Source organism: Crocosphaera sp. XPORK-15E (genome assembly GCF_034931425.1).
Lineage (GTDB): Bacteria > Cyanobacteriota > Cyanobacteriia > Cyanobacteriales > Microcystaceae > UHCC-0190.
Map to the genome: position 1 here is coordinate 102937 of NZ_JAYGHQ010000004.1, position 114570 is coordinate 217506.

The 114570-nt window shown below is 38.0% G+C and carries 115 protein-coding genes, 1 tRNA gene and 3 pseudogenes (1 of these 119 only partly in view); 53 read left to right on the forward strand and 66 right to left on the reverse strand.

The features are described 5' to 3' along the window. The first annotated feature begins 122 nt into the window (after window positions 1–122). The 3 genes from VB691_RS04555 to murJ all read left to right on the forward strand — a co-directional run bounded on the left by VB691_RS04555 (window position 123) and on the right by murJ (window position 3611). Entirely contained in the window at window positions 123–692 is a 570-nt protein-coding gene (locus VB691_RS04555) for an REP-associated tyrosine transposase (RefSeq protein ID WP_323290283.1), read from the forward strand. A 394-nt stretch (window positions 693–1086) separates the two neighbouring features. After that, complete coding sequence (locus tag VB691_RS04560) at window positions 1087–1821, forward strand: PEP-CTERM sorting domain-containing protein (RefSeq protein ID WP_323290284.1); 735 nt, start codon at window positions 1087–1089, stop codon at window positions 1819–1821. 176 nt (window positions 1822–1997) lie between these two features. After that, entirely contained in the window at window positions 1998–3611 is a 1614-nt protein-coding gene (gene murJ / locus VB691_RS04565) for a murein biosynthesis integral membrane protein MurJ (protein WP_323290285.1), read from the forward strand. Window positions 3612–3733: 122 nt separating this feature from the next. On the opposite strand, the gene VB691_RS04570 is transcribed toward murJ, so the two are convergent. After that, complete coding sequence (locus tag VB691_RS04570) at window positions 3734–3901, reverse strand: hypothetical protein (protein WP_323290286.1); 168 nt, start codon at window positions 3899–3901, stop codon at window positions 3734–3736. 99 nt (window positions 3902–4000) lie between these two features. After that, on the reverse strand, window positions 4001–4294 hold the full coding sequence (locus VB691_RS04575) for an RNA-binding protein (RefSeq protein ID WP_323290287.1): 294 nt from the start codon (window positions 4292–4294) through the stop codon (window positions 4001–4003). A gap of 240 nt (window positions 4295–4534) precedes the next feature. Between VB691_RS04575 and VB691_RS04580 the strand changes: the two genes are divergently transcribed. From VB691_RS04580 to VB691_RS04590, 3 genes are all read left to right on the forward strand, one after another. After that, complete coding sequence (locus VB691_RS04580) at window positions 4535–5443, forward strand: hypothetical protein (protein WP_323290288.1); 909 nt, start codon at window positions 4535–4537, stop codon at window positions 5441–5443. A gap of 45 nt (window positions 5444–5488) precedes the next feature. Beyond that, complete coding sequence (locus VB691_RS04585; RefSeq protein ID WP_323290289.1) at window positions 5489–5746, forward strand: chlororespiratory reduction protein 7; 258 nt, start codon at window positions 5489–5491, stop codon at window positions 5744–5746. 69 nt (window positions 5747–5815) lie between these two features. Beyond that, entirely contained in the window at window positions 5816–6289 is a 474-nt protein-coding gene (locus VB691_RS04590) for a DUF4079 domain-containing protein (RefSeq protein WP_323290290.1), read from the forward strand. 55 nt (window positions 6290–6344) lie between these two features. On the opposite strand, the gene VB691_RS04595 is transcribed toward VB691_RS04590, so the two are convergent. Next, the gene (locus VB691_RS04595; RefSeq protein ID WP_323290291.1) at window positions 6345–6905 is read right to left on the reverse strand and encodes a DUF2854 domain-containing protein; all 561 of its coding nucleotides are present in this window, start codon (window positions 6903–6905) and stop codon (window positions 6345–6347) included. A gap of 176 nt (window positions 6906–7081) precedes the next feature. Between VB691_RS04595 and VB691_RS04600 the strand changes: the two genes are divergently transcribed. Both VB691_RS04600 and VB691_RS04605 read left to right on the forward strand, forming a co-directional pair. Next, on the forward strand, window positions 7082–7258 hold the full coding sequence (locus VB691_RS04600) for a hypothetical protein (protein WP_323290292.1): 177 nt from the start codon (window positions 7082–7084) through the stop codon (window positions 7256–7258). 120 nt (window positions 7259–7378) lie between these two features. Next, window positions 7379–8947, forward strand: coding sequence for a rhomboid family intramembrane serine protease (locus VB691_RS04605; RefSeq protein WP_323290293.1), 1569 nt, complete (start codon window positions 7379–7381; stop codon window positions 8945–8947). 147 nt (window positions 8948–9094) lie between these two features. Here the strand turns inward: VB691_RS04605 and mtnA are convergent, their stop codons facing one another. Next, the gene (mtnA, locus tag VB691_RS04610; protein WP_323290294.1) at window positions 9095–10129 is read right to left on the reverse strand and encodes an S-methyl-5-thioribose-1-phosphate isomerase; all 1035 of its coding nucleotides are present in this window, start codon (window positions 10127–10129) and stop codon (window positions 9095–9097) included. A gap of 471 nt (window positions 10130–10600) precedes the next feature. Here mtnA and VB691_RS04615 point away from each other — a divergent pair, with 471 nt between their 5' ends. The 3 genes from VB691_RS04615 (at window position 10601) to prmC (ending at window position 12984) form a co-directional block, all read left to right on the forward strand. Further along, window positions 10601–11098, forward strand: a complete 498-nt coding sequence (locus VB691_RS04615) for a hypothetical protein (RefSeq protein ID WP_323290295.1) — start codon at window positions 10601–10603, stop codon at window positions 11096–11098. 231 nt (window positions 11099–11329) lie between these two features. After that, on the forward strand, window positions 11330–12073 hold the full coding sequence (locus VB691_RS04620) for a Tic22 family protein (protein WP_323290296.1): 744 nt from the start codon (window positions 11330–11332) through the stop codon (window positions 12071–12073). Window positions 12074–12078: 5 nt separating this feature from the next. Continuing rightward, window positions 12079–12984 (forward strand): peptide chain release factor N(5)-glutamine methyltransferase, encoded by a 906-nt coding sequence (gene prmC / locus VB691_RS04625; protein ID WP_323290297.1) that lies wholly within the window; start codon window positions 12079–12081, stop codon window positions 12982–12984. 113 nt (window positions 12985–13097) lie between these two features. Here prmC and VB691_RS04630 read toward each other — a convergent pair whose 3' ends face one another. After that, window positions 13098–13349 (reverse strand): hypothetical protein, encoded by a 252-nt coding sequence (locus tag VB691_RS04630; protein WP_323290298.1) that lies wholly within the window; start codon window positions 13347–13349, stop codon window positions 13098–13100. 345 nt (window positions 13350–13694) lie between these two features. Between VB691_RS04630 and VB691_RS04635 the strand changes: the two genes are divergently transcribed. Further along, window positions 13695–13955 carry a hypothetical protein gene (locus tag VB691_RS04635; protein ID WP_323290299.1) on the forward strand — a complete coding sequence of 87 codons (261 nt, stop codon included), beginning with the start codon at window positions 13695–13697 and terminating at the stop codon, window positions 13953–13955. Between the two features lie 87 nt (window positions 13956–14042). On the opposite strand, the gene VB691_RS04640 is transcribed toward VB691_RS04635, so the two are convergent. Further along, window positions 14043–14759, reverse strand: coding sequence for a C40 family peptidase (locus VB691_RS04640; protein WP_323290300.1), 717 nt, complete (start codon window positions 14757–14759; stop codon window positions 14043–14045). A 280-nt stretch (window positions 14760–15039) separates the two neighbouring features. On the opposite strand from VB691_RS04640, the gene VB691_RS04645 reads away from it, so the two are divergent. Continuing rightward, a complete protein-coding gene (locus VB691_RS04645; RefSeq protein WP_323290301.1) occupies window positions 15040–15528 on the forward strand; it encodes a GNAT family N-acetyltransferase in 489 nt (162 codons plus the stop codon). On the opposite strand, the gene VB691_RS04650 is transcribed toward VB691_RS04645, so the two are convergent. From VB691_RS04650 to VB691_RS04660, 3 genes are all read right to left on the reverse strand, one after another. After that, window positions 15485–16279 carry a HAMP domain-containing sensor histidine kinase gene (locus tag VB691_RS04650; protein WP_323290302.1) on the reverse strand — a complete coding sequence of 265 codons (795 nt, stop codon included), beginning with the start codon at window positions 16277–16279 and terminating at the stop codon, window positions 15485–15487. The genes VB691_RS04645 and VB691_RS04650 overlap by 44 nt on opposite strands. Next, window positions 16279–16878 carry an L-threonylcarbamoyladenylate synthase gene (locus VB691_RS04655; RefSeq protein ID WP_323290303.1) on the reverse strand — a complete coding sequence of 200 codons (600 nt, stop codon included), beginning with the start codon at window positions 16876–16878 and terminating at the stop codon, window positions 16279–16281. Before VB691_RS04655 ends, VB691_RS04650 begins: the two co-directional genes overlap by 1 nt. Before the next feature lie 116 nt (window positions 16879–16994). Continuing rightward, complete coding sequence (locus tag VB691_RS04660; RefSeq protein ID WP_323290304.1) at window positions 16995–18647, reverse strand: alpha/beta hydrolase; 1653 nt, start codon at window positions 18645–18647, stop codon at window positions 16995–16997. A 171-nt stretch (window positions 18648–18818) separates the two neighbouring features. On the opposite strand from VB691_RS04660, the gene VB691_RS04665 reads away from it, so the two are divergent. The 4 genes from VB691_RS04665 to VB691_RS04680 all read left to right on the forward strand — a co-directional run bounded on the left by VB691_RS04665 (window position 18819) and on the right by VB691_RS04680 (window position 21664). After that, window positions 18819–19373: a GNAT family N-acetyltransferase gene (locus VB691_RS04665; protein WP_323290305.1), complete on the forward strand. Its 555-nt coding sequence runs from the start codon at window positions 18819–18821 to the stop codon at window positions 19371–19373. Between the two features lie 9 nt (window positions 19374–19382). After that, window positions 19383–19844, forward strand: coding sequence for an ASCH domain-containing protein (locus VB691_RS04670; protein ID WP_323290306.1), 462 nt, complete (start codon window positions 19383–19385; stop codon window positions 19842–19844). 220 nt (window positions 19845–20064) lie between these two features. Beyond that, the gene (locus VB691_RS04675; protein ID WP_323290307.1) at window positions 20065–20877 is read left to right on the forward strand and encodes a DUF2092 domain-containing protein; all 813 of its coding nucleotides are present in this window, start codon (window positions 20065–20067) and stop codon (window positions 20875–20877) included. 16 nt (window positions 20878–20893) lie between these two features. Then, window positions 20894–21664 (forward strand): RNA-binding protein, encoded by a 771-nt coding sequence (locus tag VB691_RS04680; protein WP_323290308.1) that lies wholly within the window; start codon window positions 20894–20896, stop codon window positions 21662–21664. Between the two features lie 6 nt (window positions 21665–21670). Here VB691_RS04680 and VB691_RS04685 read toward each other — a convergent pair whose 3' ends face one another. From VB691_RS04685 to VB691_RS04695, 3 genes are all read right to left on the reverse strand, one after another. After that, window positions 21671–22021: a hypothetical protein gene (locus tag VB691_RS04685; RefSeq protein WP_323290309.1), complete on the reverse strand. Its 351-nt coding sequence runs from the start codon at window positions 22019–22021 to the stop codon at window positions 21671–21673. Window positions 22022–22221: 200 nt separating this feature from the next. Then, entirely contained in the window at window positions 22222–23544 is a 1323-nt protein-coding gene (locus tag VB691_RS04690) for a mechanosensitive ion channel family protein (RefSeq protein WP_323290430.1), read from the reverse strand. 23 nt (window positions 23545–23567) lie between these two features. Next, window positions 23568–24794, reverse strand: a complete 1227-nt coding sequence (locus VB691_RS04695; protein WP_323290310.1) for an ABC transporter substrate-binding protein — start codon at window positions 24792–24794, stop codon at window positions 23568–23570. A gap of 61 nt (window positions 24795–24855) precedes the next feature. On the opposite strand from VB691_RS04695, the gene VB691_RS04700 reads away from it, so the two are divergent. Next, on the forward strand, window positions 24856–25641 hold the full coding sequence (locus VB691_RS04700) for a Uma2 family endonuclease (protein ID WP_416244724.1): 786 nt from the start codon (window positions 24856–24858) through the stop codon (window positions 25639–25641). Between the two features lie 221 nt (window positions 25642–25862). Here VB691_RS04700 and VB691_RS04705 read toward each other — a convergent pair whose 3' ends face one another. The 13 genes from VB691_RS04705 to VB691_RS04765 all read right to left on the reverse strand — a co-directional run bounded on the left by VB691_RS04705 (window position 25863) and on the right by VB691_RS04765 (window position 37185). Beyond that, a complete protein-coding gene (locus VB691_RS04705; RefSeq protein WP_323290312.1) occupies window positions 25863–26087 on the reverse strand; it encodes a type II toxin-antitoxin system RelE/ParE family toxin in 225 nt (74 codons plus the stop codon). Continuing rightward, window positions 26080–26328, reverse strand: coding sequence for a type II toxin-antitoxin system Phd/YefM family antitoxin (locus VB691_RS04710; protein ID WP_323290313.1), 249 nt, complete (start codon window positions 26326–26328; stop codon window positions 26080–26082). The genes VB691_RS04705 and VB691_RS04710 overlap by 8 nt, the downstream gene beginning before the upstream one ends. A 170-nt stretch (window positions 26329–26498) precedes the next feature. Then, window positions 26499–26711 carry a type II toxin-antitoxin system HicA family toxin gene (locus VB691_RS04715; RefSeq protein ID WP_323290314.1) on the reverse strand — a complete coding sequence of 71 codons (213 nt, stop codon included), beginning with the start codon at window positions 26709–26711 and terminating at the stop codon, window positions 26499–26501. A gap of 2 nt (window positions 26712–26713) precedes the next feature. Further along, window positions 26714–26908, reverse strand: coding sequence for a type II toxin-antitoxin system HicB family antitoxin (locus tag VB691_RS04720; RefSeq protein ID WP_002776391.1), 195 nt, complete (start codon window positions 26906–26908; stop codon window positions 26714–26716). A 19-nt stretch (window positions 26909–26927) separates the two neighbouring features. Continuing rightward, window positions 26928–27149 carry a DUF2283 domain-containing protein gene (locus VB691_RS04725; RefSeq protein WP_323290315.1) on the reverse strand — a complete coding sequence of 74 codons (222 nt, stop codon included), beginning with the start codon at window positions 27147–27149 and terminating at the stop codon, window positions 26928–26930. Continuing rightward, a complete protein-coding gene (locus tag VB691_RS04730; RefSeq protein ID WP_323290316.1) occupies window positions 27137–27457 on the reverse strand; it encodes a DUF4258 domain-containing protein in 321 nt (106 codons plus the stop codon). Before VB691_RS04730 ends, VB691_RS04725 begins: the two co-directional genes overlap by 13 nt. Before the next feature lie 122 nt (window positions 27458–27579). Further along, entirely contained in the window at window positions 27580–31548 is a 3969-nt protein-coding gene (locus VB691_RS04735; protein ID WP_323290317.1) for an NB-ARC domain-containing protein, read from the reverse strand. Between the two features lie 111 nt (window positions 31549–31659). After that, complete coding sequence (locus VB691_RS04740) at window positions 31660–31962, reverse strand: trypco2 family protein (protein WP_323290318.1); 303 nt, start codon at window positions 31960–31962, stop codon at window positions 31660–31662. A 55-nt stretch (window positions 31963–32017) separates the two neighbouring features. Then, the gene (locus tag VB691_RS04745; protein ID WP_323290319.1) at window positions 32018–32464 is read right to left on the reverse strand and encodes a DUF29 domain-containing protein; all 447 of its coding nucleotides are present in this window, start codon (window positions 32462–32464) and stop codon (window positions 32018–32020) included. A gap of 107 nt (window positions 32465–32571) precedes the next feature. Then, complete coding sequence (gene topA, locus VB691_RS04750; RefSeq protein WP_323290320.1) at window positions 32572–35223, reverse strand: type I DNA topoisomerase; 2652 nt, start codon at window positions 35221–35223, stop codon at window positions 32572–32574. A 513-nt stretch (window positions 35224–35736) separates the two neighbouring features. Then, complete coding sequence (locus VB691_RS04755) at window positions 35737–36204, reverse strand: SRPBCC family protein (protein WP_323290321.1); 468 nt, start codon at window positions 36202–36204, stop codon at window positions 35737–35739. Further along, the gene (locus VB691_RS04760) at window positions 36204–36743 is read right to left on the reverse strand and encodes a ComEA family DNA-binding protein (RefSeq protein WP_323290322.1); all 540 of its coding nucleotides are present in this window, start codon (window positions 36741–36743) and stop codon (window positions 36204–36206) included. Before VB691_RS04760 ends, VB691_RS04755 begins: the two co-directional genes overlap by 1 nt. 22 nt (window positions 36744–36765) lie before the next feature. Beyond that, complete coding sequence (locus VB691_RS04765; protein ID WP_323290323.1) at window positions 36766–37185, reverse strand: NINE protein; 420 nt, start codon at window positions 37183–37185, stop codon at window positions 36766–36768. A 197-nt stretch (window positions 37186–37382) separates the two neighbouring features. Here VB691_RS04765 and VB691_RS04770 point away from each other — a divergent pair, with 197 nt between their 5' ends. Then, window positions 37383–37697, forward strand: a complete 315-nt coding sequence (locus tag VB691_RS04770; protein WP_323290324.1) for a DUF1825 family protein — start codon at window positions 37383–37385, stop codon at window positions 37695–37697. A gap of 116 nt (window positions 37698–37813) precedes the next feature. After that, window positions 37814–38998: an L-2-hydroxyglutarate oxidase gene (lhgO, locus tag VB691_RS04775; RefSeq protein ID WP_323290431.1), complete on the forward strand. Its 1185-nt coding sequence runs from the start codon at window positions 37814–37816 to the stop codon at window positions 38996–38998. Between the two features lie 175 nt (window positions 38999–39173). Here the strand turns inward: lhgO and VB691_RS04780 are convergent, their stop codons facing one another. From VB691_RS04780 to VB691_RS04790, 3 genes are all read right to left on the reverse strand, one after another. Continuing rightward, a complete protein-coding gene (locus VB691_RS04780) occupies window positions 39174–39704 on the reverse strand; it encodes an SH3 domain-containing protein (RefSeq protein ID WP_323290325.1) in 531 nt (176 codons plus the stop codon). 64 nt (window positions 39705–39768) lie between these two features. After that, complete coding sequence (locus VB691_RS04785; protein ID WP_323290326.1) at window positions 39769–40542, reverse strand: SDR family oxidoreductase; 774 nt, start codon at window positions 40540–40542, stop codon at window positions 39769–39771. Between the two features lie 43 nt (window positions 40543–40585). Beyond that, window positions 40586–42019: a deoxyribodipyrimidine photo-lyase gene (locus tag VB691_RS04790; protein ID WP_323290327.1), complete on the reverse strand. Its 1434-nt coding sequence runs from the start codon at window positions 42017–42019 to the stop codon at window positions 40586–40588. A 118-nt stretch (window positions 42020–42137) separates the two neighbouring features. Between VB691_RS04790 and VB691_RS04795 the strand changes: the two genes are divergently transcribed. The 3 genes from VB691_RS04795 (at window position 42138) to VB691_RS04805 (ending at window position 45416) form a co-directional block, all read left to right on the forward strand. Beyond that, the gene (locus tag VB691_RS04795; RefSeq protein ID WP_323290328.1) at window positions 42138–43595 is read left to right on the forward strand and encodes a folate/biopterin family MFS transporter; all 1458 of its coding nucleotides are present in this window, start codon (window positions 42138–42140) and stop codon (window positions 43593–43595) included. A gap of 71 nt (window positions 43596–43666) precedes the next feature. Then, window positions 43667–45151, forward strand: a complete 1485-nt coding sequence (locus tag VB691_RS04800) for a carotenoid oxygenase family protein (RefSeq protein ID WP_323290329.1) — start codon at window positions 43667–43669, stop codon at window positions 45149–45151. A gap of 49 nt (window positions 45152–45200) precedes the next feature. Continuing rightward, window positions 45201–45416, forward strand: a complete 216-nt coding sequence (locus tag VB691_RS04805) for a hypothetical protein (RefSeq protein ID WP_323290330.1) — start codon at window positions 45201–45203, stop codon at window positions 45414–45416. Between the two features lie 15 nt (window positions 45417–45431). Here VB691_RS04805 and VB691_RS04810 read toward each other — a convergent pair whose 3' ends face one another. The 5 genes from VB691_RS04810 to VB691_RS04830 all read right to left on the reverse strand — a co-directional run bounded on the left by VB691_RS04810 (window position 45432) and on the right by VB691_RS04830 (window position 50722). Further along, on the reverse strand, window positions 45432–45608 hold the full coding sequence (locus tag VB691_RS04810; RefSeq protein ID WP_323290331.1) for a hypothetical protein: 177 nt from the start codon (window positions 45606–45608) through the stop codon (window positions 45432–45434). Between the two features lie 147 nt (window positions 45609–45755). Further along, on the reverse strand, window positions 45756–46301 hold the full coding sequence (locus VB691_RS04815) for a hypothetical protein (protein WP_323290332.1): 546 nt from the start codon (window positions 46299–46301) through the stop codon (window positions 45756–45758). Then, complete coding sequence (locus tag VB691_RS04820) at window positions 46291–47676, reverse strand: AAA family ATPase (protein ID WP_323290333.1); 1386 nt, start codon at window positions 47674–47676, stop codon at window positions 46291–46293. The genes VB691_RS04815 and VB691_RS04820 overlap by 11 nt, the downstream gene beginning before the upstream one ends. Before the next feature lie 233 nt (window positions 47677–47909). Then, on the reverse strand, window positions 47910–49331 hold the full coding sequence (gene gnd, locus VB691_RS04825; RefSeq protein WP_323290334.1) for a decarboxylating NADP(+)-dependent phosphogluconate dehydrogenase: 1422 nt from the start codon (window positions 49329–49331) through the stop codon (window positions 47910–47912). Window positions 49332–49657: 326 nt separating this feature from the next. Further along, complete coding sequence (locus VB691_RS04830; RefSeq protein ID WP_323290335.1) at window positions 49658–50722, reverse strand: LOG family protein; 1065 nt, start codon at window positions 50720–50722, stop codon at window positions 49658–49660. A 311-nt stretch (window positions 50723–51033) separates the two neighbouring features. Here VB691_RS04830 and VB691_RS04835 point away from each other — a divergent pair, with 311 nt between their 5' ends. After that, the gene (locus tag VB691_RS04835) at window positions 51034–51603 is read left to right on the forward strand and encodes a metal-dependent hydrolase (protein WP_323290336.1); all 570 of its coding nucleotides are present in this window, start codon (window positions 51034–51036) and stop codon (window positions 51601–51603) included. Continuing rightward, window positions 51584–52033: a GNAT family N-acetyltransferase gene (locus tag VB691_RS04840; protein WP_323290337.1), complete on the forward strand. Its 450-nt coding sequence runs from the start codon at window positions 51584–51586 to the stop codon at window positions 52031–52033. The genes VB691_RS04835 and VB691_RS04840 overlap by 20 nt, the downstream gene beginning before the upstream one ends. 41 nt (window positions 52034–52074) lie before the next feature. Here VB691_RS04840 and VB691_RS04845 read toward each other — a convergent pair whose 3' ends face one another. The 6 genes and pseudogenes from VB691_RS04845 to VB691_RS25800 all read right to left on the reverse strand — a co-directional run. Next, a complete protein-coding gene (locus VB691_RS04845) occupies window positions 52075–52518 on the reverse strand; it encodes a DUF1036 domain-containing protein (protein WP_323290338.1) in 444 nt (147 codons plus the stop codon). Window positions 52519–52602: 84 nt separating this feature from the next. Then, window positions 52603–54426: a penicillin-binding protein 2 gene (mrdA, locus tag VB691_RS04850; protein WP_323290339.1), complete on the reverse strand. Its 1824-nt coding sequence runs from the start codon at window positions 54424–54426 to the stop codon at window positions 52603–52605. Between the two features lie 815 nt (window positions 54427–55241). Next, window positions 55242–56237 (reverse strand): ketol-acid reductoisomerase, encoded by a 996-nt coding sequence (ilvC, locus tag VB691_RS04855; protein ID WP_323290340.1) that lies wholly within the window; start codon window positions 56235–56237, stop codon window positions 55242–55244. Between the two features lie 52 nt (window positions 56238–56289). Beyond that, window positions 56290–56646, reverse strand: a complete 357-nt coding sequence (locus tag VB691_RS04860) for a hypothetical protein (protein WP_323290341.1) — start codon at window positions 56644–56646, stop codon at window positions 56290–56292. A 93-nt stretch (window positions 56647–56739) separates the two neighbouring features. Next, entirely contained in the window at window positions 56740–57057 is a 318-nt protein-coding gene (gene trxA / locus VB691_RS04865) for a thioredoxin (RefSeq protein ID WP_323290342.1), read from the reverse strand. A gap of 92 nt (window positions 57058–57149) precedes the next feature. Then, window positions 57150–57269, reverse strand: a pseudogene (locus VB691_RS25800) (hypothetical protein); the annotation flags it as partial. Window positions 57270–57729: 460 nt separating this feature from the next. On the opposite strand from VB691_RS25800, the gene glp reads away from it, so the two are divergent. Next, a complete protein-coding gene (gene glp / locus VB691_RS04870; protein ID WP_323290343.1) occupies window positions 57730–58950 on the forward strand; it encodes a gephyrin-like molybdotransferase Glp in 1221 nt (406 codons plus the stop codon). Between the two features lie 60 nt (window positions 58951–59010). Here glp and der read toward each other — a convergent pair whose 3' ends face one another. Beyond that, a complete protein-coding gene (der, locus tag VB691_RS04875; protein WP_323290344.1) occupies window positions 59011–60369 on the reverse strand; it encodes a ribosome biogenesis GTPase Der in 1359 nt (452 codons plus the stop codon). 239 nt (window positions 60370–60608) lie between these two features. Here der and VB691_RS04880 point away from each other — a divergent pair, with 239 nt between their 5' ends. The 3 genes from VB691_RS04880 to VB691_RS04890 all read left to right on the forward strand — a co-directional run bounded on the left by VB691_RS04880 (window position 60609) and on the right by VB691_RS04890 (window position 61527). Then, a complete protein-coding gene (locus VB691_RS04880) occupies window positions 60609–60806 on the forward strand; it encodes a hypothetical protein (protein WP_323290345.1) in 198 nt (65 codons plus the stop codon). 186 nt (window positions 60807–60992) lie between these two features. Then, entirely contained in the window at window positions 60993–61256 is a 264-nt protein-coding gene (locus VB691_RS04885; protein ID WP_323290346.1) for a hypothetical protein, read from the forward strand. Then, window positions 61249–61527: a type II toxin-antitoxin system RelE/ParE family toxin gene (locus VB691_RS04890; protein WP_323290347.1), complete on the forward strand. Its 279-nt coding sequence runs from the start codon at window positions 61249–61251 to the stop codon at window positions 61525–61527. The genes VB691_RS04885 and VB691_RS04890 overlap by 8 nt, the downstream gene beginning before the upstream one ends. A gap of 333 nt (window positions 61528–61860) precedes the next feature. On the opposite strand, the gene VB691_RS04895 is transcribed toward VB691_RS04890, so the two are convergent. The 5 genes and pseudogenes from VB691_RS04895 to VB691_RS04915 all read right to left on the reverse strand — a co-directional run bounded on the left by VB691_RS04895 (window position 61861) and on the right by VB691_RS04915 (window position 66664). Continuing rightward, on the reverse strand, window positions 61861–63123 hold the full coding sequence (locus tag VB691_RS04895) for a glutamate-5-semialdehyde dehydrogenase (RefSeq protein WP_323290348.1): 1263 nt from the start codon (window positions 63121–63123) through the stop codon (window positions 61861–61863). A gap of 10 nt (window positions 63124–63133) precedes the next feature. After that, window positions 63134–63541, reverse strand: coding sequence for a hypothetical protein (locus VB691_RS04900; protein WP_323290349.1), 408 nt, complete (start codon window positions 63539–63541; stop codon window positions 63134–63136). A gap of 124 nt (window positions 63542–63665) precedes the next feature. Continuing rightward, window positions 63666–63737 (reverse strand) — tRNA-Gly (locus VB691_RS04905). Between the two features lie 57 nt (window positions 63738–63794). Then, a complete protein-coding gene (ruvX, locus tag VB691_RS04910) occupies window positions 63795–64226 on the reverse strand; it encodes a Holliday junction resolvase RuvX (RefSeq protein ID WP_323290350.1) in 432 nt (143 codons plus the stop codon). Between the two features lie 89 nt (window positions 64227–64315). Then, window positions 64316–66664 (reverse strand): annotated as a pseudogene (locus tag VB691_RS04915) (CHAT domain-containing protein). Between the two features lie 272 nt (window positions 66665–66936). Here VB691_RS04915 and VB691_RS04920 point away from each other — a divergent pair. Beyond that, complete coding sequence (locus tag VB691_RS04920; RefSeq protein ID WP_323290351.1) at window positions 66937–67482, forward strand: hypothetical protein; 546 nt, start codon at window positions 66937–66939, stop codon at window positions 67480–67482. Window positions 67483–67612: 130 nt separating this feature from the next. Here VB691_RS04920 and VB691_RS04925 read toward each other — a convergent pair whose 3' ends face one another. From VB691_RS04925 to VB691_RS04940, 4 genes and pseudogenes are all read right to left on the reverse strand, one after another. Next, complete coding sequence (locus VB691_RS04925) at window positions 67613–68410, reverse strand: Rpn family recombination-promoting nuclease/putative transposase (RefSeq protein WP_323290352.1); 798 nt, start codon at window positions 68408–68410, stop codon at window positions 67613–67615. A 252-nt stretch (window positions 68411–68662) separates the two neighbouring features. Beyond that, window positions 68663–68731: pseudogene (locus VB691_RS04930) on the reverse strand (Holliday junction resolvase RuvX); the annotation flags it as partial. A gap of 51 nt (window positions 68732–68782) precedes the next feature. Continuing rightward, window positions 68783–70471: a DUF262 domain-containing HNH endonuclease family protein gene (locus VB691_RS04935; RefSeq protein ID WP_323290353.1), complete on the reverse strand. Its 1689-nt coding sequence runs from the start codon at window positions 70469–70471 to the stop codon at window positions 68783–68785. A gap of 171 nt (window positions 70472–70642) precedes the next feature. Next, on the reverse strand, window positions 70643–71878 hold the full coding sequence (locus VB691_RS04940) for a GNAT family N-acetyltransferase (RefSeq protein ID WP_323290354.1): 1236 nt from the start codon (window positions 71876–71878) through the stop codon (window positions 70643–70645). Window positions 71879–72046: 168 nt separating this feature from the next. On the opposite strand from VB691_RS04940, the gene cruF reads away from it, so the two are divergent. The 3 genes from cruF (at window position 72047) to VB691_RS04955 (ending at window position 74670) form a co-directional block, all read left to right on the forward strand. Then, a complete protein-coding gene (gene cruF / locus VB691_RS04945; protein WP_323290355.1) occupies window positions 72047–72952 on the forward strand; it encodes a gamma-carotene 1'-hydroxylase CruF in 906 nt (301 codons plus the stop codon). Further along, a complete protein-coding gene (gene cruG, locus VB691_RS04950; RefSeq protein WP_416244706.1) occupies window positions 72949–74154 on the forward strand; it encodes a 2'-O-glycosyltransferase CruG in 1206 nt (401 codons plus the stop codon). The genes cruF and cruG overlap by 4 nt, the downstream gene beginning before the upstream one ends. Window positions 74155–74262: 108 nt before the next feature. Continuing rightward, window positions 74263–74670: a thiol-disulfide oxidoreductase DCC family protein gene (locus tag VB691_RS04955; RefSeq protein WP_323290356.1), complete on the forward strand. Its 408-nt coding sequence runs from the start codon at window positions 74263–74265 to the stop codon at window positions 74668–74670. A gap of 22 nt (window positions 74671–74692) precedes the next feature. Here VB691_RS04955 and VB691_RS04960 read toward each other — a convergent pair whose 3' ends face one another. The 4 genes from VB691_RS04960 to VB691_RS04975 all read right to left on the reverse strand — a co-directional run bounded on the left by VB691_RS04960 (window position 74693) and on the right by VB691_RS04975 (window position 78437). Further along, window positions 74693–75682, reverse strand: coding sequence for a DUF4344 domain-containing metallopeptidase (locus tag VB691_RS04960; protein ID WP_323290357.1), 990 nt, complete (start codon window positions 75680–75682; stop codon window positions 74693–74695). Window positions 75683–75704: 22 nt separating this feature from the next. Beyond that, window positions 75705–76574 carry a serine protease gene (locus VB691_RS04965; protein ID WP_323290358.1) on the reverse strand — a complete coding sequence of 290 codons (870 nt, stop codon included), beginning with the start codon at window positions 76572–76574 and terminating at the stop codon, window positions 75705–75707. A 112-nt stretch (window positions 76575–76686) separates the two neighbouring features. Continuing rightward, window positions 76687–77373, reverse strand: coding sequence for a COP23 domain-containing protein (locus VB691_RS04970; RefSeq protein ID WP_323290359.1), 687 nt, complete (start codon window positions 77371–77373; stop codon window positions 76687–76689). A gap of 20 nt (window positions 77374–77393) precedes the next feature. Then, entirely contained in the window at window positions 77394–78437 is a 1044-nt protein-coding gene (locus tag VB691_RS04975; RefSeq protein WP_323290360.1) for a M48 family metalloprotease, read from the reverse strand. A 185-nt stretch (window positions 78438–78622) separates the two neighbouring features. Between VB691_RS04975 and VB691_RS04980 the strand changes: the two genes are divergently transcribed. Both VB691_RS04980 and VB691_RS04985 read left to right on the forward strand, forming a co-directional pair. Beyond that, window positions 78623–79042 carry a hypothetical protein gene (locus tag VB691_RS04980; protein ID WP_323290361.1) on the forward strand — a complete coding sequence of 140 codons (420 nt, stop codon included), beginning with the start codon at window positions 78623–78625 and terminating at the stop codon, window positions 79040–79042. Window positions 79043–79153: 111 nt separating this feature from the next. Continuing rightward, window positions 79154–82009, forward strand: a complete 2856-nt coding sequence (locus tag VB691_RS04985; protein WP_323290362.1) for an NACHT domain-containing protein — start codon at window positions 79154–79156, stop codon at window positions 82007–82009. Between the two features lie 366 nt (window positions 82010–82375). Here the strand turns inward: VB691_RS04985 and VB691_RS04990 are convergent, their stop codons facing one another. Beyond that, the gene (locus VB691_RS04990; RefSeq protein WP_323290363.1) at window positions 82376–82711 is read right to left on the reverse strand and encodes a XisI protein; all 336 of its coding nucleotides are present in this window, start codon (window positions 82709–82711) and stop codon (window positions 82376–82378) included. Between the two features lie 240 nt (window positions 82712–82951). Then, on the reverse strand, window positions 82952–83377 hold the full coding sequence (locus tag VB691_RS04995; RefSeq protein ID WP_323290364.1) for a hypothetical protein: 426 nt from the start codon (window positions 83375–83377) through the stop codon (window positions 82952–82954). Window positions 83378–83747: 370 nt separating this feature from the next. Between VB691_RS04995 and VB691_RS05000 the strand changes: the two genes are divergently transcribed. The 3 genes from VB691_RS05000 (at window position 83748) to VB691_RS05010 (ending at window position 85309) form a co-directional block, all read left to right on the forward strand. Continuing rightward, on the forward strand, window positions 83748–84020 hold the full coding sequence (locus VB691_RS05000; protein ID WP_323290365.1) for a type II toxin-antitoxin system Phd/YefM family antitoxin: 273 nt from the start codon (window positions 83748–83750) through the stop codon (window positions 84018–84020). After that, window positions 84001–84273 (forward strand): Txe/YoeB family addiction module toxin, encoded by a 273-nt coding sequence (locus tag VB691_RS05005; protein ID WP_323290366.1) that lies wholly within the window; start codon window positions 84001–84003, stop codon window positions 84271–84273. Before VB691_RS05000 ends, VB691_RS05005 begins: the two co-directional genes overlap by 20 nt. A 199-nt stretch (window positions 84274–84472) precedes the next feature. Next, window positions 84473–85309 carry a DUF3598 family protein gene (locus VB691_RS05010; RefSeq protein ID WP_323290367.1) on the forward strand — a complete coding sequence of 279 codons (837 nt, stop codon included), beginning with the start codon at window positions 84473–84475 and terminating at the stop codon, window positions 85307–85309. A 51-nt stretch (window positions 85310–85360) separates the two neighbouring features. Here VB691_RS05010 and VB691_RS05015 read toward each other — a convergent pair whose 3' ends face one another. From VB691_RS05015 to VB691_RS05025, 3 genes are all read right to left on the reverse strand, one after another. Continuing rightward, complete coding sequence (locus tag VB691_RS05015; protein WP_323290433.1) at window positions 85361–86818, reverse strand: pitrilysin family protein; 1458 nt, start codon at window positions 86816–86818, stop codon at window positions 85361–85363. A gap of 99 nt (window positions 86819–86917) precedes the next feature. After that, window positions 86918–88492 carry a pitrilysin family protein gene (locus VB691_RS05020; RefSeq protein ID WP_323290368.1) on the reverse strand — a complete coding sequence of 525 codons (1575 nt, stop codon included), beginning with the start codon at window positions 88490–88492 and terminating at the stop codon, window positions 86918–86920. A 79-nt stretch (window positions 88493–88571) separates the two neighbouring features. Next, entirely contained in the window at window positions 88572–89165 is a 594-nt protein-coding gene (locus tag VB691_RS05025) for a pyridoxamine 5'-phosphate oxidase family protein (RefSeq protein ID WP_323290369.1), read from the reverse strand. A 241-nt stretch (window positions 89166–89406) separates the two neighbouring features. Between VB691_RS05025 and VB691_RS05030 the strand changes: the two genes are divergently transcribed. The 8 genes from VB691_RS05030 to VB691_RS05065 all read left to right on the forward strand — a co-directional run bounded on the left by VB691_RS05030 (window position 89407) and on the right by VB691_RS05065 (window position 103386). After that, a complete protein-coding gene (locus VB691_RS05030) occupies window positions 89407–91383 on the forward strand; it encodes an amylo-alpha-1,6-glucosidase (RefSeq protein ID WP_323290370.1) in 1977 nt (658 codons plus the stop codon). Window positions 91384–91468: 85 nt separating this feature from the next. Beyond that, complete coding sequence (gene rpsD / locus VB691_RS05035) at window positions 91469–92077, forward strand: 30S ribosomal protein S4 (RefSeq protein ID WP_323290371.1); 609 nt, start codon at window positions 91469–91471, stop codon at window positions 92075–92077. A 239-nt stretch (window positions 92078–92316) separates the two neighbouring features. After that, a complete protein-coding gene (locus VB691_RS05040; RefSeq protein WP_323290372.1) occupies window positions 92317–95331 on the forward strand; it encodes an ATP-binding protein in 3015 nt (1004 codons plus the stop codon). A gap of 139 nt (window positions 95332–95470) precedes the next feature. After that, window positions 95471–96967: a response regulator gene (locus VB691_RS05045; RefSeq protein ID WP_323290373.1), complete on the forward strand. Its 1497-nt coding sequence runs from the start codon at window positions 95471–95473 to the stop codon at window positions 96965–96967. Window positions 96968–97004: 37 nt separating this feature from the next. After that, window positions 97005–97403 (forward strand): response regulator, encoded by a 399-nt coding sequence (locus VB691_RS05050; protein WP_323290374.1) that lies wholly within the window; start codon window positions 97005–97007, stop codon window positions 97401–97403. Between the two features lie 83 nt (window positions 97404–97486). Further along, a complete protein-coding gene (locus VB691_RS05055; RefSeq protein WP_323290375.1) occupies window positions 97487–98581 on the forward strand; it encodes a diguanylate cyclase domain-containing protein in 1095 nt (364 codons plus the stop codon). 462 nt (window positions 98582–99043) lie between these two features. Then, entirely contained in the window at window positions 99044–101485 is a 2442-nt protein-coding gene (locus VB691_RS05060; protein WP_323290376.1) for an EF-hand domain-containing protein, read from the forward strand. Window positions 101486–101805: 320 nt separating this feature from the next. Then, a complete protein-coding gene (locus VB691_RS05065) occupies window positions 101806–103386 on the forward strand; it encodes an NAD(P)/FAD-dependent oxidoreductase (RefSeq protein WP_323290377.1) in 1581 nt (526 codons plus the stop codon). Between the two features lies 1 nt (window position 103387). On the opposite strand, the gene VB691_RS05070 is transcribed toward VB691_RS05065, so the two are convergent. The 8 genes from VB691_RS05070 to cysE all read right to left on the reverse strand — a co-directional run bounded on the left by VB691_RS05070 (window position 103388) and on the right by cysE (window position 107690). Then, the gene (locus tag VB691_RS05070; RefSeq protein WP_323290378.1) at window positions 103388–103816 is read right to left on the reverse strand and encodes an ArsC/Spx/MgsR family protein; all 429 of its coding nucleotides are present in this window, start codon (window positions 103814–103816) and stop codon (window positions 103388–103390) included. Continuing rightward, complete coding sequence (locus VB691_RS05075; RefSeq protein WP_323290379.1) at window positions 103809–104411, reverse strand: (2Fe-2S) ferredoxin domain-containing protein; 603 nt, start codon at window positions 104409–104411, stop codon at window positions 103809–103811. Before VB691_RS05075 ends, VB691_RS05070 begins: the two co-directional genes overlap by 8 nt. A 117-nt stretch (window positions 104412–104528) precedes the next feature. Then, complete coding sequence (nifT, locus tag VB691_RS05080) at window positions 104529–104732, reverse strand: putative nitrogen fixation protein NifT (protein ID WP_323290380.1); 204 nt, start codon at window positions 104730–104732, stop codon at window positions 104529–104531. 77 nt (window positions 104733–104809) lie between these two features. Beyond that, the gene (locus VB691_RS05085; RefSeq protein ID WP_323290381.1) at window positions 104810–105148 is read right to left on the reverse strand and encodes a nitrogen fixation protein NifZ; all 339 of its coding nucleotides are present in this window, start codon (window positions 105146–105148) and stop codon (window positions 104810–104812) included. Then, window positions 105135–106268 (reverse strand): homocitrate synthase, encoded by a 1134-nt coding sequence (gene nifV, locus VB691_RS05090; protein WP_323290382.1) that lies wholly within the window; start codon window positions 106266–106268, stop codon window positions 105135–105137. The genes VB691_RS05085 and nifV overlap by 14 nt, the downstream gene beginning before the upstream one ends. A 27-nt stretch (window positions 106269–106295) precedes the next feature. Further along, window positions 106296–106508 carry a DUF2949 domain-containing protein gene (locus tag VB691_RS05095; RefSeq protein WP_323290383.1) on the reverse strand — a complete coding sequence of 71 codons (213 nt, stop codon included), beginning with the start codon at window positions 106506–106508 and terminating at the stop codon, window positions 106296–106298. A 176-nt stretch (window positions 106509–106684) separates the two neighbouring features. Next, the gene (locus VB691_RS05100) at window positions 106685–106963 is read right to left on the reverse strand and encodes an Asr1405/Asl0597 family protein (RefSeq protein WP_323290384.1); all 279 of its coding nucleotides are present in this window, start codon (window positions 106961–106963) and stop codon (window positions 106685–106687) included. A 16-nt stretch (window positions 106964–106979) separates the two neighbouring features. Continuing rightward, window positions 106980–107690: a serine O-acetyltransferase gene (cysE, locus tag VB691_RS05105; protein WP_323290385.1), complete on the reverse strand. Its 711-nt coding sequence runs from the start codon at window positions 107688–107690 to the stop codon at window positions 106980–106982. 985 nt (window positions 107691–108675) lie between these two features. Between cysE and nifB the strand changes: the two genes are divergently transcribed. The 7 genes from nifB to nifD form a co-directional block, all read left to right on the forward strand. Next, window positions 108676–110151 carry a nitrogenase cofactor biosynthesis protein NifB gene (nifB, locus tag VB691_RS05110; protein WP_323290386.1) on the forward strand — a complete coding sequence of 492 codons (1476 nt, stop codon included), beginning with the start codon at window positions 108676–108678 and terminating at the stop codon, window positions 110149–110151. Between the two features lie 6 nt (window positions 110152–110157). After that, window positions 110158–110367, forward strand: coding sequence for a hypothetical protein (locus tag VB691_RS05115; RefSeq protein WP_323290387.1), 210 nt, complete (start codon window positions 110158–110160; stop codon window positions 110365–110367). Between the two features lie 17 nt (window positions 110368–110384). Then, on the forward strand, window positions 110385–110747 hold the full coding sequence (locus VB691_RS05120) for a 4Fe-4S binding protein (RefSeq protein WP_323290388.1): 363 nt from the start codon (window positions 110385–110387) through the stop codon (window positions 110745–110747). Between the two features lie 110 nt (window positions 110748–110857). Next, window positions 110858–112060, forward strand: a complete 1203-nt coding sequence (nifS, locus tag VB691_RS05125) for a cysteine desulfurase NifS (protein ID WP_323290389.1) — start codon at window positions 110858–110860, stop codon at window positions 112058–112060. A 53-nt stretch (window positions 112061–112113) separates the two neighbouring features. After that, window positions 112114–112992 (forward strand): Fe-S cluster assembly protein NifU, encoded by an 879-nt coding sequence (nifU, locus tag VB691_RS05130; protein WP_323290390.1) that lies wholly within the window; start codon window positions 112114–112116, stop codon window positions 112990–112992. A 310-nt stretch (window positions 112993–113302) separates the two neighbouring features. Beyond that, complete coding sequence (nifH, locus tag VB691_RS05135) at window positions 113303–114193, forward strand: nitrogenase iron protein (RefSeq protein ID WP_323290391.1); 891 nt, start codon at window positions 113303–113305, stop codon at window positions 114191–114193. Between the two features lie 277 nt (window positions 114194–114470). Beyond that, window positions 114471–114570, forward strand: the 5' end (the start) of a protein-coding gene (nifD, locus tag VB691_RS05140; RefSeq protein ID WP_323290392.1) for a nitrogenase molybdenum-iron protein alpha chain. The gene runs 1331 nt beyond the window's last position; 100 of the gene's 1431 nt are visible here — the first part of the coding sequence; its start codon is at window positions 114471–114473; its stop codon lies off the right edge, out of view.

Consider the following 114570-nt stretch of genomic DNA (forward strand, 5'->3'; position numbering starts at 1 on the left):
TGTACAAGAATGGTGGGCAAGGGCTTATTTTTCATCTCAATTTTCTCTGACTGTTCATCTTGCCCACCCTACGGGGAATACTTCAAATAAGTGATATTATTAACCAAACTGGGGATAAACTAATGTCTCAATACCGTCGTTCCTATTTACCTGGAGGAACCTTCTTTTTAACGGTTGTTACTTATCAACGTATTCCTATATTTTTAGAACCAGAAAATATTACACTTTTACGAACAGCTATTGCACAAATGCGACAAGAAAAACCTTTTAAATTTACGGGGGCTGTTATTTTACCAGATCATCTTCATTTTCTTTGGACATTACCTCATAAGGATTCTAATTATTCTCAAAGAGTGTCACGTTTTAAAACATTATTTACTCGATCATTACCGAACAAATGTCTATTAAATGATACAATTTCTGCTTCCCGTCGTAAACACAGAGAGCGTAATGTTTGGCAACGTCGGTTTTGGGAACATACGATTAAAGATGAAATTGATCTCAAACGACATTTAGATTATATTCATTACAATCCGGTAAAACATGGTTTAGTTTCTTGTCCTCATTTATGGCAATATTCTAGTTTTCATGAAGCTGTGAAAAACGGGATATATGATAAAAATTGGGCTTGTTCTTGTCAGGATATTAAGCCTAAAATTCCTGATTTTGTAGGGATGATTTGTGGAGAATAAATTATCGTAGGGTGGGCATGATCTAAAAAATTAATGGATCTTCATAAATCATAATAAGAATGCCCACCACCTAGCCATTATCAATCACATTGTACAGGAATGGTGGGCAAGGGCTTATTTTTTATCTCAATTTTCTCTGACTGTTAATCTTGCCCACCCTACGTTACCAATAGACAGTGATTGCTGTAATAGGTAAAATGGCTAGTGTCAGAATTACTGCCGTCCTGAGAGTAGCAACCTTAAAAACCGGGACAATTTTTAAGTATTTTTACCATTAGTTTTTCTAAATGACCTTGACTTTTCGAGAAATATAAGCATAGTATAAAGTGTGTAATTTTACTGATGAAGTTCATCACTAATCAAACAGTCGTCAATAATCACACATGAGGAATCTATGAACTTTACACTCAAAACCTTGACTGCAGTAGCTTCTGGCTCCATTGCTGCTTCCATGGCTTTTTCCGGCGTGGCTCAAGCCCAAGTTAATGCCAACGCATCCTTTGGTGGTTCCATCATCGGTGGAGTTACCTTCGATGGTGCATTAGGCAGTGTCAATTCTTTAAATTTCGCAAGTCAGTCGGGTGTTATACTCCAACTTAGTGATGATTACACCCCCTTCAACGGTTCAACTGCTCCCAACGATTTTGCTAATGATAATGGTGGTGGTTCTGCCGTAAGTGGAGATATTTTGGGTCTAGGTAATTTGTTCGGTCTGAGTCTGACTACTTTGGACTTCAGCAGTTTACCCGATGATGGTTCAGACGTATATTTTCCTCTGTCTAACTTCCTCACTTGGTCTACTGGAACTACTCCTGCAAATCGTTTCACCTTTCGTGCGAATTCCGCTAGAATTGCCGCTCAGTCAAACAGTAACTTGAATATTGTCTTCGGTGGAATTTTTAGTGATTCCCAAACTGGGGCCAATAGCTATGCAGATAGTTTATCATCTGTTAGTTTGAGTATTACTGCGAGTGGTCTAAATGCCGGGGCTGCCACCCTTACTTTTGGCACTCCCCCTGAAGTTCCAGTTCCCGAAGAAGTTCTCCCTGTTCCTGAACCTACTACAACCATTTTTGGTTTATTAGTTGTGGGTGCTGCTGGTTTAGCGAGTCGTCCTCGTAAGTCCTAGTTTTAATTGCCTATAATTCTTTTGTTTATATTAATATCAAGGTAATCCTAGACAGTATCGATTCTAGGATTTTTAATATTTAATTAATTATGGCTAATTTTCTGTCAAAACACCTAACACTTAACCAAAGCTTGTCTATGGTCAAGGAATCCCTCATAATTGATGACTAACCTTTCATGAGGAGTGCCGTGTCTGCCAAGAAAAAAACCGCCCGTTCTCTTGCTAGTATCGCCGGAATTGTGGCCTTTGCCACCTTAATTAGTAAAATTTTCGGGTTAGTGCGAGAACAAGCGATCGCTGCTGCCTTTGGGGTGGGGCCCGTTGTTAATGCTTATGCTTATGCTTATGTAATTCCCGGTTTTTTATTAATCCTTTTAGGCGGTATTAATGGCCCCTTTCATAGTGCCTTAATTAGTGTTTTGGCCAAACGGGAGAAGTCAGAAGCGGCCCCCTTAGTGGAAACCGTCACAACCATTGTCAGCCTTCTTTTATTAATTGTCACCTTGGCGTTGATTTTCTTTGCAGGAACCTTTATTTCAGCCCTAGCACCAGGCTTAGAAGGGGCAGCCAAAGCGATCGCCATTCAACAATTACAAATTATGGCACCCTTAGCTCTGTTAGCGGGATTAATTGGTATTGGGTTTGGAACCCTCAACGCAGCAGATCAATACTTATTACCCAGTATTAGCCCCCTATTCTCCAGTTTAGCCGTAATTATCGGGGTTGGGGTCTTAGCTTGGCAGGTAGGAGATAACATAAACGCGCCCCAAAATTGGTATTTAGGGGGTTTGGTTTTGGCGGGGGGAACCTTGGCCGGTGGCGTTTTACAGTGGTTAGCGCAAATTGGGGCCCAATGGAAAGCAGGAATGGGAGCTTTGCGGTTTCGCTTTAACTGGCGTATTCCTGGGGTGATGGATGTGATGAGGGTGATGGCCCCGGCTACCCTTTCATCGGGAATGTTACATATTAATGTTTATACTGACCTATTTTTTGCCTCATTTATTGTTAATGCGGCGGCGGCCATGCGCTATGCTAATTTTATTGTGCTTACCCCATTAGGCATTATTTCTAATATGATTTTAGTGCCGTTTATGCCTGTTTTTTCTCGCTTAACTGCGCCGGAAAATTGGGGAGAATTAAAGGTCAGAATTCGTCAGGGACTTTTATTAACAGCTTTAACTATGTTACCTTTTACGGCCATTTTTATCGCTTTAGCTCCCGTTATAATTCGGGTAATTTATCAACGGGGGGCCTTTAAATCTGCTGATGCTGATATTGTGATTCCGGTATTAATGGCCTATGGGGTAGGGATGTTTTTCTATCTTGCTAGGGATGTTTTAGTGCGGGTATTTTATGCGTTGGGAGATGGAGAAACCCCATTTCGGATCAGTATTTTTAATATTTTTCTCAATGGTTTGTTAGATTTTTTCTTATATAAACCCTTTGCCACTCCTGGCTTAGTTTTCGCTACTATTGGGGTTAATGCGATTTCTTTGATGATCTTTTTAGGGATTTTAAATAAAAGGCTTAACGGTTTACCTTTAAAAGAATGGGGTTTAGCTTTGTTAGCTTTAACTGGTATTACTGTGGTTTCAGGGGGGGCAAGTTGGGGAATTTCTTGGGGATGGGAACAGCTATTTAGTAGCAGTAGTTTAGGGCTTCAATTATTACAATTAACCTTGGCTTCTGGGGTAGCTTTTGCCGTATTTATTGGCTTATCAATCCAATTAAAATTACCGGAAGTTGATATTTTGCTTTCTCGGATTTTCAAAAAGCTTAAGAAGGAGTAAGATGGGCTTAAAATTGCCAATTAGCAAAGAGACAATAAGACAATTTTCAGCAATAGGTCAGGAAGCAGGAATCAAAAGTTCCTAGTTCCCACTTACCCATACAATTAACGACGAATTATTAACTATTCGTTGTTGTTGTTATTATCTCCATCCTCATCTTGTGCTTCATTGCGGCTTCCAGGATAGCGTTTACCGCGAGAAAAGAAGCGAGAAGATTTTTGACGAAATTGACGAGCATAGGCTTGATTACGCTCAGCTTTTTCTTTCTTTAAATTACGACGCTTAGCCATGATTTTTTCCTCATTAAAACAATAAAATACTTCTGGAAAAATCATCAATGGGAAGTTCCCTTTGACTTCCAGAAGAGTAGGTTAATTGAAACACAAAGATTAGATACGGTAACTCTGACGGCCTTTGCTAAAAGAGTTGCGGGGTTGTTCTTCGCGGGGTCTAGCTTTATTAACTTTGAGGTTTCTTCCCATCCATTCTGCCCCATCTAGTTCCTCAATGGCTGCATTTTCCTGAGCGTCTTCCTCCATTTCAACAAAACCGAAGCCCCTCGCTTTCCCCGTTTCTCGATCAGTGGGAAGATGAACCCGTTTAACGGTTCCATACTCAGCGAATGCCTCCGTCACATCTGCTTCTGTCACTTCGTAAGGGAGGTTGCCAACATAAATTGACATCGGAAAGATCTCCTTAATCCTAGGTTTGCAGAGATACAAGATCTCGGAGAGCAGCCGGCCAATATTAACTTCGGACAAAACCTACGCGATACTGACAACAAACCTAGTCACCGATCCTCATTCTCGTTTTCATGGCCTATGATAGCACTTTCTTTGGAGTCAGATCAAATTTGTAAGCAGAAGTGATAGATTGGATCAGGGAACAGGGAAACAGAGGATACAATATAGGAAATAAATCTTATGTCAGAAGAGAAACAACCTCAATTATCTCAAGAACAATTAATTAAGTTATTGCGAACAACCATTACCCAACTTGATAATATTGTTGTCCAACTAACGACAGACTCTTTAGAGAATTTACCGCCCCAAGAAACCATAGAAACTTTAGTTAGTAGTACGGAGGCGATCGCTGCTTCTATTCAAGTTTCTTCCCCACCTACTGAAGTCGAAATCTTGCCCAAAATTGAACCAGAAACCACTGAAGATTGGCAGGAATCAGAAACAGATGAAATCGAGGAACAACTGCCAGTAATTGACCGTGCTTTACCCAGTTTTAATCGCTTACAAAGTTGGTGGGATGGGATCTTAGGAGGAATTCGTTCTCTGTTACCAACAGCCATGAGTGAGAAGCTCTCTGATTGGGTAATTACAGGGATTTTAGCAGGAATTATTGTGGCGGTTTTATCTACTTCAGTCTTACTATTGCCTCAACCGCTTTCGGTGCCTAAAATTGTGCAAACTCCCTCAGAAATGCCGGAACCAAAAGTTATCGAAACCCCACCCCGATTAGAGTCTCCTGGGGTACCTGAACCCATTAAATTAGCCCCACCCCCTGGCCCAAAATTAACCCCAGAACAAGGTTTAATTGCGGCAATTCAACAGGAAGTCACTGAGTTAACGAGTCAATATCCAACGGGTTTAATTGGTACAATTGAAGCGAATTTTGTGGCCAGTCGTTTAATTGTTACCCTAGGAGAACAATGGTATGAATTACCCCCAAAACGACAAGATACTTTGGCTAATGCTATCTTAAAAAGGTCACAAACTTTAGATTTTCGGAAACTAGAAATGATCGACGATCAAGGAACTCTCTTGGCCCGTAGTCCTGTGGTGGGAGATCAAATCATTATCCTTCAGCGAAATCCTTAAATATCTGACAATTCTTGTCTAAATTTACCCCTTTTTTCTAAACTTATGCCAGATTCAATTATGTATCAAGAGGATGGTTTTGTTGTCCTCGAACCTGATCAACCAGAACAATTTTTAACCGCAGAGGAACTTTTAGAAAAGTTGAAAGCTATCTTATTAACTCGTCAGGATGATTTACCGAGAGAATTACAGAAAATTTCCGCCGTTGAAGCTCAAGCGCGGTATTTAATGGTAAATTTTTGCGATCTCGATGTAGGCCCTGATAGTTATTTACAATGGTATGTGATTCGCTTGCAAAAATAGTTCATATTTGTCTAGGATTATGTTAAGTTAAGTTTTGTAACAGTTTTAATTTAGCCTAGGGAAATCTCTATGACAACTGAAATTCTAGAGTCGATCAAAGTCTGGTCACAATTTGGTCATCCCCTTCTGATGTGGGTTTTGTTCGGATTGACCGTTTATGCACTATATTTAGGTATGCAATGGCGACGCACCCGCACTGCTGATAAAGAGCTTAAAAAAGAATTATTGCCGAAAGATTTTCGTAATCGCCATTATCAATTAGGTTCCTTACTTTTGGGGTTGATGGTATTAGGGAATATTGCAGGTATGGCCATCACCTATATCAATAATGGTAAACTCTTTTTTGGCTCCCATTTATTAGTGGGATTAAGCATCACAGGATTAATTGCCGTCTCTGCTTCTCTTTCGCCTTTAATGCAAAAGGGTAATGAATTCGCTCGTTATACCCATATTACCCTAAATACTGCGATTGTAGGTTTATTTGGTTGGCAAGCCGTAAGCGGCATGGAAATTGTACAGAAAATCCTCGATAAAATATCCTAATTAGGTTTGGGGGATGAGGCATAATTAACCTACTTTTTTCTTCCCCCATTGTTTTCTAATTGCCTTCAGTTTGACCTAAACTAATTAACGCCACATCAATTTGATTATCTCCTTGTGGATTAATTTTTGTATAAATACCAGGGCCAAAAAATTTCTCGATTTTCTCTTGTTTATTATTCCAAGTTTCTAAGGTAATAAAGGGCGAGTTAAACTCTAAAATTAAGGCATAATTCCCCTCAATTTTTTCCTCTCGTATTGCTACTAATATGGGTCTATCATCATCGCTAGGACTCAACCCCAACCGTTCCAAAGTATCATCAAGGTGGGCTTCCTGACCATAGCGATAACGGGTCACATCTTTACGAATTTGATTTTGAGTGGGGGTTGCTTGTTTTTCTCTTAAGGTAAGAATGTCTGAAGAAGTGGGTTGACTAAAGGGAATGGGTTTCAATTCTGCTGCTTTCAGGGCCAGTCCTCCGAGTAAAATAGGCACACCATAGAAAAATCCTGCTAAATTTAAGGTAGGATTATCGGTAGCGTAGGCGATAAAGCCCATCAGGGTTAAGAGTCCCCCGACGGTTAATCCTACACGAGCTAAGGAAAGTTGACCTAACATAAAAAGTCCTGTGTTTTGCGATCGCTTCACATTTCATTATGCTGGTCAATGGTCTTTAAGAAAAGGGGCAATGCTCAGGACTGAATGACTTTTTTTTGCTGATCTTTGTTTAAGACTAGCCTAGAGGAGACAAGATTGTTTATGCTAGAGTGAGTGCTAGTTTGAGGATCAAAAAAATGAATCAAGAAACGATTCGAGAAAAAGTGAAACTAATTGAAAGTAAGCGAGGATTTTTAGTGGAGCTTTTAGAAAAACCCGATTTAGGAATTTTACGGGTTGATGTCAAACAAGCTTTGGAAGAACTTGATGAACTTATTGAAGAATTTGACCTGACATTTCCCCAGGAAACTTAAGATTCCTAACTCCTCAAATTTAACCTTCACTTAACCGGAGATAATAATTAAAAATAAGCGGCAGTCAATTCTTAATTATTCTGCCGTTTTTTGTTTTTTTGTCAAAATCATTAAGGGACAATGGATCTAGAAACAATTATTCTTATAAGTATTTATTTTTCTTGTATTCTCGTTATTCTTCGGGTAGTTAAAGGAATTCTACCGAAGAAAGATGGCTGGATTATTTTTAGTGGGATAATTTTTGTTATTACTTTGATTTTATCTTTACTTGATTCACCCTTAAACAGTTGGTTGGGGGGAAGTTTCTGTCTGATGTTTCTGTGGATTCCTCCTTGGGTATTAAGTTGGGTTAATCGTTTAATTGAAGTTCAAAATTATAAAAAAGCAAGTCAATTATTTTCCAGTTTATATTGGCTTCATCCCACTCCAATTTGGCGAGACTATTTACAATTAATTATCGCCTTGGAGATGGCAAAAAATGGTCAAATAGAGGCGGGAATTAAGCAGCTACAATCTTCTAATCAATCTGAATCAATTATTGCTTATTATCGTCAGGTTTTGATCTATGAAATCACAGCAGATTGGCAAGGTTGTCTACAATGGTTTGACAGTAAAGTTAAGGCAAAAATTTTATGGAATGATGCTACTTTACTTACTTATTATATTAGATGTTTAGGAGAAACAGGGCAGCTTAATCGATTATTTAAAGAGGTTTTAGCCGTTGAATCTAAACTTTTAAAATTAAGAAAATTATCAAAAATAAATCTGCTTTATCTTTATGTTTTTGCATTTTCTGGACAAATATTTGCGGTTCAAGAACTTTTCAAACAATCTTTATTTTTTTATCCACAAGAGTTACAAGAATTTTGGTTGCTTACGGCAAAAATGGCTATTAATCCCCAAAAAGATCACAAACATAAGCTTTTAAAATTATGTTCAAATAACAATCAAATTCTGAGCAATGCTATTCACTGGCGATTAAATCAGTCCCCTCTTAATCTCAAAAAATCTTTAAATGAAACCTCTTGTAAAACACTTTATTTTATTCAGTTTCAAACAAATAAATTTGCCAATAATTCTCTTATTTTTACCATCAAAAAACAGAAAATCACTCAAATTATTATTGTTATAAATGTCCTAGTATTTATCGCCGAAATCAACTTAGGTGGTAGTGAAAATATTGAGACTTTATATGATTTAGGAGCTTTAGTTCCTATGATGGTTTGGGAAGGACAATTTTGGCGATTAATTACAGCTAATTTTCTACATTATGGATGGCTACATTTATTAATGAATATGATTGGACTTTATGTAGTTGGTGGTTTAGTGGAATCTCTCAGTCAAACCTATAGATACTTAATTATTTATTTTACCAGTGGTATTGGGGCTATGTTTTTATTTAGTTATTTAGCTATTTATACCAATAACCTTGATTATATCTTAGTTGGTGCTTCTGCTTCAATTATGGGATTAGTCGGCAGTTTAACCGCCATTTTTTTGCGAAAATGGTGGCAAGAAAAATCATCTATAAACCGCAAAAGATTTTTGATAATGCTAATGATGCTAGGATTACAATTCATCTCTGATTTTCTCATCCCTCAAGTGAGTATTATGAGTCATTTATTTGGTTTTATGATTGGATTTTTTCTAGAGTTAATGCTGTTCAGTTTTGTGAAATCACCTAATTAGTGAGAGTTTGGATCTGATTTAGATGGTAATATCAAAAAAATAAGGAATAAATAATTATTGGTTCAACCAAATCAAACAATTATTAATTATCAATTATTCATTATTCATTGATAATTCATGTTTCGTTATCTCCCATTAATTTGATAACTATTTTAACGTAATCAGTTCCTTAGGTTTCACGGTTTTTTGTTCAGTAATAATCCCAGTAATTAAGGCAGCAGGAGTCACATCAAAAGCCGGATTATAATAATCTACCCCATCAGCACAAATCCGAGTATTTCCTACTTGATAAATTTCTGAGGGGTCGCGTTCTTCGATGGTAATTTGCTCCCCAGTTTCTAACTCAAAATCTACGGTAGAAAGGGGGGCAGCAACATAAAAAGGAACCTGGTGCATTTTAGAAATAACTGCTAGTCCATAGGTGCCAATTTTATTCGCAGCATCCCCATTAGCAGCAATTCTATCAGCACCCACAACCACTAAATCAATTCGTCCTTGTTTCATACAATGGGCTGCCATATTATCACTAATTACGGTTACAGGAATCTGTTCTTGTACACATTCCCAGGCGGTCAATTTTGCCCCCTGTAAACGGGGTCTAGTTTCATCAGCATAGACTCTTTTTAAACGTCCTGCTGTCCAAGCAGAACGAATTACGCCTAAAGCTGTTCCATATCCTGCTGTAGCTAAAGCCCCTGCGTTACAATGGGTAAGAATTGTCAATTTTTCAGGGTTGGCCGGTAAAATTTTTAGGCCATTATTGCCGATCGCTTGACAAGTTTGGAGATCTTCTTTTTGAATAAGTTGGGCAGTTTGTAAAAGAATATTTTTGATGTCTTCAACGGTGCCAATGGTTTCATAAGCAATTTTTAACATCCGAGAAATTGCCCAAAAAAGATTAACTGCAGTGGGGCGAGTTTGACGTAATATTTCAGCAACTTTTTCTAATTGTTTGAGAAAAATTTCTCTGTCTTGAGATGGTATTTCTCTAGCCCCTAAATACATCCCATAAGCGGCGGCTACTCCAATGGCCGGGGCCCCCCTTACAATCATAGTTTTAATCGCTTTGGCCATGTCTTCATAACGACTAATTTCAACTAGGGTATATTGATTAGGTAAGCAGGTTTGATCGATGAGTAATACTTTATTATTAGACCAAACAACAGGATAGATAGGATTCATGGAAATATGCAGAAAAAGACTTAGTCTTATCTTGCCACAATTTGGTTTATTTGTGAATTTTGTCAAGGTCTTTAGGGTCATTTTTCTTAACATAGAAACTTTTCCCCATGCTTTTCAGAAGATTTCCACAAACCTAGGGGGTTTTTCCACAGAGAGTTAATAACCTGTCTTCATCATGGTATTTGATGAAACCCTTTCTCTTAGTAATGTTTTTGGATTTCTGACTGAGAAAGAACTGCTCAAAGTTGTGGAAAATTAGGAAGAACTTTAAGATAATTGATAGCTATTATTATTCTCACTTTTTGTGCTATAATAGAATAAAAGTAAAGAACATTAAACCCTTTATATTTCTCCAGAGCGTTTTGTGTGAATTAAATAATCGAGGAAAAACGAGTCTTTTTTCTCGATTTTATTTTCTTTGTTGCTTTATTTTTTATTGGTTTTCTTCTACCAACCGCCATACGATTCAAGATGAAAAAGTCAGTTCAACCCTTAAATCAACCCATCCATAATCAACGAGGTAACTATTCTAAAAAAGTGGCCATCAAACCCTTAGTTAAACAGTATTCTAAAAGTCAATCGAAAAGTATTGTTGATCAAATTCGTGAACGTCGTCCCGTACCTAACCCTTGGCGTGTGGGTGAAGTTGCTAAAATTATGATTAAAGGAAATCCTGATCTTAAAGGGAGAAATGGTCAATGGTGTATTGTAGAAGAAGTGCTTAATTTTTCTTGTTTAGTAAGAACTTGGGATGGGATAATTCAGGTAAAAATAGAAAATTTAAAAGACTTTTATTATTCTTCTCAAGAACAACGAGAAATGAAACGAATAAGCGATCGCTTATCTAAACTTAGCCTAGAAAATTTAGAAGATTCAGTTAAGGTATTTTTAGGGGAACTGGGAAAAATTGATCGTCCTTTTCTCACCCAAAGAGAAGATAAAATCTTAATATTACTCGAAGAAGAATAATAAATGATATCCATCAATCATATATTTTCGAGTTCTTTACCAAGACATGGTTATCCTGAAAGAAGATTTAGGACAATTTTGACTATGGCTCGATATAATTATGATTGTTGGGTTAAGACTGCTGCGGAATCTTTAACCAAGACATTTTATGATCTTTGATTATTGCTGCTCCGAGTCATCTGTCACCCCAACTGATGTCAAGCACGTTATAATGTAAACAAAAAAGACGAAATGAAGACTTTAATCAATTGGAGTTTAACCCTAGGATTAATCGCAAGTCCCCTGATCTCTACTTGCTTAATACAACCCGTCCCCGTGTTGGCACTCCCCCAATCAGAAATTGTCGGATTATTAAGTGGCATTCCGGTTTTTAGTTTGTTGAATGCTGAGGGTTCTCCGATCGCTCGCCAAGTCGAAGACAATAAGACGGTAATTCCCGTATTTATGAGTCAAAAAGATGCTCAACAATTACTCAATCAATTAAAACAACAAAGTCCAGATATTGGTAATTTATATACTGTCCAAGTTCTGCCCCTGGGAACCATTTATGATACTGTTAGAAAAAGTACCAGCCCAAATAAACGGTTATTGCTGCAATATATTCCCACGGTAACGGAAACAGAAGCGGCGAAAAAAGTTGCTAGTGATAATGGTCAGGAATATCGCGGGGATGTTCCCCTTTACCTCGTGAGAATGAAATCAGATCGATCCTACTTAACTATAGAAAAAGATAACAAGCAGGTTGTGCCAGTATTTTTTGAAAGAGCAACGGTTCAAGAATGGATAGAAACCGTAAAAAAATCTAAGCCGGATCTGGCAGCAGAGATTTCAATTGAGCTTGTTAGTCTGAGTGATTTAATTGCTAACTTAGAACAACAAGATAATGCCTTATTAAAAAATATCCGATTTTGGCCTTCAGAAGAAATGATGCAAGTGATTCGCGCTAATCAAAAAAATCCCCAAAATCAACGTTAATAATTATGGTTGTGGGTTTTAGTGTATCAGGTCAAGCATTAGATAACTGGCGAAATTGGGCGAAACAAGCAGCGATAGACGCTGATATTGACCCCACAGAAGTAGATTGGTTACTGCAAGAAATCGCTCAATTAGATGCCTTTTCCTTACGCTTAAATTCTTTTCTGGGGCGGTCACAAATTCCCCTAAAATTACCTCTATCTGAGTTAACTCAATTATGGCAACGTCGTCTTAAAGAAAGGGTTCCCGTTCAATATTTAGCGGGGGTTACACCTTGGCGGAACTTTTCTTTGAAGGTTTCCCCCTCAGTGTTAATTCCTCGTCCTGAAACCGAATTAATCATTGATTTTGCCTTAAAAGCTTCTCAAGAGAGTTTAAACCCTCACCTAGTATCAGGAAATTGGGTGGATTTAGGGACAGGTAGCGGGGCGATCGCAGTAGGATTAGCAGAGATCTTTCCTGAAGGAACTATTCATGCTGTGGATACTAGTAGAGAAGCCTTAGCCATTGCCCAAGAAAATGCCGCTAATCTGGGATTTTTTTCCAAAATTGACTTTTATCATGGTTCATGGTGGAGTCCCCTGATTAACTTGAAAGGCAAAGTTAGTGGGATGGTATCGAACCCTCCTTATATTCCCACGGGGATGCTTTCTCAACTACAACCAGAAGTTAGACAGCATGAACCTTATTTAGCTTTAGATGGGGGACTAGATGGGTTAGAATCGATTCAATATTTGATAGAAACTGCCCCTGATTATTTAGTTTCTGGTGGAGTTTGGTTAATTGAAATGATGGCAGGACAAGGGGAAATAGTGGCACAATTATTAGAAGATTCTCCCTATTATCAAGGGGTGAAAATATTACCAGATCTTGCAGGAATAGAGCGATTTGCCTTAGCTTATCGCTGCTAAATAAAGTTTGCTAAGCCATTGTGCATTGACAACGTTTATTTAGAATTTTAGTACAAATGGTCAAATCGTTTCTGCCTGTCTTATTGACCATAAAGTTAGGAGTAAGACCAGGCCTAAGTTACCTCAACTTCATTTTTATTTCCAGAAATGATTGTCGTTAATCGATCCCCCGGTTTAGTGGGTTTTGGGTTAGCAATATCTTCTATATTGATAGGGGCGACAGAAGCTGTTTTGATCCGAAAATCTAAAGAAGAAACGATTGCATTAAAATAACCCGTAGCCAATAATCCTAAAAGTACCAGAACAGCCGATGCAGATATAGCTGCTAATAATCCCAGGAAAGACGATGTAGAGATAGGTTTCATTTTCTTTACCTCCTTTTCATTCATGGCATTCTCTGCCAGTCCATAGAACAGAAGTAACCAGAATAAAGCAACTAAATACCTTAAACTCTCACACCTTTATTCTAGACGAAACAGGCTTTAATTATCCGCAAATTAACAAAAATATGTAACAAGTAATAATCCTTAATGATCACAAAAGATCATAAGAAGTTTAAGAAGAGTAAAATTTTGTAAATAAGAATATATATGGGCTGAAATTTTCTTGATCTTTTTTAGAATAAGTTTTACAATATAGGTGTTTAAAGGTTTAGGGATTCAATTATCTAGTCTTCTAAAAAGAAGAAATTCCTAACTGGAGGTTTAGCCATGAAAAATATATTAGCCACAACTTTTTCTGGTCTAGTTACTTTAAGCTTTCTAGCTTTAACAATTTCTCCACAAGCTAATGCTTTGAGTTCTAATTTTAAAACAGAAACCATTTCTCCAAGCAGTCCTCAGTCTATTGTTTCTGATTCTTCTTCAGAAACCCTTACTGCTGCCGTTTACTGTGAAAATCAATATATAAATGGTGTTTGGTATAGCTGCTGTATTGATTCTTACGGTAATTGGGCTTGTGTTCCTTTCTAGAGTGAGGTTAGTTTAATCTCTGTCTTGTAGGGTGCATTAACGGAGTGTAATGCACCTGATTTGTGGTGATCAGACCTGCGGAAATATCTAAAGAGAATGACAATAAGTATCCATTACCCGCCCAAAACTCCATAATTTTTCATAGTATCCTTTGCTAATTTTATCGCCTTGATTCGACAAAGGATCAATCGCAATTTTATTTCTACCAACCGCTTGACCGGAACTATGAATATAGTATCCATTCCCTAAATAAAGAGCAACATGATCAACTCTTTGTGTAGCGAAAAAGATTAAATCTCCTGGCAATAATTCCCCATAACTAATCTTTTGACAAAAGGCTTCTTGTTGATAAGAATCTCTTGGCAACCAAATTCCTGATGCAGAAAATGCCCCTTGCATGAGTCCTGAACAATCATAATTTGGCCCCAAAGTTCCCCCCCATAAATAATAATTGGGTTGGTTCATTGCTGCTTTGGTAAAAGCGATAATTTCAGGAAGACGCTTTTCAATCTCACGACGAGAAACACCAACACTTTGATGGGGTTGTTTCGCAGGTTCTAATGTATTAAGATCGGATAAAGGTAGCCAAGCGGTGTAACCTTCCTCACAGAGTTGCACTTGAATAGCGGTTTCTTGGACAGTTGTGGCTAAAACCTTCAAATGTCTTCCCTTCGCCGCTTGAGTGGCTAATTCCTCCCCCGTAGAAGAACTATATAAGTTGAGGGGAACAAGACAGCAATATTCTCCAGAAGCTGATGGCGGTAATAATTCTAGGGATGTTATCGGGGAAGACAATACTAACATATCCTCGTCAAAACCTATAAAATTTAATAATTTGGGGACGTTTTCGCTTTAATGATAGTGACATACTTCAAGAGTGACCAAGAATATTGCCCAGATGTTCCGTAAATGTCAAGGAATCACAATAACACCCCGATCGGGTGATTTATTTTTGAGTAAAATTCGCTACAATTTTTCTTATAAGGCAAAGTAAAAAGGATTTCAGTGTTGTTATTTTTATGCCCTAGTCTGGCTCCTTTTGACCCCAGGATAAAATCGATACAAACCCTAGGAATTACTAACAATGGATTGTCGTCATATTCAGTTTTCACTCCAAAAATCAAAAGTCGATTTTTTGCAGCTTCAGGCTTTATTAAATCAAGCAGCATTTTGGGCAAGGGAAAGAACAATTGAAGACTTAGAAATGGCTGTTACTAATAGTAATCCGGTGGTAACAGTTTGGGATGAAAAAACAATGATTGGCTTTTGTCGCGGCATATCTGATGGTATTTATCGTGCCACAATTTGGGATGTCGTTATTGATAAAAAATATCAAGGTTTAGGATTAGGTCGTAAGTTAGTTGAAACAGCTTTAAGTCATCCTTTCATGAGTCGAGTTGAACGGGTTTATTTAATGACAACCTATCAACAAAAGTTCTATGAACGGATTGGATTTCAGGAGAATCAATCAACAACAATGGTTTTACAGAATTCCTATGAAATGAGTACAATCTCCTTAGGAAATGGTGCTATTGATACTCTTCCCAAGGAATTAGACACTTTACCCTTGTAATGGTATCTGGTTGATTTTCAGGGGAAATATCTAAGAGTATTAATTGTCCTCCCATTTTCTCTAATAAGGTTTGGGAAAGTAAAAATTTCATGGCTGGAGACATTTCTAGGTTATGACTCCATTGCTTCACTAAATCTAAGTTTGTTTGTGACAGTTCTAAACCTTGTTTTTCTTCTTGCCAATCTTTAATTGAACAGGGAATGTCTATCAAAATATTAACCATACTTTCTAATTGATTTAATTGGGTTGATATGGTTATAGTTCCCCTTTTGGTGAGACTAATAGCTGTATCAACTAAGGCTGTTAATCCTTGGATAAAACGGCTTTTATCTGCCTTGATATAAATATCTGTTTGAGAGATTTTAAGCTCTATTTTTAAACTATAATTTGTTGCTTGAAGCTTGGTTAATCGATGGACTTGATTTAAAATGTAGTTTAAGGAAACCGTTTCTATCTTTAGGGGAATTTTGCCATAATCAAGTTTAGAAATTGTGACGATGCTATCGATAATTTCGATTAATTTGTGGGCCGCTTGATATCCTTGTTCAATAAATTCTCGCTCTTCTTCAGGATTTTCACAAAGATCCGCTAAAATTAATTGATGTAATCCCATTAAACTACTCAAAGGCGATCGCAATTCATGGGCAGTTTTGGCTAAAAATCCACTTTTAAAGTGACTAATTTGGGCCATCATTTGATAAGCAAGTTTGGTGTCTTCTAATTCTTTTTTTAAGGTTTCTATCTCATTCATTACTCATCACCTAAAATTTTCACGCTTCCTTGGCGTAAGATTTCCCATCCCTTATTGCTCCATTTTGCCACAGTTGAAGGTAATCCACTACCGTATTTTTCCTGATTCTTTAACTCAGCTTCATCTAAGGTCAAAACATCAGGAAATTTTACCGTAATTTTCCCCATATCTTCTAGGGGTGATTCCCCTGATAGGTTAGCACTGGTGGTGGCTAAACATCCCGTTTGCGCTAGTATATTTTGGGCTATAGTATGGTTAGGAATACGCACCCCAATGGTAGTAGGATCAATGGGGTTCATAGCTTTAGGAATGAGAGCAGAAGCGGGTAAAACTAGGGTTAATGGCCCCGGCCAATATTGTTGGGCAATCTGTTGCCAAATCTCTAATTCTTGGGGGTTTCCTATGACATATTTCCAGAGATCTTGAGGGGATGCACCCATGAGAATTAAGGGTTTATCTGGAGGACGTTTTTTAGTAGCAAAGATGAGGGAAGAATGTTCAGGTAAAGCGGCTAAAGCGGGAACTGTATCAGTGGGAAAACTAACGACTTTTCCTTTGATGGCCCCTTGAATTAATTCAGATTGAGATACTTTTGGCATAGATAATCAACAAACAAGAATCAAAAGTTATGTAGGAGTAATTCATGAATTACCCCTATAAAAAACACAATTTTTAAAGGCGTTGCCTAAGTCCTAGTTAAATCTAGTTTAACACCTCAATTCTCAAATTGAAATTGTTCAATTTTAAATTGCTCAATCTCGGCCTCTAATTTATCCGTTGAATTTCTCGTAATAAAACTGAATTTGAACGTCTCATTTTGACTGAGATATTGAGCGAAAGAAGACTGAAGATAAGGACGATAACTCTCATTGTTACCGATATAAACCTGAAAAAAAGCAGTTGATATCCCATTAACATAACTACCAATTAAATTTTGACTAGGGAATGTTATTTGAGAGACAGAATCAATTGTATCTGTGATTTGCCCATCAAGTTTGGTAAAATTAACGTGAGCTTGTCCTTCAATTAATCCCCAATATTTATTAGGTGTAGTTAAAAAGGTAAAAGATGAAGCTTGGTTTAAAGCTGGAGGGGTAGCAGGATCATCGCTGCCTGATAATAATAAAGTAGGAATTGTGATTTTACTGAGGCCTTTTTGCCCAAAAATATTGCGATTAACCGGGTTGCCAGCTAAAACTGCTTTAACTCTATTATCTCGAAAATTATAGTCTTGACGAGGCAATTCTAAAGCTCTACATTCCAATAAATTAGAGATATTGATACCATTATAAAGACGATTACAACTTTTTTCTAAATGCTCAAAATCAATGGTTGCTCCGGCAATAGCTAAAGTGGTATAACCCCCAAAAGAATGACCGGCCATGCCGACATTTTCTAGTTCTAATTTACCTTGAAATTGAGAGTTATTGCGCCGTTGTAATTCATCAATGACAAAGCTAATATCTTTAGGACGGTTAATAAAATCATTAAGGTCAAATATGTCTCGATGATACCCTTCAAACATCTCCTGTAAGTAAATAGTATCACTGCCAGGATGTTGAGGAGCAGCGACTAAATAACCATAAGATGCTAAATGTTGGAGTCCAACATTATAATCTTCCGGTCGAGAAGCTAAACCGTGAGAAAATACCAAAACGTTTGTTTTTTCTTCTCCCACATTTTGCGGTATATAGACATCAACATAAAAACTACGATTACGACTTTTATCAGTTAACTGCCATACTTCTTTTTTAACTTCGTATTTACCTGGTTTTCTCAGATCTGTTAAAGTCGCATAATTAACAGGTGGGTTATTCTTAGCTTCTTCGGCAGTCCATTCTTCCATCCTTGTTACTAGAGTTTCTGTTGCTGCAACTAACTGTTCAAGTTCTCCTGTAAACCCTTGAATTAATTCTCCTTGAAGTTGTATATTAGTAGGGTATTTTTTTAGAACATTAAGTAAGGTTAGACCTTCGGGATCAAATGCGGCTGAAACTATCGCACCCCGCAAAGCATATCCCCCATTACCTCCCCCTTGAATTGTTACCCCTTTACCCGTACGAGTGAGAATCGCTTGTCCCATTTTGGTATTAAAAAAACGGGAAACTAATAAAGGCTCAACGTTGGCTTTTTTAGTTAATGCGGTGCGAAATTCTGCCTGTTGTTCTGGAGTTACTAGATTTAGATACAAGCCTAAATCTTCATTAATCGTGCCAGTTTTAGCAAAAGTTTCTAAAGAGTCTATCCGTAGAGAAAAAAGCAAGGAGCCGTAAGACACTAATAATTTCTCAGCAGCTTTTACAGGAATTGAGGTTAGACAAGTTAAGCACAACCCTAAGAAGAATAAGGAGAGTTTAGATTTTAACATAAATATGCCTGAAATTTAACACAACAATCATTGATTGTGACGTAAATATGTTAGAATAAGTTCTATGCTCTGATTAAAACTTAATTAGACATCTAAAAAAGCCTTAAATACAACGGCGGTATTCAAAGTGGGATAAATGGTGAGTGCTGATACTGAGGATTTTGTAAAGTAATGCCGTTTCCAGTTAGTTTTCTGCCCCAGATCACTCAAAGATTGACTCTTAGGAGATTTGCTCATTGTGATCTTGCTCGATTTCTTGCCTACCGCCATGACCCTCAAATTGCACGGTTCCAAGGTTGGTCGATGCTCTCCTACAATGAAGCGCAATCCTTTATTAGTGAAATGCGTACAGCAGAGATTGGCATACCAGGCAAATGGTTTCAAATTGCGATCGCACACAAGCAATCTAACTTGCTCCTTGGTGACATCGGGATGCAGATTTATGCAGAAAATTCAACAATCGTGGAAATTGGCTTTACTTTGGGTCATGAAGATCAAGGGAAAGGATATGCACAAGAAGCCGTTCAAGCTCTGATTAATTCACTGTTTGATCTTGGAAATATCGACAAGATCGTTGGTATAACTGATATGCGAAATGAACCATCAGTTAATCTGCTTACGCGGTTGGGAATGAACCTAGTGCGATCAGATGAGGTAGAATTCAAGAGTGAATTATGTATTGAGCAAACTTTTGAATTAGTCAGAAAAGACTGGTTAGTCTCTTAAAAAAATCCGATGAATAATGATCAATTAGAACAATATTGGCAGTCATATATAGCAGAGATTCCGAATATTTCATCTAGTTCTGAGAGTTATGAGGCGTGTCAATTTGGTGATTCTTCCGCTTTGGCAGATGAACTCGGAAACTTAATTCTAAAGGGAGTTAAAACTGCAACTTGTTCAGCTTTATGGGAATGGGAAGCAGAGGGAAGTGACATCCCTAAAGTGGGAGCAAAAACAATTGTCCTAAATGGGAATAAAAACCCGCTTTGCATTATTGAAACAATAGCAGTCGCTATCCGAGCATTTAGTGAAATAGATACACAGTTCGCCTATGAAGAGGGCGAGGATGACCGTTCCCTGGAATCCTGGAGGAAAGAACATTGGAAGTACTTCTCGCGAGTATTGCCTGATATTGGTAAGCAGCCAACCCCTGAGATGCTTTTAGTTTGTGAGTGGTTTCGCGTTGTGTATTGACACTGTAAGCAACTTAAGTAGTTTTAATGCAACAAATATTTTTAATTCTATTACTAAAATGGGGAAAACTGGTTTCAAAATGATAATTGCTGCAAATTAGGTCACTCAGTTACATTCTGTTGTGCTATTTTAGAGTTATTAAGATTAATTCCTTCTATCACACAGTTAAAAGTTTATCTTTCTATACATTATCCACCACTTAAAACAATTGCTATCTTAGATGATGATTGCTGTTAAAAAAAGTGTCCCGTTATTCTTGGCCGGCTTGCTCTTATGGGGAATCTCACAACAGACGACGGCACAAACCAAACCAGAAACCGCGCCTAGTGCTGATCAGATGCTGGAACCCCAGGCACTCAAACTCCTCAAGACCATGAGTGAGACATTGGCCGCCGCCCGTTCAATGAGCTTTACATCCATTACCACTTACGAAAGTCCCAGTCTCATTGGCCCGCCCCTAGTTTACACAACCATCTCAGAAGTTACCCTGGAACGCCCGAACAAATTACGGGTAATTACCCCAGGGGATGGCCCAGCCAACGAATTCTATTACAACGGTAAGACTATAACCGCCTACTCGCCAGCAGAGAATCTCGTCGCTACTTCTGAAGCCCCTTCTAGTATTGATGCAGCCTTAAAGATGGCCTACGACTCCGCAGCCATTTACTTCCCTTTTACTGATGTGGTGGTCGAAAATCCCTATAAAGACATTGCCGAGGGGTTAAAAATGGCGTTCTTCATCGGGCAATCTCAGGTGATTGGGGGAACAAAAACCGACATGATAGGACTGGTTAACGACAAGATATTTGCTCAGGTTTGGATCGGTGCGGATGATAAACTGCCCCGTATGATTCGCGCTGTTTATCGAGATGATCCCTCAAGACTGCGCCATCAGGTAGAGTTTAAAGACTGGAAACTTAATCCGGCGATCGCGGCTGATACTTTTACACCGTCTAAGACTCAGGGAGCGTCGTCTATTCCCTTTGCCCGTCCTGAACCTAAACCTTCCCCCAGTCCGACAGATAAGCCCTAGTTAGGAGAATAAGATCATGAAAACTTTAAATATGACAAAAAGCGTAATTATTGCTTCTGCAAGCCTTTTATTCACTGCCTTTTATGTTCAACCCGCTTCAGCCTGGTTTCATGGGGGCGGAGGCGGAGGTTCCTGGAGTCATACAGGGTACCGAGGTGGTAGCGTATCAGGTGGCGATGGTTCCTGGAGTGGTACAGGTTTCCGTGGTGGCTCCGCATCCGGTGGCGGCGGTTCTTGGAGTGGTACTGGTTTCCGAGGTGGCTCCGCATCAGGGGGCGATGGTTCTTGGAGTGGTACAGGTTTCCGAGGTGGCTCCGCATCCGGTGGCGGCGGTTCCTGGAGTGGTACTGGCTATCGCGGCGGCACAGCATCAGGTGGCGGCGGTTCCTGGAGTGGTACTGGAGCCTATGGAACAACGGTTCATGGGGGGGTAAACACTTATTATGGTGGAGCCTACTCAACCTATCACCCACCTGCTGTCGTGAACACCTACGGATCGGGTTGCTATAATTGCGGGGGTTGGGCTGCGGCCGGTGCTGCGGCAGTAGGTGCTGCGGTTGGAGTAGCGGCGGGTGAAGCCAATAGTAATGCAGCCAGCGCAAACGCTTACGCGGCCGGGGTTGCTGCGGGTAGTTCCTATGCTATGGGCGCGATTTATCCGACTCTGCCGACTGGATGTGTCTACACCCCTTCTGGTAGTACAAGCTTTTATGATTGTAATGGAACCTGGTTCAGCCCTTCCTACGGTGCAAACGGAGTCTACTATCGTGTAGTACCTGCCCCCTAAGCAAAATCATTCGGGAATCTTAATTTCTGCTTCCCCTAAAGGTGGTGGGGTTGGGACATTATCTCCTACCCCTGGGGCGGGAACATCTTCTATTTCAGGAGATTGAGGATTTCTCTCTTGAATGTTAAGCTCTTGCTCTAATTTTTCTTCTTTTTGTTGTTCCGTTAGTTCTTGAGATTGTTCATTTTCTAAGGTTTCAACTTCTTGCTCCATTTCTTGGTTGCCTTGCTCAACAAACTCTTCTGAATCATTATCCCCCATCTGGGCTAACGTTGGAGAAGGTATTAGATGAAAACTTGAAATAATTAGAGAGAATGCGAGAAGACCCATTAAAGTGACAGCAATTTTGTTATTCATTGTTTTTTTACTTTAAAGCAATTGAAAGTAGTTGTATTTCAACGGTGAACACTATTATATGTTTTTATTATATGATCTCAACTTCTCCCATTGCCAAAAACTTAATGAAAATTTATTAATAGTTAACTGAATTATCAATTAAAACTTCAGAATTTTAAAAATAAAAATCATTCGGTGTAGAGGCAATTTATGAATTGCCTCTACTGTGTATCACTTGTATTGCGAATATTAATATCCCTTTGGGGGAAAGGAATTTCAATATTATGGTGAGCAAATTTGTCTAAAATTTCACAACTGAGATCACTAATAACTCGTTTTCTCAGATTGATATCATTGAGCCAAAATTTAAGTTCAAAATTTAAACTTGAATCTCCAAAATCAATCAAAAAAGCCGAAGGTAAAGGCTCTTTGAGTACCTTGGGATTTTCCTGGGCAATTTTTACTAAAAGACTCATAACTTCTGTTGTCTTAGAATCATAACCAACGCCAATTTTTATGGAACAATTAACTAGGCGATCACTCCCTGTATAAGTGGTTACATCAGTAGTAAAAAATGTCTGATTGGGAATAATTTTTTCAGAGTTATCTCCTAACATTCGGACAGTTGTTGCTCGAATTCCCAGACTTTTAACTTCGCTGGTTTGTCCCCCAACACTAATAATATCTCCTGGTTTTAATACCCCTTCAAATAACAATAAAATGCCACTAACAAAATTACTAACAACCTGCTGTAAACCAAACCCAATGCCAACAGATAGACCCCCAGTAACAGCAGCGATCGCTGTCCCATTAACCCCAATATAACCTAAAATCAAAACAATCCCTAATGTAATAAGAAAATAGCGAGCTAATAATAAACTAGCGGAGGCTGAACCCAAATCTAATTGAGGTTTAGAGCGAACAAAATCAAGTAATGAATTTTCCATTAGGGTAATAATAACAACCCAAAAATAAAGTCCAGCAATGAGAGTAAAAATTATTTTCAAAGAAATGGGCGTATTAAATAAATTAAATAGAGAGACTTGAGCAAGTTGGGAGAAATCATTATAAAGACTAATAATTGTTCCTAAAATAAAAAGAATTAATAAAGGAAAAAATAGACGACGGTGAAATTGTCTGACGATATTTAAAGGGAAAACTGCATAGAGAGAAACCAAACAAAATTGGTAAACAAAGTAAACCCACATCAAGCGAATAGAAACTAATAAAAGTCCTTCTTTCCAATCTTGAATTACAAAAAATGTTTTAATTATATTAAGTAAACCCAAACTAATAATAGGAAAATCAAGATTAGACAAAAGTGCCGCTAAATATTGTTTAAAAGGAAGTCTTTTATCAGTCCAATTAAAATCTGTTGCTTGAGGAAACTTGGTTCTTAAATAACTCCATAATTGGCGAGAAATTAACCAACTAATTATTACACAGGATAGGATAGCAAAAAATTGATTTTGAACATCAGAACGTTCAAAAAAAAGCAGTTGTCTGCCCATTATTTCCTGTGGGGAGGGTAAACGTTCTCCAATAGACATCTTTACTTCCTTTCTTGCTAATTTAATTTTGTTTTAATTATGTAGTTAAGTTCCTTAACAGCTTGAGATGGGGTGAGATCTCCAGCGATAGCTTTCTCATACAAAATATCTCCTTGTTCAAAGATTTCCATAATATTTTCTACAGAATCAGTAGGAATGGTAATCGCTGTTTTAGACTGCTGATGTAACATTGCTTCAATGGGTAATAATTGTTGATTAATACTGACCTTATGGTTAGTGGGAATAAAGGTTAAAGACTGTGTAATTGCTTTTAATTGTTGTTCAGGGTTAGTCATAAATTGTGCCAATTGTAAGGCCAATTCAGTTTCATTAATACTAGCACTACGATTAACCATCATTACTTTAGTATAAAGTAATGGAGTCGCAGGATTATTGGGTTCTCCAGGCAAAGGAATAACCTGTAAGTCATCTTTTAAAGTTGTTTTTAAATCCCCGATTTCATTAGAATTACAAACATAGTAAGTTAACTTACCTTGAGCAAAAGCATCATGTAGAAGATCTCGATTGCGAATCAAAATAAAATTAGGCTGTGTTTCTGCTTTTTTGAGCCATTTTAGCCACTTTTCCCATCCTTCTAATTCAGGTTTTATTAAACCATCAGCATCAAAGAATTTTCCCCCAAAAATGCCCAAACCCCAAAAAGTATCCTCAAAACTGGAAACCATACCAACAGAATAGCCTTTTCTGGCTCGTATTAGAAGCCCTTCTAAGCCAAAAGGAGGTTGAGTTAGGGTTTGATCCTCAGTGCTAGGAAGTGGTTTAAGCTTAGCTTGGTTATAACACAGCGCACGAACCTGGGAAACTAGAGGAATGCCATAAATTTTGCCCTGATAACTAATTTGTGTCACCATTGAAGGCAAAAATTTTGATAAATCTAGGTTTTTTTCGGTAAGAGGTTGAATACTTCCTGCTTTGGTCATATTAGGAATTTGTTGAGCAAAATCAATCAATACAGTTGCCCCTAAACCTGCTCTTGATTTTTGGATAAACTGTTGAGATAGTTTAGTTTGGGGAATGTATTCGCTAAGTAGTTGAACCTCTGGGTATAATTGTTGAAAATCATCTAGAAGATTCTGAAAAATTATCCCATTTTCTCCTTGAAAGGGATGCCAAATTAACAGTCTTCCTTGGAGAATAGATTGCTGCTCAATGGTATTACAAGCGGATAGTAAGATTAGGCAACAAATAAAGGTTAATAGGCGATAGGTAATCAATTTCTGCATAACGTTTTAATTACTTAACTTTAGCTATACTGAGGAGGTATCTGTCATCATCATGGGCTTTATGCTGGTAACATCTTCTGACACGATTACCTGGGAATTACTACCCGAAGACTTCATTTTAGATGATGAACCTGTGGATAATATTAATCAACCCTCCTTAGCTGCGGCTTTAACAGAAAGCTTGGAATTAGGGCAAAAACTTCCCCCAAATTGTCTCACAACTACAAACTACGGCATTTGTGCCACTCTTAATGGCAAATTTGTCATAAAAGCTCCTGATTGGGCTTATATAAGGCAAATTTCCGTAGCTAGAGAAGCAATTATGAGAAGCTACACCCCTCACCGTCAAGGGGAAATTCCGATGATTGTCATGGAATTTCTCTCGGATACGGAAGGGGGAGAATATTCGAGTAAGCGCACGTTTCCTCCTGGTAAATGGTTTTTTTATGAGCAAATTCTCCAAGTTCCCAACTATATCATCTTTGAACCTAACAGTGGCACTCTAGAGGTTCATCGTTTGCATGATAGTAAGGGGTATGAGTTACAAAGTCCTGATGAGAATAACCGTTATTGGATTGAGGAAATTGGCTTATTTTTAGGGGTTTGGGCAGGAAAACGGGAAAATAGAGAGGGTAACTGGTTGCGATGGTGGGATCAAGAGGGAAATTTACTTTTATGGGGAACGGAACGGGTTCAAAAGGAACAAGAAGCGAAGGAATTAGCACAACAACAGGCTATTCAAGCGCAACAACAGGCTATTCAAGAACGAGAAGCAAAGGAAGCAGCTTTAAAACGTTTAGAAGCCTTAGAAAATCGACTACGAGAGGCTGGAATTGACCCAGTTTGACTTATCAACTTTATCAATGAATAATTAATAATTGATAATTAATAATTGTTTAATTTGGTTAAAAACCTCCCTCGCGCTAAGCTGTTGTGCATTTAAACTACTCATCTTTAGGTTCTCGGTAATTATTCATTATTCATTATCCATTATTCATTGGTGAACGGATTTCTGCGATCGCGGTTTCTAGAGAAATTTTAAGGTTGGTGTTTTCAGCAATTGTATAATTAAGTGTTCAAAAATAAGTTATTTTTCTTGATTTTAGCAATAATAATATTGCCGAATTCACAAATATCGGCTCTATGATAAGAGTATCCTTTTAACTTTATAGAATCTTGGGGATAAGGATCTGTTCTCAGTTCGGTTATTTTTGTAGCTACTTGTTTAGCGTGTTTATCAGGCAGTTTTTTTAAGCGTTTAGTTGCTTGTCGAGATAGATTAATCTTAAGCATTTAAAATTTCTGACAGTAAAGCCTCACTTTCTGTTATTCCGATAAAACCTTCTTGATGAGCTTTTTCTGCCTGTAAAGCCAAAAGTTGATTTTCTAACTCAGAAAATCTCTCAAATTCCTCGATTGACAGCACTACTGCCACATTGCGTCCCTTCTTTGCTATCTTTACTGGTTCTCTTCGAGCTAAGTCTAACAGTTCGCCAAAGCGATTTTTTGCTTCTGATGCTCCTAATGTTTTCATAAATAATTCTTCTAGAAACTAGCCATTATAACCATATTAGCCATTATAGCAATTAGTGGGATGAGAATCACCGCCACCAGCGACTCACCTCCCTAATCCCTTGATGGACTTCTCTTAGGGCTTCAACCCCACCAAAATGAAGGATTAAAGGGACTAAGTTGGGAATAGTTTTAGAGCAATTCTAAGAATTCTTGGATAGTTAAACCTGCTTCTTTAACAATCCCTGCCATTGTATAAGCATTAATCGGATTTGCTCGTGGAATGGTGATAGTTCGTTCTCCATTTGTCATGGTGATATGTTTCCTCTGTCTAGTGATGCGGAATCCTGCTTTTTCAAAGGCATTAACAGCGCGTAGATGATTAATTCCCGGCAATTTTGGCATAATTACCCTACTTCCACATAACGCACTTCAGCATCTTTATTTAACTCTTCAATTGTCTCTAAATAGTCTTGTATCGCTTCTTTGATATTTTCAATGGCTTCTGCTTCCGTGTCTCCCTGGGACCAGCATCCGGGTAAACTAGGACACCAAATCGCATAACCTTCTTCGCTTTGTTTGAGTCGAACTTGATAGCGCATAAATAGTTACTCCGTAATTTTAACTTTCGATGGCGATCGCGGTTTCTAGGGAAATTTTAAGGTTGGTGTTTTCAGCAATTGTGTAATTAAGTTTTTCAAAACCGATAACTTCACCCTGCTTATTTTTCATTAAGATAACTTCGTCTCCTGTTTCTTCACAGAGATATTCTGTATGGCGATCGCCAAACCAAACGGTGAGGGTATTACCCATCGGATCGTAATAAACATTTACTTCTGCCATAAAATTTCTCCTTCTTTAATTGCATCAGTGGGATAAGTTGTAATCAGGAAACCGTCCCCATTGAGTTTACGAATAATGGCACAGATCCAACGTTTTTCTCGTTGAAATTTGTAGAATAAATACACATCAGGATCACTGCGGCTACGTCGAATTTCATCAGGTTGACTTAGGGTTTCTTGGACTAATTTTTCTTGTCCTTTCATTATGGGGTGTTTTATCTGAGTAATGATTTGCCAATAGGCAACACTGACACGAATGGTACAATTAAGAGGTGTTAAAACATCGAAGAGCAGATTATTATCAGTCATGTTTCTGCATCTCCTAATAGTTTTTGCTCAAAGCGAGTTGTAGGCTGGTTTCACTATTTTATCGGATTTCCGCGATTGCGGTTTCACTTGAGTAAGGCGGATGCTAATTCATGGAACGGGAATCACCTCCACCAGCGACTCACCTCCCTAATCCCTTGATGGACTTCTCTTAAAGCTTCAACCCCACCAAAATGAAGGATTAAAGGGACTAAGTTGGGAATAGTTTCGAGGAAATGAGGACGAGTGAGACTCCCCAAAGCAGGAAGGACATCTTGCCAGAAAGATAAATCCACATTGGCAGGGGTTAATCTAGCGGTCAAGGCTTGTAATGTCTCTGCACGCTGGTTTTCACTTCCAAAGGCTCTGGCAACTGCTAAGGCTTCGGGTAACGGTAACACATCAGGGAAATAGGGAGCTAACCCTGTCAATGCCTTTGCACGGTGGAATTCATCTCTAATAGCTCTGGCAACGGCTAAGGCTTCACTTAAGAGATATTCGGATAAATAGGGAGCTAACCCTGTCAATGCCTCTGCACGGTAGTATTCACTACTAATGGCCCTGATAACTTCTAAAGCTTCACTTTCTGGTAAATGGGGGGCTAACGCGGCAAATACATTTATGCTTAACCATCCATGCCCAATGGCTCTGGCAACTTCTAACTCTTCGCGTAACAAACTTTCTGGTAGATGGGGAGCTAACCCTATCAATGCCCTTGCACGGGGGTTTTCATGCCCAATGGCTCTGGCAACTTCTAAGGCTTCGAGTAACAAACTTTCTGATAAATGGGGAGCTAACCCTGTCAATGCCGATGCACGGTGGTATTCACCCTTTTCACCCCCAATGGCTCTGGCAACTTCCAAGGCTTCGGGTAACACATCAGGGAAATAGGGCGCTAATTCGGTCAATGCCTCTTCACGGTGGTATTCAGACTCAATCCCTCTGGCAATTTCTAAGGCTTCGGGTAACACATCAGGGAAATAGGGCGCTAACCCGGTCAATGCCCTTGCACGGTCGGATTCATCCTCAATGGCTCTGGTAATTTCTAAGATTTCGGGTAACATATCAGGGAAATAGGACACTAATCCGGTCAATGCCTCTGCACGGAGGTATCCATTCTTAATTCCTCTGGCAATTTCTAAAGCTTCACTTTTAGGCAAATGGGGGGCTAACCCCGTCAATGCCCTTTCACAAGAGTGTCCATCCCAAATAGCTCTGGCAATTTCTAAGGCTTCGGGTAAGATTTCGGGTAAATAGGGGGCTAACCCTGTCAATGCCTTTGCACCGTAGGAAAACCCAATAGCTCTGGCAATTTCTAAGGCTTCGGGCAAGAGATCTTCAGGTAAATAGGGGGCTAACCTAGTCAATGCCTCTTGACGGTGGGATTCAATCTCAATCTCTCTAGCAGTAGCTAAGGCTTCGGGTAAGATTTCGGGTAAATAGGGGGCTAACCCGGTCAATGCCTTTGCACGCTTGGATTCATCCCCAATAGTTCTAGCAACTGCTAAGGCTTCGGGTAAGAGAGCTTCAGGTAAATGGGGGGCTAAGCTCCTCAATAAGCTCGTCAATTTTGCAGCACGAAGGCGTTCATGCCTAATAGCTCTGGCAACTTCTAAGGCTTCGGATAAGAGAGCTTCAGGTGAATGGAGAGCTAACCCCGTCAATGCCTCTGCACGGTGGTGTTCATCCCGAATTCCTCTGGTAACTTCTAAGGCTTCGGGTAAAAAACTTTCCGGTAAATAGGGAGCTAACCCTGTCAATGCCTCTGCACGGTAGTCTTCATCCCCAATGGCTCTGGCAACTTCTAAGGCTTCGGGTAACAAAGCAGGGGTAAGATAGGGAGTAATTGCCTTTAATCCTTTGGCTTGCTTCTCATCATCTTGACTCTGCCTCACATAAGCCAATCCCTGGGCAGGTGTCCAGATTTCATTCTGAATCAGTAAAGCAATCAATTCTGGTGGAATATTCCCCGCCAAACTATTCAGAGAAGTGGTTATCAACCCATAACGCACCTGTAATCCCATAGACTGACTGGGATTATTCGCAAAATCAGCTTCCGCCAGTTGCCAAGCCCTAGAAACATCCTTAATAAAAGTCGCCGTTTTCGCTTCTTTCTCACATTTGCTATACCAACCATTGTCTCCTTCTGCCGTTTCTTCCCTCAGCAATTGATGAATCTCTGCTATCTTTTCCGCCTTTTCTAAATGCCAAATCAATTGATTATAAATGTAGCCATCATCCTCTAAACTATGCCATAAACCATTTTCAGTCTGTCTTTGATACCGAGTTAAAAGTTGCCCATGCGCCTCAGAAATCGATAAACCTAAGCCCGATAATTGATAATCTGTTTCAGGATAAGGAGAGGCTCGTAAAAGATTACGGGCTAAATCATGTAAGAGGTCATGGACACGATAATTAGTAATTTGTTCACTGGAAACCCCCGTTAATAATAAAGCCTTACCGCGTAAATATCTGAGAGTTTTCTTCGCTTCCGTTAACCGACAATCCCATAAAGTCGTTGCCATCTTTTCCGTAATTGTCACATCATCCGGTAAAACTCCTAACCAAATAAACTGTTGCAACCTTTGGGACGATAACCGTTTTAAACTGAGATTAAAAGAGGCAATTAAACTATAATGTTTTCGTTTTTCTTGATTACTAATATCTTCAGCTTCTAAGCGATCTAAAATTTCTAAGTTAGCAATTTCTGTTTGTAAATCTTCGATTAATTCAGCCCAAGGAATATCATCTTCAATTTGTGCCGCCGTTAACTCTAATGCTAAAGGTAAATAACCGACAATTTTGGCTAATTTTTTAGCTTGTTTCTGGTCTTCTAAAGTTAATTCATGCTTTAAATAACCCGTTAATAACGCTAAAGATTGTGTTTCCGTCATAATGTCCAAATCATAACGAATTGCTCCTATTACGGGGGCTTCTCTTGTCGTTACCAACAATTTACAGCCAGCCCCCGCCACTCGAAATGGTTCAACATCCTCCGCATTCCACAGATCATCTACCACTAATAAGGCTTTTTTATCTGCTAATAAAGTTCTTAATTGTAACGATGCCGCATCAATCCCCGTTGGCTTAAAATCATAATCCCCTAAAGCTTGAATCCAACTATGAAGAAAGGATAAAATATCTGGTTGTTGCCCCAATGTTGCCCAGAAAATCCCATCAGGAAAATAAGCTTGAACGTCTTTCTCCTGTGCCAAAGCCGCCGCTAAAGTTGATTTACCAATCCCTCCTAATCCATAAATCGCACTAATAACTAAGGTTCCTGTTTTAGCCGTTTCTGCTGATAATAAAAGTTCCTTTAATTTAATACTAACCTCTGGACGTTCCACAAAATAACTAGGTTTAGGAGGGGCTTGATTTCGATAGGAACGAGTGTTAAAACTAACTGAAATAACGGGTTTAGGTTCAGGATCAATGTCATGTTTTTCTAATAATTCACACCAATCTTTATTATCATAAACCCTTGCCAAAGATTCAGCCTCTAAAGATGCCGGACGATCTCTAATAGGATGTCTTGATTGTACCCCAATTACTAACCCATTACAAACAATTGCAGACCCCGATGTTCCCTCCCAAGGTGATTGATTTTCTCCTAAATTTTCTAATTGTTTATCTGTGGGTTGGATGTCTATATTATCTTTAATATTTAATAGTAAACGATTATGAGGCGCACGATTAGCTACATCAATAATTCCTTCAATATGTAACCCTGTGGCGTATTTTTTATTATCTTCAGCATATCGTAAAAATTGAGGGAAACCTAAAAAGTCAAACTTAACTTTTTTTGTGGTATTAGCATCAGGTAACTGACCAAAACTTACAGAATTACAAATTTCGACAGTTTCAGGTAATTCTATTAAAGCAATATCTATATTATCTGGGGCTTTCCAAATAACCTTAGCCTCTATATCTTGCTTATCAGAATAGTTTGATGATGATCTAAATCTTACTTTACAATCATTATTATCATCAAATAAATGCCTACAAGTCAACAATAAACGCCCCCCAATTCGATAAGCACTGCCATATTTAGGGGCAATGACTTCTACAGCGTGGGAGGGTTGAAATTTGGGCATTTGATAAAGTTTACCGCTTAATTGCCTATGATAACAATTTTATCTCATTTATTGATGAAAGCATAACAGATGGTTTGGGCGCAAGCATTGCGCCCAAACAGACATAAAATTTTAATCGGGAATATCGTCACTTCCTGTCAAGACAGGTTTTCCATCTTTCCAAATCGGTTTTAAGGGAATTTTAATCTTATGGGTTATCGCATCTTTATTAGTGACACCCCCACCCATTTCTACTACCCAAAATTTAATCCCTCCCTTGCCTTCTTTCGACTTTTCAACGACTAACTGAAACTCCAATTCAATCTCACCGACTTCAAAACGAATCTCCTTACCTTCAGAGACTAAAATGGATTCACTAAGTTCTATTCGCAATGCTTCTAGAGTTTCTTTGAGTCCAATTTTTTTAATATCCATAGATTTATTTTCACCAAGAGAAAAATTAATATTTTAGAAATTTGTTTCTAATTATTTACCAGAAAATTTCTGTCAAAATTGCTTCAAATTCACTATTAAATGACCAATTATCAGGGAAAGAAACTTTTTTATATTCCATTTTCACCAAAGAAAGAGCATCTTGATAAATTTCTTCAAATACCTGTTCAAAATATCTTTTAAGACTTGGGGATTTTTTGAGTAAACGGCGTATTTTACGTCTTTGTTCGGCAATTGTAAGTTCCCAACCCCGATTATCGTAAGCACTATCAATATAAATTCGCTTCAGAAGATGGGCCAATAAAACTTCTAGACGGTTTTCTAATTCCTGCTTTTCTGAACGTCCCAAAGCTTCAATTTCCTCGGTTAATGCCTCAATATCAATCTCGCTGAATTCGCCTTCTCTTAACTTAGTTGCTGTATCTTCTAACCACAGAGAAAAATCTTGTTCGTATAGAGAAAGTTTAGTAATAATTGGGTTCATATCCTTCAATTTCCTCCAGACAAATCTACCCCTAAGCTTTTAAAATTCTCATCTAAATAAAGATATCCCGACCATCTCCGTCTAGAGATAAAAGTCGGGATTTCATTCTAATCTTCATCAGCAGTTGTAGACGTTTTGCTGCTCGTTTTCGCTTTGGTGGTTCGTTTGGTGGTTTTCGTCCCTGTCGTAGACTTACGGGTAGTTTTCTTGGGCGTAGTTGCCTTAGCTGCTAATAAGTCTAAAGCAGTTTCTAAAGTGATCGTCTCAACTGTTTCACCTTCTGGCAGTCCTGCATTGACTTTACCGTGTTTTATGTAGATTCCATAGGGCCCCTCATAAATATTAATTGGTTCTTTATCATCAGGATGAACCCCTAATTCCCGTAAAGGTTTCTTCGTACCACGACTCGCTCCCCGTCCCTTTTTGGGTTGGGCCAATAATTCTAAAGCGCGTTCGAAACTAATAGTTAAAACATCATCCTCAGCTTTCAAAGAACGATAATCTTTGCCCTCTTTTCCTTGATCATGTACCACATAGGGGCCAAACCGTCCCAAACTGGCCTTAATTTTCGCCCCAGTTTCGGGATGGTTGCCTAATAAACGGGGTAAGGCTAACAACCCTACGGCCATGTCTATGGTGACATCTTCAGGTTTGACACCCTTGGGTAAAGAACCCCGTTTCGGTTTCTTATTTTCCTCCGTTGCTTCCCCTAACTGCACATAGGGGCCATAACTGCCAATTAACAGATAAATAGTTTCCCCAGTTTCAGGATGTAACCCAACTTTTTCCGGCCCTTCTGTTTTCTGTTTAAGTAAGGTTGCCACTTGTTCCGGGGTCAGATCGCATGGGGTGAGATCCATGGGAATAGAAGCAGTAATCACTTCTTCCCCTTGTTGAACTTCTATATAGGGGCCAAACTTGCCAATTTTAACCTTAGCATCTAAATTCTCTAAAATAACCGCTTTAGCCACCCCTGGATCAATTTCATCAACCCGGACTTTTACCTGAGTGTCTAACCCTTCTTGTCCTAAATAGAATTTTTCCAGATAAGGGAGCCATTGGGACTCCCCTGTGGCAATTTCATCTAGGGTTTGTTCCATTTTCGAGGTAAATTTCATGTCTACCAAGTCAGGGAAATGGTTTTCTAATAAACTCACCACCGCAAAGGCCGTAAAAGTAGGAACCAGGGCCTTACTCCGCATTTGGGAGTAACCGCGATCGATAATGGTACTAATGATACTGGCGTAGGTACTGGGACGGCCTACCCCTTCACTTTCTAGGGTTTTGACTAAGGATGCTTCCGTATAACGAGCCGGAGGTTGGGTTTCGTGGCCTAAAACATCTAATTTTTTACAATTAGGGTGATCTCCTTGTTTTAATGGAGGAAGAATCACTTCTTGGTCTTCTAACGCGGCATCTGGATCATCAGTTCCTTCCACATAAGCGCGGAAAAACCCTGGAAAATCAATGCGTTTACCTGAAGATCTAAACCCTGCGTCTTCTACTTGTAAATTAACCACAATTTGAGTTAATCGGGCATTGGCCATCTGACAAGCGACGGTACGCTTCCAAATTAGGTCATAGAGGGCGAATTCTTGCCCTGATAACCCGGTTTCTTGGGGGGTACGAAAACGGTTGCCCGCAGGACGAATAGCTTCATGGGCCTCTTGGGCCCCCTTACTTTTGGTGGTATATTGGCAGGGTTTGGGGCTAAGATATTCTTTGCCATACATCTGTTCAACGCAGTTTCTAGCGGCATTAATGGCTTCATCGGACAAATGAACCGAATCTGTCCGCATATAGGTAATATAGCCCTCTTCGTAGAGCTTCTGGGCAGTCCGCATGGTATCCTTGGCTGAGATGCCCAATTTGCGGTTAGATTCTTGTTGTAGGGTTGAGGTGGTAAAGGGGGGCGAGGGTTTGCGGGTGGTGGGTTTTTCTTCTGTTTTCGTGACTGTCCAAGGTTTCCCGTCGAGTCTTGCTTTGAGGGCGATCGCCTCTGCTTCATTCAGTAAGACAACATCCCGTCCTTCGGTAATTTTTCCGGTACTGGGGTCAAAATCACTGCCTGTGGCGATCTTTTTGCCGGCCAAGGTAATTAATTTGGACTCAAAGGGGCTTTTTTCCTGTTCTAATAAGGCTTTGAGATCCCAATATCCCCCAGAGAGGAAGGCGCGGCGTTCCCGTTCCCGTTGTACTAATAATCTTACGGCAACTGATTGGACTCGTCCAGCAGATAATCCCCAAGCGATCTTTTTCCAAAGCAAGGGGGAGAGGGTATAACCGTATAAACGGTCTAAAATACGGCGAGTTTCTTGGGCATGAACTAAATTTTCGTCAATTTCCCGACAATTTTTTAAGGCTTTTTGGATGGCTTCGCGGGTAATTTCATGAAAAACCATCCGTTTGATGGGGACTTTGGGCTTTAATAATTGTAGTAAATGCCAACTGATGCTTTCTCCTTCTCTGTCTTCGTCAGTGGCTAGGATTAATTCGTCTACACCTTTGAGGGCTGTTTTTAGACTCTGAACGACCTTTTTCTTACCTTTGGGGACAACATAGATGGGTTCAAAGCCATTTTCCACATCTACCCCTAAATTAGCCCATTCTTTCTCTTTGTAGGATGGCGGAATTTCGTCTGCTGAGGCCGGGAGATCACGCACATGGCCCATGGATGCCTCCACCTGATATCCTTGGGGCAAATAATTTCTGATGGTACGGGCTTTCGTTGGTGATTCAACAATAACGAGGGTTGACATAGTTGTTCACAATAATCAGGCAAGTTTAGCAGATCGTCAGTGAGCTACTTGATCTATTCGATCTTAGCTCATCCATACTGATGATCAGGGAGAGATTCCAATATAGAGTTTAGTCTCTATTTGCGATCATAGAGATTTTTGCTGGGTTTGTTTACCCCTTCTGTTAGGTAACTTAGCATAAGGTTTCCTAAAGCAATCCTTAATTTAAGAAGAATTTTCTTATGTGACAAGGACTTACCTTGTTGTAACAGTTGTTTACAAGATGAGGAAATGGCGATCGCAGTCGGGGTGCATTTAGCTAATATAAACCTACAATAAAGAAGGCGTATGGTGTCGGGGTAATTCATGAATTACCCCGACAGATAATTGGTTTTCTTCAACAATTGACAATGAACAATGGACAATTGACAATTACCTCTACCTAAAAGGTAGAGGATTGAAAATAAGGAAAAATTTTTTAATTTCTCCCCTTAAAAGAGGAGGTTTTAAACCAAATTAACCAATTGTCAATTATCAATTGTCAATTGTCAATTGTCCATTGATAAGTTCTTTTTGGGTGATTTCATGGCGATAACGAAACATTTCTTGTAAGCGAGAATCCACCCACCATCCAATTAGAAACTCGATAATTATACCGCCAGGAATTTCATATTGTATCTCATCAGTTAGCCGAGTTTGACCATTTTCATCTGTAAATTGATGACGATGTACCCAGGATTTCATCGGGCCAATTTCTTGTTTATCGACAAAGAAATAAGGCTTTTCACAAGCAGTATGACGGGCTATCCAACGAATGGGAATTATGCCTAAAATTAGTCTAAATTCGGAAACTGCACCAACCCCTAAGCCGCCTTCTCGTCGGATAATTTGCACGGGTTGCCAAGGAGGAGTTAATATATTTAAAATGTCGGGGCGTTCGTGAAATTCCCACACTTTTTCGATGGGGGCATTAATTAAAGTGGTTCGTTTAAAATTTAACATTAGAATTGAAGATAGTGCATTAATTGGGAAATAATTTGACTGTTTATACCTAATCTTTTTTGCAAATCAATTAAGTTTTTATAATTACCATATTCTTGACGATTGTTAATAAGTTTTTGAATTATAAAATTATCTAGGGAAGGAATATCTTGAAGTTGTTTAAATGTTGCTGTATTAATATTTATTTTTTGAGGTGTTAATATACTGTCTGGATCGTAATAGCAAAAGGACAAAATAGGGGCTAAGGGTTTAAGGCGTTGTTGAGGAATATTTAAGGCAGCAGATAAATCTTCTAAGGATAAGATTTCGACTCCATTGTTAATTAATTCTACTAAATTTCGAGCTTGATGAATAGAGATTCCTGGTAATCTCAAAAAATCATCAACATTGCCACAACTTACTTCAATTTTAATCCCTAATTCAGCCGCGATCGCTACTTCTTCTAAAGAAGCAAAGCGATAATAAGGATCATTCAAAATTTGCTGACGAATTCTTTGTTTTTGGGGATTTAATTTGTTAGTCCAAGCAGAAAAAGTCATGAATTTAAGTAATAAGTAATAATCAAGAAATGCGATCTAATAGTTGACGGCGTTTTTGTTCAAATTCATAATCAGAGACTAACCCATCTTCCCGTAACTTATCTAACTCTCGCAATGCTTCAGAAATTACCCCAACTTGAATCGGTTCTAATTTGCTAGAATTAAGATAAGATTGTTGAGCTTGATTGGAAGACAACCCATTAAATTGAGCATTAAATTGTTCTTCTCCTTGGACAAAATACCAAACAGCATCGATCGCACAAGCAATAGAAGGTATGGGGGTATTCCAAAGCAAAAAATAGATGACACCCCACACAGGTTGTCCTAAATAAAATTTATGGATTCCTGCAATGGGCCAAGGTATGATGGTAGACAGTAAAGCCAGAATAATCCCCATTTTACGGTTTTTTGGCTGGCTGAATAGCTTTTCCAAGGGTGACATGGGGTTTGAGTCTAACAGTCAAGTTCACAATTTCAGTCTAGTTTAACTGACGATGGTCGAGGGTGGGAGTTCCCAACTTACTAGGATTATTCGGTAAACCGTAGTTTTCAGGAACTTTTAACTACTTTACAATAAAATAACCGTCAGTTAATGACATCGAGTAAGTTAACCTAATTTTACTAAAAAGTGAGATAACAATGGGATTTTTTGATTCAGAAGTCGTCCAGCAAGAAGCTCAACATCTGTTTGAAGATTATCAATCCCTGATGCAATTGGGGGGTGAATATGGTAAATTTGATCGTGAAGGTAAAAAGATTTTCATTGACCAAATGGAAGCACTCATGGAGCGTTACAAAATCTTTATGAAACGCTTTGAGTTATCAGAAGATTTTATGGCCCAAATGACAGTTCAACAGTTAAAAACTCAATTAGGACAATTTGGGATGACACCACAACAAATGTTTGATCAAATGAATATGACTTTAGAAAGGATGAAATCTGAAATCCAATAATACTGTATTCTATGAATGTTTAGTCTAGGGTTAAGGGAGTGTTGTTATGGACAATGCTCCTACTAATAAATTATAGTGGTCTGATAGCCATTAAATCATTTTTTATGGATGATCAAATGTACGATTTTGCAATTATTGGTGGGGGTATTATTGGACTCTCGACAGCAATGATGTTAGGACAAAAGTTCCCTAAATTATCTTTAATTGTTCTGGAAAAAGAAGGAGAAGTTGCTGCTCACCAAACAGGTCATAATAGTGGGGTAATACATTCTGGTATCTATTATAAACCTGGTAGTTTTAAAGCAAAGTTTACCCGCGCAGGAAGTCAGTCTATGGTAGAATTTTGCCAAAGATATAATATTCCTCATGAGGTATGTGGTAAGGTAATTGTTGCTACTAAAGAACAAGAATTGCCTTTATTAGATAATCTTTATCAACGGGGTTTAGAAAATGGTTTACAAGTTAAGAAAATATCCCCAGAAGAAGTTAAGGAAAAAGAACCCTATGTGACTTGTTTAGGCGGAATTTATGTTCCAACTTCAGGAATTGCTGATTATAAAAAAGTCTGTCAAAAATATGCAGAATTAATTCAACAACAAGGGGGAGAAATTCGGTTTAATACTAAGGTTATTAAGATTAAAAACACCAAACAAAGTAAGATTTTAGAAACAACAAAAGGAGAAATTGAAGCTAAATTTATTATTAATTGTGCGGGATTATATAGCGATCGCATGGCCGAATTAGACGGGGTGAACCCCCAAGCGAAAATCGTTCCCTTTCGCGGTGAATACTATCAATTAAAGCCTGAAAAACGTTATTTGGTCAAAACTCTCATTTATCCCGTTCCTAACCCTGAATTTCCCTTTTTAGGGGTACATTTTACTCGGATGATTGATGGGAGTATTCATGCGGGGCCGAATGCGGTGTTAAGTTTGAAAAGAGAAGGCTATAAAAAGACAGATTTTGACTTAAAAGAATTTGCTGAAGTAATGACTTATCCTGGGTTTTGGAAGTTAGCTGCAAAACACGCAGATGAGGGAATAAAAGAGATAATTCGCTCTTTTAGCAAAGCAGCTTTTGTTAATAGTTTACAGCAATTAATTCCTGATGTTACGGCTGATGATATTATACCTTGTGAAGCAGGGGTTAGGGCCCAAGCTTTAAAAGCAGATGGTAAGTTGGTGGATGACTTTTTAATCATTCAAAATAAACAAGCAATGCACGTTTGTAATGCCCCTTCTCCTGCTGCTACTGCATCCTTAGAAATTGGTAAATATATAGTTGCACAAATTCCTGAATAATAATTAATTATTGTATCTTGAGAATACGCTGCAAATTATCCTTATGGCAACTTAAAACTAACAAAATTATGATCAATATTAAGATTTTTTAAAAGAAATTTTAAGATGTGTTCCTGTTGCTTCAGCAATTCTCTACTTTCAATTTTTTAAATTAATAAGATTGGAATAAAAATCTCTAATTATAACAAGAAACATAATTAGAATTTACCCAACCTTCTAACCCATTAACTTGATTATTTGGCCCTTGAATTACTTTAACTTTATACCAAGTATTTTGTTGAGATAAGAATTGAACAATATTCCCATTATTAAGTCCAGCCCTTGATTCTCCATTAGGATTAAAACGAAGGGCTAATTGACCTCTTTGAATATTAATAACCTCACAAAAAATAGATTCAGATGTTCCTTGTGAGTTTGATTTAAAACGAATTTGACTCTGATGAATATATCCCATTTCTCCACAAATATCAGTGATATACCAGTCATTTTCTGAACCGTAAATATTAACCACAGTAACAACTTTTATCGAACATAAAACAGTACCATTGGGAGATAGTCTAATATTAGAAGGAGGAGCAAAAATAACTGCTTGATTGATAGCTTGTGCTTTAACTTTGGGTATATTAATTCCTAATCCCCAAAAACTAATAGGCAACAATGCAAGCCCTGTTAAAATTAGCCGTGTGTATTGTTTCAATATCGACATTTAAGTTAATCTCCAGTAGTAAGTTAATAATAGGTGGGTATGAATAATTGCCCACCTATTATGATTATAAACCCCCTGTTGTCTGATCAAATAAAGCAGAAAAGTCTTGAGTGATGACAGCTTCAGGATCATTTTCAGGCTTAGAAATTACATCAAAGGCTTTATTTTTCGCCGTAGTTTCTCTTAATGCTTGTACCACTAATTCGGCTACATCTTCTCTAGGAATTACTGTGGAAATACCCTTAGGAGGATTTTCCAAAAAAGTATCATTTTTCCCCACAATTAACTCTCGTTTTCCTCCTGGTTCATTAATTAAACCTCCTGCTCGAATGATAGTATAATCTACCCCTGATTGTATCAAATATTCTTCCGCTTTACGCTTCCAAATTAATACATTACCATTGCCTAACTTATTAAGGGGATGATTAGGGTTTGTTCCGCCCATTGAACCTACTAAAACAATGTGTTTTATGCCAGCTTCTTTGGCGAGATCTATTTGATTTTTCTGCCCTATCCAGTCAACTTCTTCGGGCATTCCACCAGGTTCAAATTCAAACTCTGGGCGTTCCCCTTCCTTGGGTGGGGCTTTCATTTTAGGGACAGAACTTGTTAGAATAACCAATAAATTACATCCTTTTAATGCCATTTTAAGGGTAGATTGATCAGCAATATTCCCAATAATAAAGCCTTCTGTTGAACCAAAAAGTTCTTTGATTTTGTCCTCAAATCTACCATAGCCAATGGCTGCAAATTCATCAGGAAATTGACGTAATTTTTGAAGAACAATAGAGCCAGTTCTTCCCGTTGCACCTGTTACTAATACATTGGTTTTTGACATCTTTAAATTCTCATGTAATTAATACTTCCTAATCATACCATATTTAGGTATTTTTAATCATTTTATACCGTTCTTTAAAGTCCCTTTGCTGCTTTTTATGGTCTACAATAGGTTGAGGATAACCACAAGAATGACAGTCTAAGGGAGATATTTTGCCTGTGACTAAATATTCGGTATCAAGAGAACTTATCTCTGGCAACCATTGACGAATATATTCAGCTTCTGGGTCGAATTTTTGTGCCTGACTAGCAGGGTTAAAAATGCGTAAGGGTTGGGTGTCCATACCACTAGAAGCACTCCATTGCCATCCGCCATTATTAGCAGATAAGTCGCCATCAATCAATTTTTGCATGAAATATTTTTCTCCCCATTGCCAATTTATAATTAAATCTTTGGTCAGAAAACTAGCAACAATCATCCGACATCTATTGTGCATCCATCCTGTTTCATTTAACTGTCTCATGGCCGCATCAACGATAGGATATCCGGTTTTTCCCTCACACCATGCCTTAAAATATTCTTCATTATTATCCCAATAAAAGTTATTAAATTCTTCTCTATATGGCCCCTCAGCTAATTCAGGAAAATAGTATAAACAATGTTGATAAAATTCACGCCAAGCTAATTCTTTTTGCCAAGTTTCTATGTTTTCTCTTGCTTCGTCACTGCGGCTATTTTCGTAAGCGTTAAGGGTTGCTTCCCACACTTCTCTAATACCAATTACCCCAAATTTTAAAGCAGCACTGAGTTGAGAAGTTCCGTCTATTCCAGGTAAGTTTCGCTGCTCTTGATAATCATAAATTGCGGCTTCACAAAAATAAATTAACTGTTCTTTTGCTGCTTGTTCTCCTGGGGTTACAATTAAGGGATAATTCCAATGATAGCCTAAATCTTTTGCTGTTGGTAAATTGATGCTGCCTAGGTTATTAATAAGCTCAATTTCTTCAGGCGTTAATACTTCTATCTGACCTAAAGTTTCAACAATAGGATGTTTATTCTCTTTGCTCCAACTTCGCCAAAATGGTGTATAAACTTTATAGGGTTCATTATTACTTTTAGTTAAAATATCTCCTGGTTTATGTAATAATTGATCCCAATAGGTTTCTACCTTAATTCCCTTTTCTTTTAACGCCTCAATTACTTGGCGATCGCGTTCTTTACTGTAGGGTTCTACATCTTCATTCCACACAACAGCTTTGACTTTTAAAACTTCAGCTAATTTAGGAATAAGTTGAGTAGGTTGGGCTTTAAAAATTAATAGCTTTCTGCCTAATTTTTGGTAATTTGTTTGTAATTCTTCTAAACAACCAAGCATATAGCTAACTCTAGCAGGCGCAAGATCATCCCTGCTTAAAATATTGGGGTCTAAACAAAATAAACCCACTAATTTAGAACTCTGTTGATAGGCTTTATAGAGTCCAATATTATCAGAAATGCGTAAATCACGACGATGCCAAAAAATCACTAAATCATTCATAATAATTGCCTTTTTTCAACTCCGTTATTAATAATTAGGGTTAAAATTATTGAGAACCCTCACCCAAATCTCGATCATGGACTATGATAGATAAAGTAACAAAACTTTATTTATCTTCATGGATTCTGCCGTTCTCAACTTAAAACATCTTAAAAATACCCTAAAACATACGGTTTTATTTGGGAATGACCCCACCCCCGAACTATTAGCCATCCTTAGCGTCTATTTTGTGCAAGGAATCCTCGGTTTAGCCCGTTTAGCGGTTAGTTTCTTCCTCAAGGACGATTTAGGATTAAATCCCGCCCAAATGGGGGCATTAATTGGAGTCGCTGCCATTCCTTGGGTCATAAAACCTGTTTTTGGCTTTCTTTCAGACGGTTTACCCATTTTTGGTTATCATCGCCGCCCCTATCTCATCCTTTCGGGGATAATCGGCAGTTTATCTTGGATAATGTTAGCAAATGTTGTCACTAATGCCTGGTTAGCAACCTTCACCTTGCTTTTAACCTCCCTCTCGGTCGCCATCAGCGATGTTATTGTAGACTCATTAGTGGTAGAACGGGCCCGCAAGGAGTCTCTAGGACAGGCTGGATCACTACAGTCATTAAGCTGGGGAATGTCTGCTGTGGGGGGGTTAATCACTGCTTATTTAAGTGGGTGGTTATTGCAACAGTTTAGTAATCAAATAGTCTTTGAAATTACGGCTATTTTCCCTGTAATTGTTTCCATTGCTGCTTGGTTCATTTCTGAAGATAAAGTTAACAAGAATGATCGAGTTTTTCAAGCCCATAACTCTCCTATAAAACAGCAAATTACCTTAGTTTGGCAAGCAATTAAACAGAAGTCAATCCTGTTGCCAACTGCCTTTGTTTTTTTCTGGCAAACGACTCCTAATGCTGATTCTGCTTTCTTTTATTTTACCACGAATGAGTTAGGATTTGAACCAGAATTTTTAGGGCGAGTTCGTCTTGTTACCAGTGTAGCTGCCTTAGTCGGAATTTGGGTATATCAACGATTTCTCAAAACCGTTTCTTTTAGACAGATTCTAGGGTGGAGTATTGTCATTTCTTCGGGGTTAGGGATGACAATGTTATTATTAGTCACTCATGCTAACCGTGCATTAGGAATTGATGATCATTGGTTTAGTATAGGAGATAGTCTTATCTTAACAGTTGCTGGAGAAATTGCCTTTATGCCTATCTTGGTTTTGTCAGCAAGATTATGTCCAAAAGGGATCGAAGCCACTGTATTCGCTTTATTAATGTCCATCGTTAATCTGTCTAATTTATTATCCCATGAATTAGGGGCATTATTAACCCATTGGTTAGGGGTAACAGAAACAAATTTTGATCGTCTTTGGCTATTAGTAGTTATTACTAATTTATCAACCTTGCTACCTTTACCTTTATTGGGTTGGTTGCCAAATACTGACCCCCAAATTCAAGAAAAAGAAGCTAAACAGGAGAGTATTAATCTTGTAGAAGTTTATCAAAATCATCCTTTAGGAAGTCTTCCTATTGATTCAGCGATACCAGAATTATTGCCTGATTTTGTAACAACCAAAAAGCAGGGATAATTTTTGATATCGCGCCAAGACGTAAAGAGAATGGTAAGATTTTTTAGTAAGGTATTAACATTTTATCAATCATGACTACTTCCATTGAAAAAAACACGAAAAACCAGCCTTATAATCGTCAAGAATGGCAACAAGGTTATCAGTCTCAACCTAATGAATATAATTATTGGATTGATGAGATTGAGGGGATAATTCCTGATGAATTACAGGGGACTTTGTTTCGCAATGGCCCTGGTTTATTGGAGGTTCAAGGAACGCCTTTAAAACATCCTTTTGATGGCGATGGCATGATTTGTGCAATTTCTTTTTTGCCTGGGAGAAAGGTTCATTTTCGTAACCGTTTTGTTCAGACTAAAGGGTATGTCGAAGAACAAGCATCAGGTAAAATGATTTATCGGGGCGTATTTGGGACACAGAAACCTGGGGGATGGTTGAATAATGTCTTTGATGTTAAGGTTAAAAATATTGCTAATACAAATGTTATTTATTGGGGCAAAAAATTACTGGCACTTTGGGAAGCTGCGGAACCATATCGACTTGATCCAAAAACTTTAGAAACCATAGGATTAGATTATTTAGAGGGAACATTGAACCCTGGTGATTCTATTTCTGCTCATCCTTGGATTGATCCTTTTTGTGAGTTGGATAATGGGCAACCTTGTTTAGTAAATTTTTCTATTAAACCAGGACTTTCTAGTGAAATTACTATCTATGAATTTGCTCCTAATGGGGAGTTATTACGTCGTCATTCCCATATTATTCCTGGGTTTTCTTTTATTCATGATTTTGCCATTACGCCTCATTATTGTCTCTTTTTACAAAACCCTGTCACCTTTAATCCACTGCCCTATTTTTTGGGGTTAAAAGGGGCTGGAGAATGCGTTAAATTTCATCCCAATAAGCCTAGTCATCTCATCATTATTCCCCGCATTCCTCCCTATGATGGCATGAAAATTCTAGAAACTAAAGCAGGTTTTGTTTTTCATCATGCTAATGCGTTTGAGGAAGAAAATAACATCTATTTAGACTCAATTTGTTATGATTCTCTTCCCCAAGTTCAACCTGATGGAGATTATAAAGAGGTGGATTTTGAAAATTTAGATCCTGGACAATTATGGCGGTTTAAAGTTGATTTAAAAGATCATAAAATTGAGCGTCAAATGATAGAAACTCGCTGTTGTGAATTTCCATCTGTAAACCCTGAAAAAGTCGGCAGAAACTATCGTTATTTATTCACAGGAACTGCCCATAATTCTCAAGGAAATGCCCCCTTACAAGGTATTCTTAAACTAGACTTAGTTACGGGAGAAAAACATTTACATTCTTTTGCACCTAGTGGGTATGTCAGCGAACCTATTTTTGTCCCTAAACCTCAAGCAACCCGTGAAGATGAAGGATGGGTTTTAGTGATGGTTTATGATGGAAGTAAACATCGTTCTGATATCGTCATTTTAGACGGTGAAAACTTAGAAAAAAGTCCCATTGCTACATTACATCTTAAGCATCATATTCCTTACGGTTTGCATGGTAATTGGACAAATGAGGTGTTTATTTAGGTAAACTAATAAGGTGGGTGTCTCTCACCTTATCTCTAGCATGATTAAGATGAATATTAACCTTCACACTTTCTTTTTACTCAATCTTTCCCATAAAATTTATGGCATCTTGAAATCTATACAACGTAAATTAGGATTACAGGATGCTGAAATTGATGATGGTTCAGAAAGTATTATTAGGGAATATGGTATCTGGTTTTTGCTGTTTGGCATTTTATTAATTTGGGTCATTTATCAAAGTTTTAGCCAGAATAAACGCCGATAATTAGCCATTATTAATTTAAAGTTGATGAAGTTTAGTAATAGCTTTTTTAGTATATACATTAGCATATTTGAAGGCATCAGGAGCATGATGGTTAGCAATGAGGTCAATTCCTAAAGCAGATTTAATTTTGTAAGCTGGATAAACCGCGACTAACAGGAGGAAAATGGCGATAATGAATTTGAATCTGTTCATAGGATTTAAGATTGTTTTTACTAAAGCAATTAAATGAATTATGACAGTTTAATGTGACATCCTAGTGACAATCTTATGAAAAGTTGATAACATTTTTACTCTATTTGATGATTATAGATAAAAATAATGATAATAAATTACTGTAGCTTAAACAGATTTGTTATAATAACGCATTTGTCTTTCTTGTTCTAAAACTGCGCCATCTTCTAACCATATTATCACTTGATCTTTATTTTTAGCAGGGTTTAACCAGATAATAATTCCAATTTCAGGAATATCTTTTGATACTTCTGAGAAATACTGTCTAACTTTTTCATCTAAGGAAATCACAATTTTATCAGTTATTATAGCTGCTTCTAGTAAACAAATATCTTTCCACATTGCCTCTCTTTTTTTATAATTTTCTGCACATTCTTCTATTTGTTTTCTTAATTCATCTAAAGTAACGTTTTCATAATATTTGAATTTCTTTTTAGCAATCATACTAACTCGCCATTTTCTAGCAAATGTTGATTGATGTTTATCCCATTCTTGTTTTAATTCAGAAGTCATGACCATAGAATAATCTAGTTCTAAAACAGCTTTTAAGAAGTCACGACAGTTTTTAGGAGTAGGATGTCTGGCATTTTCTCCACCACAAGAACGAGCAATAGACGCATCAATAACTAATAATTTTGATGTTTTATTCTTCATCTAAATCACTCATTAATTTTAATTCAGCCGCATCTAAATAACGACTTTCTTCTTGTAAATCAACTTCACTAAAATCTTCGGGCCAATCTCCAAATGTTCCTGCTTTATCTAAATCAGCAGTTGTGACTTTTGTACAACCTTTTTGATCACGACTAAACCAATGTAGTTTGATTTTTTCTGGTTCAATTTTATCTTCTGCTACTAATGATTGAATGCGTTTTAAAATTAAGTCGCTGTGGGTTTCTATAACTACTTTTACTCCTCTATTGGCTGATTCTATTAATATATCAGCTAAGGATGCTTGAGCGCGAGGGTGTAAATGAATTTCGGGTTGTTCTAAATACACTAATTGATTAGGTTCTGCGACTAATAATGCCACAATAGCGGGTAAGGTTTGAGAGACTCCAAACCCAACATCAGCAATACTTACCATGTCTATATCTTCATTATTAAGAGTTGAATTATAAGGCAGTCGAGAAACTTTAATTTCTACATCTACATCATTAAGTTTTTTCGCACTTACTTTTTGAGTTAATCCTAATAGACTTAAATATCTGGCTAAATCATTAAGTTTAGAAGATTTTTTGATTTGCCAATCATTAATAACACTCGCTACATAATTATCAAAAGTTCCTGGAAAATTTTCACCAACTGCGCTAATGGGATAACTTCTTAATGGATTTCCTCTAATTCCTGGTACATGAATCATGTTATTAATATATATTTCAAAAAATATTTGAGACTCTAACTTATAGTTCAAGAACTTTTCCCCTGCTTTCAATATATGTATCTTTTCTTTTAAGGATAAGGGAAGCACATATTGTTCCTTTTGTTTTGACCAAATTAATGGATTTAACTTAAAAAAACATCGTATTCTTTCTAGCCTAAAAGAAAGATTTAGATTAATCTCAGTTGGAATTTCTAAGCTATCTATAATTTCTTTTGCTGTCATATCTTTTCGCAAAATTATTTCTGATTCATCTTCCTCCTTATAATTCATTTGCTTTAAATCAAAAATATTATTTTCTTTAGCAAAAATTAATTTAATGTAATCAGAATTATTGATTTCAATTTCTACAGAAAACTGATTATTATCTTGAGACGATACCTTAGAAAAAAATTGATCAGTAGAAGTAAATTTAACATTAGGGCCATTTAATAATAATGCTCCTGGGTCATAAGTTGCTTCTAAAGTTTGTTTGAGCAATAATAGAGGTTGAATAATACTAGATTTACCTGAACTATTAACCCCTGCTAGAATGGTTAAAGGACGAATTTCAATTGAACATTCATTATCAATAGATTTATAACCAGCAACAGAAATTTTAGTAATTCCTTGAGATGTAATAGAATTGTCTTCAATAGATTGATTCATTTTATATTCGTCTTTATACTTGTATATAGAACTACGAATTAAGTTGAGGAAATTGATAAAAGCTGACTCTTATTGTAGGGGTCAACGGCCGTTGACCCCTACTTATGCTTAATATCCCATTATAATAAATATACTGTCCTTTTGTCTCTCTCAATCAGTCACAATTTGCTGTAAAATAAAACCCTCCTCAATAAAGAGAAGGGTTAATAATTCAGTTCATTAATTAAAGAGAATTAAGCAGACCATCCACTGTGGAAGAATTCACCTCTGGGTTTATCAGTCCGTTCGTAAGTATGGGCCCCAAAGTAATCACGTTGCGCTTGAGTTAAATTCTGAGGTAACTCAGCACGACGATAGCTATCAAAATAGTCCAAAGAAGAACTAAACGCAGGAACCGGAATTCCTAATTCATTGGCTAATACTAGCACCTCGCGCCAAGCTTCTTGACGGTCTAAGATACTTTGTTTAAACTCAGGAGCTAACAACAGGTTAGGCAAACTAGGATTATCGACAAATGCCTTCTTAATTTTATCTAAGAAACCAGCCCGAATAATACAACCGCCTTTCCAAATACGGGCAGACTCAGGTAAGCTAACTTCGTTATTGTAATACTCAGCAGATGCCTTCGCAATTAAAGCCATTCCTTGAGCATAGGAACACATTTTAGAGCAATATAAAGCATCCCTTACCTTGCCCACAAAAGCTTTGACATCGCCATCAAATTTGACGATGGGGCCTGGTAATTGCTTAGAAGCAGCTACCCGTTCCGCTTTGTAAGAAGACATCACCCTGGCGTTAACCGCAGCATACATAGTAGGAATGGAAACTCCTAACTCTAATGCACTCATAATTGTCCAACGTCCCGTGCCTTTTTGACCAGCAGAATCGAGAATTAAATCAATCAGATGGGTATTGGTTTCGGGGTCGATATATTTGAAGATATCGGCAGTAATTTCAATTAAGAAAGAATTAAGTTCATCGGTGGTATTCCACTCGCTAAACACTTCATGCAACTCAGGATTAGTGAGGCCTAGAGCATTTTTCATGATGTCGTAGGCTTCTGCAATTAACTGCATATCGCCGTATTCAATACCATTGTGAACCATTTTGACATAGTGGCCAGCACCACCAGGGCCAACGTAGGTAACACAGGGGCCATCATCGACTTGAGCCGCAATTTTGACTAAAATGGGTTCTAGTTCTTCATAAGCGGCTTTAGTGCCTCCAGGCATGAGGCTAGGGCCTTTTAATGCCCCTTCTTCACCACCACTGACACCCATTCCCACGAAACCGAAGCCAGTAGATTCGAGATATTTGGTGCGGCGTTCGGTATCTTCATATAAGGAGTTACCGCCATCAATAATCATGTCTCCTTCATCAAGGAGGGGTTTGAGTTGTTCAATAACAGCGTCAACGGGTTTTCCCGCTTGTACCATTACCAAAATTTTACGGGGACGTTCTAAAGTTTGTACGAATTCTTCTAAAGAATAGGCCGCTTTTACGTCTTTACCTTGGGCCCGGTTTTTCATGAATTCTTCAGTTTTGCTTGCTGTACGGTTATAAACAGCAATGGGAAAACCACGACTTTCGACGTTGAGGGCCAGGTTTTCTCCCATTACCGCCAAGCCGATTACGCCAAAGGTTCGTTTTGTCATATAATTCCTACCAACTCTACAGGTGTCTTATAAAGAGAATTAACGGTCTTGTTTGACTGTTGAAGTGTGTCTAAGGAACACGCTGATTAGTTTAACCCTATCTTTTGCTTAACCTGGGTTCTCTAAATAGAATCTTAACTAATCCGAGGAAAAAGTAATGAATGATACCAAAATTTAGGAACCGCTTGTAGGGACATAATACTATTTTGCCCTTCTTAATCAAGTTATCCTGAAATTATTCTTACTTAATAACAAAGATGGGTTTAACACTGTTAAACCCCTACAGATAATTTGAGAGACTTAGAACAATTTCAAAAATAAGGGCATCATTTCCATTCGGGGTGGGGTTCAATGGGTAAACAAATACCGAATTTATTGATTTGATTGATCATTTTATATAATCTTCCTGAATTCAGTCGATTAAAGTGTAAAGTTAGACGGGGAAGATTAGAAGTTTCGTCTTTCATTTCAGCAGGTAATGCGCTACTTTTTTCGATTTTTCCTTTGACTAAAATATCGGAATATTCTTCATTTAGTTGTGCTACTTGTTCATCGGTTAATTGCGAATTTAGACGCATAACTAATAAATCTTCTACATAACGAATGGAATGATAAACACAGTAAAATTGACGAATTATATTACAAGCAGTCGCTAAACTATCAGTTATAGTATAAAGACTAGAATCTTCTGCACTAATTAAACCCCTTGCTAATAAATTGCTATAATTATATTCATTCCAGGTTTTCCAATAGTCTCCCCCAGGCTCATCTATTAAGACTAAAGGAGAGGGGCCATATTTTCCCGTTTGACATAATGTTAATGTCTCAAATGCTTCGTCTTGTGTCCCAAAACCCCCAGGAAATAAGGCAACTGCATCACTTTCTTTTAAGAAGAAAAGTTTACGGGTAAAAAAGTATTGAAATTTAATTAATTTATCATCTCCAGCAATAAAAGGGTTAGTCCCTTGTTCAAAAGGTAACTCAATATTTAACCCAAAAGAATGCTCTCTCCCTGCTCCTTCATTCCCCGCTTGCATGATACCTCCTCCTGCTCCTGTGAGTACCATAAAGCCAAATTGGGTGATATAACGCGCAAATTCAACCGCTAGGCGATATTCTGAACTTTGGGGGGATAGACGGGCTGACCCAAAAATGGTAACTTTACGAGTGTGACGATAGGGATGAAATACCTTAAACCCCTTTTCTAAGTCTTCTAGGGCAGTAGTTAGGATTTTCCAGTCTAAACGCTCAACTTCTTCATCCGCAATGCGTAATAAGACTCCTAATGCTCGCTCTATCAATTTACCATGTGGATGATCCGGTAAATTTTTGATGAGGGTTTCTAATTCTGAAGCTAGGGATGATTGGTTATTATTGGTTGATAAGGTCATAATTGAAGTAAAAAGTTAGAAGTTTGACGTTATCGATAAATTGAGGGACTGGAAATTGTATTGTATTGAAGACTACTTCTATTCTACCTAAGTTCAGTTGCGATCGGATCATAAATATAACGGTGTTTAAGAATACAATAGCATAACCTTAAAGTTGACATAACTAAATTAATTTTGTTATGCTTTCATTAAATGCTTAAGTTATCCTAGAAAAATTATGTCAATCTCTAGTTTTTATGAATGATTTTAATTTAAGATTATTCTCACGGTTTTCATCAAGCTCATAATTATTCTTAATTCAAACTGTCAAAATGTCTTCACCTATCGGTCATAGTTTAGCTGGAATAGGCGGTTTTTTCTTGATTCGTCATTCTCCTGATTTTTCTAAGTATTTTTCAACAAAAATATTATTGACTACAGGAATAATATTTGCTAATTTACCTGATATTGATTTTATTTTTGGCTATATATTTTTTCAGAATATAGGGGCATTACATCGTCAGTTTACTCATAGTTTTTTTCTGGGAATTATAATCAGTTTAATCGTGGGATATTGCTTAAAAGTAGAAAAAAGAACCCGCTATCTTTTGATTTTATGGCTGATGGGTCTTTATTTTAGTCATATTTTATTAGATATGTTAGCTTATGATCGATATCCTCCGGCCGGTGTTCAATGTTGGTTCCCCTTTAATTTCTCTTATTTTGCCTTTCCCATGACAATTTTAGGTGGGTTAAATGCTACTAATGGAATTTGGCATTTTAGTAATGTCCTAACAATTTTACAAGAAATAATTGTTATTCCTTTGCTGTTTTTCATTGCTTTAAGTTTTGGACAATTAGTTAAAAATACATTAAATTTCTATGGAAAAAATAAAAGTTGAACTTGCTAATTATCAAGACAACCTAGCATCAATTAAAATGATTCGTTCCTTAGTTTTTCAGGAAGAACAAGGGGTTGCTCCTCACTTAGAATTTGATGGTTATGATGATAATTGTGAGCATCTTTTAGCCTACTTAAATCATCAACCTGTGGGAACAACCAGAATTAGAAACTTGAATCAAACTACAGCAAAAATTGAACGTTTAGCCGTATTATCTGAAGCTAGAGGGCAAGGAATTGGCACAAAATTAATGAAAACTGCCCTAGAAATGATTGAAGCTAAAAACACTTACCAAGAAGTTGTTATTCATGCTCAATTTTATATACAATCCTTGTATGATAAACTGGGATTTGAACCAGTAGGCGATCGCTTTGAAGAAGCGGAAATTCTCCATATTAAAATGGTAAAACTTATGAAGAATAAGAAATAAAGAACAGTAAGCAATCACTGTTTACTGTTCAAGATGATTTGCTATTGCTTATAACCGATAACTTCACGGTTAGAACCAATTAAGTAAAAAGTTTGCATGGAATTATCACTAAACCCATAATCATGCTTATCGCAAACCCTTTCTGTCTCTCCATTATAGAAAGTATACCTATCTTGAATAACACATAATTTAATGGTTTCAATACCTTCTCCCAGTAAATAGGTACGTTCAACGGTTTGATCCCGATCAACTTCCACATAAGTGTACCAATTATCAGGATAGGTCATACATTCCCCTGGTTGAACAAACCACCATCCTTTTGTCACCCAAGCCTCATCCTTATTGACATAAGCCCCAGAAACCCGAACAATTTCATTGCGATAATTACAAAGTTCTGCCCCTTGGGCCATTTTGGGGGAAAAAGCCAACTCTCCCACCCCGGCAGCCACTGTTACCAACGAAAACAATAATAGAGAATTCTTCATCAAATTTCCTCCTCAACACTAACACTATGATGAGCCTTTCTTTAAGCAAATTTTAGCAAGAAAAAACTCAAAATTTCCCCTTCTTTACTTTTTATTATGTTTAAAATAGGCTTCCATGACCTGACGAACCATGGGGCCGGCAACAGAACCCCCACCACCACCAGTATGTTCTCCAAAAGCCACCACCACAATTTCCGGGTTATCAAAGGGGGCATACCCACCAAACCAAGTGTGAGTCTCTCCAGGAGGGGCCTCAGCCGTGCCACTTTTGCCAGCTACGGGGGGTAAGTCAGGAGAATTAAGGGCCTTTCCCGTTCCCTCAGCTACCACCGCCCTCAGTCCTTGTCGTAGGGTTTGTAGAGTGGTAGGCTTAAGATTCATCGACGTGCGCCATTTGTCAAGGTTTTTCGGGTCTTCAAAGAAATGGGGTTTCACCCGATAGCCCCCATTAGCAGGAACAGCAAACATCACCGCCACTTGTAGGGGGCTTGCCTGAGTAAACCCTTGACCAATGGACATATTCACCGTATCGCCGTCAGTCCATTCCCAATTGTAATTTTTACGCTTCCAGGCATCATCAGCAATTAAACCTGGGGACTCCTCATCTAACTCAATGCCTGTGGTTGACCCAAACCCATAAAGACGGGCATATTTAATTAAGGTTGGGCCACCCACTCCCCGGCCAATTTGGCCATGAAAGGTATTACTACTCCAGGCCATAGCCCGCACATAACCCATAGGGCCGAACCCGGCCCGGTTCCATTCTCCAAAGGCAGTCCCCCCCACATTCAAATAGGCGAAGGTGCTTAAGATAGTATTAGGGGGATATTTGCCCGACTCCATGCCAGCAGTAGCCGTTACAACCTTAAAGGTAGAAGCGGGAGGAAAACCCCGTAAGGCACGGTTAACGAAGGGGTTGCCTTTGCTTTGTAATTTTTGCCAGATTTTGGGGGTAATTTGGGTTGAGAAAACATTGGGGTCGAAGGAGGGGTTACTCACCATGGCTAAAACTCCCCCTGTTTTGGGGTTGATGGCAACAATAGCCCCAATTTTGTCCCCTAGGGCCGCTTCAGCAGCTTTTTGGGCATCTAAGTCTAGGGTGAGGGTGACATCTTTGCCGGGTTGACCGATTTTTTGGCCTAATACTTTCATGACTTTTCCGGCCCCATCAACTTCGAGTTGAATACCTCCCCATTCTCCTCTTAATTGCTGTTCATAGGCCGCTTCTACGCCCATTTTGCCGACAATATCCCCTAAACGATAACCTTCAGCACTGCGTTTTTTCAACTGTTCGACGTTGAGTTCTCCTGTATAGCCTAAGACATGGGCCCCCATCGCTTTGTTAGGATAGTCTCTGACGGTTTCAATATCGACTTCTAAGCCGTTTAATTCGGTTTTAAATTCTTCTAGGGCCGTAATTTGGGCCGGGTTTAAACTGCGGGCAATTCTAATTAGGGTTGAGGCGTTATATCCTGCTTGTTTGATTTTACTTTCAATACTATCTTCGGGTATAGAAAGGAGTTGGGAGAGATATTTGCGGTTTTGGGGCCAGTCGGGTTGGTTGACGACGACGGGCCAAAGATAGGCGGCATGGGTGAGACGGGTTGAAGCTAAAACCCGCCCTTTGCGGTCAAAAATGTTGCCTCGGACGGGGGGTTTCGGGACGATACGAATACGGTTATTTTCGGCTTTTTCTCGATAGGTTTGTCCTTGTAGGATTTGTAAGAAGGCGAGACGGGCCCCAATAGCTCCTAAGAGGATGAAACTAACCAATAACATGATAAATATGGGTTGACGTTTCTGCCCGATGGTGCGATTTGTTTTTTGTTGTCGGGTGTCGTAAGACCCATAACTATCGGTGTTGATAGAAGTTTGCCATTTAGACTGAGAACGTTGGTTTAGCCGCATATCGTCTGTTAAATGAGAATCAGGTTACTAGGATAGCTTTTTTGTGACTGTCTTCGCTATTTATCAATGGACAATTGACAATTGACAATTGACAATTGGTTAATTTGGTTTAAAACCTCCTCTTTTAAGGGGAGAAATTAAAAAAATTTTCCTTATTTTCAATCCTCTACCTTTTAGGTAGAGGTAATTGTCAATTGTCCATTGTTCATTGTCAATTGTTGAACAAATATTTCAATGATTTATATTGCTTCACATAACTTAACCTCGATCCCATTTTTCCTAAATTTGCCTAAATTCCCCCCAAAATGAACTTTTGGTTATTTTTAGAATTTGCTATACTAGTGTTAGTTGGTCGGCCTATGTCTAAAAAAAACTGTAACTGACCTCAAACCCTATATCTTTCGTGATTTTTGCCTCTCCTTTCCTTCTTCCTTTCCCAAGATTTTGACAATTAATCCCCGAATTTAAGTTAATACATAAATACTGATGTAAAGTTATTTTAAGCTGAGCTTGACAAATAAGGTAGGAGTAGATAACTGTTTCTTCAATACTGCTCGGTTAACGATATTTACACATTGGAGATCCCCCTTAGTCCCCCTTAAAAAGGGGGAAATAGAGCCATTCTTAGCCCCCCTTTTTAAGAGGGGTTGGGGGTATCAAAACTTTAACCGAACAGTATTGCCTGTTTCTTAGGTTGACTGAAATATGAGGAAAATTTTCGCAGTTGTTGTTGACGAATGACTTGCTAAAACGCATTTTAAATGCGTTTTAGCTTATTGGGTGTTGCCGTCCTCACCTAAACCGTTGATATTTGGTTATTTATCTTTTAGCCAGCTAAACATTGCCCGTAAATCTTTCCCAACTTCTTCGATGGAATGTTCTGCTTCTTGACGACGCATGGCTGTAAATCCCGGTTTACCCGCTTGATTTTCTAAGACAAATTCCCGTGCAAATTGTCCGGTTTGAATCTCTTTAAGAATTTTTTTCATTTCAGCGCGGGTTTCATCCGTAACAATGCGCGGCCCCCTGGTTAAATCGCCATATTCGGCTGTATTGGAGATACTATCACGCATTTTAGCCAGTCCTCCTTCCACAATCAAATCCACAATTAATTTGACTTCATGGAGACATTCAAAATAGGCTAATTCCGGTTGATAACCTGCGGCCACTAGGGTTTCAAACCCTGATTTAATTAAGGCAGACAAACCGCCACAAAGAACCACCTGTTCCCCAAATAAGTCGGTTTCTGTCTCCTCTCTGAAGGTAGTTTCTAGGATACCTGCACGGGTTCCACCGATTCCTTTAGCATAAGACATAGCGCGATCGCGGGCTTTTCCTGTAGCATCTTGATAAACGGCAAATAAACAGGGAACTCCTTCCCCTTGTTCGTAGGTACGTCGCACTAAATGGCCGGGCCCTTTAGGCGCAACCATAATGACATCAACGGTTTCAGGGGGGACAATTTGCCCAAAATGAATATTAAATCCGTGGGCAAATAATAAAACCTTACCATCTCTTAAGTTAGGTTCAATTTCCTCTTTATAAATGGTTTTTTGGACTTCATCAGGCAGTAAAATCATGATCCAGTCAGCAGCACTGGCCGCTTCTGAGACGCTGAGAACTTTTAAGCCAGCATCTTCGGCTTTTTTAGCTGATTTACTGCCTGGATACAGCCCCACAACGACTTTAATGCCGCTATCTTTCAAATTCAGGGCGTGGGCGTGACCTTGGGAACCATAACCAATGATCGCAACGGTTTTATCGGCTAAAAGGTCAAGGTTGGCATCTGCGTCGTAATACATCCGAGCCATGAGGCTGTCTCCTAATTCTTATGCAAACTCTCTATTATATAATCTTATAGGGCTAATGGAGTCCCAAAGTAAAGGCAGTTGAAAGAGGTTTTGAGAAAATATCAATAATAATTCCGAGTAAAATAATGATAGCAATTCCTTGGATAATATCTAATTTTTGATTAAGCTCTTTAAGTTCTGTTTTGAGGTCACTTTCTCTGTCTGTAACGGGTTTCGCTAATTGGGTTTTTAAGTCATTAATATCTTTAATAATTTGAGAGCTATTCTGATCTTTTTGAGCTAAACTCGTCTCAATACAATTTAGTTTTTCTTGAATGGTTTCTGCTCTCATTTCCAGGCGATCAATTTTAATTTCTAGAACACCGATAACCTTATTTTGAATCAGGAAATTTCGCTTATTATTATCCATAACATTTAGGAGGTTTTGATGAGGAAAAATTAAGAGTTAAGAAGGGTTGAATTTTGTGGTAAAGCAACCCAACTGATTTACTTAACCGAAGAATTAGACCAAAATTTGCAGATGCTGAATTAATTGGGACCCTTGCATGGCTCCTTCAATCCGTTTCACAGGTTGACCTTTCTTAAATAATACCAAAGTTGGTAAGGTTTGAATTCCGTATTTAGAGGCAATTCCTGGGTATCTATCCGTATCAATTTTGATGACTTGTAAGCGGTTTCTCATCTGGGTTCCTACTTGTTCTAAAATAGGGGACATCATCTGACAAGGGCCGCACCAGGTAGCATAGAAATCGACTAAAACGGGGAGAGTCGATGTCATCAGAAGTTCTTCAAAACTAGAAAATTGTTTTTTGACTGCCATAATTTTTGGATAATTAGAACAATGGTAGGTTCCAAAGTCTTATGCTTTGTTTTTTTGAGGTTTATGAGGGTTTTTTAGGAGATTCAGCAGTTTTATTGCGTTTTGCTTTTGATCTCTTTGTAACCTTGAGAGTGACATAGTTCAAAACAGCGCAAATCAGTCAAGGTTTTGTTAGGATCGAGTCCTGGAGAAGCGATCGCAATTTTCGACTCATTTAGATCTAATTATAGCGAAGTTTAATGATTCAATAATTGCAGTTATTTTTGAGCCACCATAAAATTAGCAAAATCATTACCAACTTTGAACACAGAAGAATGTTCAATGATGACACGACTTGCGGTTTGCTCCGTTCGTATCGGGGTCACAGAAGATTGACCAAATTGCAATGATATGTATAGCAAGCACGTAACTGTGCAAGCTAAAAATAAACGTTCCAACATCTCACACCACCTAAAAATAAGTCTTATCTTTTATGAAGATACTAGAATTAGTGGCCTAACGTCAAGGTCGAAAGATAGACAATTAGTTCAACAATGGATAATGGATAATTGATAATTGATAATTAATAAAATTTTCTGCCCATTCCTAGTTTAAGCTAAAGTGTTATGTAGGGCTGTTCCCCCTACAGGGCCATCTGTCCCGACAAATACTTGCTTATTTAATGATAATTTGATGATTACTGTTCAAGAAGCTGACACCATTATTCTCAATTTAGTTACACCTTTAACTGATACAGAAACGGTAATATTAGCCGAAGCTACTGGAAGAATTTTAGCCCAATCTGTAACCAGTCAATTAGATTTTCCTTACTGGGATAATTCTGCTATGGATGGTTATGCAGTCAGGTTTGAAGATGTGGTAAATTGTACCGCAGAAACCCCTATTATTCTTGATATTATTGAAGATATTCCAGCCGGAGTTAAACCACAAAAAACAGTTAATTCTGGTCAAGCTTGTCGAATTTTTACTGGGGCAATGTTACCTGATGGTGCTGATACCATTGTTATGCAGGAAAATACCCAGAAAAAAGAAGATAAAGTTATCATTTTATCTCCCCCAAAATCCTCCCAAGAATTTGTTAAAAAACGGGGAACATTTTATCAAGCAGGGAATACTTTATTGTCCCCAGGAATTATAATTAATGCTCCAGAAATTGCTGTTTTAGCAACGGCGCAATGTCCAATAATTACAGTTTATCGTCGTCCCCTTGTCGCTATTTTATCAACAGGAGATGAATTAATTACCCCGTCTCAAACCTTAAAACCTGGGCAAATTGTTGATTCAAATCAGTATGCTTTAACTGCATTTATTCTTAAAAATGGGGGTATTCCGATTCCATTAGGAATTATACCTGATCAACCTCAACTGATACGAGAAAAGATATTAGAAGGAATTAATTGTGCTGATTTTGTTCTTTCTACTGGAGGCGTTTCTGTGGGAGATTATGATTATATTGAACAGATTTTAACTGAGTTAGGGGCAAAAATTCACATTGATAGTGTGGCAATGAAACCAGGAAAACCTTTAACAGTGGCTAAGTTTAATCAGGGATGTGTTTATTTTGGTCTTCCTGGAAATCCTGTCTCTGCTTTAGTCAGTTGTTGGCGATTTGTACAACCTGCTTTACAAAAATTATCGGGAATTAAAGATGACTGGAAACCGAAATTTATTAAGGCAAAATCCATTCAATCTTTATCTTCTAATGGTCAAAGAGAAACCTATATTTGGGGACAATTAAAATTAGTTGATGGCGAGTATATATTTCAATTAGCAAAAGGACAGCAAAATTCAGCTAATTTAATTAATTTGGCTTTAACTAATGGGTTAGCTATTCTCCCTATAGAAACGACAAATATTAACCCAGAAGAAACAGTAACAGTAATGTCTATTTAAGTCAAGAATAAGAGTCAAAAGGGAGAAAATTTACATTACTCCCTAAGCATTTATTCTGAATTAAACTCGCGTTGCACGATTCAAAGTTTGTTCAACATCACGAACTTTTTTGCCTCGCCATAGAAAACGAATTGGAGTCCCAGGAAAGCCAATTTGTTGACGAAATTGACCCTCAATATAGCGTCGATAATTATCATTAAAACGCTTAGGATCATTAACAAATAAAGCAATGGTTGGGGGTTGACTAGAAACCTGAGTTCCATAATAAATTTTGCCCTGTTTTCCCTGTCTTGTGGTGGGGGGAGAATGCCATTTAGCAGCTTCTTGTAACACTTCATTAATTACAGAAGTTGTCACACGACGACGATGTTCTTCAACCGCAGTATCAACACAATTGAAAATTTTCTCAACCCGTTGTCCTGTCATCGCACTTACAAAAATCATCTCGGCCCATTCCATAAAATAAAGACGAGATAAAACAGTTTTTTGGTAATCATAAATGGTGTAAGAATCTTTATCTACCGCATCCCATTTATTGACAACAATAATTGCCGCCCTTCCCTCATCAATAACCCTATCAGCTAATTTAAGATCTTGCTCCGTTACTCCATCAATAGCATCAATCACTAATAACACCACATCCGACCGACGAATGGCTTTAAATGCCCGATTAATACCGAAAAATTCTGCCCCATATTCCACATTTTTCTTGCGTCTAATTCCGGCAGTATCAATCAAACGATAGGTTTTTCCCGCCCGTTCAACCACTGTATCAATGGCATCTCTAGTTGTCCCAGAAATAGGACTAACAATGGCTCTATTTTCTCCTAAAAAGGCATTCAAAAGACTCGATTTCCCCACATTAGGACGACCAATAATGGCCACATTAACCTCCTCATGATCTGGGAGTTCTTCAGGGGAGGGTAAATGGGTAATTAATTGATCTAAAAGTTCCCCTGTTCCACCACCATGAATGCCGGAAACTGCATAAGGTTCCCCTAACCCTAATTCCCAAAATTGTGCCGCTTGGATTAATCCTTGTTCGGGAGATTCACATTTATTTACTGCTAATAATACAGGAACTTTTTGCTGCCGTAACCAGTCTGTAATTTCGTAATCTCCCGCAGTGGGGCCAGTCTGTCCGTCTACAACAAAAATAGCGGCACTAGCTTCATTTAATGCGGCCATGGCCTGTTCCCGAATCAGGGGGAGAAACTCTGTATCATCATCAAAGACTAATCCCCCTGTGTCTACTACTTGGAAGTCTCGATCGCCCCAAAATGCCGGACGATAAGTGCGATCGCGGGTGATTCCTGGTTCATCATGGACGATCGCCTGTTGGTCTTTAGCTAAACGGTTAACCAAAGTCGATTTACCGACGTTGGGCCGCCCAATAATGGCAACAATAGGTAATGGCATAAGATTTAACTCTATATAAGTTTGAAGAGAGATAATTTTGCTTGATCTTCTATGATAACGATTTTTTTTGATAATGGTTTCATTGATCCCTGACCTGGAAGTGATCCCGAAATATTTGTTAAGTTTTATGATTTATTCGGTTTTCTGTAACATTTGCTACAGAATTTCATGTTATATATAGTAATAAGGGTAAAACAAACCAGATAAAAAACCACCATAAGCAATCGGAGACTCAGATTATGTCTACTCAACAACAAGCAAGAGCTTTAATGATGCGTCACCATCAGATGATTAAAAATCGTCAGCAGTCGATGTTAGAACGTGCTGCGTCTGAAATTGGTGTGGATGTGGAAAAAGATTATTGGACAACTATTCAAGGAAAACCTCAGTCAAGTTTTCGGACTTCCTATGATCGCTCTGGTGCTACCATGAGTTAGTATTAGTTGTTACCTAAAACTAGGTTTTTGAGTTGTCAATTTTACTAAAATCAAATACATTGCAGTACCAACTATTATAGGGTGTTCTTCATCGGAAGGACACCTTATTTTGAAGTCAGTGGTTCGACAAGCGGTTGGTGTGTGTTTAGGTTAAACTATAATGGTGTTAAAACTAAAGGTTTTGTCATGAAAAAAGTTAATGTTACTCAAGTTCAAGACTCTTTTGATAATTTTATAAACTGTATTGATCAAGAGCAAATTGTTATTGAAAAAGAAGGAAAAGCAATAGCAACTCTGATTAATTATGAAGAATGGAAACGATTAAAACAGTTAGAAATAGAACTGATGAATGAAGTGGAGGAAAACTTTTACACAGTAGAAGAAGTCATCGCTGAATACAATCAAATTCACGGAACAGAATTTACAGAAGAAAACTTGAGAAATGACTGAATCTAAACAATATAATCTTAAGATTAAGAAATCAGTCCGTAAGCAACTTCTAAAGCTACAGCCTAAGTTCTTTAAACAGGTAATGTCTAAAATTCTTTCATTGACAGATAATCCTAGACCACAAGATTATAAAGCTTTACAGGGATATCCAGATTATTATCGAGTCGATCAAGGAGAATTTAGAATTGTTTATGAAATTGGAGAGGAAGAAATCAAAATTGTTCGGGTTGGTAAGCGTAATGATGATGAAGTTTATCAGAATTTGCAATAAACCAAATTTAAAAAATGTGACAAGACTTTCCCACCTTTCTGACTAACATATTAATTAAGAGAGTAAGAAAAGATAATGTTGGGTTTCGTTTCCTCAACCTAACCTACAAGATCAGCGGTGCGGCAGCACTCGCTCCCGCGAGATCGCACTAAGAATACTGAGATCTTGCACCATGATTAAAAAATCACAAAACCCCGATTTTTCAAGACAGTAAACCCTATTAACTTCGTTACTATTTGGTAAAAAATCGGGGTTTTCAAGCTAGGTGCAAGATCTCAGAATAAGTAAGATTAGGGTTTTCCTAAAAAGTGAAAGAAATCGTAATTCATAATTTTAAAACTTCCCATTTCCCTGAACTACCTGTTTAAGTGTTGTAAAAGTCTCCAAAGAAATCAACCCCCGATGATGACCTTTTTGATTAGAAACCCCTAAAAATAAAGACTCACCATGCTTGGGATAACGATCAAAACGGGGGGAAGTATTAATATAAACTAAAGCACTATCAACCTCATTCGCAAAGTGACGACTTTCTAGATAAGAATCTGTCACCAAACAATCAGCATGACCACTACTATATTGATTCATCCAAGTAATTCCCTCAGATAAATCATTCACCACCTTAAAGGCAATAATTCTATCTAAATAAGGGGTACTCCATTCCGAAGATTTAGCGGGAATTAAATAATCAGGAAACTCTGCTGATAACTCCGTATCTCCCCGTAATTGAAAGCCCTTTTCTCGTAAAACATTAAACAATCTCACTAAAATTGAGGGGTTTTGTGAGGGACTAATTAACACTTTTTCAATGGCATTTACGGGATCAGGTTCACTAGCATGACTATCTAAGATTACCCAGCGAACCATATCTAAATCAACCGTCGGCGACCAATATAAATAACAATTGCCCATGGCCGACTTTAACACCGGGGCCGTGGCCGACTGCGTAACCTGATCTACCAAACTCGGACGGCCATAGGGAATAACTAAACTCAAATATTGATGCTGTGTCACTAAATCTTGAATTGAAGACCCCTGTTCTCCCGAAAGTACCTCTAAGCACCCTAGAGGCAGTTTAGCCTCTTTAAGAGCCTCTTGCAGAATCTCAGCAATCACCTGATTAGAATGGGTTGATGAACCACATCCCCTTAAAATTAAACTGTTACCCGTTTTTAAAGAAAATCCGGCGGTTATCGCTCCTAATTCGGGAAAGGTTTCATATACTAAAGCAATCACTCCCAAGGGCATCAATTGGCAATAAGTTCCTGCCGTATTGATCCGATAGGGAGTATTAAACACCTGTTGAATGGGATCGGGGAGATCCGCTAAATAGTCTAGAATCTTCACCGCATTACTTAACCGTTCTGGGGTTAATTTTAGCCACTCAATCAGGATCTCTGGTACTGCCATTTCTCGACTCATTTCTAAGTCTAGGGTATTGGCTTCGAGAATGGCATCAAACCCCTGATTTAGACCCTTGGCCATGGCTTTAATGCCTCGGCTGCGATCGTGAGTGTCAGTGGTTTCCAGTGCCAGATAAGCATTGTAAGCCCGTTGAACGGATGTTAGTAGCAAGTTGGGAGAGCTTTCTAGGGTCATAGAGTTTATCTTAACGCCGATAGGCTAACCAGAAAATGATGGCTAGGGAGAGGACTAATAAGCCCACCAAGGCAATTCCGATTATGATACTCGGCCCCAAGGATGATTGCAATGCCAAGAGTAACCATCCAATTAGCAAAATTATCATCATCCCTGTCATGATGGGTAAGTAGCCATCTCTTAAGCCAGGACGGACAACTAACCAACGATAGCCTGTCCAACGCCAAATCCGCTTATAAGGGTAACTCGATGATAGCTGCTCGATCGTTTGACCATTTTCTTCGACGACAAAGATTTGTTGACAGCGATCGCAGCCAAAGGCTTCTGTTAATACAATGGGCAAGAGATGGCCTCGTCGCCGACAAGGGCAGGGATACTCTTGGTTCAAGTCGATTTTTACAGGCTTCTGAGGTCGCACAAGTGTCAGTTCAGTGGCTCCTAAAATTAGCTCTATACAGTATAGTGTGTCTGCTCTTAATTGGATTACCTGTTAACTCAAGCTAAAATTAAGATTTCACTTAGGGACTATGGAAAGTTTGTTAAGCGGGTAACGCGATTCGAACGCGCGACATTCACCTTGGCAAGGTGACGCTCTACCACTGAGCTATACCCGCATCTTTTCTGACCGTCTCTAATTGTTTCACAAGTTCAGGGAAATGTCAAGTAAAATTTTAAAGATTGCCGGAACGTCTTTGATCTAGCCATTGTTGTAGGATAATGGTGGCGGCGCGGCGATCAACCAGTCCCTTATTGTATCGAGAATATTGTTTTTGAGCTTTTAACTGGGTTTCTGCTTCAACGGAGGTTAAGCGTTCATCTATGTATTCTATGGGCAATTCTAGGGCTTTAGAGATTCGTTGAGCAAATTTTTGCACTTGTTTGGCTTGAAATCCGATGCTACCATCCATAGAATAGGGTAGACCAATCACTAAAAGCTGTGCATCTCGTTCTTGAATCAATGCTTTTAATTGTTCTATATCGTGAGCAAATGATTGGCGTTCGATAGTGGTTAACCCTGTAGCAATTAACCCTGTCCCATCACATCCTGCCACACCAATACGTTTTTTGCCAACATCTAATCCTAGGGCAGAAATTCGCTCCATTTTTTGTTTGAAATTTAGTCTATTTTTTCTAGATTATTGTAATCATTTTATCATAAGTTAGAGATTGTCAGGTTGTGAATTGTTCTAATTTAACGCCATTCTCCTTGAAGGGTAAAGGCTGCCCAATAATAGGGATCTTTCCAGTTGGTTTCTGTTTGCATCTCTAATTGTGTTTCTCTTAATGCTTGTGCGGGGGGTAAGTTTTTCTCTAAGATTAACTTATAAAATCTGGTCATAAATTCGGCTGTTGCGTCGTCCTTAACTTGCCATAAACTTACTAATAAACGAGGGGAACCTGCATACATAAAACCTCTGGTTAAACCGACTAAACCCTCGCCTTTTATTTGTTTGCCTAATCCGGTTTCGCAAGCACTAATTACTACTAAATCGGCTGTAAAATTGAGGTTAAATATTTCATTAAGTCGCATAAAGCCATTGACATTATTACCACTTTTATCGACTAAAGAAAATACCACACCTGATAATTATGGAGATTCAGTATTGAGGATTCCATGAGTCGCAAAATGAACGATTTTATATTGACTTAGTTGAGGATTAGTCGCTGCATTAAGATTAGCATCAAAGTCAAAATAAGATGTTTTTTGTGTAGTTTCAGAAACAAGTTTTAGGATAGTTTCTGCTTCTTTACGAGTTCCAGGGAGAGGTTTAAATTTGCCATCTTCTAAGCTTCTAAGGGAACGATTAAGGGCAAGTAATCCTAAATCTGAGGATTCTTGAGAAACATTAGTTTTGCGGTTTGTTAATCTTTCATCGTCTTTACTAAAAACAGGATTAGCAACAATCGCAACGGTTTTAGTGGCTGATTTTCTGGTTTGAATTTCATTACGAATCGTGGCTAAACTGGAACTAGAAGGTAGGTTAACAATTTCATATTGATTAATCAGAGGTTGTTGATCACCTGCCAAAGAAAGAGCAGAAAATGGGACATATTGCAAGACTCCATCAGCGACAATTAAAAGGCGTTTTTTTGTTAATTTATCTTTAGCAGGAGCAAGAATCATTTTACTTAATAAAGGTTCTGCTATAGCAAAAGCCTCTTGATTTCCTGTCGCGTTCTTGATCTTGTTAAGTAGATTTATGGCGCGTTTTTCTATTTCTGCTTGTGGGGGAAGTTCATAACTTGTCATTCCTTCTTTAGTTACTACCCAAAGATAACTTTTTTCATCCCCTAAAGAATATTGCAATAAAACGGTATCATTATCTAAAATTTGCTGTTGAACTTGTTCTAAGGTGAGGGGTTGGGGATATTTTAAAGCAGCATATTTAGGACTTTTAGCGCGAATCTCATTTTGTAAGTCTTGATATTTTCCTAAGAGGGTTTTATGTTGTTGATCAATGGCTGTTTTTTGTGCATCGGTACTTTTAGGATTATTCAAGATGTCTAAGCGTTGTTTTTCGATAGCATCAAGTTGACCTAATAAGCTTTTTTCCTGTGCTAATAGTTGGGGATCTATCCCTTCTTTAATATTAGCTTGTGCCTCAGTGAGTAATTCTAATAAAGTTCGACCACGGGAACGTTCACTAATATTAAAAGCCTGTTTATCGTAGCCTTGGGAGGGGTTTTGTTGATGGAGATCCATCAATAATTTAATGTAGAATTCATAATAAAACTGTACAGTAGCAAAGTAGGTTTGACGGAGTTCGGGACTAATAACTTTAGTGCGTAAATCTTCGAGAATAGCAATAGAAGCTTGCATGGGAGTTAAGGCAGCTTGTAAATTGCCTCTATTGGCTTCTAAATAGGCGGTATTATAGAGAGTAGTGGCTTCGACCCTGCGATCGCCTACTGCTTTCGATAAGGGTAAAGCTTGGCTGTAGTATTCCAAAGCCTTCTGTTTTTCTCCTAAATCGTCATAGACACCACCAATATTATTGAGGGTAGTGGCTTCGACCCTGCGATCGCCTACTGCTTTCCTTAAGGGTAAAGCTTGGCTGTAGTATTCCAAAGCCTTCTGTTTTTCTCCTAATGCGTCATAGACAATACCAATATTATTGAGGGTAGCGGCTTCGACCCTGCGATCGCCTACTGCTTTCGATAAGGGTAAAGCTTGGCTGTAGTATTCCAAAGCCTTCTGTTTTTCTCCTAAATCGTCATAGACACGACCGATCAAAAGTAAAGTAAAAGCCTCATTAACTTTATCCCCTACCTTACGCCATAAAGGTAAGGCTGCTTCCCATTTAATTATTGCCTGTTGTAGTGATTCGGCTGTACCTTGATTAAATAATTGCATCCCCTCATCAAAAAGTTGTTGTGCTTGGGTTTGGGGGTTCGTTTGGGTTTGCGCTTGTGCTTCTAAGGAGAATGAGGCGAAAGTCGTGGGAGAGATGGGGACTATTCCAGTGCCTAGACAAGTGGTGAGGAAAAACAAGACAATGGGAGATGATTTAGCCATTTTTGGTTTGAGCAAATACTTCATAATTAATCATTGTTTTAGGTAACATTAGGTGAATACAAATTAAGATAAGTATTTTCACAAATAATAGACTTTAACTCTAAAGAGTTAAGCTATACAAACAAAGGTTGCCTACGCAACCTAGAATTTAGTCCGCGAAGGCGGACTTAGTTTTTATAGGATCAGACTTTAGTCTGTTATTAATTATTAGTTTAGTATAGTAAGTCCGGTAGAACCAAATAAGTTTCATTATCCTTCAAATACTATTTGCAGCAATAAAAAGCTATAATTTAGCTATGACGGCTCAACCTAGAGAGATTCGGCGTTATGTTACTAATGACGGCAAAATACCCTTTGCTCAATGGCTTGATTCTCTGCGAGATATTAAAGCTAAAACTAAGATTGCTCAACGATTGAACCGTGTTAGTTTAGGTAACTTAGGAGATCATCAAAATATTGGCAAGATTATAGGAGACGAGAAAATGCCAACCAGTGATAGTTATCATGATTCCCTAATTGAATCTCTTAAAGATTCTCATTATGCTGCGGTTTATCTAGAAACTCATCTAGAAACAGAGGAACATGAATTTGAGCCAGAATTATTAAAATTAGCTCTTACTCATGTATTAGAAGCATTAGGTTCTCAAGTTTTGACCCCAGAACAAATGACAATTCAGGTTAAAAATTTAGAACAATTAATGAAAAAATCTCCTCCTGAAGCCATTAATGATTTAGCTTATTTGCTCAAATCTTTAGGACTAAAATTAACAGTAAAAGTTGATCCACAAATCCAAGAAAATAATCAGACTTACCCTATTAATCAAGTTAAGATTACAGTTTAGATAAAAAAAGAGTCGGTTCGCTATGAATATGGAACAGAATTTTGAGTTTACCTTCTTGGAAAGCTTCCTGGTAAACCTTAGTTTGTTTCAACTCACTTAATCCAAATATGCCTCAATTTCCTCCCGACTTTTATTGATACTTTCGAGATTCATTTTCGACAAAATCAATCGGTAATTTCAAAACTCTGGCAATTTGCTCAATGCTTAATCCCTCTTTAGTTAATTCTGGAATAGTCGCTAATTTAGCCTTAAGTTCACCCTTAAGTTCACCTTCTTCAAAAGCTTCCTGGTAAACCTTAGTTTGTTTCAACTCACTTAATCCAAACATTGCCTCAATTTCCTCCCGACTTTTATTAGGTAATTTATAAACAATAATTGTCTCAATTAAATCGATGAGATTACGCTTAATTGCTTCATCTGTTAACTGTTGTTGTGCTTGTTTAACTAACGCTTTGGCTTTTTCTCCTACATTATCTTCCTTCTCAATAATTAGTTTAACAACTTTTATGCCCAATGAACTAGATATTTCTTCGTCTAATTCATCCAAATAAATACGTCTCACTCGATTTAATGCTAGAATCTCACTAAATTGTATCCTTTCTTCCCTTTCTACCTTTCTCTGAGGATAAATAACCACAACTTGCCAAGGATAGAGAATTTCAGATTGTTTGAGATAGATAAATAATTCACTAAATAAACGACGGTAAAACTTTTTATCTGGCTGAAATTGGACTTCTACTAAGTAAAATGGTTGGTTAAAGTCCTCCGTTTTCGGCAAAAATAAACCATCCATCCGAAAAGCTAATTGTTTGACTTCAAGGGAAGTAAATTCATAACCTATTGCGGTATCGGGTGAACTCCCTATTAATTCAAAGAAAATACTAGGAAACTCTTGAAATAAACGGTAAAATATGCTATCTGTTTTCATGTTAATTAAATAAATTTTCTATAAAGAATTGATTCGTCTTTCTAACTCCTCAACCTTTAATTTATCTCCTAATATTATATAATTATCTTTGGATTTTTTCAACCAAGTAATCCCTTCTTTTTTGTTATTAAGTCCATAGTAAGCTTCTCCTAGTCCCTGTTGTGCCTCTGCTTGTCCTTCTATATCTTCTGTTTGTTTTGCTAATTCTAAAGCTTGCGAATAATAACTTTTTGCCTGTAGACTTAACCCTGTCCCATCACATCCAGCCACCCCAATTCTTCTTTTACCCATATCTAATCCTAGGGCAGAAATTCGCTCCATTTTTTGTTTAAAAATAACCCTGTTCATAGATTACTGTATTTTGTTGACATATTAACATTGTTGACGGGGCCAAACTTTAATAGCAATGTCAGCTAACCTATTTGCTCTATCTTGAATTGTCTCAAAATTCCATTTATCAATCTCCCTAAAATCATGATTAAGATAAAGATTACTCTTTTTCAAATATTCTAATTTTTCAGAATATGATTTATTAGACAATTCAGAATTATATGCAGTTAATGTTAGATTTCCTAACGTATGAAGCCATTTTGTATGATTTGATGAATGATCATCCCCTAACTTTTTCTTCCATTCATCTTTAATTTTTTGAGGCATAATATGTTCAATTGTTAAAGTTGAAAAATCAACAATTTCTTTACCTTGATATTTTTCTAATCTTTCTAGAAGAAACTTATTTCGATCATTTTTAGTTCCTTTATAAATAGTTTGATTTACCAATTTTGTCTTAAATTCTTTATCACTTGGCCATCTTTTATTCTTGTCAAACTTGTTAAGTGTTTTATATAATCCATCAACAATACTACTAGATTCTGCTTTCTTGATTTCAGCATATAGATTATTAATAATTCCTCCTAAACTTTGTGTTGATACGCGCGAAAATAGACGACGCACAAAATAAGATTCTAAATAAAGCAAGATTTTTTCAAAGTCTTGCTCTGAAATTTTGCCATTTTCATAATCATTATATATATTTAGCAAAAAAATATGTGATGTTTTAAAATCAAGCCTTAATAAATTATTAAAATATTCTTTAAATTTACTATTTGATTCTTCTTTTTGAGGAAAGTTAAAACGCTGATAATAGTTAGAAAATTTAACTAGCAATTGAAGTTCTTCGAGTAAATTATTTTGATTCTGATCAAATCTTTTTTTTAGAGATTGGTAAACATATTTTTGCTGAACGGATTTACCATCTTTGCGTAAGTAGAACCAAAAAGCATTGGTTAATTCTTCAGAATATTTATCACCAACTTCTGTTTTAAATTTGTCTTCAAGAGGCCGCCATAATTGATTATATTGTTCTTCTCTATTATCAATAGGAAGCTTCATAAATATATAGTTGCGAACTAAATCAGCTTGAGTTAGTTCCTGTCCTTTATTATTCAAACTTTCAAAGATTAAATAGGGGTTATCCTTTTCATCAGATGTAATATTAACAATGATGAGTTTTTCAAGAATTATACTTTTTAATTTTTCACAAAAACTGAGGTTTTTTAGGCTTTTTTCTTCAAGTTTTTTTGTAAAGTGTTCATAAGCATCATTTATTTTTCCTTTACTATTATTATCTTGTCCGTTATTCTTAATAATAGATCGATAGGATTCCCGATCTGTTTTAGTTGGTAGAATTTTAAAGAAATCATCATTATTTTTGAATTTGTTAATTAAATAATATTCATGTAGTTCCTCTGCAAGATCGTTATTATCTTGGCGTAATTTATCTCGTAACGTTGCTAATAAAATACTTAAAGTAGTTAAACGCTGTTGTCCATCAATAATTAAAAAAGCTGAAATTCCATCGGCTGTACCTGATACTGCCTGTGTTACGATTGGACCTAAAAAGTAGAACCCTTCAATTTCTCCCTTATAAATACTCATTAAATCATTCCAAAGAGCGTCCCAGTAGTCTTTATTCCAGGAGTAAGGTCTTTGAAAAAGAGGAACTTGGAACTGCTTTGTGCCTTCTAATAAATTACGAATACTGGTTTCTGACGCTTTCATACTCTAGATCATCTCAATCAATTTACTGTTATTGTTCCCCAAAACTGATATTACATAACAACAGAGCTTAAAAAATATTTTAAGTACATTTACTCAGTCGTTTGGATTAACAGTTAATGAATTTTTTTTTTTTTTTGGGATTATTTTCAAGAATAACTTGCTTAATTTACCCTACTCCTGATCCGTATTTTCTGAAGGTTCTAGAGAAGAATTTTGCTCTTTTGTGTTATTTAGTTTAGTCGTTTTTTCTGAAGGGTTTAAGGGTGTTTTTAGCCATGCCATACGACTAGGAATAGGAGTTCGAGGAACTGCTTGTAAACCCTGTAACATCTCTGATAGATGGAGTCCTTCTGGTTTTGCTTCTTTTAATTTATGCCAGACGGAACGAGACATAAGCAAGGTATGTTCTATGGGTTTTGCTCCCAATTTTTCTAGATATTCTTCTCGTTCATGTTGATAATCTGATGATACTAATTCTAAGCTTGGGTTAGGAAATTTCTGCACAATTCGGCCCATCTGAGCAAGTAACTGAGGATAAAGCCAAGTATAAGCTGGATGAACGGTTAATTGAGCTTGATGGGGTTGAGAACCATCTTTCGATAAAGTTAATTTAAAATAGCCGATCGCCGCTTTACGTTGGGGTTCAAATACATAGCCTTCAGCCATTTCCTTTTGATGAAACCACTGTTGCCATTTTGAACAGAATCCTCTTAAAAAACGAGTCCTAAAATCTTGGGGGTTGCGATCAAAAACCTGACGTAATAGTGGGGGCATAGACACACAATCTAACTGATACAGTAGATGAGCATCCGCATTACTAACAGGCAATAAATTGGGTAAATCTAAATTATTTTGGGACAATTGTTGTAATAATTCTGGCTCTAAAAACCAATAGGTTAATTGGGCCAAAGGTTGAAAACCACTTTGACGATATAAGGCTAAGGTATTCTTATCATTAATATTAACTTCTAATACCCAGGTTCTCGCTTCCCAAATCGTTTCTAGACAGTGACGTAATAATTGGGAACCGATGCCTTTAGGATTAGTCAATAATTCCGGTTCTCCTTCTCCATCAGCTACGATAACCCGTTCTACACGCCACGTACTGCGGCCCGTATTAAAAGGAGAAATTTGAATAAATCCCCTTAAACTGCTTTCTTGGGAAGATTTGGGTAATTCAGCCACATAAACCCGAAAATGGTCTTGAAAAATATTGGGAAACCAACTGAGAAACTTCAGCAGTCCAAACCAAGGTCTAACCTGTTGTAGCTGCTCTTGAAATAAGACAGCAACGGAGTTTTGTTGAGCCTGGGCAGACTCACTGGCAAGGGCTTCCAACCAGTCAAGATCCCGATATTGCACGGGTCGAATTAGGGGCTTAGGATGATTATCAAAGGATGCTGTCATGAATCGCACCGGAGAATTAGGTCGCCTATTTTATATCTTAACCATTTTTGTAGAATTCTCGTTCTACTTGTTTGCTTTCTCAACAAAGCTCAATCTCTACGTTATTGTAACATTTATTTACAAAGCTTTGTAAACTAGAGATTGGCCCACTTCAATCCTTAGAGACTAATGAGTACCTTAATTCGCGTGGAACGCGCCCTTGTAATTGGTCATATTTTGTCAATGGCCTTTGGTTTGGCGGGATTATTATTGGTATTACCCAATCCTGATTTTATTGCTAGTTTGCCCCCCATTGGTAAAACTGCCTTCGCTTGGTCTATGGCCGGTGGCGGTGTCATGTATATGCTGTTAGGAATGGCAGCAGTAACGGTTTATGCCTATCGTACCCTTGGTGTTTGGCACTGGTTAGGGTTTATGTTACCTGCCTTGACTATTTCCCTCAGTAGCGAATTATTGGGAACCAGTACCGGGTTTCCCTTTGGTCACTATCGCTATTTAACAGGACTTGGTTATAAAATTTCGGGATTAGTACCGTTTACTATCCCTTTGTCTTGGTTTTATTTAGGCTTTAGTGCTTATTTAATTGCTCGTGCGGGTTTAAATAACAAATTAACCTCAAATTGGTTAAAAATCTTTGGTTCGATTGTTCTAGGTTCTATTTTCTTAACCGCTTGGGATTTTGTTTTAGATCCCGCCATGAGTCAAACCACCATGCCCTTTTGGGTTTGGGAACAACCGGGGGCCTTTTTTGGGATGCCTTACCAAAATTTTGCGGGATGGTTCGGCACTGGGGCAACTTTTATGACGGTTGCTACCTTAATTTGGCTGATGAAACCTTTCAAACTTCCCCAACATCAGTTAGGCTTACCCTTGGCTATTTATGTGAGTAATTTTGCTTTTGCAACTATCATGAGTTTGGCCGCAGGAATTTATATTCCGGTCTTATTAGGGTTAATTGTGGGACTTTTGCCCGTTTTGCTCCTATATCGTTGGGCAAATACCCCAATAGAAGCCATCATCCCCGACAATATGGTAGATGTGTCCGTAGATCCCGTTGGAGTCCTGTCTAAGTGAGTGGGTTTTCTGTCTTGTTGAATGATACTGTTTTAGGCGTTATTTCCCTGTTTCTGTTGCTATTTCAAGGAACGGCAACCACTATTTTACTGTCTCGTCTCATTAAAGGGGCAATTCGTCGCCCTCCCCTAAAACCCCAATTTCCTGATCCTGATCTGTTGGGTAAGGTAACGGTGGTGGTTCCGACGCTTAATGAAGCAGAACGGATCAGCCCTTGTTTACAGGGTTTGAGTCAACAAAGTTACGAAGTTAGGGAAATTCTCATCATTGATAGTCATTCTCAAGACGGAACTCAGGAACTGGTGAAAACTGCGGCCATGAGTGATCCCCGTTTTCGCTTGATGACGGATGATCCTTTACCTTTGGGATGGGTTGGCCGTCCCTGGGCCTTACATACAGGATTTTTACATAGTTCTCCTCGCAGTGAATGGGTATTAGGCATTGATGCTGATACCCAACCCCAACGGGGTTTAGTGGCCAGTTTGGTTCGCGCTGCTGAAGATGAGGGTTATGATCTTGTCTCTCTTTCTCCCCAATTTATCCTGAAAGATGCCGGGGAATGGTGGTTACAACCTGCTTTATTGATGACTTTATTGTATCGTTTTGATTCGGCAGGGGTACGGCAACAAACACCGGAACGAGTTATGGCCAATGGTCAATGTTTTTTGTCCCGTCGCGCTGTTTTAGAACAATTAGACGGTTATGCCTGTGCTGCGGGTTCTTTTTGTGATGATGTTACTTTAGCCCGTGAAGCGGCTAAACGGGGCTTTAATGTGGGTTTTTTGGACGGTGCAAACCTCATTCGGGTCAGGATGTATGAAGGGATAACAGAAACTTGGCATGAATGGGGGCGATCGCTGGATCTCAAAGATGCGTCTTCTAGTCCTCAACTTTGGGGAGATTTGGCTTTATTATTATTGACCCAAGGATTACCATTTTTGTTATTTATTTTCTTAGTAAGTTGTTGGCTTTTTGGCTATCATTTTTTGAGTTTACAATTAGCGATCGCTCTTAATCTAGGATTATTAATCATTCGTTGGGCTTTATTAGTTGCCGTTACGCCTTCCTATTATCATGATCGTTCTTCTTTCCCCAAATCCTTATTATTTTGGTTATCTCCTTTGGCTGATCCGTTAGCGGTTTTGAGAATCTTTTTATCTGCTTCTCAAAAACCGAAACAATGGCGGGGTAGGGAGTATTAAGGTAGTGGGTTGAGGAGATTTCTGTAGGGGCTTAATAATATTAAGCCCTGGCAAAATAAAACTCTATTTTCTATTTGACTTGACAACTAATAATCGGATTTTTAGATCATGGTTTATCACGTAATTTACGACGGAAATTGTAATCTTTGTGCGACGTTTACCCAACTTTTATCTAAGTTTGATCAAGGGCATTTATTTGATTATATTCCGATGCAAGATGAAGTAATGTTAAAGCAATTTAATATTACTGCCCAAGATTGTGAAATGGGGATGATTTTAATTGATGGAAATTTACCTGATGAACGTTGGCAGGGCAGTAATGCAGCAGAAGAAATTGTTAATTTATTGCCATTAGGACAGGCTTTTATTCTGGCTTATCGTAGTTTACCAGGAATGAAATGGTTGGGGGATAAAACTTACGAACAAGTGCGAGATAATCGTTATAATTGGTTTGGTAAAAGAGAAAAAACTTATGATTCTCCTTATCCTTTTGGTTGTCATGAAATCAATAATTAGACCTTTTTAAGCACTTAAAAAATTACCAATATCTTCCTCTACGAGAAACACCAGGAGAATTACCTGGACTAGACTGAACGGGTGTTTTCTGATCTCCATTTTGACTAGCATAATGAGGCAATAATAACTTATTCCAACTATCCATCTTTTGAGGAAATTCCCTTTTACATTTAGCTGCTCTACTATTTAATTTATCTTGATTTACTGTTTGATTAGGATCTACTAAAACAAATTTCTCAATGAATATTTTTTCATATTCTTCTGGGTTACTCCCATATACTAGACAAACTAAATTAAAAAGTCTTTTATCATTGGGTGCGTGTTCATCCCAACCGGGGCCTCTGCCACCTATTTTATATAAAAGTTCATAATATTCTGAAGAATCTAAAACCATTTCTGCTGCTATACTAGGATTATATTTTCTGAATAACATAACTACAGCAAATTCATCAACGGTATCTTCTTCTTGTCCAACAGCACTTAAAGATAAGACATCAATAAGAGCATGACCTAATTCATGATAAAAAGCGACTACGGTTTCATTGATAGATTTTCGCCATGCTTGTTCAGAAGGATATTTTACTAGATTGTTAAATAGGATTAAATCTAAAGCTGTGTTTTCATAACAAACAGTTATTTGTCTTTCTGAAGGACTCCAATAAGCATTAGCGTTACCACATTCTTGAAAGACGACAGGAATATCTTCTCGCATAATTAATCCTGAAGTATTTAACTCAGTAATAATCTGATCAAATACTTGAGTTTCTATTAACTTTTGACGTATTTCTTGATTGGAAAATTTTGCTGATATTTCCCCAAATTCGTAGTAATTTGAGGAGGAAGGTTGATATTGTAAAATAAATTTACCAACTTTATTACTTTTTGTTTGTTTATTTTCTGTCTTAATTTCTCCTGCTGATGCCCTATAATCTGGATAAAACCCAGTAAAAAATAAACTAAAACTTAATAAAAAAGTAGATAAAAACTTCAGATATTTTAATTGATAATTCATTGTTAAAAACTGCTCCATATTATTAATTGATTTGACTTAAATCAGGTTGATTTTTAATGATAAAATTTCCAGCAAGTCGTAAAAAAGTTTCTATAGGAATAGCCCAACTATATTGACTCATTTCTTCTTTTTTTTCAGGAGAGGCAACTGTGCCATCTTCAAAAATATAAGGATTACCCCAAGCTGGATATTTATGCCTACCATTTATGCCGATAAGTTGACCTTGTTGATTCAATAAAGGCCCCCCACTCATACCTTTTTTAACATCATTGGTATAGCCAATTTTATAACCACCTCGAAAGGATAAGTCACTAATTAAATTAACTTTACCCGTAGTAAATGTCAAGCTATTTTTGACTGAATTATCTACTTCGTAAGGAAAACCAGCCGCATAAACTGTTTCTCCGATAGCAGGAGATGGCAACCGAGATAAGGAAACAACTTCATAAACACTGTCACTTTCAAACTGTAAAAGTCCTAAATCATATTTCTCAAAATTAAACTGATTAACAACTTTTGCCGGATAAATTTTACCGTCTGGCGTTATAATTTTATAGGAGTTATCTTGTCTCCCAAAAAGTAAAACATGATCGTTAGTTACGACTTGATAACTATTCCCTTGTCGATGAATTAAAATTCCTGAGCCTGAATTTTGCCCCGACAATACTTTAACAGTAATTTTCTCAGCATAGCTTTTAATTTCCTGTTCTTTAGATGATAAAACAATGACTTCATTTGGCTGTATCTCTGGCTTTGGCGTTGGTGAAGAAACGGTTATTTCTTCGCATTCCATAAGCTTATTTAAACTACCCACAGGGAGAACATATTGAGTAAAAACGCCACTCAAAAAACAGATTAAACCAAATAAACTAGCAGTTAAAAATTTTTGCATTAACTCGAATAGTTAGATAAAAAAGTAGGGCGGGTTTTTATATAGTTATAGATGGTTAGGTAACAACATTTTTGGCTAAACCCGCCCCTACAAACCCGCCCCTAATTTTAACTTACCAAGCTCTACCACGGGATGAACTAGGAGGTTTACCCGTATTAGAAGGAACAGTTATGGGTTGCTGATTAAGATCTGGAGAAATATTGCTATTATTATTGGTGTTAGCTCCTCCAGAAAGATTGAGGGGAATTTTCGGCGCAGATTGAATATAACCCCTTAAATTTAGTGATACGGAACCATTTCTAGTTCTCTCTAAATTACTGTTTTTTTGTGGGTTTCTCTGTCCATTGGAACTGCCACCTAACTGCATAGAAGGCCCTCCAGCAGCATCTCTAGTGTTGTCTATTTCGGCTAAGACTTGAGCCGGATCTTGATTGGGTTTCAATGTCAAAAGAATATTAGAACCGTTAGGATCACAATCGTTTCCAGCGCAAATAACCTGATAGTTATTGACTTTTCCAGCTACTAAATGATCTGGTTGAAACTGATTGAGGCGTTTTGCCACTTCTTGACATCTTTGAATCGGAGTATAAGGAGGATTGAAAAAGGTACTTGTCCATTTGAATATTTGCACAATACCTCCTTCCGTTTGAGCATAAGTAGTCGGAATATTTTTCTCATCCGTAGCACACTCAAACTGAACTGACTGAGCATAACTAGGAGAGGTGACACCGATTAAGGTAGTAAATATTCCTGTCGCTATGATGGCGAGAGATGTTTTTTTTGAGCAGAGAGTTTTCATTTTTATTCCCAACAAAATTACTATTTCAGGTAGTTTTCTAAATCATCTTCGGTAGTACCAGTAATCGGTAAAACTTTTAAACCAGCAAAAGTTCCTCCCCCTTCTACCTGATAACTAAATGTCTGATATTGCAAAGGAGTAGATTTAGCAGAGAGCAAATTTTTTCCTTCAGCTTTCAAAGTTTCAGGAGGATATTCTGTCATTAAAGCTTTGATTTTATCGCCGCGTTTTTCCGGTGCTGGATGACTTCCTGCGTCTAATTGTGCGCCGGGCATTCTGCCTAAAATATCCATTACCGCAAGACAACCATTGGGATCAAAACCGGCCTTGACGCTATAAATATAGCCTAATTCATCGGCTTCTAATTCGTGTCCTTGGCTGATTTCAGTTAAGCGTTGGTTATATCTTTCTTCTGCTTGTTTTTCTATGTCCGCTTTGATTTGCTCAATGTTTTGGGCCTTTTGCTGTGCAGCACCTCCCAATAACATACCGAAAACTCCAAGAATTTGCCCACCAGTACCTCCTACCGCACTAGCTGCTTGTGAAGCACCAACAGCAACACCAGCACCTAATGCAGCTTGTGTTTGAGCATCTTGCTCTGCTATTAATTTATCTTTTTCTGCTTTCTGAAGTTCTTCTAGTCTTGCCTGTTCTTGTTTTGCTGGGCCATATCCTAAGTGTTGTTTAACATGATGTCCCATTTCATGTCCAATTGCACAAGCTAAAGCAGAAGCATTTCCCTCTAATTGATCCATTAAACCAGCTTCAAAGGTTAGTAAGTTGGTGTCGGAAGCATAGGCGTTTATTTCATAGTTAGAGGTGACGACTATCCGCCAAGGTTTGTTATCTAAACCATTGGCTCTAGCAATGCGATCAACGATCGCATAAACTGTAAAATAGTTTTTGGGTAGTTCTTGTTGTGCTTGTTTATAAATTGGATGGATGTTAGGGGAACTAGCGGGCTTGGGATTAGCTAAAACTAATGATTGACTCGATAATAAGGTGAGGGATAAGACGCTGCCCACTAGGGTTCTTAATTTTGGTTTATTTTGAATTGGTTTCATGATTATTAAAAAATTTTAACCAGACGATACTGTGAATTGCGAATACTTACAGCATCGTAACACACAAAAAAGAAATTGTTAGATATTCTTAATATTTGGTTTACAAGATGATTAATCTGGCTACCTAATAGCTGACACCCAAAAATTACTGCTATAATTTCGTTCAGATATCATTATGGCTAGTTATGGATATGGAAGCATTAACTCTTTTAGCTGAAGGTGTAGCTTTTGTTTCAACACTTGTTCTGAGTCCAATGTTAGATGAAACAAAGAAAAAACTTGTTACTAAAGTTGGTGAGCAGTTGGCCACTGGTATTTTAGGACAGGGAAATAAGGTATTAGCATTAATAAAAAGTAAATTTCCTGACAAGGGTTCTAAGTTAGACAAAGCTGCTGAAAAACCACAAGATTATATTGAAGCAGATATCATTAAGGATATTACAGAAGTGGCTAATTCTGATGATGAGATTAAACAAGCGATCGCAGATTTAGGAAAAATGATTCAAGAAAATTCAGAAGCAAAACAAATCATTGAAAATTGGAAAGGTATTAATATTAAAGGTGGAGTTAATACCATTCAAAATAACACTTTAACAATTAATTAGTAGGGTGGGTTAGGTGGCGATCGCCTATTCAATTAATTTAGTAATCAATTATCCACCGTAACCCACCATCTACCTTAAAATTTAGTTGATAAACATTCGTTTGTATTACCAATGGAAAATCAAGAAAATAATGAAAATTGGCAAGGTATTAATACTAAGGATGGAGTAAATACCATCAAGGATAATACTATAAATATTTACAACAACACTCAAGATAAACCTAAATCTAAACCTAATCTAACACAAGAAGAATTAAAAGATTTGTATTGTCAATCTTTAGAACAAATCAAAGAAAACTATCAATATATTAAACTCTTTCACACCAAGAAACAAATTAAATTACAAGATCAATATATTCCCATTCAAGTTACTTTAGAAAGACGTTTTACTCATCAAATTGAAACCATCAGAAATTATGGAATATTAGATCTAGATTCAAAAGATGCTTACGCTACTAAAAGATTCAAGGATGAAATAGAAACTAAAGTTGACTGGAAAGCAGCAAAAAAAGACCATAAAAAAATCATGGTACTTGCTGATCCAGGTATGGGAAAATCTACCCTATTACGCATGGAAGTAGTAACCGCCGTTAAGGAACAATTAGAAAAGTTACAAAGGGGACAAAATACACAAGTTGATCAGGTAATTATTCCCTTATTTATACGTTTATCAGAGTTAGCAAAACAAACAGGAGAAATAATTGATATTATTCCCAGTATTCTCAAAGTAAACTATCCTAAAATTATTGATAAAATTGAAGACTATTTACAAGAAAAATTAACACAAGGCAAATGTTTATTATTATTAGATGCTTTAGATGAAGTCCCCAAAGATCAAAGATTACAGTTAAGTCAAAAGTTAAATCGCTTTCTTAAAAATTATCCTTGTCCCATTATTTGCACTTCCCGTATTGTCGGATATGGGGGTAACTTTATTGATGGTGCCAAAGAAGTTGAAATTGTACCTTTTGATGATCAAAAAACGGCAGAATATATCGAAACTTGGTTTAATAATGCGGACGGAAACTTAGATAATGATACGGTTTCAGCAGCAGGTTTAATTAATGAATTAAAAAACAAACCCCAAATACAAGGGTTAGCACAAAATCCCTTATTATTATCTTTATTATGTAGTTTATATCAAAGTAAAGGATTAACTTTACCTGCACGACGTACCCAAGTATATCAAAAAGCAGTTAATTATATTTTAAGTCAATGGTCAAAAGATAATCAAAGGAAATTATTAGATGATGGTTGGGTTATTGCTAAAACAAATTTATTAGAATATTTAGCCTATCAATTTAGTTGTCAAAATCAAGAAGTTTTTTCCGGTAGGGAATTATCCGATAAAATTAACGAATATTTAAACAAAACCGATCATAGAGATTTTAGTAATAAACAACCACAAGATTTAATTAAAGAATTAACAGAAGAAGATGGCATTATTCAAACCTTATCAGCAGAAGTAAATCAATATTTATTCTTACATCGTACCTTTCAAGAATATTTTACAGCCTCTTATTTAAAGATAGAGATAGAAAAGAATGAAAAAGAAGGAATTAAATTAATTCACCCTCATTTCTGGCAATATGACTGGCATGAAACCATTATTTTAGTGGCAGGTTTATTAAAAAATCCTCAGCCCTTATTAACTAAGCTTCGTAGAGAAAAGGATGATATTTTTAAGACAATGTTGTTATTAGCTGGTTCATGTCTTACGGAAGTGCAAACGCAGCAAAAAGATGATGCTTTGACGCAGAAAATAGTAAAAGAGATTACTGATTTTTGGCGACAGCATCCTAACGTAGATTTTATTACATCAGTGCTTATTTCATTAGGAAAGATAGGCAATGAAGCGGCGGTTAACCCCTTAATTCAGGCACTGACTCACTCTAAATATTCCGTTAGATGGGGTGCAGCATACGCATTACGCAATGAAGCGGCGGTTAACCCCTTAATTCAGGCACTGACTGACTCTGAATATTACGTTAGAAGCATTGTAGCAGAAACATTAGACGCATTAGGAAATATAGGCAATGAAGCAGCAGTTAACCCCTTAATTCAGGCACTGACTGACTCTCATATTAACGTTAGAAGCCATGCAGCAGAGGCATTAGGAAAGATAGGACATGAAGCGGCGGTTAAACCCTTAATTCAGGCACTGACTGACTCTGATAGTTACGTTAGAAGCCATGTAGCAGAGGCATTAGGAAAGATAGGACATGAAGCGGCGGTTAACCCCTTAATTCGGCCACTGACTGACTCTGAATATTACGCTGGAAGCAGTTTAGAAGAGGCATTAGGAAAGATAGGCAATGAAGCGGCGGTTAACCCCTTAATTCAGGCACTGACTGACTCTGAATATGACGTTAGAAGGCGTGCAGTATACGCATTAGGAAAGATAGGCAATGAAGTTGCGGTTAAGGCATTAATTCAGGCACTGACCCACTCTGATAGTGGCCTTAAATGGTTTGCAGCAGAGGCATTAGGAAAGGTAGGCAATGAAACGGCGGTTAACGGCTTAATTCAGGCACTGACTGACTCTAATGGTTATGTTCAATGGCTTGCAGCAGAGGCATTAGGAAAGATAGGCAATGAAACGGCGGTTAACCCCTTAATTCTGGCACTGACTGACTCTGATATTCTCCTTAGATGGCCTACAGCAGACGAATTAGGAAACATAGGCAATGAAGCGGCGTTTAACGCCTTAATTCTGGCACTGACTGACTCTAATATTATCGTTAGAAGCTTTGCAGCAGAGGCATTAGGAAAGATAGAGCGTCCAGAAATTTTGCAGCAACTTATCAACAATTGGAATATTGATATCTATGAGAAGGATATTTTTATCATTGCCCGTAAACTGAACGTTCGGTACAGTCGCCATAACCTACCTTATATTCCTGTCTATCCCAACTTGGTTCGCTATTTTCCTGTTAAGAGGTTTATCAAAAGACTGTTTCAAAGATGAACTTTTGGTGCTTCCAAGAGGAGGTTATAGGCGCAAGGCTTTTCCATTATCTATATAATATCATGTCAAGTCAAGTTTGACAAGGGGTTTTGTTACATAAATTTTTCCGTTATGTAGGGGTCAACGGCCGTTGACCCCTACGGTATGTTTAGCGGTAGTCTTTTCTGACAAACCCTTTAATCAGCGATCGCCCTAGAAAAATAGTATAAAAATATCTAGTGCTAGGGTTTTGAACCTAAAGATGACTGAGTAAATAGTACAAGAATATCTAGTGCTATAGTTTTGACCCTAAAATGACTGAGCAAATAGTACAAGAATATCTAGTGCTAGGGTTTTTAATCTAAGGATGACTGACAAAACATTACTTTAACTAATAGCGAACTCTGTAAACTTGCGAACATCTGGGGGATGAAAAGCTAAAACAATCTCACTTTTAGGAATACCTGCTCTGACTAAATCACTAGCAATACCATCCTCTAAACCATCTCGATGAATCCAGATTTTATTATCAATAATTTCTAAATGAACTAAACAGCCATGTACTTTGACATCATCATCCCAACCAATAGTCATTAATAGATAATCTTTGTGATCATTACTAATGATTAATTTATGTTTAAGATTTTGATAACGATAAGGAAGATCGGCATATTCCTTAAGAATAGGATAAATAATCTCATAAAATTGTGTCAACTTATCCATCCATATTAATTAAAGCATTTTTTACTGTATCATGATAGATATCTTTGGCTGGCATAAGTGAAAATTATTGTTACCAGGATTATTCTGATTCATGTAATCATGAAATGGCTGTTTAGAAAATAAACTTTGGTTGCTTCCAATAGGAGGTTATAGGCGCACGGATTTTCCATTATTTATATAATATCATGTCAAGTCAAGTTTGACAAGGGGTTTTGTACATCAATTTAGGGTTTTTAAGAGTTAACTTAGTAGACAGTTACTAACAGCTTTTATATCCCTGATATATTCGATGATTAATAAGCGCAAATAGTTCAGTTTTTCTACATATTTTTTGCTCTGAGGATAATTAAATTCTGATGAAAAATACCATTGAGTAAATTCAGGAATTTCAAAGATTTTGCATTTTTCTAATTCATTAATAATTGCTTTATGATTTTCCAATGAATTATTATTTATTATTTGAAAAGCGTATCCTCGAATAGTATCCGTTAACATTTCAATAATCCCTAAGATACTAAATTCTTGGTTTTCTTCCCATAGAGTAATTTTAGCCCTTTCTTCATGAGTATGTTGATAGTCAAGGATTAATTGATTTAAAATTTGCTCAATATATCCTTTCGTCATTAGTATATTATCAGCTTTGTTAGAACTATCTAAATTGTGCATAATTTATTCTAATTTTCACCGTAAGAAATAATTTTATTGTCTCTTTCTATTATAAATTCAGTTCCTTTATTCCATCTCAATGTTCCATTAGGTAAATTGGCTTTTCTCGCTCCTTTTTTGTTAAAATTAGCAGCTTTTCTCAGATATTTTAAATAATTACCCTTAAAATTATGTCTATCTGCATGATCTACAATACTATTGGCTAGAGTAGGATAAGTTGCTTTGTCCCACCTTTGTATGAGACTTTTGATTTCTGTAATCTCCTGCTCATTATATCCTGCTAATAATATTTGTTGATTTTAAGAGTTAACTTAGTAGACAGTCATTAACAGCTTATAATATAGGGAAACACCATAAAATTAAGAGCGTAATGAATATTGTTAATGTTGATCAATTTAGGAAAAACATAAAGCACTTTGTCGAACAAGTGATCAGTCAACACATACCCCTTAAAGTTAAATCTCACAATGGAGAGGATTTTGTTATTATTAGTGCTGAAGATTGGGAACGAGAACAAGAAACACTTTATATACTGCAAAATAATCACCTAATGCAGCAAATTTATGATTCAATAAAAACCCATACACAAGGAAATGGTTACTTACCGACTGATGAGGAATTAGATGAGATCACTGGTATTTGAGGGCAAAACTTGGTTAATCTACGAAGAACTTAGAAACAAAGATCAAAAACTACACAAAACTCTTTGTCAATTACTCAAAGAAATGTTACGGGGAGATCCAAGTATTGGTACTGGTAAACCCGAAGCTTTAAAACATAATCTTACTGGGTTTTGGTCAAGAAGATTATGTCAAAAAGATAGACTAATTTACAAATTTGATGACCACTATATTTATATTTTTGCTATTGGGGGTCATTACGATCAATTTCAATAAGAAAAATAAAACTGTTCAGAAATTCAGGAAGTAAACTTTAGTTGTCTCTAATTAGGGTATACAGGCGCAAAGATTTTCCATTATCTATATAATATCATGTCAAGTCAAGTTTGACAAGAGTTTTTTGCTACTTTACCCCTAGAAAAATTACAGGATTTGTGCTAATATTTTTATTGTTCATATTATTAAAAATGCGATAATGATAGGCAGCAAGTGGGAAAATTTTCTTAAAAACCTGGGGGAATGGCAAGGATCATTTACCAAAATTTCACCCAATGGGGAGCTACTGGGTTCTACTCCTTCAATTATTAGTTTAGAAGGGGCAGAAAACAACCAATTAGTAAAGTTTAGAGTCCGTCGTTTTGGCCCTGGTGGTTATGATGAAACCCCGACTCAAGACTATTCCCAAGAATATCGTCACCTCGGTAAACAAGCAATTTTTTTTGATACTGGAGCTTTTTCTAAAGGTTCCTTACAATTAGCCCCTTTTGCTGAATTTGGGGCAGAATTTGGCTTTATTAATGAAGATCGTCGCTTACGTTGCGTTCAACTTTATGACCGTCAAGGAGACTTATCTAATATTACCTTAATTCGGGAATTTCGTAGCGGTACAAGTGTCCAAGAGCGTCCCCCCTTAACCTTAGATAAATTATTAGGAAAATGGCAAGGAATAGCCTGTACTGCTTACCCAGACTTGAGTTCATCAGAGAGTTATTCAACTTGTTTAGATGTTCAAAAAATTGATGATAACTATATACAACAAACTCTATCTTTTGGAACTAAAACTATTACATCAAAAGCAAAAATAGAAGGACATAAATTGATATTTAATGAAGGGATTAATTCTAGAGAAATTTTATTTTTGCCTGATGGTGCATCGAGTAATGCTCCCTTAAAATATCAACTCAGAGAACCTTTTTTAGTAGAGGTTGGTTGGTTATTAAATGAAACCGAACGTCAGCGATTAATTCGTAGTTATGATGCTAGTGGGGCTTGGGTAACTTCAACTCATGTAATTGAACATAAAGTTGGTTAAAGAGGAATCTGTAGGGGTGATTCATGAATTACCCCTACGAACCGTCAATTGTTAACTTTTATTCCCTTCAGGAATAGTAACATCAACTATTTTAACCGTTTTTCCTAATTGAGAAAGAGGGGGATTAATAGTTTCCTCATTACCCACTACTAAGGTGATAATTTGATCCGGTTGAAGATATTTTTGGGCAACCCGTTGAATATCTTCAATAGTTGTTGCTTTGACTCCCTGTTGATAACTAAAAATAAAATCTTGGGGATAACCATAATATTCATAGGTCATCAAACGGGATAAAGTTTGACTAGGGTTCTCGAATTTGAAGACAAAAGAATTCAAAATAGATTCTTTGGCATAGCTTAATTCTTCTGGAGTAATAGGGCTATTTCTTAACCGTTCAATTTCTTTCATTAATGATTGAATAAACTGAACTGTGGTTTCAGAACGGGTTTGTCCTCCCGCAATAAATAACCCTGGATAGTCATAAGAAGCACTCCAATAACCATACACAGTATAAGCTAAACCTTGACGCGATCGCAGATCATTAAATAAACGACCGCCAAAGCCATTTAAGACCCCATTAACTAAACTTAAGGCAGGATAATCAGGACTGTCAAGCTGTCCCCCTAAATGACCCAATAAAACGCTACTTTGATTTAATTGGGGTTGATTCACGAGAAAGACCCCTGAATCGTATTTTTGTGCGGCTGAGGGGATAGTTACGGCAGGGGTAGGGGTGGCAGGTTTCCAGTCGCCGAAAGTTTGTTGAATTAGGGTTTTCATCTTTTTGGAGTCAAAGTCTCCCACAATGCCCAAAATCATGTTATCTGGACGCACATAGTTTTGATGAAATCCGATGATATCTTCACGGGTAATATTATCAATGGTGGCGTATTCTTCAATGCGGCCATAGGGGCTATTTTTGCCATAGATGAGTTGACGTAATTCTCGACCGGCAATATCATCTGGATCATCGTTACGACGGGCAATTTCTCCCCGTTTTTGGGTTTTAGCTAATTCTAATTGAGTTGGGTCAAAAGCGGGTTCTCGAAGGACTTGACTAAACAGTTTAAAAACCAGATCAATGTCTTCACTGAGAGCATTAAACCCTGCACTACCGGATGTTGTCCCGATACCAGTCTCAACTTGGGCCGCCCGCTGTTCTAGGAGTTCGTTTAATTCAGCAGGGGAATGTTGTTTTGTTCCCCCACTTCGCATCACCGTTCCGGTAATTTCTGCTAACCCAAGGCGATCATTTGGTTCTAACCGTGACCCTGTGCGAATCATGGCGGTTCCCTTAATTAAGGGTAGTTCATGATCTTCCATTAAATAGACTACCATCCCGTTATCAAGTTCATAGCGTTCGTATTTGGGGATGGAAATTTCTTTTAAGGGGGGAAAGGTTAAGTCGCTGTAATGACGAGGGGTTTGGGCAATAGCTGGTGAACGAAATAGTAAAATTAACAAGGTTGTCATCAAAATGATGCCTAACCAGCGAAAACGTTTAGTCAGTGAGTGTTGAGTCATGGATAAATTAAGTAACTTTTCTTTTGTGGTTTAGTCGTCAATTTTCGATACATTGTAATAGTTTAAACAGAAGCAGTTTAACTATTACTTATCAGTCGGGGGTTTTGTTTGGGATAAAATGCGACCAATGGTTTTATTCTCTGGGGTAAAGGTTTCTTTAGCGACTCGTTGAATATCCGCAGCATTTACCGCTTCAATGGCTTGTAATTGGTCAAACAAATTGCGCCAACTGCCAGTTTTTACTTGATATTCCGTTAAGGCTTTAGCCATGCCTAAATTAGAATCGAGTGACCGCAATAAACCAGCCCGTAATTGATTTTTTACCCGTTCTAATTCTTGGTCAGAAACTGGTTGAGTTTTCAGTTTTTCAATTTCTATGGCTAAGGCATCAGCCACTTGATCAACGGTTGCTTTAGGTGAAGTTTGAGCATAAAATAACATTAAATTCGGGTATTTATCCCCAGGAAATCCATTAAATCCTTGTGCCACTAAAGCGACTTGTTTATCTTGCACTAAAGATTGATATAAACGGGAAGTCCGACCAGAACTTAACAAAGTAGCAATTACTTCATAAATTGCATTATCAGGATGATTTAAAGCGGGACGATGATAGCCTTCTAAATACCAAGGTTGAGAAGGTAAGGTTAAGGTTACTTCACGGGTTTTTGTTTGTTTTGGTTCAACTTTCGTCAATTTGGGAGGAGCAGGTTTAGCAGGAAAACGACCAAAATAAACTTGAGCTAATTCTTTAACTTGTTCCGGCGTTACATCTCCTACAATGGCAATTGTGATGTTACTAGGGCCGTAATAAGTATCAAAAAATTGTTGAACATCTTCACGGCTCAAATTACTAATATCTTCGTTATAACCAATCACCGGACGTTTATAAGGATGTTCAGTAAAAGCAGTTCCTAAAAACGCTTCTACCATCTTTCCAATGGGACTATTTTCTGTCCGCATTCGACGCTCTTCTAAGATGACATCTTGTTCCTTATAAAATTCCCGAAAAACCGGATCTAAGAAACGATCTGATTCTAAGGACATCCATAACTCTAATTTATTAGAAGGAAAGCTATAAAAATAAACAGTAGACTCGGCTGAAGTGGCCGCATTAATACCAACGCCTCCTGCGGTTTCAACAATGCGGCCAAAGGCATTTTGTACAATGTATTGTGATGCTTCAGTTTGTACTTTTTCAAAAGTTTCGGCTAATTTTTGAGCTTCCTCTTTTTTCCCTGCTGCTTTAGCCGCTTTCATTTGGGTAAATAATTGATCTAAACGGTCTAATAAAGGACTTTCTTGAGTATAGTTTGTCGTGCCAATTTGTGTGGTTCCTTTAAAGGCTAAATGTTCTAAAAAATGGGCGACCCCTGTTTTGCCAGAAGGTTCATCTGTTCCCCCAACATCGGCATAAGTGACAAAAGAAACCACGGGGGCATCATGATTTTCCATGACAATAAATTTCATGCCATTGTCTAACTTAAATTCTGTTATCTTTTCAATGGCCCGGTTTAAATAGGGCGTAATTGAGGAAGAAGGGGTTCCAGGGGCAGTCGTTTGCGCCAAAACGGGCTTATTACCCCACAATAGTAACAGAAGGCTTAAAATGATGATAGAGCAATAAATAAAAGGCGATCGCTTGCAAAATTTAATGATCATAGATGAGTAGCAAGGGTTAAGGTTAATTGGTTCTTTTCTAGGATAACTTGCTCTGGATAAGTCTGAACGTGATTGATTATCATTCTCCTAACTTAGCTTCTAATTCCTTAATTCTTTTTTGAAGATGTTTAAGCATTTGTGTCACTTCTTCTTCTGAATAACGAAGGGGAATATGTTGAGGACAATTCCAGTCTAATGCTTCTATTTTTATCAAGAAAACTCGCCCTAATTCAGCTTCATAATTTGGATCAGCTAATTGATTTAAAAGTTCTGGGTTATCACTAATAACTTGGGCATGACCCCATATTTTTAAACGTTTGCGATTGGCGTAATCCATCAAAAATAAGAAAACCCGATCATTTTCTGATAAGTTGCCCACAGTTAAATATTGTAAATTACCTTGAAAATCTACAAAACCTAATGTTTGAGGATCTAAGACTTTTAAAAATCCTTTTGAACCTCCCCGAAACTGTATATAAGGCCAACCATTACTATTAACAGTTCCCATATAAAAGCTATCCCGTGCAGCAATAAAGTCAATTTCTCTAGGGGTTAAAGTATCTTCAGAAACGCCTCGTTTAGCAACATTTTCATACATTTCTCTGGAACCATAATGTTCTTGGATTTTTTTGACTCCATCGGTAAAAGCAATTTTGGTAAATTGTCTGGCCATGATGATTCCCTCAAAGTTGAATCAGGTAACTAGAAAACATTAATGAATACATCTTAAGATATAAAAATAACAGTGTGTTGTTTTAGAATAGGGGTGAATTGAAGCAGCGTAGGCTTGGTTTTGTGTGTATCGCTTCACCCTTAAGGGTTTTAGAATAATAAAACTTACTTAAATAACAGACCCCATCTTTAAAACCCTTATACAATCTTGATTATCAGGAGATTTAAGCGATTAAAAATACATGACCTTTAACTATGGACGAGAGATCTGCGGTAATTTGAACATTGCTCAATCACGGGAATGGTTGATTACTAATGGCATTGGGGGCTATGGTTGTGGAACAATTGCGGGAGTATTAACCCGTTGTTATCATGGGTTATTGGTCGCTGCTTTGAATCCTCCCCTGAAACGAACCCTACTGCTTTCTAAACTCGACGAAACCATTCAATATAATTATCAGACATATCCTTGTTTTACCAATCGTTGGTTTGATGGCACAGTTTCCCCTCAAGGTTATCTACAGATCGAAAGTTTTCGCTTAGAGGGAAAAATCCCGGTTTGGACTTTTGCTTGTGGAGATGCCTTGATTGAAAAGCGAATTTGGATGCAGCAGGGAAGCAATACTACATATATTCGTTATACCTTTAAACGGGGCAGCAAATCCCTTGATCTCTCCATTAAAGCTTTAATTAACTACCGTGATCACCATGGTACAACCCAGTCGGGCCAATGGAAAATGTCCGTCAATGAAATGGCTCAAGGTGTGTGTATCAGAGCTTTTCCTGATGCGATACCCTTCTATATAATGGCAGAAGGAGCAGAAGTATCTCAACATTATCACTGGCATTTAGGTTTTGATCTGCCTATGGAAAAATATCGGGGATTATGGGATCGAGATGATCATTACCATGCTGTAACTTTTAATCAAGTTTTGCAACCAGGAGATTCCCTCACCATTATTGCTACGACTAACCCAGAATTGATCTTAGAGGGAAATCAGGCCTTACAGGAAAGATATGATTATGAAGCGGCCTTACTCAAGCGTTGTCCTTCTTTTTCCCTTCCTTGGATGCAGCAATTAGTCTTGGCCGCTGATCAATTTATTGTCGATCGCCCTTTAACCCTTAACCCTGAAGGCAAAACCATTATTGCAGGATATCCTTGGTTTGCTGACTGGGGACGAGATACTATGATCGCTTTACCAGGGTTAACTTTAACTACGGGAAGGCCAGATATTGCCCATCATATCCTCAGTACCTTTGCTAAATATCTTGATGGGGGAATGTTACCCAATGTCTTTCCTGATGATAACGAAACCCCGCAATATAATACAGTAGATGCCATTCTTTGGTATTTTGAAGCGATTCGGGCCTATTATGAGTCTACCGGAGATATCGCCTTACTAACCCATCTCTATCCCCTACTGCAAGAAGTCATAGACTGGCATCGTCAGGGAACTCGCTATAATATTCATTTAGATAGTGATCATCTGATCTATGCGGGCCAAGAGAAGACTCAGTTAACTTGGATGGATGCAAAGGTTGGAGACTGGGTTGTTACTCCCCGTAAAGGCAAACCCATTGAGGTTAATGCTCTCTGGTACAATGCCCTAATTATTATGGTCGAGTTTTCTGAGATTTTAGGGCAATCTTCCCAGGAATATCAACGCATGGCCCAAAATACTCATAAAGGGTTTCAACGCTATTGGCATCCTTCTTTAAAATACTGTCATGATGTATTAGATACCCCGACGGGCCATGATAAGTCCTTACGCCCTAATCAGATTTTTGCTGTTTCTTTACCCCAAACTAACACGGCCCCCCCATTGTTAAAAATGGAACAACAAAAGTCGGTGGTGGATACGGTGGCGAAAACTTTGGTTACTTCCTATGGACTGCGATCGCTTTGTCCTACCCATCATCAATATAAGGGGCATTATGGAGGGGATCAAGTGTCAAGGGATGGCAGTTATCATCAAGGCATTGCTTGGGGATGGTTAATCGGCCATTTTGTTCAGGCCCATTGGCGGGTTTATGGCGATCGCACTCTGGCTAAAAGTTTCCTCGAACCGATGGCCAATCATCTTAATGATGCTTGTATTGGTAATATTAGCGAAATTTTTGATGGAGATGCTCCCATGACTCCGAGAGGCTGTTTTGCTCAAGCTTGGAGTGTGGCGGAAGTGTTGCGGGTTTGGAGGAAAATTCATGAATCTTAAGGTTGAGATTCCCTTTCCTGTTCCTCGATAAACTGGTATAATGGTAATTTTGGAATATATTGTTTATTAGGAGAAAGTCGCTTATATGTCTCGTTATAGAGGGCCACGGCTAAGAATTGTACGAAGACTAGGAGAACTACCAGGTTTAAGCAGAAAAACCCCCCGTCGTGCTTATCCACCTGGTCAACATGGCCAAAACCGTCGTAAACGGTCAGAATATGCCGTTCGACTAGAAGAAAAGCAAAAACTGCGGTTTAACTATGGGGTCACAGAAAAACAGTTAGTTCTTTATGTTAAGAAGGCCCGTCGCGCTACTGGTTCTACTGGACAGAAGTTACTGGAACTTCTGGAAATGCGCCTAGATAACACCGTGTTTCGCTTGGGTATGGCTGGAACTATTCCAGGGGCCCGTCAGCTAGTTAATCATGGCCACGTTACCGTTAATGGTAGAGTGGTGGACATTGCCAGTTATCAATGTCGCCCTGGAGATGTGATCTCTGTCAGAAATAAGGATAATTCTCGCCGCTTAGTGGCAGCGAATATGGAATATCCAGGCTTAGCTAACCTTCCTGAACATCTAGAATTTGATAAAAATACCCTCACAGGGAAGGTGAACGATATCATTAAACGGGAATGGATCGCAATACAAATTAATGAATTGCTTGTGGTTGAGTATTATTCTCGGAAAGTATAACAGTTGTTGGACAACTCTAGGGTTGTCCACTTTTTTTAGTAAATTTATCAAGAATTATTAAAAGAAAATAATAATCATTGCATTATATCTATTGTTTAAACCGCCCATTTTATAATCAGGAATGAGATGGGAAGATTTTGGACTGACAAATTTTTATTAAAAAAAAAAACAAAGTCTAATATCTACGGATTCTATTATTCTAAGTAGGTAATTTTGCTCATTAATTGGGAGAGGAAGCAATGACAATTAATCATATTATTAATGAAAATATTATAACAGATATTAGTAGGAATTGTCTACAGTTTCCTAACTCAATTCAGGGTCAAGGGGTGCTGTTTGTTTTACAAGAACCAGAGTTAATCATAACTCAAGTTAGTGACAATACAGAGCAATTTTTTGGGGTTGCTGCGGAGTCTTTAATTGATCAGAATATCGCTAAATTATTTCGTCAGTCAGAGTTAGATATTATCCGCGATCGCCTTCATCGAGACAACCTTGAGTGGTATAATCCTATTAAACTGTTACTATATTTTGACGAAAAATCAGAGGTTTTTGAAGGGGTTTTAAGACGACAACCAGAGGGATTAATTTTAGAATTAGAAGTTGCTGGTTATCCTTATCAAGCTTCCCATTTATCATTTTATCATTTATTTCGATCTTGTTATGGACGAATTAAAAAAGGCAATAATTTAGGGGAGTTATCCCAGAAATTAGCTCAAGAAATTCGCTATATTACAGGATTTGATCGGGTGATGGTTTATCAATTTAAAGAAGATGAAAGCGGGGTCGTTATTGCGGAAGAAAAAGCTGTCACACTTAATTCTTTTTTAGATTTACATTTTCCTGCAACTGATATTCCTCCCGCAGCTAGAGAACTTTATCATCAGAGTTTATTACAATTAATTTCTAATGTCAATGGTGAACCTGTTGCCATTATTCCTGAGCAAAATTCCTTGACCAATAAGCCCTTAAATTTAAGTTTATCAGGTTTAAGAAGTTTTTCCCCTTGTCATGTAGAATACTTGAAAAATATGGGGGTTTCGGCCTCAATGTCTTTGGGACTCATTAAAGATAATAAACTTTGGGGAATTATTGCTTGTCATCACTATTCACCTAAATATATTAGTTATGAAGTTCGGAAGATATGTGAATTTTTAGCAGAATCTGTGATCGATCATTTATTAACTGCTCAAAAAACAAAAGATTGGCAGCAAGGAGATCTAATTAAACAGCTACAAATTTATCTGAAAACTCCTCTAAATAATGAAATTAATCTGCTCACTAGATTAGTTCATCATGAAAGTCAAAGCTTACTAAATTTAGTCAATGCTCAAGGGGTAGCCATCTGTTATGGTGATAGTATTACTTTAGTAGGAAATACCCCCCATAAATCAGCTATTCGAGACTTAATTATCTGGTTAGAAACCCATCAGAGACAAAATGTATTTGCTACCCATAAACTCAGTAAAATTTACCCTCAAGGACAAGCAATAAAAACAGAAGCTAGTGGTATTTTAGAAATTTCAATTTTACTCAATAATGCTTCTTATCATATTATTTGGTTTCGACCAGAAGTAGTTAAAACCGTCAATTGGGCTGGTGATCCCAACCAAAGTATATCATTAGACAAAGAAGGTAAAATATATCTTTCACCCCGCCAATCTTTTAAACTTTGGAAAGAAACAGTCAAAGAAACAGCAATTCCTTGGCAACCATTTGAACAAGAAGCCGCCGAAAAATTACGAGATGCTTTACTATTAGCTGCCTTAGAATTTTCCCATACTGCTATGCAAGAAGCCGCCCATAAAGCAGAAACAGCAAACCGTGCTAAAAGTGAATTTTTAGCCAATATGAGCCATGAATTACGCACTCCTTTAAATGCCATTTTAGGGTTTGCTCAAGTGATGCGCCGTTCCCCAACATTACAGACAGATCATCAAGAAAATTTGAGCATTATTACCCGTAGTGGAGAACATTTACTGAGCCTTATTAACCAAGTTTTAGACTTATCTAAAATTGAAGCAGGACGAATCACATTTAACAAAAAAGACTTCGATTTTTATCGTCTCTTAGATGATATAGAAGATATGTTTCAGTTTAAAGCAGAAGAACAAGGACTACAATTATTATTTGAGCGATCGCCTGATGTTCCCCAATATATTAAGACAGATCAAGTTAAGTTACGTCAAGTCTTAATTAACTTGCTGAATAATGCCTTAAAATTCACCGAAGAAGGGGGAGTTTCTCTCAGGGTTCGTGGGGAAAAATTGACCTTTGTTGACACAGATAAACCCCAAGAAATAGACAATACACTTTTATTTTCAGAGAGAATGATTATTGTGGAAATTGAAGACACTGGCCCTGGTATTTCTGTGGATGAATTAGATAATTTATTTGAAGCATTTATGCAAACCCAAACGGGAAAAGACTCCCATGAAGGGACAGGGTTAGGGTTGCCTATTAGTCGCCAATTTGTGCATTTAATGGGGGGAGAAATGACCGTTAATAGTGAAGTAGGAAGGGGAACAATTTTCCGCTTTAATATTAAGGTTGAAGAAGTTGAAGGAACAGAAATTGATAAACAACCTCAGAGAAGAAAACAAGTCATTGGGTTACAACCAAATCAGCCAAAATACCGGATTTTAGTAGTTGATGATCGTTGGAGTAACCGGGAATTAATGATTAAATTATTAACACCATTAGGGTTTGAAGTAAGAGCAGCAAATAATGGGGAAGAAGCCATACAAATTTGGGAAGAATGGGAACCTCAGCTTATTTGGATGGATATGAGAATGCCTATTATGGACGGATATGAGGCAACAAAGCGCATTAAAGCTACAATAAAGGGACAAGCAACAGCTATTATTGCTTTGACTGCTAGTGTCTTTGAAGAAGAAAAAGCAGTGGTTTTATCAGCAGGGTGTGATGGGTTTATTCGTAAACCTTTTAGGGAGGCAGAAATTTTTAATGCTATGGAGAAACAAATTGGGGCAGAATTTATCTATCAAACTGATGAGAAAATAGAAGCAGAAACAACGGTATTTAATGCCGAAAAATTAATTAATTCTCAAACCATGGCCCATTTATCTGAAACCTGGATCACTGGCTTAAAACAGGCAATTATTAATGTAGATCTAATGACAATTTCTAGCTTAGTTGAAGAAATTCAAGAAAATGATCCAACTTTGGCAACAGCTATCAATCATTGTATCGATAATTTTGAGTATGAGAAGTTACTCAGTTTAATTCAATAAACGACTTACCTGTAGAGGTAATTCATGAATTGCCTTTACAAAAAACATAATTTATAGAGCATTGGCGTAAGTCCTAAAATGATTAATTGTAGTATAATTAATCAATCATAGTAAGTTTTTCCTATCCTTGCCAACCATCATGACTCAGACAACAAATAATAACAATAAAGGCCATATTTTAGTCGTTGATGACTCTCCTATTAACTTACGATTAATAGTAGATTTATTTAAGGCAAGGGGTTATTCAGTTCGACCAATTCCTAGTGGAAAATTAGCCATAACTGCGATCCAAAATTTGCCCCCAGATTTGATTTTATTGGATATAATGATGCCAGAAATGGATGGTTATGAAGTTTGTGAAAAGCTGAAAGCTGATCCCCAAACTAAAGACATTCCGATTATTTTTGTCAGTGCTTTAGATGAAGTATTAGATAAGGTGAAAGCATTTGAAATGGGTGGGGTTGACTATGTGAGTAAACCTATTCAAGAAAAAGAACTATTTGCTAGGGTAGAAACTCACTTACAAATTAGTAGACTACAACAACATTTAGAGGAAAAAAACAATAAATTAGCTACAGCATATCGACATTTAAAACAAGCTCAAAATCAATTAGTTCAATCCGAAAAAATGGCAGCTTTAGGGCAATTAATAGCTGGAATTTCCCACGAAATTAATACTCCTTTGGGGGCGATCCGTTCCTCAGTAGAAAATTTAACATATTTTTTAGAAAGAGATATAGAAATTATCTTAAATTTTTGGCAAACAATTTCCCCAGATAATCAACCTTATTTTTTAGAACTATTAAGATATCCTTCCTTTCAAGGGTTATCAAGTAGAGAAAAACGTCAGTTAAAAAAAGAGTTAAGAAATACCTTAGATACTAATAAGATTAAACAAAGCGATCGCATTGCTGATACCTTAGTTGATTTAGGAATTTCTGAAGATAAATTAGCTCCAATTTTGCCCTTATTTCAACAACCAGACGGCTTGGAAATTATGGACAAAGCTTATCAATTTTTTAGTTTAAGAAAAAGTACAGAAACCATCCAAACAGCAACAGAAAGGGCTGCTAAAATTGTCTTTGCCTTAAAATCCTATGCTCGCTATGATTTGGGTACACAAAAAATGGAAGGGGATCTAATTAATGGCATTGAAACTGTGTTAACACTATATCATAATCAAATCAAAAAAGGGGTCGAAGTTATTAAAAATTATATACAATTACCTCCCATTTTCTGCTATGCTGATGAACTAACCCAAGTCTGGACAAATTTGATTCATAATGCCCTCCAAGCAATGGACTATCAAGGGACATTAAAAATTGATGTACAGCAAGAAAATGGTATGATTTTAGTGAAAATTACTGATAGTGGGAAAGGAATACCAGACAACATTTTACCCCGTATTTTTGAACCATTTTTTACTACAAAAATTGCGGGAGAAGGCAGTGGTTTAGGCTTAGATATTGTTAAAAGAATTGTGGAGAAACATGACGGAAAAATCAAAGTTTTTTCTATTCCAGGTAAAACCACATTCACCGTGTCTATTCCCATAATAACTCAGGAGGAATCATCAAATAAAGTTAGTAAAGAATCAGAAATTAAAGAGTTAGAAACTTCAGAAGATAAGCATTAAAATCAAATAAATTAGCAACTTAAGGAGTTGGTTAATCATGTCTAAACCTGTTATTTTATGCGTTGATGATGAAAAAGTTATTTTAGATAGTTTGAAAATTCAACTAAAAAAAGAATTCCAAGACAGCTATCTATATGAAGCGGCTGAAAGTGCGGATGAAGCATTAGAAATCATTGAGGAATTACAAGAAGATAACATTAATATTTTAGTTATTGTATCTGATTGGTTAATGCCAGGAATGAAAGGAGATGAATTCTTAATTGAAGTTCATAAACGCTTTCCTAATATTGTCAAAATTATGTTAACTGGCCAAGCAGATAAAAAAGCTATTGAAAAAGCCGAAAAATATGCAAATTTATACAGTTGTTTACATAAACCTTGGAATAGTGAAGAATTAATTAATCAGATCAAATCTGGTTTAGGAGAACTCTCATGAGTGAATTTAAGCAGACCTGTTTTATTCTTTCACATTCCTGATCAATTTATAATTGACTATTACTGTTTACTAATCTAACTAAAATGACTAATATTAATAAAGATCAACCCCAGGAAGATAAACCCATCATTATTTGTATTGATGATGAAGTAACCGTTCTCGATAGTTTAAAAATTGAACTTAAAAAAGTGCTAGGAGATGAATATATTATCGAAACAGCAGAAGGGGGAAAAGATGCCATAGAATTAATGGAAGATTTAATGAAAGATAAATGTCAAGTTGCCTTAGTTTTGTCAGACTATATCATGCCTGATATCAAAGGAGATGAAGTCTTAAAACGCATTCATAAAATGTCTCCTAATACCCTAAAAATAATGTTAACAGGTCATGCTAATTTAGAAGCAGTCAGTAATGCCATTAAAAATGCCCGACTCTATCGATATGTGGCTAAACCTTGGCAATCAGAAGATTTAAAATTAACCATCGTTGAAGCCTTACATAGTTATCTGCAAGATCAAAAATTAGTAGCACAAAGGGTACAACTTGAAGAACTTAATAAACAATTAGAAATCTTAACCCGTGACCAAGCAAAAATCATTGCCGAACGAACTGCTAAACTAAAAGAAACTAATGCTAAACTGGAAAAAGCTAATCAAGAATTAAAAAAATTAAGCATTTTAGATCCCTTATTGCCAATTGCTAACCGTCGTCGTTTTGATGAATATTTACGACAAGAATGGGAAAGATTATGTCGAGAAAGACGTTATTTAGCTTTGATTTTTGCTGATGTAGATTACTTTAAACAGTATAATGATGAATATCAACACCAAACCGGAGATCACTGTTTAATTGCTCTTGCTAAAACCATTCAAAGAAGCTTAAAAAGACCCTCTGATTTACTGGCCCGTTTTGGAGGAGAAGAATTAGTGATTGTATTACCTAATACTAGCCCAGATGGTGCTATTAAAGTGGCAGAACGTATTCAAGAAGAAATTGCCTTATTAAAAATTCCCCATAGTCGCTCTCAAGTGAGTGATTATGTGACAATTAGTATGGGAATAACGGCGATGGTTCCCATTAAAGGATGTTCCCCTTTGACTTTAATTAATATTGCTGATAAAGCTCTTTATCAAGCCAAAAATCAAGGGCGAAATCGTTTTATTTTGGAATTTTTTTAATCATCAAATTATTAATTCCTATAAAAATCAGGGAAGTGGGTAGGTTGGCGAATGACTTCCGCGCAGCGGCACTAGCACCCCGTTCTTTAGCTTCCCATTAAAATAATCTAACATGATCAGTCCTTGAGCCAGAAATTTGAACAATTAGCAAAATTAGCTACAAAATGTCTCACCCAATGGAATTAAACTTAAGGTGAATTGTTAAGGATGATCAAACTCTCGACAAGATTTTTAGCTCTGTCACATTATCCCATTGCCATGAATTAATTCCTTAAATGTCTATTAAATTTGGACAAGTATCGTAAAGTTTGTAAAGTAGTGCAACAAAACATTGAAGGTGTAATAACCGTCGATGTCGTTAGGATTTATTGAAAAATAAACCCTGGCGAATTTTTCAAAATCCAGTGTGACATAAACCTGGATAGGTCTTTTTTATCTCTATGAAGTTGGACTATATTGCTTATGTTTGCCAAAATTCCAGAACGACAGATGCACCGAGTGCGATGGGTATTAGCTCTCGGTTGGCTCTTAATCATTGCTTCTCTATTCTATGACCCAATTTCTTATTGGTTTACTCTACCCGAAAATACTTGGAGTCCGCTAAGCATCAGCAACGTTACCGCCTTAGAATGTGTGAAGATTCAAGGGAACTGCATGCAAGAAGTTCCCTATGCCGTTGGTGCAATCATGTTTTGGGCCTTCATTGTCCCCATTGGTGTCTTTGCGGTAATGGTACTCGGCCTTGAGGCGTGGCGACGGATTTGTCCCCTATCTTTTATGTCCCAACTGCCCCGTGCCTTGGGATTTCAAAGACATCGGAAAAAGGTCGATCCTACCACCGGAAAAACCCGTTCTGAATTAGTTAAAGTTGATCCTAATTCTTGGTTAGCTCGCAATCACCTATATTTACAATTATTTTTGTTATATGTAGGTATAACCGGTCGAATTTTGTTTTACAATTCTAATCGACTTTCTTTGGGAGTTTTTCTGTTAGCAACCATTGCTTCTGCCATGGTGTTTAACTATTTTTATGCGGGCAAATCTTGGTGTCAATTTATTTGTCCCATGGCCCCGGTTGAACAGGTGTTTGGGGAACCGAGAGGACTCCTTAATAGTGCGGCTCATACGGGAGAGCGTCAAGCTATTACCCAGTCTATGTGTCGTACTGTTAATGCAGAAGGGAAAGAAAATAGTGCTTGTGTCGCTTGTCATAGTCCCTGTGTAGATATTGACTCAGAACGCTCTTACTGGGATGCTATAGTTAAGCCCGAATCTCAATGGCTTTACTATGCTTATGTTGGTCTAACGGTTGGTTATTTTGTTTATCCTTTTCTGTTTGCAGGTAATTGGGAATATCTACTTTCCGCTGCTTGGGCCCATCAAGAAAACCAGTTAGATACTTTATTTAACCCAGGTTTTTACATCTTTAATCAGTCCATTCCCATTCCCAAACTAATTGCTGCACCCCTAACTATTGGTGTCTTTGGTTTAGTGGGTTATTATCTAGGGCGTAAAATTGAAAAATTCTACAAAGCCTATCGTTTTCGTAACCATAAATTGGTAACTAACGAGATCATTCGTCATCGATTATTTACCCTCTGTACCTTCTTTATCTTCAACTTCTTCTTCATCTTTGGTGGCAGTAACTTTGTAAGATTGTTACCCGTCCAATTACGTTACCTTTTCCCTCTGGTAATGGCAGTTTGTAGTGGGTTATGGTTATATCGGACTTGGCCGAGAAATCCCTCTGTTTACCAAAGAGAAGGGCTGGCAAATCGTTTACGGAAACAGTTAGGCAAGTTAAAACTCAACATTTCTCAATTTTTGGATGGTCGTTCCCTCGATGATCTAAATGTTGATGAAGTTTATGTACTCGCCAAGATTTTACCTGGATTCGATAAGCAAAAACAACTACAAGCTTATAAGGGAATTCTCAAAGAAGCCTTAAATGAGGGCTATATTGACATTGCTGGTAGTCTTGAGTTTTTCCGACAAATGCGGGTTGAACTGAATATTACGGATGAAGAACATGGGTTAATTGTCACGGAACTTGAGGTTGAAAATCCCAGTGTTCTTGATGTTATTAACCGCAAAAATCATGAAGATTGGTTGCGTCAAGAAAGCTATCGTCAAGCCCTTTTGGATACGGTTGTTGAGTCATCAAAAGATCATCCCCATCAGGCAATGGTTTTAGATATCTTTGATGTCATGACGGGACAAAAATCTTTTGATTACTTCAATGAAGTGCTGAAAAAGTTATCAGCCGAAGAATTGAAAACGGTTCAGGCAATTCGGGAAGAATATTCGATTACTCCTGAAGAAGAAGAGGAAATCCTGACTCATTCCAATCCGAATCAATTGTGGCAAACCATGGCTTATACCTTGAGTGCCATTGAACATTTGGACGCGATTGCTCAAGGAAAAGAAGGGGTTTCCTGTAATATTGGAACCATTGATAAAAAGCAAATGGCTTTCTATGAACAGACGTTCAAGAAGTTTGATAAGGATGGCAATAATTCCTTATCAGTTGCCGAATTGCACGCTTTATTAAGGGCGGTTGGCCGTTCTTATTCCTCGGAAAGATTACGGGAAGTCATGGATTTGATTACGGGTCATCCTAATAGTAATAGTCTCACATTTGTGGAATTTACTAACTTAATTCATCGAGATTTAAAGGATACGCCTGAAGATGCCATGTTGCAAAGATTCCGTTTCTTTGATACAGATGGATCTGGTAACATTAGTCTCGAAGAATTACGGTTATGTTTGAGAGACATTGATACAGGACTTTCTGATTCTGAAATTGAGGAGATGTTAAAGTTAGCTGATACCAGCGGCGATCATGAACTAAGTTATGAGGAGTTTTGCCAAATCTTTGAGCAATTTAGAACAGTAGCTCATTAGTTCTAATTGATTTTTCTCCTAATCTTTTATTAGAGACGTTTTTTATAGCGTCTCTAATTTTTTATTTAGTTTGTTATTAATTATGAATTATGAATTCCACAAAGTGGTAAAAGTGAAATAAAAAAAAGCCCACCTAAGCGAGCCTTTCATCAGCTATTATTGAACCTTACTTTTCACGTCAAGTCCTAAAACACTTAGTCTGAGGCAGGAGGCAGGAGGGAAATTTAAGATTTTAAGCTAGATAAACAAAGGTTGCCTAGGCAACCTAAAATTTAGTCCGCTATGTTAAAATAAATAAGAAATATTCGGATTAAATAAATATGCCGCACACCCTTATTTTTTCCCGTCTAATTGACTTATTAAATCATTCACCCACATTTAAACACCTGCCTAAATTGACGAGAAGAAGCTTCTTAAAAACTGCTATCTTAGGGGGTGGAACTGCCCTCGCTGCTATCAATATGCCTCGTCATTCTTCTGTTTTTGGTTATCAGACACCAAAAATAGTAATAATTGGGGCAGGTTTGGCCGGACTAAATGCGGCTTATCATCTCAAAAAAATAGGTATTAATGCCACAATTTATGAAGCCAGTTCTCGTGTTGGAGGAAGAATTTACACCGTTAAAAATAAACAAAATACTTTTGATCTAGGGGGAACTTTTATTAACTCAGATCATGAGGATATGCTTGAGTTAGTTAAAGACCTTGGAATAAAATTAATTAATCGTCAGCAACAAATTTTGTCTTCTCCTTATCCCCCAGTTGCTTATTATTATGAAGGGAAACAATGGCCAGAATCTGACCTAGGGAAACTCCTAGAACCCATAGCTAAACAAATTGCTGATGATGGGTCTAAACTCGACAAAGATTTTGAAAAATTTGCCCCTACTTTAGATGTTCTTTCTGTTACTCAATATTTAGATAATCACTCAGATAAAATAGAACAATCTGTTGTTCGTGCTTTATTAGAAAGTTCAATTCGCACAGAATATGGCGTGGAACCAGAAAATTCCTCAGCCTTACAACTTATTATTAATCTTTTGAAAGTTAGTGATAATAAAGTCGAAGTTTTAGGCAATAGTGATGAACTCTATATCATTGAAGGGGGGAGTAGTCAACTAATTAACCAGTTAGTGGCACAATTAGAATCAGAACAAATTCAAAAGAATAAACCTTTAAAACGTCTCAAAAAAGATAATAAACAATTTATTTTAACTTTTCAAGATAAAACTGAAATTATAGCAGATTATGTTATTTTGGCCATTCCTTCTCATCTATTACGTCAACTTGATTTACAAGTTGATCTTCCTGATGAATTAAAAGCATTTATTCAAGAAGTTTCATTAGGCAGTAATGAGAAAATATTAGGGACATTTACCAAACCTAAATGGCGACAAAACAAAGGATTTACTCAAGAAGCTTGGACAGATTTTGGGGCTTCTGAAATTTGGGAATCTTCATCAGAAATTCTCACCTTTTATCTAGGAAGTCAAGAAGTATTAGATCCTAAAGATCCAGAATATCAATTATTAGCTAAAACTCTGATTAAACAATTAGATAATCAAGTCAATGGCCTGCAACTAGCTTCTACAGGAAAATTTTACCGATCGCAATGGCAACAAGAACCCTTTACCCAAGGCGCGTACACAAATTTTAAACCTGGACAACTCACTAAATTTACTAATTATGTTTACAGAGAATCTGAGGATTTAACGGAAGCTCAAAATGTTGCTATTGATAATTTAATTTTTGCAGGAGAACAATTTAGTGAGGAGTATTATAGTTATATGAATGGGGCAGCCCAAACGGGGCGTTTAGCTGCCCAAGTTGTGATTAATTCTTTACAGAAGCTATCAGCTACCGCAGGGGTAATTCATGAATTACCCCTACAAAAAACCTAAATTAATGAACCGTTGCACAGGGTTTTGTTTCATGACTACGGGGACAGGTTTCTAAATCTTCTGTCACCGGATTTTGAGGGTTTAAACCAATCCAAGCGTCAATAGTTTCAAGATCAAAACCTACCCTAAAAATGTCCCCAACTTGAATTAAAGGACGACGAATTAAGAGAGGATCCGCTATCATTAATTGTAAGGCTGTTTCCTCAGTTACATTATCAGGAATTACCTCACCCGATTTAATGCGAGGTGCGCTAGGATTAAACCAAGAGTTAACAGGTAACTCCCCAAAAAATGGGCGTAATGTTTCAGGTGTCCAAGACTCAGTTAAGAGACTCCGTGCATCTAAATCATGTCCTGCAGCGAGGAGTAGATTTTTTTGTTTGGTGTTATTTCCACACCCTGGTTTCTCGTAAAAAATAACCTTAGCCATGATTGTTCAAAGAATTGAGATAATGGTCTTCAAGTAGTTCTGAAATGGTTTGAGGATTGGGTTTACTGTGTCTAGCTTTTCCAGGCATCAAAATCAAATTAGGGGCTTTACCGCAGCGATGTTGACAACTGGTTTTTTCAATGGTTACATGATCTTGTAACCCCAAATTACAGAGCGTTTTTTCCAAAGTATTAAAAAGTTCTCTGCCGCCATTTTTAGCACAATCAGACTTGTTACATAACAAGATTTTGCCCTTTTTTTGACAGTTTGAACCTTGAGTTATTGGGGTTGTTTGTTTAGAATCTTGGGTTTTACATTCTAACTTACAACTAAGGCGATTTACTTCATAGGCTTTTAATTTTAGTTTGGTAAAACTGCCTTCAAATGCTTGTTCTCCTGCAATAGAAATCCAATCACCAGCAATCAAACCTAAGCCTTGAGAATTGCGTAAACTTTTATCTAATTTGATCCGTAATTCTCGTTCGCCAACAGCCAATCTTAAGAACTTTGATTGACCATTTGACTTATAAATAAATCCGATAAATTGCCCTTCCAGTTGGAAAGGAGAAATTTGACTAGAATGAACTGAACTCATGACTAACTCCCTTAAGAGATATCGTTAGAGGATTAGGTGAAAGATATTTATTGGTAACAAAGCTAAATTCTCTGAGTAGGGGTAATTCATGAATTACCCCGACAAAAATGTTGAGAACTAGGACAGCAATTTTGCCTCAAATGTTTGAGGTAATTGAGTCTCATCGGTTAAAGTAGCAAATTCCAATTCCCAACCATTAGCTAAGGTCAAAATTTTGCCATTTCCACTCACGGTTTGTTTAACTACATCTTCCTCTAAATCTTTTTTCGGAACATAAACCGATAATTTTCCTTGAGCGTCATTACGTAACATAACCTTCATGGCAAAACTCCTAATTAGTGAATGGTTAATTGTGGGTAAACAATGAATTCTCAACTTAAGTCTTGAGAATTGATAATTTACATAATTCCCACTTCCGACTTCTCGACAATGACTTCATTTTCCTCATCATCAAAGTCATCAAAATCAGTTTCGTCAGCCGATAATAATTCTTTGCGACGACAGCCTACAATGTAACCATTGTCCAAAAAATGGACAGCATAAATGTAGTAACTTTGGAGATAGGTTCCAATGCCGACAACATAACCGACATCACCCTTCTTTGCTAAAGTTTCTCCTATTTCTTTGCCGGGGAAAGTGCCATCATTGCGAATCATTTTACGAAGACGCACCTTCTGCTCCATTTCAAAAGCAGGGGGATCATTAAGTTCAATTTCGCCTGGATTATACAATCCCATGAGACATTCTCCTATTAGGTACTAAATCGAGTAACTCTTCAACGGTTAAACTCCGTTTCATTTGAACTGATAGATGACGCACTGCATCTAACACAACCTGGGATTCGTCACGGTTTAAACTAATCCCATGTTGATTCAAGACATTAGCCAATAAATGTCGTCCTGAATGCTTACCCACCACTAAGCGGCGTTCCCAACCCACTTCATCCGGGGAAAAAGGCTCATAAGTTTGGGGGTTTTGTAACACCCCATGAGCATGAATGCCTGATTCATGGGCAAAGATATTGTCCCCGACGATCGCTTTCCAGGGAGGAAGGGCCACCCCAGACGCTTTGACCACCAATTGGGATAACTCCCGTAAGCGAGATGTATCCATGCCTAAATCAACTTTGTATAGTTGTTTAAGGGTCATGATCATCTCCTCTAGGGCCGCATTTCCTGCTCTTTCCCCCAACCCGTTAACGGTGGTGTTAACGGATATGGCCCCGGCCTGTAAACCCGCTAAAGCATTAGCAGTGGCTAGGCCAAAATCATTGTGGGTGTGCATTTCGATGGGCATAGACAGGGCTTTGACCAATTTTTCCACTTTTTGACCAGTGGTTAAGGGATCTAGAATGCCCACCGTATCACAGAAGCGGAAACGGGAAGCCCCTAATTCTTGGGCAAATTGCCCCACTTCTAATAAAAACCCCTCATCTGCACGGGAGGAGTCTTCGGCCCCGACAGAGACAAATAAACCTTGATCTAGGGCAAAATTAAGGCTATCTCGTAAGCGTTCAAACACTAGACGAGATTTTCCCTGAAATTTGGCCTTAATTTGGATTTCAGAAACAGGAACAGAAATATGAACCCGTTTTAGTCCACAGGCGATGGAAGCTTCAATATCCGAGCGTACCGCACGGTTCCAGCCTAACAGGGCAGTTTTTAGCCCTAGACGGGCAATAGTCGTGATCGCTTCCGCTTCACTGCCTCCCATGGCCGGGATACCGACTTCTAATTCGGGAATACCAATGGCATCCATGAGAACGGCGATCGCTATTTTTTCAGCAGCACTAAAGGCAATTCCGGCCGCTTGTTCTCCATCCCGTAGGGTTGTATCATTAATATAGATAGGTTTCATTCTTTAACTCCTCAGATCAGCCCCCGCTTAAGGTAACTGGAATTGAATTTGAGCATCAAGCCAATCCCAAATCCGTTGAAGTTGACCGAGGGAAATTAAGCCATATTGCCAGAGAAGCATGGGAATGGGGTCGCCGGGTTGACGTTGATTGTTGAGAACTACGGCTAGGTCATCTCGTGACAGGGCCAGTTCTTGTTGTAAAAATTGACGAAATTCCGTAGAAATTGAATTGTTTTCCATGACAGCACTGAAAGTCAGTTATCAACACGCCAATACAAAGATTGGTTAGGGTTTAGGCGGTAACTTAGAAACCTGAAGAAAAGCTTGGGGTGGCGGCAAATACCAACTTAACTAATAATATTTACCTCTGTTTGGGGAGAGAAAACCCAACAGAGTTTGAGCTATCATCAATGTTCTCAGTTTATGTAAGACTTAGTCGAATCAGAATCAATGGTTTCCCAGCATCGTTCCAGCCAATCCACCAATTCTTGGCGAGAGGCGATCGCCCCATAGACGGCACTGCGTAGTAAAATTGCATGAATACCATGTTCAATTTCTACCCAGAGAGAACCATCCTCAGGACACCAACAAGGAATCATTAATTCTTGAAGGCGTTGGTGAACCATCCAGCGTTCACTGCGAGAAACTTTCTCAACTTGACTGATTAAAGCATCAGGATAGGAAGGTGTCAACATAATTGTAAGGGAAGGGTCAATGTAGTTTTTGTATCTTTTGTTCCAATTCTTCAATTCGGTCAAATAATGTCCGAATGATTTGGCCCTCAACATCCGGCAGTTTTCCATGTTCTAATGGACAACCGCGGCCGCTGCGGGAGATAATTCGACCTGGGACTCCTACTACCGTGCAATCATTAGGGACACTGCGTAAAACAATGGAACCCGCACCAATACGGACATGATTGCCAATTTCGAGATTGCCTAAAACTTTGGCTCCGGCCCCGACAATGACATGATCGCCAAGGGTGGGATGACGTTTTCCTAGTTCCTTACCCGTGCCACCGAGGGTGACATTTTGGTAAATTAGGCAATAATCACCAATGATGGCCGTTTCACCAATGACAACACCCATACCATGATCGATAAACACCCCTTGGCCAATGGTGGCCCCTGGGTGAATTTCAATACCTGTGAATAAGCGTCCGATATGGGAGAGAAAACGCGGCACAAAAGGGATTTGTCTGTGCCATAATCCATGGGAGATGCGATGCACTGCTAAGGCGTGTAAGCCAGGATAGCAACAGATCACCTCTAACCAATTACGGGCTGCGGGATCTCTTTCAAAGATGATCTGAAAGTCTTGCCACAGAGATTGAAATAGGTTGGGTTGAGAAGTTCTAGGGGCAGAAATTAAGGTTTCTGTTGGACTTCCACAACGCTCTCTGACAGGGAGTGATCCAAACATTAAATTCCGTGCTTTCACATAGACTTAGTTGTTATGCTTATACCAAGTCCCCCCATGTCCTAGTCGATTTTGGAGGTGAGTCAAGTTTATTAAACTTATTAAGACAAAATTATATTTTCCTAAACCCTGATGGGATTGGGGTTTGAGGGATAAATAAACTTTTTTTTGGGGAGGGGTGTGATTATTTTTTGGGGAGGGGTACAGTATTTATAGGTGCATGGACTGGCATTTATGCACTCAGGTTTATGCCCGCATCAGATCAGGGTTTGAGCTAATTTAGTCCTGCCTTTTCGGGGCGTTATGTTAGGACTCAACATTTAAGACGAAAACTATCAATAAAACCAGCATCAGATAAGGGTTTTAGCTGTTTTTACCCCCGTCACTTAAAGCAAAATTTGGGCTTAACAAATCTCACTCAAAGAAAATGTTACATTAGATACAGAATTGAATTCCGTGACAGCACTGAGGAGGCTTGGAATGCTTATCTCGGTGCTTTTGTTAGAGAGGGAACGGGCTTCGGGGAACAGGGAACAGGGAACAGGGAGAGGAGAGGATTTTTAACCCTAACCCCCAACCCCTAACCCCCAATCCCGACAATTTGAGTGTAGAATGAGAGGGGTAAAACAAACAAAATAATGAACTGAAAGCCTTACGTGAAAAGACTTAGAACCTGAGTACACAAATACCCGACACCCTCCGAGAAAATACTGTAACCCTGCCTCAAAAATACCTGAACCCCGCACCCACTTAAAAAATTTAGTCACTTCAAACCCGCACTAATTAAAGGATTGAGGATTTGAGTACATTCTAAGTAATCCAATGAATCTGAACCCACTCACCACAGCAGAAGCCCTAAACAGGGGGATGGTATAAAGGTTACAACGCCGAAGACACACAGTTCATTGTTTTACCCTTTGCTCTTGAAAGCAAGTGACCCAAACCTCTTAAGTCACGCTTTTGTCACCCTCTTACTCCACGGAATTCAATGTTACAATCTACTGGTCTAATCAACGCTGACGCATCGACGGCAAAAAAAGTAACTCCCATGGGAACTTCCTTTATTCCCAAATCAAGTGGAGACTGTGCTTGCCCTTCAACGGGTGAGACTTCACCAACCATTGATGTCAGCATTCAAGAACGCATTGCTAAACACCCTTGTTACAGTGAAGATGCTCACCATCATTATGCACGGATGCACGTTGCCGTTGCCCCTGCTTGTAACATTCAATGCAACTATTGCAACCGCAAGTATGACTGTGCCAATGAAAGCCGTCCTGGTGTAGTTAGCGAAGTCCTGACCCCAGAAGAAGCGGCCCATAAAGCTTTGGTAATTGGTGGTAAAATTCCTCAAATGACTGTTTTAGGAATTGCCGGCCCTGGTGATCCTTTAGCCAACCCCCAACAAACCTTCCGCACCTTTGAATTAGTCGCTGATAAAGCACCCGATATTAAACTGTGCTTATCCAGTAATGGATTGATGTTAACTGAATATATCGATCGCATCAAAGAACTGAATATTGATCACGTTACTTTAACCATTAATATGATCGACCCCGAAATTGGGGAGAAGATTTATCCTTGGGTACGTTATAATCGCAAACGCTACAAAGGCATCGAAGGGGTTAAAATCCTCCATGAGAAGCAAATGGAAGCCCTTGATGCTCTTAGAGAAGCGGATGTATTATGTAAAGTTAACTCTGTTATGATTCCTGGTGTTAATGATCACCATCTAGCAGAAGTTAACGAAGTCATCAGATCTAAAGGCGCATTTCTACACAACATTATGCCCTTGATCTCAGCCCCTGAACATGGAACCCACTTTGGGTTAACGGGACAAAGAGGCCCCACCCCCAAAGAACTAAAAGCGGTTCAGGATAGCTGCTCTGGCAACATGAAAATGATGCGCCACTGTCGCCAATGTCGGGCGGATGCGGTAGGATTATTAGGAGAAGATCGTTCTCAGGAATTCACCAAAGATAAATTCCTAGAAATGACTCCTGAATATGATGTAGCCCAACGTCAAGAAGTTCATGCCAACATCGAAAAATTTACCGCCGAAGTGAAAGAAGCTAAGGCAAAACAAGCGGCTGAGAAAAAAGTTAAAAATGCTCCTAAAATCTTAGTAGCAGTAGCAACCAAAGGCAACCGCTTAGTTAACCAACACTTCGGTCATGCCAAAGAATTCCAAATCTTTGAAGTTGACGGCACAGAAGTTAAATTTGTTGCCCACCGCAAAGTCGATCATTATTGCCAAAGCGGTTACGGCGAAGAAGCAACCCTAGACAACATTATTAAATCCATCTCTGATTGTCAAGGTGTTCTCTCTGCTAAAATCGGCAACTGTCCCCAAGAAGAACTACGGAAAGCAGGAATTGAACCAGTTGAAGCTTACGATGTCATCGATAAAGTGGCTATCGACTTCTATGAACAGTATATGCAGAAACAAAACGCAGGAGCCTAATAAGCTATGACTTATACCCTAGATCGTCCCAAAGGTTCCCAAGTTTCCCCCCAAGGCAGTTATCAAACCGCCCTCATCAACCCCTCGGTTTCATCGAATACCAAGGCAGAAAGTAACTGTAACACTTGTGTTGATGACTATTCCATTCCCCCCTGTACAGGGTTTTCCAAAGACTACAGTTGTTTACCCCTTAGCTTAGACAATATTAATCAATAACATCGGAGCGTAGCGTCATGAGTCACACCATTACTGATCAATGTATCACCTGTCATCGTTGTCACAAGGCTTGTCCCACAGGTGCTATCAAAATACAAAATAATGTGTTGCTCATTGACCCTACTCTCTGTAATGATTGTCAAGGCTATTATGGAACCCCCCAGTGCGCCTCAGTCTGTCCCACCAACTCCGGTTGTTTACCAACCTATCAAGTCACTGGGGGACTCAAAAACCAAGTTGCTGATTATTGGGACAGTTGGTTTAACCGCTATAACAACTTGGTAGCCAGACTTAAAGGAAAACAAACTAACTCTTATTGGGAACAGTGGTTTGATATTTACTCCCAAGAAATTTTAACCTTAACGACGGTGAGTAATTAAGTAGGAAAGGCAACAGGGAACTGGCAACAAGTTAAACTTTTCCTTGTCTCCTCAACCCCTAACCCCTAACCCCTAACCCCTAACCCCTGACCCCTAACTGGTACAAAGTGATGAGAGATTGTATATATTTAGATAACAATGCCACGACGAAAATAGATGAAGAAGTGCTAGGCGCAATGATGCCTTACCTGACTCTCTATTACGGAAACCCCTCCAGTATGCACAGCTTTGGAGGACAAGTAGGAAAAGCTGTTAAAACAGGTAGAGAACAAGTAGCCTCCTTATTAGGGGCAGAAGCTTCCGAAATCATCTTTACCAGTTGTGGGACAGAAGGAGATAATGCCGCCATTCGCGCCGCACTTTCAGCCCAACCTAATAAACGACATATTATTACCACTGAAGTTGAACACCCTGCGGTGCTTAATCTCTGCAAAAATTTAGAAAAACAAGGATATACCGTAACCTATCTCTCAGTGGATAGTCAAGGAAGACTTGATCTCGATGAAGTACAAGCTTCTTTAACTGGAAACACTGCCCTTGTTTCAATCATGTATGCTAATAATGAAACAGGTGTTGTCTTTCCCGTTGAACAAGTGGGACAAATGGCCAAGGAATACGGCGCACTCTTTCATGTAGATGCAGTGCAAGCCGTCGGGAAAATTCCTCTCGATATGAGTAACAGCAGCATTGATATGCTCACCCTCTCCGGTCATAAAATTCATGCACCCAAAGGAATTGGAGCCTTATATGTACGGAAAGGAACCCGTTTTCGTCCTTCAATGGTTGGGGGACACCAAGAAAGAGGCCGTCGAGCAGGAACGGAAAATGTAGCGGGGATCGTTGCATTAGGCAAAGCGGCTGAATTAGCTCAGTCTCACCTTCCTAATATCGCTCAGGAACGGCAATTACGGGATTATTTAGAACAAACCATCCTTACCCTGATTCCTGATACGGTGGTTAATGGTAGTCCTATACAAAGATTGCCCAATACGATGAATATTGGCTTTAAGTACATCGAAGGAGAAGCCATTTTACTCTCCATGAACCAGTATGGCATCTGTGCATCTTCTGGTTCGGCTTGCACCTCTGGTTCCTTGGAACCCTCTCATGTACTGCGAGCAATGGGACTGCCTTATAGTGTCCTTCACGGTTCTATTCGCTTTAGTCTGTCCCGTTTCACGACTCAAGACGAGATCGATCGCGTTATTGAAGTCTTACCTGATACTATTGCCCGTCTCCGTGCTATGTCTCCTTTCAACAGCGATGATGCCAGTTGGTTACAGGAGCAAGAAAAAGCAGCATTAGCTAAGTAGTTAACTATCAACTATCAACTATCAACTGTCAACTAACTATCTGGTAACTGATCATGTGGGAATATACAGACAAGGTAATGGAATTCTTCTATAATCCGCGTAATCAAGGTACGATTACGGAAAAAGGAGAAGGACAAGCAATTACAACGGGAGAAGTCGGCAGCATTGCTTGTGGTGATGCTCTTAGATTACACCTAAAAATTGATGAAGCCACACAAGTCATTCTTGATGCTCGTTTTCAAACCTTTGGTTGTGCTTCTGCGATCGCTTCTTCCTCAGCTTTAACTGAGTTATTAGTAGGCAAAACTTTAGATGAAGCTTTGAGTCTGACTAATAAACAAATTGCTGAATTCTTGGGCGGTTTACCTGAAGAAAAAATGCACTGTTCTGTGATGGGACAAGAAGCCTTAGAAGCTGCTATCTTTAATTACAGAGGCATTCCTTTAGATAATCATGAAGATGATGAAGGAGCTTTAATCTGCCGTTGCTTTGGGGTTAGTGATGCGAGAATTCGCCGCATTGTTCTAGAGAATGATTTAACCACTGCTGAACAAGTTACCAATTATGTGAAAGCAGGTGGCGGTTGTGGTTCTTGTTTAGCGGATATCGATGATTTGATCGCTGATATTGTGACAGAAAAAGCCACTGCTGTTGCTGTTGCGACTGAAGTTGTTAAAGCGAAATCTGCACCGAAACCCTTAACTAACTTACAAAAAATTAACCTAATTCAACAAGTTCTAGAAGAAGTTAGACCCGCATTAGCACAAGATGGCGGAGATGTGGAATTGTTTGATGTCGAAGGAGATTTAGTCAAAGTGATACTAAAAGGAGCTTGTGGTTCCTGTGCTAGTAGTACCGCGACTTTGAAGATGATGATCGAAGCCAGATTACGCGATCGCATCTCCCCTGAGATTACTGTAATTTCTGTGTAAATCAATAACCAACTAACCAACTAAGTAAAGCCTATGTTAATTACAAAAAAAAGTCGAGAGCGATCGCCACCATAAGCGTCGTTTCTCCCCCAGATGTTGAGTTAATCAACATCACCACCCCTGAAGCCGTCCCTAACCAAGATTTAGGCTTCTGCTAGGAAGAAAGATCACGCCTGACGTAGAGATCGAGGGTTCGACGGGACGTAATGCCCAAACCAGACGATTAATGAACGAATCATCTTTACGTCAGAGACGGACAAAACCCTTCCAAAATTGTACACACTTACTGTCTAACAAGCGAGAATCAACTATGCGTCAAATTGCATTTTACGGAAAAGGCGGTATTGGTAAATCCACCACATCGCAAAACACCTTAGCCGGAATGGCTCAAGCTGGCAACCGCATCATGATCGTTGGTTGTGACCCTAAAGCTGACTCTACCCGTTTGATCCTTAACTGTAAAGCTCAGGTAACTGTATTACACTTAGCTGCAGAACGCGGTTCAGTTGAAGATCTCGAACTCGAAGATGTGTTACTAACTGGATTTGAAGACATCAAATGTGTAGAATCTGGTGGTCCTGAGCCTGGGGTTGGTTGTGCTGGTCGTGGTATTATCACCTCCATCAACTTCCTCGAAGAAGAAGGTGCTTATACAGACCTAGACTTCGTATCCTATGACGTATTAGGAGACGTTGTTTGTGGTGGTTTCGCCATGCCTATCCGTGAAGGAAAAGCACAAGAAATCTACATCGTCACCTCTGGTGAAATGATGGCTATGTATGCAGCCAACAACATCGCTCGTGGTATCTTAAAATATGCTCACACCGGTGGTGTTCGTTTAGGTGGTTTAATTTGTAACAGCCGTAACGTTAACAAAGAGATCGAATTGATCGAAGAGTTAGCTGAACGCTTAAACACCCAAATGATTCACTTCGTACCCCGTTCCAAACAGGTACAAGAAGCTGAATTACGTCGTCAGACCGTTATTCAATACTCCCCTGAGCATCCTCAAGCTCAAGAATACCGTGATTTAGGTGACAAAATCGTTAACAACACCAAACTCACCATCCCCACTCCCATTGACAACGACGAACTCGAAGAACTGTTGATCAACTACGGTTTACTTGGTTCCGAAGAAGAGTACAAAAAAGTTATGGAAGCTGATGTGGCAGCACAACAACTCACCAGAGGTTCTAAGTAGTCTAGGGTCTTAATCTGATTAAGCCCATGTAATTGGGAAATGGGGGAGTTAAAGAAGTCAGAAGTCGGAAGTCAGAAGTCAGAAGTTTACTATATTCTTTTTGCCTTTTACTTTTTACCTTTTGCCTTGCGCTACGCGCTATAACCCCCTTACCCCTTACCTTTCGTGATTATGCTGTGAGCGCAAGGCAACTTGCATCCTCATCCACACTCCCCACTCGTCAATCAGACGAGGGCGAAGTTCCATCCTAATCGCCAATCTATCACAGAGGAACACTATGTCAAAAGTAGAAGACAGAAAGCAGCTAATTCAAGACGTTCTGGATACTTACCCTGAGAAGTTAGCCAAGAAACGTAAAAAACACCTCAATGTTTACG

What these genes read in the sequence shown, in the direction of transcription:
- VB691_RS04555 (WP_323290283.1), top strand. Translation starts at nt 123, where the DNA reads ATGTCTCAATACCGTCGTTCCTATTTACCTGGAGGAACCTTCTTTTTA.
- VB691_RS04560 (WP_323290284.1), top strand. Translation starts at nt 1,087, where the DNA reads ATGAACTTTACACTCAAAACCTTGACTGCAGTAGCTTCTGGCTCCATT.
- murJ (WP_323290285.1), top strand. Translation starts at nt 1,998, where the DNA reads ATGAGGAGTGCCGTGTCTGCCAAGAAAAAAACCGCCCGTTCTCTTGCT.
- VB691_RS04570 (WP_323290286.1), bottom strand. Translation starts at nt 3,901, where the DNA reads ATGGCTAAGCGTCGTAATTTAAAGAAAGAAAAAGCTGAGCGTAATCAA.
- VB691_RS04575 (WP_323290287.1), bottom strand. Translation starts at nt 4,294, where the DNA reads ATGTCAATTTATGTTGGCAACCTCCCTTACGAAGTGACAGAAGCAGAT.
- VB691_RS04580 (WP_323290288.1), top strand. Translation starts at nt 4,535, where the DNA reads ATGTCAGAAGAGAAACAACCTCAATTATCTCAAGAACAATTAATTAAG.
- VB691_RS04585 (WP_323290289.1), top strand. Translation starts at nt 5,489, where the DNA reads ATGCCAGATTCAATTATGTATCAAGAGGATGGTTTTGTTGTCCTCGAA.
- VB691_RS04590 (WP_323290290.1), top strand. Translation starts at nt 5,816, where the DNA reads ATGACAACTGAAATTCTAGAGTCGATCAAAGTCTGGTCACAATTTGGT.
- VB691_RS04595 (WP_323290291.1), bottom strand. Translation starts at nt 6,905, where the DNA reads ATGTTAGGTCAACTTTCCTTAGCTCGTGTAGGATTAACCGTCGGGGGA.
- VB691_RS04600 (WP_323290292.1), top strand. Translation starts at nt 7,082, where the DNA reads ATGAATCAAGAAACGATTCGAGAAAAAGTGAAACTAATTGAAAGTAAG.
- VB691_RS04605 (WP_323290293.1), top strand. Translation starts at nt 7,379, where the DNA reads ATGGATCTAGAAACAATTATTCTTATAAGTATTTATTTTTCTTGTATT.
- mtnA (WP_323290294.1), bottom strand. Translation starts at nt 10,129, where the DNA reads ATGAATCCTATCTATCCTGTTGTTTGGTCTAATAATAAAGTATTACTC.
- VB691_RS04615 (WP_323290295.1), top strand. Translation starts at nt 10,601, where the DNA reads ATGAAAAAGTCAGTTCAACCCTTAAATCAACCCATCCATAATCAACGA.
- VB691_RS04620 (WP_323290296.1), top strand. Translation starts at nt 11,330, where the DNA reads ATGAAGACTTTAATCAATTGGAGTTTAACCCTAGGATTAATCGCAAGT.
- prmC (WP_323290297.1), top strand. Translation starts at nt 12,079, where the DNA reads ATGGTTGTGGGTTTTAGTGTATCAGGTCAAGCATTAGATAACTGGCGA.
- VB691_RS04630 (WP_323290298.1), bottom strand. Translation starts at nt 13,349, where the DNA reads ATGAAACCTATCTCTACATCGTCTTTCCTGGGATTATTAGCAGCTATA.
- VB691_RS04635 (WP_323290299.1), top strand. Translation starts at nt 13,695, where the DNA reads ATGAAAAATATATTAGCCACAACTTTTTCTGGTCTAGTTACTTTAAGC.
- VB691_RS04640 (WP_323290300.1), bottom strand. Translation starts at nt 14,759, where the DNA reads ATGTTAGTATTGTCTTCCCCGATAACATCCCTAGAATTATTACCGCCA.
- VB691_RS04645 (WP_323290301.1), top strand. Translation starts at nt 15,040, where the DNA reads ATGGATTGTCGTCATATTCAGTTTTCACTCCAAAAATCAAAAGTCGAT.
- VB691_RS04650 (WP_323290302.1), bottom strand. Translation starts at nt 16,279, where the DNA reads ATGAATGAGATAGAAACCTTAAAAAAAGAATTAGAAGACACCAAACTT.
- VB691_RS04655 (WP_323290303.1), bottom strand. Translation starts at nt 16,878, where the DNA reads ATGCCAAAAGTATCTCAATCTGAATTAATTCAAGGGGCCATCAAAGGA.
- VB691_RS04660 (WP_323290304.1), bottom strand. Translation starts at nt 18,647, where the DNA reads ATGTTAAAATCTAAACTCTCCTTATTCTTCTTAGGGTTGTGCTTAACT.
- VB691_RS04665 (WP_323290305.1), top strand. Translation starts at nt 18,819, where the DNA reads ATGCCGTTTCCAGTTAGTTTTCTGCCCCAGATCACTCAAAGATTGACT.
- VB691_RS04670 (WP_323290306.1), top strand. Translation starts at nt 19,383, where the DNA reads ATGAATAATGATCAATTAGAACAATATTGGCAGTCATATATAGCAGAG.
- VB691_RS04675 (WP_323290307.1), top strand. Translation starts at nt 20,065, where the DNA reads ATGATGATTGCTGTTAAAAAAAGTGTCCCGTTATTCTTGGCCGGCTTG.
- VB691_RS04680 (WP_323290308.1), top strand. Translation starts at nt 20,894, where the DNA reads ATGAAAACTTTAAATATGACAAAAAGCGTAATTATTGCTTCTGCAAGC.
- VB691_RS04685 (WP_323290309.1), bottom strand. Translation starts at nt 22,021, where the DNA reads ATGAATAACAAAATTGCTGTCACTTTAATGGGTCTTCTCGCATTCTCT.
- VB691_RS04695 (WP_323290310.1), bottom strand. Translation starts at nt 24,794, where the DNA reads ATGCAGAAATTGATTACCTATCGCCTATTAACCTTTATTTGTTGCCTA.
- VB691_RS04700 (WP_416244724.1), top strand. Translation starts at nt 24,856, where the DNA reads ATGCTGGTAACATCTTCTGACACGATTACCTGGGAATTACTACCCGAA.
- VB691_RS04705 (WP_323290312.1), bottom strand. Translation starts at nt 26,087, where the DNA reads ATGCTTAAGATTAATCTATCTCGACAAGCAACTAAACGCTTAAAAAAA.
- VB691_RS04710 (WP_323290313.1), bottom strand. Translation starts at nt 26,328, where the DNA reads ATGAAAACATTAGGAGCATCAGAAGCAAAAAATCGCTTTGGCGAACTG.
- VB691_RS04715 (WP_323290314.1), bottom strand. Translation starts at nt 26,711, where the DNA reads ATGCCAAAATTGCCGGGAATTAATCATCTACGCGCTGTTAATGCCTTT.
- VB691_RS04720 (WP_002776391.1), bottom strand. Translation starts at nt 26,908, where the DNA reads ATGCGCTATCAAGTTCGACTCAAACAAAGCGAAGAAGGTTATGCGATT.
- VB691_RS04725 (WP_323290315.1), bottom strand. Translation starts at nt 27,149, where the DNA reads ATGGCAGAAGTAAATGTTTATTACGATCCGATGGGTAATACCCTCACC.
- VB691_RS04730 (WP_323290316.1), bottom strand. Translation starts at nt 27,457, where the DNA reads ATGACTGATAATAATCTGCTCTTCGATGTTTTAACACCTCTTAATTGT.
- VB691_RS04735 (WP_323290317.1), bottom strand. Translation starts at nt 31,548, where the DNA reads ATGCCCAAATTTCAACCCTCCCACGCTGTAGAAGTCATTGCCCCTAAA.
- VB691_RS04740 (WP_323290318.1), bottom strand. Translation starts at nt 31,962, where the DNA reads ATGGATATTAAAAAAATTGGACTCAAAGAAACTCTAGAAGCATTGCGA.
- VB691_RS04745 (WP_323290319.1), bottom strand. Translation starts at nt 32,464, where the DNA reads ATGAACCCAATTATTACTAAACTTTCTCTATACGAACAAGATTTTTCT.
- topA (WP_323290320.1), bottom strand. Translation starts at nt 35,223, where the DNA reads ATGTCAACCCTCGTTATTGTTGAATCACCAACGAAAGCCCGTACCATC.
- VB691_RS04755 (WP_323290321.1), bottom strand. Translation starts at nt 36,204, where the DNA reads ATGTTAAATTTTAAACGAACCACTTTAATTAATGCCCCCATCGAAAAA.
- VB691_RS04760 (WP_323290322.1), bottom strand. Translation starts at nt 36,743, where the DNA reads ATGACTTTTTCTGCTTGGACTAACAAATTAAATCCCCAAAAACAAAGA.
- VB691_RS04765 (WP_323290323.1), bottom strand. Translation starts at nt 37,185, where the DNA reads ATGTCACCCTTGGAAAAGCTATTCAGCCAGCCAAAAAACCGTAAAATG.
- VB691_RS04770 (WP_323290324.1), top strand. Translation starts at nt 37,383, where the DNA reads ATGGGATTTTTTGATTCAGAAGTCGTCCAGCAAGAAGCTCAACATCTG.
- lhgO (WP_323290431.1), top strand. Translation starts at nt 37,814, where the DNA reads ATGTACGATTTTGCAATTATTGGTGGGGGTATTATTGGACTCTCGACA.
- VB691_RS04780 (WP_323290325.1), bottom strand. Translation starts at nt 39,704, where the DNA reads ATGTCGATATTGAAACAATACACACGGCTAATTTTAACAGGGCTTGCA.
- VB691_RS04785 (WP_323290326.1), bottom strand. Translation starts at nt 40,542, where the DNA reads ATGTCAAAAACCAATGTATTAGTAACAGGTGCAACGGGAAGAACTGGC.
- VB691_RS04790 (WP_323290327.1), bottom strand. Translation starts at nt 42,019, where the DNA reads ATGAATGATTTAGTGATTTTTTGGCATCGTCGTGATTTACGCATTTCT.
- VB691_RS04795 (WP_323290328.1), top strand. Translation starts at nt 42,138, where the DNA reads ATGGATTCTGCCGTTCTCAACTTAAAACATCTTAAAAATACCCTAAAA.
- VB691_RS04800 (WP_323290329.1), top strand. Translation starts at nt 43,667, where the DNA reads ATGACTACTTCCATTGAAAAAAACACGAAAAACCAGCCTTATAATCGT.
- VB691_RS04805 (WP_323290330.1), top strand. Translation starts at nt 45,201, where the DNA reads ATGAATATTAACCTTCACACTTTCTTTTTACTCAATCTTTCCCATAAA.
- VB691_RS04810 (WP_323290331.1), bottom strand. Translation starts at nt 45,608, where the DNA reads ATGAACAGATTCAAATTCATTATCGCCATTTTCCTCCTGTTAGTCGCG.
- VB691_RS04815 (WP_323290332.1), bottom strand. Translation starts at nt 46,301, where the DNA reads ATGAAGAATAAAACATCAAAATTATTAGTTATTGATGCGTCTATTGCT.
- VB691_RS04820 (WP_323290333.1), bottom strand. Translation starts at nt 47,676, where the DNA reads ATGAATCAATCTATTGAAGACAATTCTATTACATCTCAAGGAATTACT.
- gnd (WP_323290334.1), bottom strand. Translation starts at nt 49,331, where the DNA reads ATGACAAAACGAACCTTTGGCGTAATCGGCTTGGCGGTAATGGGAGAA.
- VB691_RS04830 (WP_323290335.1), bottom strand. Translation starts at nt 50,722, where the DNA reads ATGACCTTATCAACCAATAATAACCAATCATCCCTAGCTTCAGAATTA.
- VB691_RS04835 (WP_323290336.1), top strand. Translation starts at nt 51,034, where the DNA reads ATGTCTTCACCTATCGGTCATAGTTTAGCTGGAATAGGCGGTTTTTTC.
- VB691_RS04840 (WP_323290337.1), top strand. Translation starts at nt 51,584, where the DNA reads ATGGAAAAAATAAAAGTTGAACTTGCTAATTATCAAGACAACCTAGCA.
- VB691_RS04845 (WP_323290338.1), bottom strand. Translation starts at nt 52,518, where the DNA reads ATGAAGAATTCTCTATTATTGTTTTCGTTGGTAACAGTGGCTGCCGGG.
- mrdA (WP_323290339.1), bottom strand. Translation starts at nt 54,426, where the DNA reads ATGCGGCTAAACCAACGTTCTCAGTCTAAATGGCAAACTTCTATCAAC.
- ilvC (WP_323290340.1), bottom strand. Translation starts at nt 56,237, where the DNA reads ATGGCTCGGATGTATTACGACGCAGATGCCAACCTTGACCTTTTAGCC.
- VB691_RS04860 (WP_323290341.1), bottom strand. Translation starts at nt 56,646, where the DNA reads ATGGATAATAATAAGCGAAATTTCCTGATTCAAAATAAGGTTATCGGT.
- trxA (WP_323290342.1), bottom strand. Translation starts at nt 57,057, where the DNA reads ATGGCAGTCAAAAAACAATTTTCTAGTTTTGAAGAACTTCTGATGACA.
- glp (WP_323290343.1), top strand. Translation starts at nt 57,730, where the DNA reads ATGATTACTGTTCAAGAAGCTGACACCATTATTCTCAATTTAGTTACA.
- der (WP_323290344.1), bottom strand. Translation starts at nt 60,369, where the DNA reads ATGCCATTACCTATTGTTGCCATTATTGGGCGGCCCAACGTCGGTAAA.
- VB691_RS04880 (WP_323290345.1), top strand. Translation starts at nt 60,609, where the DNA reads ATGTCTACTCAACAACAAGCAAGAGCTTTAATGATGCGTCACCATCAG.
- VB691_RS04885 (WP_323290346.1), top strand. Translation starts at nt 60,993, where the DNA reads ATGAAAAAAGTTAATGTTACTCAAGTTCAAGACTCTTTTGATAATTTT.
- VB691_RS04890 (WP_323290347.1), top strand. Translation starts at nt 61,249, where the DNA reads ATGACTGAATCTAAACAATATAATCTTAAGATTAAGAAATCAGTCCGT.
- VB691_RS04895 (WP_323290348.1), bottom strand. Translation starts at nt 63,123, where the DNA reads ATGACCCTAGAAAGCTCTCCCAACTTGCTACTAACATCCGTTCAACGG.
- ruvX (WP_323290350.1), bottom strand. Translation starts at nt 64,226, where the DNA reads ATGGAGCGAATTTCTGCCCTAGGATTAGATGTTGGCAAAAAACGTATT.
- VB691_RS04920 (WP_323290351.1), top strand. Translation starts at nt 66,937, where the DNA reads ATGACGGCTCAACCTAGAGAGATTCGGCGTTATGTTACTAATGACGGC.
- VB691_RS04925 (WP_323290352.1), bottom strand. Translation starts at nt 68,410, where the DNA reads ATGAAAACAGATAGCATATTTTACCGTTTATTTCAAGAGTTTCCTAGT.
- VB691_RS04935 (WP_323290353.1), bottom strand. Translation starts at nt 70,471, where the DNA reads ATGAAAGCGTCAGAAACCAGTATTCGTAATTTATTAGAAGGCACAAAG.
- VB691_RS04940 (WP_323290354.1), bottom strand. Translation starts at nt 71,878, where the DNA reads ATGACAGCATCCTTTGATAATCATCCTAAGCCCCTAATTCGACCCGTG.
- cruF (WP_323290355.1), top strand. Translation starts at nt 72,047, where the DNA reads ATGAGTACCTTAATTCGCGTGGAACGCGCCCTTGTAATTGGTCATATT.
- VB691_RS04955 (WP_323290356.1), top strand. Translation starts at nt 74,263, where the DNA reads ATGGTTTATCACGTAATTTACGACGGAAATTGTAATCTTTGTGCGACG.
- VB691_RS04960 (WP_323290357.1), bottom strand. Translation starts at nt 75,682, where the DNA reads ATGAATTATCAATTAAAATATCTGAAGTTTTTATCTACTTTTTTATTA.
- VB691_RS04965 (WP_323290358.1), bottom strand. Translation starts at nt 76,574, where the DNA reads ATGCAAAAATTTTTAACTGCTAGTTTATTTGGTTTAATCTGTTTTTTG.
- VB691_RS04970 (WP_323290359.1), bottom strand. Translation starts at nt 77,373, where the DNA reads ATGAAAACTCTCTGCTCAAAAAAAACATCTCTCGCCATCATAGCGACA.
- VB691_RS04975 (WP_323290360.1), bottom strand. Translation starts at nt 78,437, where the DNA reads ATGAAACCAATTCAAAATAAACCAAAATTAAGAACCCTAGTGGGCAGC.
- VB691_RS04980 (WP_323290361.1), top strand. Translation starts at nt 78,623, where the DNA reads ATGGATATGGAAGCATTAACTCTTTTAGCTGAAGGTGTAGCTTTTGTT.
- VB691_RS04985 (WP_323290362.1), top strand. Translation starts at nt 79,154, where the DNA reads ATGGAAAATCAAGAAAATAATGAAAATTGGCAAGGTATTAATACTAAG.
- VB691_RS04990 (WP_323290363.1), bottom strand. Translation starts at nt 82,711, where the DNA reads ATGGATAAGTTGACACAATTTTATGAGATTATTTATCCTATTCTTAAG.
- VB691_RS04995 (WP_323290364.1), bottom strand. Translation starts at nt 83,377, where the DNA reads ATGCACAATTTAGATAGTTCTAACAAAGCTGATAATATACTAATGACG.
- VB691_RS05000 (WP_323290365.1), top strand. Translation starts at nt 83,748, where the DNA reads ATGAATATTGTTAATGTTGATCAATTTAGGAAAAACATAAAGCACTTT.
- VB691_RS05005 (WP_323290366.1), top strand. Translation starts at nt 84,001, where the DNA reads ATGAGATCACTGGTATTTGAGGGCAAAACTTGGTTAATCTACGAAGAA.
- VB691_RS05010 (WP_323290367.1), top strand. Translation starts at nt 84,473, where the DNA reads ATGATAGGCAGCAAGTGGGAAAATTTTCTTAAAAACCTGGGGGAATGG.
- VB691_RS05020 (WP_323290368.1), bottom strand. Translation starts at nt 88,492, where the DNA reads ATGATCATTAAATTTTGCAAGCGATCGCCTTTTATTTATTGCTCTATC.
- VB691_RS05025 (WP_323290369.1), bottom strand. Translation starts at nt 89,165, where the DNA reads ATGGCCAGACAATTTACCAAAATTGCTTTTACCGATGGAGTCAAAAAA.
- VB691_RS05030 (WP_323290370.1), top strand. Translation starts at nt 89,407, where the DNA reads ATGACCTTTAACTATGGACGAGAGATCTGCGGTAATTTGAACATTGCT.
- rpsD (WP_323290371.1), top strand. Translation starts at nt 91,469, where the DNA reads ATGTCTCGTTATAGAGGGCCACGGCTAAGAATTGTACGAAGACTAGGA.
- VB691_RS05040 (WP_323290372.1), top strand. Translation starts at nt 92,317, where the DNA reads ATGACAATTAATCATATTATTAATGAAAATATTATAACAGATATTAGT.
- VB691_RS05045 (WP_323290373.1), top strand. Translation starts at nt 95,471, where the DNA reads ATGACTCAGACAACAAATAATAACAATAAAGGCCATATTTTAGTCGTT.
- VB691_RS05050 (WP_323290374.1), top strand. Translation starts at nt 97,005, where the DNA reads ATGTCTAAACCTGTTATTTTATGCGTTGATGATGAAAAAGTTATTTTA.
- VB691_RS05055 (WP_323290375.1), top strand. Translation starts at nt 97,487, where the DNA reads ATGACTAATATTAATAAAGATCAACCCCAGGAAGATAAACCCATCATT.
- VB691_RS05060 (WP_323290376.1), top strand. Translation starts at nt 99,044, where the DNA reads ATGTTTGCCAAAATTCCAGAACGACAGATGCACCGAGTGCGATGGGTA.
- VB691_RS05065 (WP_323290377.1), top strand. Translation starts at nt 101,806, where the DNA reads ATGCCGCACACCCTTATTTTTTCCCGTCTAATTGACTTATTAAATCAT.
- VB691_RS05070 (WP_323290378.1), bottom strand. Translation starts at nt 103,816, where the DNA reads ATGGCTAAGGTTATTTTTTACGAGAAACCAGGGTGTGGAAATAACACC.
- VB691_RS05075 (WP_323290379.1), bottom strand. Translation starts at nt 104,411, where the DNA reads ATGAGTTCAGTTCATTCTAGTCAAATTTCTCCTTTCCAACTGGAAGGG.
- nifT (WP_323290380.1), bottom strand. Translation starts at nt 104,732, where the DNA reads ATGAAGGTTATGTTACGTAATGACGCTCAAGGAAAATTATCGGTTTAT.
- VB691_RS05085 (WP_323290381.1), bottom strand. Translation starts at nt 105,148, where the DNA reads ATGGGATTGTATAATCCAGGCGAAATTGAACTTAATGATCCCCCTGCT.
- nifV (WP_323290382.1), bottom strand. Translation starts at nt 106,268, where the DNA reads ATGAAACCTATCTATATTAATGATACAACCCTACGGGATGGAGAACAA.
- VB691_RS05095 (WP_323290383.1), bottom strand. Translation starts at nt 106,508, where the DNA reads ATGGAAAACAATTCAATTTCTACGGAATTTCGTCAATTTTTACAACAA.
- VB691_RS05100 (WP_323290384.1), bottom strand. Translation starts at nt 106,963, where the DNA reads ATGTTGACACCTTCCTATCCTGATGCTTTAATCAGTCAAGTTGAGAAA.
- cysE (WP_323290385.1), bottom strand. Translation starts at nt 107,690, where the DNA reads ATGTTTGGATCACTCCCTGTCAGAGAGCGTTGTGGAAGTCCAACAGAA.
- nifB (WP_323290386.1), top strand. Translation starts at nt 108,676, where the DNA reads ATGTTACAATCTACTGGTCTAATCAACGCTGACGCATCGACGGCAAAA.
- VB691_RS05115 (WP_323290387.1), top strand. Translation starts at nt 110,158, where the DNA reads ATGACTTATACCCTAGATCGTCCCAAAGGTTCCCAAGTTTCCCCCCAA.
- VB691_RS05120 (WP_323290388.1), top strand. Translation starts at nt 110,385, where the DNA reads ATGAGTCACACCATTACTGATCAATGTATCACCTGTCATCGTTGTCAC.
- nifS (WP_323290389.1), top strand. Translation starts at nt 110,858, where the DNA reads ATGAGAGATTGTATATATTTAGATAACAATGCCACGACGAAAATAGAT.
- nifU (WP_323290390.1), top strand. Translation starts at nt 112,114, where the DNA reads ATGTGGGAATATACAGACAAGGTAATGGAATTCTTCTATAATCCGCGT.
- nifH (WP_323290391.1), top strand. Translation starts at nt 113,303, where the DNA reads ATGCGTCAAATTGCATTTTACGGAAAAGGCGGTATTGGTAAATCCACC.